The sequence below is a fragment of the Vibrio lentus genome (assembly GCF_002875945.1).
GTDB lineage: Bacteria > Pseudomonadota > Gammaproteobacteria > Enterobacterales > Vibrionaceae > Vibrio > Vibrio apostichopi.
In genome coordinates, this window is record NZ_MCZK01000036.1 from 1 (window position 1) to 115,343 (window position 115,343).

Here is a 115,343-nt window from a genome sequence, read left to right on the forward strand (position 1 = left end):
GTAGGACATCGCCAGGCTTTATTTACGTTTTCAGTTTTAAATAACTGAAAGCAAAACTAAAGCAGCACACAAGTAAGACTGATTTTAGTAACAATTTGTTGGAGGGATGGCTGAGTGGTCGAAAGCACCGGTCTTGAAAACCGGCAACCGTTAATAGCGGTTCTAGGGTTCAAATCCCTATCCCTCCACCACCATTGAAAAGCCCGCTGAGAAATCAGCGGGCTTTTTTTCGTTTTACAGTTTTAAACTATTATATATTCTGCCAAATAGTGGACTTTTCGGTTGATTCACTCACAGATGATTTCAGAGCTTCCTAAATAACCTTATTAGGCTGTTTGCTAACAAGGTTACTAGGATGCCTTGAATCAAAAAATAGAGCTGATACTGGCTCACATAGTGCTAAATAAGAGGTAATTTGATGTGAGGAGAAGGTTATTTACTAAGTGACTTTTTGGTATTCAGGATCTTCTGTACCAGTAGTCGACTTAGTCGATTTTTCTTATCTTAAACTCACTTGTTAACACTGAGTCGTACTCCTTTCCGATGTACTCGGTATTGAAGATACTTTTATGTAGCTCTGTCTGTTCCGAATCGATTCCTGCCCATTGTGCAAATGTGTCTGAAAAGTCTCTCAAATTATATTTGACCGAATGTGTTTTTGTTTCTTGGGTATCGTCACTCATTGTTACAAACGGTACTTCTACTGCCTGCCTTGAAAAGTGTGAGCCAGTACCGTGAATCAAATATGGGGGGGCATTTACAGACGTTAAACCATGGTCAGAAAAGTAGATGATTTTATACGTTTTGTCATACATCGCGAGTAGGTCTCTTACCTTCTCTAGAAAAGTTACTCCATACACCACTGATTTTGAGTAGCATTCTAGATATTTGTTATCTAGGGTTTTTAGTGAAACCTCTTCATCAAATCTCTTACAAAAGTCATAGTGTGACCCCATGGTATGAATGAAAATGACTTTCGGCCTTTGAGTTTCTTCACGAATTGCCTTGCTCACTTCTGGCAGTAGAATGTTATCTGGTTCTGCTTTCTCATAAGACGTATTCTTATAATATTGGTAATGTGCCCTACTCGCGATTGCGGACACCTGCGTCTCGTATTGCCCAATCTTAGCTTGATTTGATATCCAATAAGTTTTCATTCCAGCATCATTAGCAAGATCTATCACATTCAAGTTTTTGTCATGCCTGTTTACATCTAGGCTTTTCGATAATATTCGAGGGATTGAAAAATATGTAACAACAGACGGGGAAATAACACCATTGTATATTTCTGCTTCTTTTATTTTACCTTTTTCTTCGTTATACGACGGGTAGTAACTTTTAATAACAGATTCACCAATATTTACGATATAAATATCCTTTGATGTTTTATTTGTATGAACATTTTCCCATTTTGAAAAAATTACTGATTTTCCCCCGTCAAGAAGAGATAGTTCATAATACAAAGATATAGGCTTAATAACTGTAATTAATCCTAAAAAACTAAACCACACTTCATGATGGATTGTTTTTGAGTACTCTTCATTAATGTATGTCTTCTTTTTATTATCATACAAACTATAAAACTTGGTGACTAATATACTGGAGAATAATATCAACATAATCAATGAAAATGATTTGCCAACTTTTCTTAAGGTTATGTTAAATGATAAGAAAACTAGAGTAGAAAATATAATTATCTTTACATATGTTATGAGGCTTATATTTTTTATATGTTCAAGTGCCTCACCTTGATTAGACTCTAAAATCGAACCTAAGACACCTAAATCTAAGTTGATCGAGTTTAACCTTAAGTAAAATTCAAAGGTCATTATTACCGTGAGAAGAAGAAATACAAACTTATTACCGACAAATGCTATTATAGTTGCTATAACTAACATGTTTAAACTTAATATTGACAGGGTAAACCACACATTATCATCAGCCCCAGTTCTCAACAGGTAAAATGTCATGATACTTAAAGGAATCAGAGTCTTAATATCAATGTTTTGTCTAGTTCTCATATGTTTTTGGGTAGCTTATGTTGTCGGCCCTTCGATGAGTGTAGTCATTGATGTGTGGAGAGGCAACGTAAAGGCATACCCAAACGAACACAATAATATCCCTAGTATTATCGTTAATTCTGGTAATTTGATCGCACATGCCGGTGGAGGGATCAACGGTTTAAAATATACAAACTCGTTAGAAGCTATGGAGAAATCAATTGAACATGGTTTCAAGATGATAGAGTTAGATCTACTTATTTCATCGGATGGAAGGATCGTTGCTGTTCATGATTGGAAATCTTTTCATGTAATGACAGACTCTAAGGCGAAATCTGCCATCACATATAATGAATTCGCTATAAAGAAAATTCACGGGGAATATACTACATTAAGTATTGAAGAAGTAACTCAAATTATCAACGAAAGTAATGTTTTTCTAGTTACGGATAAGATCCAAGACCTCGAACTGCTGTCACAGCATATTATAGATAAAGACAGAATCATTGTTGAAGTTTTTAATATAGATAAATACAACGAAGCAATAAGATTCGGTTTTAATAATGTTGCATTAAATATAAGTGTAGGCTCCCCATTTATTATCGAATGGCTTTCTTTGAATGAAATTAAAGCAGTTACTTATAGAGGTGATAAACTAAATAATTATGGTTCAGAGTATGAAAATGCAATTAAAATAGGTAGTAAGGGAATATCTTCGCTCATATACTCTAAGGAAGACTTAGATTTGGCTAATATTCGAAGTTATGGATTGAAAAACTTTGCTTTATATGTCGATTTTGTTCTGCCATCAGATGAACTATAAAATTGTATCTTATCTAAAAAGCAGAGCGTTTATGCTCTGCTTTGGTGTTTAGCTAAATATTTTCGGAACTTGTGCGGTTTTGGTTTATTTAGCTACATTACCTGCCACGTTTAGAGCATCCCAAGTCCGTGAAAAAGGAGGGGCATAACAGAAGTCCATGTAACCTAGTTGTTGAGTCGTCATCTTCGCGGTGATAGCTACCGCTAGTGCGTTAATGCGGCCAACCGCTCCTTTCTTACCTACGATCTCACCACCTAGCAAAACCTTAGTTTCTGGGTGATAAACTAGTTTTACCTTGATGTCTTCTTGGCCTGGATAGTAATCGGTTTGGTTTTTATCTGAAATGGTCGATACTTTCACATCTAAGCTGTGTTCTTTCGCTAGAAGTTCATTTACGCCGGTACACGCTAGTTCGTAATCGAGTACTTTCAAACAAGACGAACCTAAGAAGCCTGACATATAGGTATCTTTTCCTGCCAGCTTGTCCGCCATCATGCGTGCTTGCTTGTTGGCTGTGGTTGCTAGAGGGACATAAACAGGTTTGCCTAGTGCCATATGATGGACAACGGCACAGTCGCCGACGGCATGGATATAAGCATCTTCAGTAGCGCCATATTCATTCACAAGCAAAGCGCCGTTTGCTGCTTTTGGCAGTGCGAATGCTTCAGTATTTGGTTTGAAACCGAGTGACAGGATCACGACATCAGCTTCTACGTTGCCGTTATCAGTTTCAACGATGTAACCACCGTGCTCAGCGTCGCGAATCGCTGACACACTGCAACCTGTTTTTAGCTCTGCGCCTGATTCACGAATTGCACCTTCAACTACATCAATGATTTCAGGGCTGAACTGACGATTCATAATGTGCTGTTCACGTTCGATAATCGTCACGTGCTTATCTAAGCCATGTGCTGCATCAAAGACTTCAAGACCTATAAAGCCTGCACCGATGACACACACACGTCGTTTACTATCATCTTTAAGCGCTTCTTTGACTGCTAAGCCATCTTCCATGCTTGTTAGTGTGTATACGTGTTCTGGATTGAATTCACCGAATGATGGAACGATCGGACGTGCGCCTGTCGCTATCACCAACATATCGTAATTGATAGTGCTCTCTACGTTTTGGTGACGCACAGTAATGTGTTTTTCAGTGCGGTCGAACGACACCATTTCTGTTTCTACACGAACATCTAAACCAGATTTAATCGCTTGTTCTGGCGTACGAGAAATCATTCGTTCTGTGTCATCAAACATGCCGCCTGCAAAGTAGGGTAGACCACATGCTCCAAAAGAGATGTAACTGCGCTTATCTAAAACGATGACTTCGTCTGATGGCTGATTACGTTTGTATTTTGCTGCGAAACTCATACCAGCGGCGCTACCGCCTATAACAACAACTTTCATATTTACTACCTAAATAACCTGAACTCAGGAAAAACAGAAGAGCACTCAAGTGGAGTGCTCTTAATTAAGTTTGAGAATTATACTGCTGCTTCTTTTGATACAGTCGCTGTAACGTCAGCGTCGTATTGTTCTGTGTTTAGCGAGCCGTTTTTCTTAGCCGTTAGTACACCAGACAACATTGAGCCTGAGATGTTTAGTGCGGTACGTGCCATATCAATCAGTGCTTCAATAGACACTAGAATCGCAACCACTGTGATATCTAGGCCCATGATGGTTAGTACGGCTACTGCTGCGAATGTTGCACCGCCACCAACACCTGCGATACCGAATGAAGCAATCGCAATAACTGCAATCAGCTGTAGGATGAAGCTTAAGTCTACAGGCATACCCATAACTTGCGCCGCCATGATAGCGAGCATTGCTGGGTAAATACCTGCACAGCCGTTTTGACCGATACTGGTACCGAATGTCGCTGACATGTTTGCTGTTTCTTCGTCTACACCTAGACGTTGAGTTTGTGTTTCAACGTTTAGTGGGATAGCTGCCATGCTTGAGCGAGAACCGAAGCCGAACACCAACACTGGCCAGATTTTCTTCATGAACTTAGCAGGAGACAGGCCGAACATAGACACCATCACGAAGTGGATGCCGAACATCACGCCAATTGCTACGTAGCTTGCTAGAAGGAAGCGACCCATTTCAGCTAGTGCGAATAGGTCATTCGTCATCATGAACGTGGTCATCAGAGCGAATACACCGTAAGGCGTTAGCTTCAGGATTTCACGAACCATTGAAAGTACCACTTCTTTTGCAGAGTTGATGAAATCAACGAAGTTTTGCACTTTCTCTGGCTTACGGTTTTTCACTTGAAGGATACAGAAGCCTAGGAACATGCCGAACAGTACAGTCGATAGCGTAGAAGTACGTTGAGAGCCGGTTAGCATGTCGAAGATGTTGGTTGGAATGATAGATAAAGCCATACCAGACAGGCCACTGCTCGCCATTGCATCTTGTGTTGCTACCAGTGAATCACCACGAGCTTCAATCGCACTGTTTGTGCCAATTGTGCTTACTAGTGCGTTCGCATCGATACCAAATAGGTAAATACTTGCGATACCAACGGCTGCTGATATTGCACAAGTGAAAAGTAGAATACCGATGATTTTTGGTGCGATACGAGATAACGCGCCACCGCCTTCAACGTTCATGATCGAAGAGATCATCGCCACGAATACGAGCGGGATAACGATCATTTGTAGAAGTTTGATGTAGCCTTTACCGAACACTGAAATCAGTTCAGCAAAGCCAGACGTCGCAACGTTACCGACACCGAAAACAAGTTGAATTGCGCCACCGAACAGTAAGCCAGCAGCAAGCGCACTGAGTACGCGGAAGTTAAAACTTTTCTTTTGCTTTTTGAAGTTCGACAGCAGTGCGTAGAACCCAAAGAACAGTATGCTTAATCCAATAAATGAAACGCTCATGAGAATCTCCTATGATACCCATTAATAACTAAGTCGGTTATTTCTTGTATGCGATGGCTTCAACTTCAACCAATGCGTCTTTTGGTAATCTAGAGGCTTCAACACAAGAGCGAGCAGGTGCGTTCTCTGTACCAAACACTTCTGTATACACTTCGTTAAATGCTACGAAGTTCTCCATGTCTGATAGGAAGCAGGTTGTCTTAAGCACTGTGTCCAGTCCCGCATTACTCGCTTCTAATACAGCTTTTAAGTTTTCTAGAGACTGACGAGCCTGCTCTTTAATACCGCCCTCAACAAACTGCATGGTTTCTGGAACGAGAGGTAATTGACCTGATGTATAAACCATGTCGCCGTAAGACGTACCTTGTGAGTAGGGACCGATAGCTGCAGGTGCTTGTTCAGTGGCAATGATCTGTTTCACGATGTAACTCCTAAATTATTGGTTTTATTCTGATTTAAATTCACGGATAAACTTGTAAACCGCCTGACGGCTGATCCCAAGTTGCTCTGATACTTGTGTAGTCGTCTCTTTTAGCTCAAATACTCCGTTATCAAATAAGCAACGGATGATGGCTTTATTGCGACCTTTAGAAGAAACCGACTCGTCTTGATCAACCTCTTTAATGGCTGAACTCAATGCTTGTTGAATCACGTCGTTCGCATTGTTACTGAATGTCTCGCTGACAATGGTTTGCGGCACATTGCACTGCGGCATCAGCGTCTTGACGATTTCTGGGAATGGGAATGATAAGTTCATGTTGATGCACAACATGCCGATGGGCTTCTGTTGTGGGCCTGCCAGCACGCAGGTGGTCGATTTCAGTAGGGAACCATCTGCTGCATTGGTGAAATAGCTCTTAGGAGAAACTTCGCCAGTTTTCTCGAATGTACTCCACATACGTAAACCTAAATCGGTGATAGGCGAGCCGATTTCACGACCAGTGTGATGACCATTGACGATCTTCACGACAGAGTTTTCTAAGCTTTCAAAGGAATGGATGACCACTTCACAATAGGGACCAATTAAATCAGCAATCGTCTCTGCTAATCGGAAGTAGTTGCGTAAACATTCTCTGTCTTCATCGGTGAATCGAACTTGTTTTACATTCATGATTTCGGTTTACATTTTTGAACTCAATGACTGAAAACTACTCCTTTGGTGGTATTTCGGCAAGGTGCAGTAAACTTCTGTAAACCGACAAAAAGCGTTCAAAACATCAACAAAAATGAAATTTTAGGTCTAAATCACGAGTGAAATTTGAACAAGATCACCAAAGATAGCCAAAATAGGTTTAATTTCTTAAACCCTATCAAAGTTTACATATTTAAAACCAAAGGTTGCGTTTTTGAATACTTTAATGATCTAGAACAAGTTCCATATCCTTGGGAAACGAGCTTCGCTGACTCTTCATCTTAACGCCTTAAAATTGTCATGTTGTTTAGCTAAGTTGGCGAAGCAAGATTGCTTTTACTATAACTGTATTTAAATTATTCGAATTTTCTAGAAGTGTGGATTTATGAACAAAGCGGTTTGGGGTTTAGCCCTCGGCCAGACATTGCTCTGGTGTTGTCTCTATTACATTTTTCCGGCGATGCTTCTGCATTGGGAGCAAGTGCACGACTGGAGTCGTTCTGAATTCATGTTGGGGCTAACTTTGGCAGTGGGTGTGTCTGCCATTGCGGCTTTGCCTGCTGGGCGCTTGATTGACAAAGGTTATGGCGCATTGATGATGACGGTTTCGGCAGTTATTGGTGGCGTGCTGTTGTTTATGATCAGCTTGGTAGAACAACTGGCTTGGTTTTATGTGCTCTGGGGATTGATGGGAATCGCAATGGCGGGTTGCCTTTATGAACCTTGCTTCGCCTTTTTGATTCGAAACTTGAGGACTAAAGCCAAACGCGCGATCACTATGATCACCTTAGTGGCAGGCTTTGCGAGTACTATCAGCTTTCCAACAGTTCACTACTTAGCTCAGCATTACGGCACGGTGATGGCCTTACAGATTTTTGCTGGGGTTGTTCTGTTTGTCGCCGCGCCACTTCTGTTCATTAACACTAAATTGCTTGCTCGGTTTCATGTGCCCTCTAACAGTGAGGTTGGTTCTGAACCGCCTCCCAAAGTATCTGGATCTTCAACTACTTATTTAAGCTCTGCCTCTTACCTGTCTAATCCAATGTTCTGGTTACTTGCTTTTGGTTTCTCGATGCTCGCATTAAATCATGGTGTGGTGTTAAACCATCTGTTGCCATTGTTGGATGAGCGTAATGTCCCTGATAACTTAGCAATATTGGTGATCTCTTTGATAGGGCCAATGCAGGTGGCTGGGCGCGTGATGTGGTTGTTGGTTGATAAACACTGGTCGATCATGCGAATCACTGTCGCGTGCTTTCTGAGTATCTGTTGTGCGACCTTGTGTTTGATTCTGTCTGAGAATGTTCTGTATCTAGTGGTCGGTTTTGTGCTCTTACAGGGTTCCGCTTATGGAGTGATGAGTATAGTGAAGCCTCTTACGACTCGTGAGGTGATGGGGGAAGCTAACTTTGGCTCTTTAGCGGGAGCAATGGCGGTTCCTTATTTGTTGGCGTTTGCATTGTCACCATACTTTGGCGCGGTTATTTGGCAAATAGGCGGTTATCAATGGGTTCTGTGGAGTATCTTTGGTAGTGCAGTTGTTGGTTTTATCTCGATAGTCACTGTATCAAGGCTTCATCTCGCTCGAACTCAATCGTGTTTATCGTAGACATAGATTGTGCTGAGGCGGTATTCACATCGCTTTGAAATTAAACACTTAATCATTTTGAGCACTCCTTTATGGAGTGCTTTTTTGTATGTGAATTTAGCAGCTATTGGAGGTGTGTATCTATTGAGCAGAGAATACTGAGGAGTTGCCATTTTAATTGAGCTTTTTATTGTCAAATTACTGTGAATTACGTCCGTATATAAGTTGATTTTCCCCATCAAATCTCTCCTGAATTTGGTATTTAAAACAGCAGGTTAAGCTTGTCTAGACAAGTAAGCTGACCGCTTGAAATATTTCATTTCTGCAAATAAACCGACACGTAACTTTAATAATCAGACGTCAAAGTGGCCTTAAATCAAACAGGGACATTGACGATGAATAACATCATTGAAGTTAAGAAGGTCAACAAAACATTCGGTTCGAACAAGGCACTGAATGGTATCAATTTGACGATTACTAGCCGCAAGATGACGGCGCTACTAGGCCCATCCGGTTCAGGTAAATCTACGCTGCTTCGCCATTTAAGTGGCCTGATCATTGGAGATAAAAGTGCGGAATCTCAAATCAACGTGCTTGGTCAAACGGTGCAGGCGAATGGTAAGGCAGACAGCAATGTCCGCAACATCCGTTCGCAAGCGGGTTACATCTTTCAACAATTCAACCTCGTTAACCGCTTATCCGTGATGACCAATGTACTGATTGGCGCACTGAGCTCTACTCCGAAGTGGCGCACTCTGACAGGCATTTTTACGGTTGAGCAACAGCAAGAAGCGCTTGAAGCACTGCGTCGAGTTGGCATGGAAGATTTCGCAGGTCAGCGTGTTGGCAACCTCTCTGGCGGTCAGCAACAACGTGTCGCTATTGCACGCGCACTGATGCAGAAAGCGAAAATCATTTTTGCCGATGAGCCTATCGCTTCGCTTGATCCTGAATCAGCACGCATCGTGATGGAGCTGCTTACGGACATCAATGAGAAGGAAGGCATTCCTGTCATCGTCACACTTCACCAAGTCGACCATGCCCTTAAGTATTGCGAAAACATCATCGCGCTGAAAGACGGCCAAGTGTTCTACGAAGGTAAGAGCGCGGAACTGACTAAACCTCAACTCGAAGACCTATACCGTTCTAAAAAATCGATAAACACGCCACATATTCAACCTAACGACGTGCTCGCTGCGTCTTTTTAAATATCAGGGAAATTAAGATGTTTCATTCAATGAAATCAGGGATTAAGAAGGCAGTGACGCTAGCAACCGTGTTGATGACGACACTCACTGCTGGTCACGCTTTTGCTAAAGATTCGATCAACTTCGGCATTATCGCGACTGATGCACAACAAAACTTGCGTAGCCGTTGGGAGCCTCTTCTGGATGATCTAGGTAAAGCGTTAGGCATGCCAGTGAAGGCTTATTTCGCACCTGATTACGCAGGCATCATTCAAGCTCAGCGTTTTGGCAAGGTCGATTTTGCTTACTACGGAAATAAGGCGGCGATGGAAGCCGTTGATCGTGCTGACGCAGAAGTCTTCGCTCGATACATAGATGAAGAGGGCTTACAGGGTTATTACAGTTTACTCATTGTGAATGCCAAAAATGACAACATCAACACGCTTGAAGATGTGATCGAGCAGCGCGAAACACTGAAATTAGGTAATGGCGATCCTAACTCTACGTCGGGTTTCCTTGTGCCGAATTTCGAAGCGTTCGCCAGCAATGGTATTTCCGCCAATGACTTTCACCGCAACGTAACCGCAAGCCATGGTGCCAACGTGATGGCTGTCGCGAACAACCAAGTGGACGTCGCTACTAATCACACCATGAGTCTTATCCGCATCGAAGAGCAAAATCCTGAGTTGTTTAGCAAACTGAAAGTGGTTTGGAAGTCAGAGCTTATCCCATCAGACGTGGTTACCTACCGTAAAGATTTAGATGAGGACTTGAAGCAAAAGGCGCGTGATTTCTTCGTCAGCTACGGCGAAGAGCCTGAACAGCTTGAAAACCTACATCAACTGGCTTGGTCTGGCTTTGCTGCTACTGATAACAACCAACTACTGCCTATTCGCCAAATGGAAGCGTTCAAAAAGCTGGTTGACGCTGAAAACAACAGCAACCTAAGCGAGAAAGACAGAACCAAACGCATGGCGCAATACCAAGCAGAAATCGACCAGCTGCAAACAGAAATTGATGCGCTGAAAGGCTAATCCCATTCCCTGCGCCGCTTTGGGCGGCGCAAAAAAGAGTAGATAACAATGACTGCAACAACTCAAAGTTACGAGCCTTCATCGAAGCTGTCGATTAAAAACGGCGTGATTGCTGTGATAGCGCTACTGGTCCTTAGCTGGGCGTGGCAAGGCGCAGAGATGGCACCCATGATGTTCTTTGAACACCCAGAGAACATGGTTCAGCTAGGCAAAGATTTCTTCCCCGCGGATTTCAGTGAAAGCAACGTGTACCTCAGCGAAATGCTAGTGACCATTCAAGTGGGCATTTGGGGAACCGTGCTATCAATTCTGTTAGCGATTCCATTTGGCATTCTGAGTGCTGAGAACCTGATGCCGAGCTGGGTGACATTTCCAATCCGTCGATTGATGGACTGTCTACGCGCTATCAATGAAATGGTGTTTGCGATGCTGTTTGTCGTTGTTGTCGGATTAGGACCGTTTGCTGGTGTGATGGCGCTGTTTATTCATACAACAGGTGTGCTTGCCAAGCTATTTGCTGAAGCCATTGAAGCGATTGAACCCGGCCCGATGGAAGGCGTGAAAGCGACAGGCGCAAACCCAATCGAAGTGATTCTTTACGGCGTGATTCCACAGGTGATGCCGCTTTGGATTTCATACTCACTGTACCGCCTAGAGTCGAATATTCGCTCGGCAACGGTTGTGGGTATGGTTGGTGCGGGCGGTATTGGTGTGTTGCTTTGGCAATCCATCTCAGGTTTCCAACTACAACAAACCGCCGCAATCATGTCGATTGTTATCGTGACGGTGAGCGTTATCGACTTCGTTTCTCAAATCATCCGTAAGAAGTTTATCTAGGCATCTTAGATGTCTATTTATCTGAACTTATCTAGATAAGTGATTGAACTTTAAGAAAGGAAACTCTTATGCCCGTTTACTTGGATATTGCCTCAGAGCTTGAAAAGGAAGTGAAAGACCGCTTTGTTCCGGGTGACTACTTACCACCGGAATCCAAATTGGCTGAGCGCTTTGCCGTGAATCGTCACACGCTTCGTCGCGCGGTCGATGAACTGGTATCTACGGGCTTGATTCAACGTCATCAAGGTAAAGGCAACATGGTAATTCGTCAGCCAAGTGACTATCGACTTCACTCCGGAGCGCATTTTACCAAGAACCTGATTGAGCAAGGTGCGATGCCAAGGTGTGAGGTACTTCAATCTCGTCTTATCAACGTATCACCCAAGATTGCGGGCTACTTGAAAATGGAAGAGGGAAACAAGGTCATCCACATCCGTACCCTGCGAAAAACAGGAGATACACCGAGAACTATCATCGACCACTACCTACCGAATCTGGAGTGGTGGCCGATTCTCAAGAACTTCACCAACGGTTCTTTGCACCAATTTATTCAGCGAGGTTTGGATACTGATTTAGAGCGAAAAGAGACTCGGGTGGGCGCGAAAATTCCAACTAATGAAGAGTGTCGTTTATTGCAAATCAGTACCAGTACACCGCTACTCAAAATTAAAACCACCAACGTAATTAAAGGCACTCAAGTAATAGCGGAATTCTCAAGTTCCAATACTCGTGCCGACGCAACCGAAATAGTAATGGAGCACTAAATGATAGCTTTGAAAGAGCGACAAAAGTGGATGTCAGTACTCGCGCAGAGCCAGTTCTCAGAATTGAAAACACGCTGGGAAGCATTAGGGCTGAACGCGGAATACGCCATAGTTCGCCAACCAGAGATTGGTTTAGCGCAAGTGCGTGCGCGTATGGGCTCAACAGGCCGCCAGTTCAACATGGGGGATGTCACGATTACTCGCGCAGTAATCAAGCTAACAAGTGGAGAACTTGGTTACAGCTACCTACAGGGGCGAAGCAAGCCTCATGCAGAGCTAGCTGCTGTTGTTGATGCCTTGATGCAAAACGGACAACAAGCTGAGGTGATCAACACGAAACTTATTGAGCCTTTGGCTGCGATGAAGCACGAACGAGACAGTCAACGTCGCCAAGAAGTGGCTTCAAGTAAAGTGGACTTTTTTACCATGGTTCGCGGAGAAGATTAGGTTCGCGGTGAAGCTTGCTTTATAGAGAAGAACAGCTTCGCTCGTAAGCAAAAGAACCACATGTCATTCAAGAATAAGATTAACGAATTAAACAGGTTAGAACGAATTCAATGAGTATGATTTCTCCTGCATTTCAAGATGCAGTTCATGATAGCCAGCAGTGCTTTCGATTGCTGCTCAAGGCGATGTCAGAACCCGGCACCGTCATAACACTAAACCGTTGCGAAGGCTTTGGTTCAATGATAAGTGCAGCCGCTCAAACGCTGCTTTCCATGGCCGACAATGCAACACCGATCTGGCTATCTTCGACATTAAAGGCCGATCACGCGGTGACTGAAAACATTAAGTTTCACATTGGTGCTCCGATTGTAGAACAGACTCAACAAGCAAGTTTCGCTGCGATTTCAGCGCAAGACTTACTGGATATCGATTGGTCAGAACTGACATTTAACCTTGGCAACGAAGAGTATCCAGATACCTCAACAACGGTTGTGATTGAAGTTGATAGCTTAACGTCGGGTACTGAGCTGTCATTGAGTGGCCCTGGTATTCAAAGTGAACAAGCTGCGTTCTTTAGTGGATTACCGGCGGGCTTTGTTTCTTACCTTAAAGAGCGTCAATCATTGGTGAAGTTCCCATTAGGTGTCGACTTTATCTTTGTGGCGAACCAGCAAGTGCTGTGTCTGCCTCGTACAACCAAAGTGGAGGCGACAACATGTACGTTGCTGTAAAGGGTGGAGAAAAGGCCATTAGTCTGGCGCACCAACTGCAAGCGAAGAAGCGTCGCGGTAATCCTGATTTACCAGAATTAAGCGTTGAGCAGATTCAAGAGCAGCTGTCAGGTTCGGTAGACCGAGTGATGACGGAAGGTGGAATTTATGACAAACAACTTTCGGCATTAGCCATCAAACAAGCCGCGGGTGATTTAGTCGAAGCGATTTTCTTGTTACGTGCTTATCGCACCACGTTACCTCGCCTGATCACTGCGCAACCCGTTGATACTAATTCAATGCGAATTGAGCGTCGTATTTCGGCAACCTATAAAGACCTACCTGGCGGTCAAATCTTAGGTCCAACCTACGATTACACGCATCGCTTGTTGGATTTCAGTCTGCTGGCCGAAGGTGAAACGCCGCAGATCCCCACGCAAGATGTGACTGACTCTGAACCTTGCCCACAGGTATTAGGCATTCTTGAAAACCTCGACATGATGTTGACCGAAGAAGATGACCAGCAGACCCCAGAAGACATCACTATGAATCCGGTGAACTACCCGTGTGATCGTAGTGTACGCCTACAAAACTTGGTGCGCGGCGATGAAGGTTTCTTATTGGCACTGAGTTACTCGACTCAGCGTGGTTATGGTCGCAACCACCCATTCGCGGGCGAGATTCGTACCGGATTTTCGACACTATCTATTGAACCGGAAGAACTGGGTTTTAGCATCGACATCGGTGAGATTGAGTTGACAGAGTGTCAGATGATCAATGGTTTTGTTGGTAACAAACAACAGAAAGCCAAACTGACTCGTGGTTACGGCTTAACGTTTGGAGCGACTGAGCGTAAAGCAATGTCGATGGCGTTAGTTGACCGCTCTTTGCAAGGCGCAGAATACGATGAGCCTGTGGATGGTCCAGCTCAAGATGAAGAGTTTGTGCTTTCTCACTCAGACAATGTCGAAGCCGCTGGCTTTGTGTCCCACCTCAAACTTCCTCACTACGTCGATTTCCAAGCTGAACTGGAGCTGCTTAGAAAAATGCATAAAGAGCACGATGAATTGATGGCTCAGCCAGGTAATGACGAACAAGGAGGTCAGTCATGAACACAGCATCACTTAATGCACCGATAGGTAACGCTTCAACGGTATTTAATTCTGAGGAGGCCGCATCTCACAGCTCAGTAGGTGCAACGGGCTATAACTATGGCTACCTTGACGAGCAAACCAAACGAATGATTCGCCGTGCCTTGCTTAAAGCGGTGTCTATTCCGGGTTACCAAGTACCGTTTGGTGGTCGAGAAATGCCAATGCCTTACGGGTGGGGAACCGGTGGTGTGCAGATCACCGCTGCAATCATCGGCCAGCCAGACACGCTAAAAGTCATCGACCAAGGTGCCGACGACACAACCAATGCGGTGTCGATTCGAGAGTTCTTCAAATCTATCGCCAGTGCAAATACTACTGAGAAAACCACAGAAGCGAGCATTATTCAGACTCGCCACCGTATCCCAGAAGTTGATCTTCAAGAAGATCAGATCTTGGTGTATCAGGTGCCGATCCCAGAGCCACTGCGCTTCATTGAGCCTCGTGAAACTGAGACTCGCAAAATGCATGCACTGCAAGAGTACGGAATCATGCACGTCAAACTGTATGAAGATATCGCTCGTTTTGGACATATCTCGACGGCTTACGCTTACCCAGTGCGAGTCAATGATCGCTACATCATGGACCCATCGCCAATCCCTAAGTTCGACAACCCGAAAATGGACAACATGGCAGCATTGCAGCTGTTTGGCGCGGGTCGTGAAAAGCGCATCTACGCCGTTCCTCCTTACACCAAGGTTCAGAGCCTAGATTTTGAAGATCACCCGTTTGAGGTTCAGAAGTGGGACGAGCCGTGTGCGATTTGTGGTTCAACGGATACCTTCCTTGATGAGGTCGTTATGGATGACCAAGGCTCACATATGTTTGTTTGCTCAGATACGGATTACTGTCGTGAGCAACAAGATCGCAGTCAACAACTTGATGGCAATCAGTTCGTTCATAACGAAATAGGCCGCAAAGAGGAGAACAACGTATGAACGCGGTGACAAATATGAAACACGAATGGAATCAGTCAGAGCAGCCTCTGTTGTCTGTCTCTAGTCTCACTAAGTTGTATGCGCCAGGTAAAGGCTTTCAGAACGTCTCGTTTGACCTTTTCCCTGGAGAAGTGCTGGGTATTGTCGGGGAATCTGGTTCTGGTAAAAGCACCTTATTGAAGTCACTTTCTGGTCGCCAAACACCAGACAGCGGTGAAGTGATTTACTTGCGAGGTGATGCGGATAAGCAAATCTCACAACTGGAAGATTTGTACCAAATGGCGGAAAGTCAGCGTCGCCATTTGCTGCGCACAGAGTGGGGCGTGGTGCATCAACATCCAATGGATGGCTTGCGTGGCCGAGTATCTGCGGGCGGCAACATTGGTGAGCGCCTGATGGCAGTGGGTGAACGTAACTATGGCGAAATTCGTGAGAAATCAGCGAAATGGCTGGGTGATGTCGAGATCCCAACGGATCGAATGGACGATATGCCGACGACCTTTTCTGGAGGTATGCAGCAAAGATTACAGATCGCACGCAATTTGGTGACTCACCCGAAGTTGATCTTCATGGATGAGCCGACTGGCGGCTTGGATGTTTCGGTGCAAGCTAAGTTGCTCGATCTTCTTCGTCGCTTAGTGACAGAGCTTGAGTTAGCAGTAGTGATCGTAACTCACGATCTTGCTGTTGCTCGCTTGCTTGCACATCGACTCATGGTGATGCGCCGCAGTGAAGTCGTAGAAAGCGGCCTTACTGATCAAGTGCTCGATGATCCACAACACCCATACACACAACTGCTGGTTTCTTCTGTATTGCAGAATTAAGGACGATGACATGAATACCAAACTAACCGTAAACAACGTCAGCAAAACTTTTGTGCTACACAACCAAAATGGCGTTGAATTGCCGGTGTTAACCGGCGCGAACTTCTCGGTAGACAGTGGCGAATGTGTGGTTCTGCACGGCCATTCGGGCTCAGGTAAATCAACGTTACTGCGTACGCTATATGCCAACTACTTGATGGATTCTGGCTCAATTAATATTGTGCATCAGGGCAGCACGCTAGATCTTGCGAAGGCTACGCCACGAGAAATCATCAACGTGCGTAAACACACCATAGGTTGGGTAAGTCAGTTTTTGCGTGTGATTCCACGTATTAGCGCGCTGGAAGTGGTGATGCAACCTATGTTGGAAATGGGTGGCTGCGCGCAAGAAGCAGAACAGAGAGCAAAGTTACTGCTGACTCGATTAAACGTGCCAGAGCATTTATGGCACTTGGCACCAGCAACTTTTTCTGGTGGTGAACAGCAACGTGTGAACATCGCGCGTGGTTTCATTGTTGATTATCCAATCCTACTGCTTGATGAACCTACCGCTTCGCTCGATGCGACCAACAGTGCGGTGGTCGTAAGTTTGATTGAAGAAGCCAAAGCGGGCGGTGCTGCAATTATCGGTATCTTCCATGATGAAGCAACGCGAGATTTGGTCGCTGATCGTCTGTATGACGTGCAGCTTCAAAAAGACATTTCACCAAAACAACTCACTACAGCGTGTGCGTAAAGGGAGCTGACGCAAATGATTATTACCAACGTAAATCTGGTGCTTGAAAATGAAGTGGTGCGCGGTTCGGTTGAACTGCGAGATGGCGTGATTGCCAATATGTCTGACTCGACCAGTCAACTTCCAGGTGCCCTTGATGGCGAGAATGGCTTCTTGATGCCGGGCTTGATTGAGCTGCATACCGATAACCTAGAGAAGTATTTCACGCCAAGGCCAAAGGTGAACTGGCCACCGCTTTCTGCAATGAGTGCACACGACACGCAGCTGATTGGATCGGGCATCACCACGGTGCTTGATGCCGTTGCTTTGGGTGACTACCGAGATGGCAATCGCCAAGAGAACCTTGACCAGTTTATTAATACTGTGGCCGAGAGTCAGAAGCGTGGTCTAACTCGAGCCGAGCACCGCATCCATTTACGCTGCGAAGTACCGCACTCAACTACCGTTGGTTTGTTTGAGCGTTACGTGAACATGCCAGAAGTGCAGTTAGTCTCCGTAATGGATCACGCTCCAGGTCAGCGTCAGTTTGTGAACCTAGATAAATACCGAACTTACTATCAAGGTAAGTACAACATGACGGATGCTGAAATGGTGGTGTATGAAAAAGACCAAGTTGCTCAGTCAGAACGTTGGTCGAAACAGAATCGCGATGAGATTACTCGTCAGTGCCGTGACTTGAATATTCCAACCGCAAGTCATGATGACGCAACTAGTGCTCATGTAACGGAATCTAAAGAGTTGGGCATGGTGATTGCTGAATTCCCAACCACGGTTGAAGCAGCGCAGCGCTCTCACGAATTGGGCTTAAAGGTGATGATGGGGGCGCCGAACGTGATTCGCGGTGGTTCACACTCGGGGAACGTTGCAGCACATGAGTTGGTGTCTTTGGGCGTGTTGGATATCTTGTCTTCAGATTACTATCCAGTGAGCTTGTTAGATGCGGTATTTACGCTCGTTAACGATGAGCGCAACAACCTCGATGTAGCGCAAGCGGTGCAATTGGCGACATTGAACCCAGCACAAGCTCTTGGCTTAACTGACCGTGGTGTCATAGCGGAAGGTAAGCGTGCTGATTTGGTGCTCGCGCATCGTTTGGATGATCACCAACTGGTATCTCGTGTGTGGCGTGAAGGCAAGAAGGTATTCTAATCCATGTCTAAAGGTTACTCATTTGATGTGAATGGGGTGGTCAACGCCGCCCCAAAAGCTGACAAACCGGGTCAGCTTTATTATGTAATCGGTCCTTCTGGTGCTGGTAAAGATTCGATTATCTCGGCGCTACGTGAGCAGTTCGTTAAAGACTTGGTGGTTGCTCATCGCTACATCACACGTGCAGCCGATGCTGGTGGCGAAAACCATGTAGAGCTCAGTGATGATGAATTCTTTATTCGCTATTCGCGAAATATGTTTGCGATGAGTTGGCAAGCTCACGGCATGAGCTACGGCATTGGCCAAGAGGTTCACCAATGGATGGATGCGGGCTTGAGTGTTGTGGTTAATGGTTCGCGTGCGTATTTAGATGCAGCAAGAGACTTGTTTGGTGAACGATTAGTCCCCGTTGTGGTTAGTGTTAAGCCAAAGGTGTTAGAAGCACGTTTACGAGCCCGCGGTCGTGAAAGTGAAGCTGAGATTACCCTTCGATTGCAACGCGCGGCGGACTATTGTGTGGACTCAGAATCCACTCTAAATAACACGCTTTGTATTGATAACAGTGGCACGATTGACCAGAGCATTGCGCAGTTTGCGCGATTAAAAGAACAAGCTGAAAGGCTCGCAGAACCAGCAGGTGGTGTCGCATGAAGTTGACCATGTTAGGCACTGCCAACAGTGCGATGGTGCCAGTTTACGGGTGTGATTGTTCGGTGTGTGTTTCTTCCCTTGAAAAACCCAGTTTAAGACGAGAAAAGTCATCAGCGTTCCTTGAACATAATGGCAAGTTTCTCTTGTTGGATGCTAACGCGCCTGACCTGATGCGCCGCTTTCCTGCTGGATCGATTGATCAGATATTATTGACTCATTACCACATGGATCATGTCCAGAGTTTGTTTGATCTCCGATGGGGTGCTGGCGATAAGATCTCGGTGATTTCTCCTGATGATCCGCTGGGTTGTGATGATCTTTATAAACATCCCGGTATTTTGGATTTTTCCATGCGAGCACAAGCGTTTAAGTCGTTTGATTGGCAGGGAATAACCGTAACGCCATTGCCACTCAATCACTCTAAACTTTGTCTTGGTTATTGCTTTGAATTTGACGGGAAGCGGTTGGCTTATTTAACCGATACGGTAGGGCTGCCAAAGCAAACCGAGCGTTGGCTGATAGAGTTCCCTGTTGATTGGTTAATCACGGATTGTAACTCCCCACCAATTGAAGATCCTCAAGTTCGAGCCAACTCAAACCACAACGATTTCCACCATATATTAGATATTGATGAAACCTGTCGTCCGAAGAACCTTGGCCTGATTCATGTGAGCCACCATATGCTTGGCTGGGCAGAAGAACACCCACAAGCCTTTTCACAGCGATTGCGCATTCTCAACGATGGCGAGGAGATAACCCTATGAGCCAACCTCTTTCCCCAACCTTAAACAGCGAACCGAGCGTCGCTGAAAGCAGCAAGCTGCACAACGTTGAGCTCGGACGTTGGACTGAAATCGCTGACCGTTGCGTGCTAAATAACGTGCAAGTCGGAGACTACAGCTACATACAAAACGACTGTAATCTGATGTTTACCGAAATAGGTAAGTTCACATCAATCGCTGCGGCGGTTCGCCTGAATCCGAGCAATCACCCGTGGTGGCGTCCAACGCTGCATCACTTTACTTATCGCCCGGGTAAGTATCAGTTAGGTGAAGATCCTACGTCACTAGATGATGAGGTGTTCTCATGGCGCGAAGAAGACAAAGTACATGTTGGGCATGATGTTTGGATTGGTCACGGTGTCATTGTGCTCCCGGGTATTAAGATTGGTAATGGTTCGATAGTCGGTGCGGGCAGCGTGGTTACGAAAGACGTGCCGCCATATTCTATTGTGGTTGGCAACCCTGCCAAGGTGTTGCGCCCTCGCTTTGATGATCCTAGCTACGCCGAGCGATTAGAAAGCCTTGAGTGGTGGCATTGGGATGATGAAAAACTGGCAGAAGCATTGCCACTATTCCAAAAAGATTGCGGTGAGTTTTTGGCTTACTTTGAGCAAACCTAAATCCAATATCCTTTAAGTCTGAAAACTAAAAAAGCAGCCTCAGCGGCTGCTTTTTCGTTTAATAATTTTCTGGCGGTTTAGTTGGTAAGCCGTTTAGTTCGCTAGTTGGTTAATTAGCTAGCTTAGCCTCGACTTGTCCAAGTGCGCGTTGGTACATAAACCATGCACAGGTTCCGGCAAGCACATTACCTACCATTGCGCCCCAGAACAGACCTTCAATACCAGCAAGCAGCGAGCCAACCCACAAGCAAGGCAAGAAGAAGGCGAATAGACGCAGCGCTGAAATCGTCAAGGCGGTGTAAGACTTGCCCAGAGCGTTCGAGACAGAAACCATCAGCATACAGATTCCCAATGGCCCTAAGCTAATAGGCACGATCAGTAGGTGATAGTTCAAAATCGTTGAGACTTCGCTTTCACTGGTCATTAGGTTTGCCAGTCCGCCAGAGAATAACCAAGTCACCAATGCGATGACCAGTTGGAAACCTAACACGAAGGTAACGGCAATCTTCACAAGACTACGTATGTTCCCAAGGTTCTTTTCACCCAACATGCGACCAATCATAGGTGGCATCGACATGGTCAGTGCTAGAACTGCAACTATTGAGAAGAATTCAAAACGCGAACCCAGCGCCCAAGCTGCAACGGCAGCGGTGCCATAGCCAGCAAGCAGTTTAGTGGCGAACATTGATGAAACCGGTGGCAGCAACTGACTGATCATTGCAGGCCCCATGATGTTACCAATGGAGCGAACACTCTTGCCGATGTCGAGATCGTGCCAGTCGAATGTCATCCAATGCTTCTTAGTCACCTTAGGAGCAACGATAAAGATACCCGCACCGAACGCCAAGATGGTCGCAATGGCGGCTCCATTGATGCCCATGTCGAGCGTAAAGATGAAAATCGGATCCAATATCAAGTTGATGATACTGGTCGCGATCATCATTGAACCGGGCAGCATAGTATTACCATTGGCACGACACACACTGTAGAAAAAGTAGAGCAGTGCGCCTGTCCAAGAGCTGACTAGCCAATAGATCCAATAAGAATCAATGATTGGTAATACCGTTGGTGGCGCATCCAACAACTGTAAAATTGGCCCACGCAGCAGATAGATGATGACGGAGAAAAGCGCGACACTCACGCTGCCCATCGCAATCACTAATCCACCGAGCTGCTTAGCGTAGCGCGTTTCATTCGCGCCAATGGCTCTAGCGATTACCGCAGTTGTCGCGATACCTAGCCCGACCTGAATACCAATGATGATCATCTGTATTGGAAGTGTAAAACCTTGAACAGCGAGCGGTAGTACGCCCAGCTGGCCAATAAAAGCACTGTCTACAAGCTGGAAGCTCATTAGGGAAAGTACCCCAAACAACATTGGCCATGTCATTGTATAGAGTTGTCGGCCAAGAGAAGGCGAGGGAGTTGCGGTAGTAGAATTCATAACACTCTTATCGGTCTTGAAGTTAGGCTTGTTGTGGTGACAAACCTCTCAATGAAGAATTGCGTAAAGGATAACGTAAGGTCAGCTCGATACCAATAATTGTTACCGGATCTAAGCATATTACTTAATGTCGAATTTGGCGGTGTTGGCGCATTGTGTGCTGTCACTTTAGGGAAGCATCTCTCAAACCTTATTTATTTTATAGGGTTATCGTTGTTGGCTAATGTAATTATCAAATCCATAAACTAATATCGTTGGAGAGAAAAGGAATTGCGAGTCAGCAAGCACCGTTTTAACTGCATATTGGAGAAGGAACCTAAATATGCCGACCACAGAAGAAATTCAGATCAGCCAAGAACAAGTTAGAAAGAACAAGGCAAAGGTACTCGCCAAGATAAACCAACAAGGCATCATGTCTCAGGGCTTTCGGTTAGTTAACGTCAAAGATTACCAACAGAAGCTGCAAGCATTGAAACAAAAGGTCGAAAACTTCGACTACATGAATGCCGCTAACAAGCAGCAAGATCAAGTCATTCTCGACATCATGACTCAGAAGGAAAAGATCCATAACTATCTGGATGAATCATCCAGTCAGAAGTTAGCGAATGGCAACCTAGATTTTGGTTCTCGAAATCAAGTCGCGAATGCCACGCTCAAGAAAAAGCAGCTGTTTCTGATGTTTATGGAGACAGTTGAAGCGCAAGAGGCACTCAGAGAGTTTGCTGTGAAAGTCGCATCGGTGTGTAACGGGACACTCAAACAGCCTCCCGGTGCTTATTTAGGTGTCAAAGACTTCCATGGTGCACTGGATAAAATCACCAACCGCAAACGTCATTACGATATTGGTGATCTCAAAGATGCAGCGCGTATGACGATCGTGTTTGAGAGTATGGAAGATATGATCATTGCTAAAGCGATGATCATTTTGACCAAAGAGTTTGTCGAGTTGAAACATCATCAATCTGCGATGAAAGATCGCTACGGCACTAGCCAAGGTGATAATGCTAAGTTCAACTGCGGCGCAACCGATGCTGGCTACAAAGACATTAAGTTCTTCTTGAAGATGGCCAATGGACATATTGGTGAATTGCAGCTCAATACCAAGAACATGATGGTGGCGAAAAAGAACGGTCACATCATCTATGACATCCTCCGAGACGGAGGCAATCTTGATAAGGCATTTACGATCACCAATACAGAAGTGCTTGCTAAGATAAGCCGTAACATGAGTGAAAAGTGGTTCACCTTTATGAACACACGAGTGCCAAAGGCGCGAGATGATTTGATGGCCGTGCAGCAGTTAGTTGATCGTTTGAGAGCGAACCTAGGAAGAGGGCAGAACTCACTTCAAGTCAGTTTAGAAGAGATAACCATACTGTCTCGTGTCAGCCTCTACATCTATGAGCAGGGTGATAACGCCAGAGCTTTATTAGAGTAGGTGGAAATAAAAAAGCCAGTCGCAATGACTGGCTTTGTAGTGTCTACTTTTCGTTGTATTTACTTGTCGAGCAAAGCGTTACTTATTCGCAACGTTACCTAACTTCAACCAAGTGTCGATAACCGTATCTGGGTTTAGTGAAACAGAGCTGATGCCTTGTTCCATTAACCACTCCGCTAGGTCGTCATGGTCAGATGGGCCTTGGCCACAAATACCCACGTATTTACCTGCTTTAGCTGCTGCATCGATTGCCATTTTCAGCATCGCTTTCACCGCTGGGTTACGCTCGTCGAATAAGTGAGCAACGTCACCTGAGTCTCGGTCTAGGCCAAGTGTCAGCTGTGTCATGTCGTTTGAACCGATAGAGAAGCCATCGAAGTACTTCAAGAACTCATCAGCCAAAATAGCATTGGATGGAAGTTCACACATCATGATGACTTTCAGACCTTGGTCGCCACGGCGTAGGTTAAATTTAGCCAGAATGTCGATAACTGATGCCGCTTCGCTCGGAGTGCGAACGAATGGGATCATGATTTCAACGTTCTTCAGTCCCATCTCGTTACGAACACGTTTTAGCGCTTGAGTTTCAAGCTCGAAACAGTCTTCAAATACTGGAGAGATGTAACGAGATGCACCACGGAAGCCCAGCATTGGGTTCTCTTCATGTGGTTCAAACGTTTTACCGCCAACAAGGTTGCTGTACTCGTTCGACTTGAAGTCAGACATACGTACGATCACACGCTTAGGCCAGAATGCAGACGCGATAGTCGCGATGCCTTCCGTTAGCTTGCTTACGTAGAAATCGATAGGATCTTTGTAGCCACGAATACGCTGGTTGATTTCTGCTTTAATTTCGTCAGTTTGCTCATCGAAGTTCAACAGAGCTTTAGGGTGAATACCAATCATCTTGTTGATGATGAATTCAAGACGAGCAAGGCCAACACCTTCGTTCGGGATTTGAGCGAAGTCGAAGGCGCGATCAGGGTTACCCACGTTCATCATTACTTTGGTTGGCAGCATTGGTAGCTCATCAACCTCAGAACGTTTGATCTCAAAGTCGAGTTCGCCGTTGTAAACGTAACCTGTTTCGCCTTCTGAACATGACACTGTTACGGTGTCGCCGTCATTCAGGCTGCTTGTCGCGGTACCACAACCAACAATTGCAGGGATACCGAGCTCACGAGCAATGATGGCTGCGTGACAAGTACGGCCACCACGGTTAGTCACAATCGCAGAGGCTTTTTTCATTACAGGTTCCCAGTCTGGGTCTGTCATGTCGGTTACCAGCACGTCGCCTTCTTGAACCAGTGACATTTGGTCTAGAGAGTCAACCAAACGAACAGGGCCAGAACCGATACGTTGACCGATAGCACGGCCTTCAACCAAGACATCCGCCTTGTTGTTTAGCTCGTAACGCTCGATAACGTTTTGGTCGCTTTGAGAACATACGGTTTCAGGGCGCGCTTGAACGATGTAAAGCTTGCCGTCGATGCCATCTTTTGCCCACTCAATATCCATCGGTCGTTGGTAGTGTTTCTCGATGATCATCGCTTGTTTTGCCAGCTCTTTGATCTCTTCATCGTTCAGTGAGAACTCATTACGTTCTTGAGTATCCGTATCGATGATATCAACTTGCTTGCCGATCTCTTGGTTGGTTGAGTAGATCATCTTGATCAACTTAGAACCAAACGTCTTTTTAACAACGGGGTAGTGACCCGCTTCTAGCATTGGCTTGTGAACGTAGAATTCGTCTGGGTTCACAGCGCCTTGTACGACCATTTCACCTAGGCCCCAAGAAGAGGTGATGAACACCACTTGGTCGAAGCCTGACTCAGTATCAAGCGTGAACATCACACCTGAAGAGGCTTTGTCTGAGCGAACCATACGTTGGATGCCCGCAGACAATGAAATACCTCGGTGATCAAAGCCTTGGTGTACTCGGTAAGAGATAGCGCGATCGTTAAACAGTGAAGCGAACACGTGTTTAGTCGCTTCGATAACTGCATCGATACCTTTCACGTTAAGGAAGGTTTCTTGTTGGCCTGCAAAAGAAGCATCTGGAAGGTCTTCAGCCGTTGCCGATGAACGAACCGCAACAGACAATTCTTCGTTGCCTTCAATCAGTTCGCGGTAGTTATCACGGATGTCTTGCTCTAGTGATTCTGGGAATGGTGCGTCTAGAACCCATTGTCGAATCGTTGCACCTGTCTTACGCAGTGCGTCAACGTCTTCAACATCAAGTTCATCAAGGAGTTGGTGAATGCGCTCATCAAGACCTTTGTAGTCAAGAAAGTTATTAAACGCATAAGAGGTGGTAGCAAAACCATTAGGTACTGATACGCCAGCGTTGGCTAGGTTAGAAACCATCTCGCCAAGTGAAGCATTCTTACCGCCGACTTTGTCGACATCTTCCATGGAAAGGCCATTGAACCATAGGGTGTTATTTTGCATTTATTTCTCCAGAAACATAGCAAGCATTGTAGGGATTTAAAGGCAAACGATTACGTATCAGTTTAAAAAAATGTAAATTATTTTTAAAAGCTGTGGGGGACGTAATAGTCAGCAGGGTTTCGTTATATATATTATGGTTCCCATCCTACTCAAAATAATTTTAAACATTAAATAAAAAATGCAAATTGATATTCAAAGTCGTGATGTATTCTATGTTTCTGATGGAACGGCCATAACATGTGAGACTTTAGGGCATGTTGTTCTAGGTCAATTCCCATTCGAAGCTAATGAAAAAACCTTCCCGTTTGTCGAAAGTGAAGACAAACTTTCTGATTTATTGAAAGAGATCGAGATTTCATATCGAGCAACAGGGCATGAGCCTTTGGTGTTCTTCTCGATTGTGATTCCGGAGATAAAACTGAAGTTGTTAGATGCCCCGGCACACTGTTATGACGTGTTAGAGAGTATTGTGCAGAAAGTGCAAGATGATACGAAAATGGCACCTAAGCCGAAGCTGCAGCGTTCTCGTAGCGTCAATAAAGACTCGGACAAATACTTCGACCGTATTGCTGCTATCGAATACACGTTAGCGCACGACGACGGCATTACTTTAAAAGGCTTGGAAGAGGCAGACATTATCTTGTTGGGTGTCTCTCGCAGCGGTAAAACGCCAACGAGCTTGTACATGGCAATGCAGTTTGGTTTACGCGTCGCAAACTATCCGTTTATCCATGATGATATTGCTCGCTTAAGGTTGTTACCTGAGTTTGAGATATATCGCCATAAGCTGTTTGGTTTGACGATTGATGCGGAAAGGCTGACCGAGATCCGAGAAAATCGATTGGCTGGCAGTGAGTATGCGAGTGACTCTCAATGTTTGTATGAGCTGCAAACGGTAGAAGGGTTGTTCAGACGTGAAGCCATTCCATACATCAACACCTCGTCACTGTCTGTTGAAGAGATTTCGACACGAATCTTGGAGCGTACAGGGTTGAGAAGACGCTTGCTCTGATAAAGGGAATTAAGTGTATAAAGAAACGAGAATCTCATTCGGTGAGATTCTCGTCTTTGTTTGTTACTTGCTATTTTTAACGAATCAACGAATCAACGAATCAACGAAGCAGAGACAGCTTTAGTGTTTCGCTTTGCTTCTCTAACCAACGTTCAAGCGCTGGTGGCCATGTGATACTTGGTTCAACACAGAAGCCGCGCAACATAGAGAAGTACACCGCTTGGTCAATAAGCGGCAGCGACGACTCACCATTTTCTAGGTTCAGTAGAAGCTCTGCATCTTTCAATAACGGATTAATCTGTTCAACGAACTGCGGCGTTTGCTCAATCAGTTTTTCGAAATTGAGTTCTTCTGTCTCTTTGTTTGCGCGCCATGCAGTTTTGCTTGCTTCTGATTGGTATTCAGCAAGGTCTAGTTTCCACCAACGTGGTAAACCGATGCGTTGGCTTAGCGGGAATGCACGAGTTTGGAACAGAGTGACTTGCTCTGATGGTACACGCTGATCATCACTTGATTTCAAGTCCATAAAGTAAGCGATGATATCCAAGCTTTCCGCCATGATAGAGCCATCGTCTTTCTGTAAGACAGGCACCATCTTTTTACCGATCAAATCGATAAGGGTTTGGGCGTCATCATAATCCACAGAAACAAGCTCGATGTTCAAGCCTAGAGATTGAGCGATGTAGGCCACTCTTGCACAGAAAGGGCAGTGGTCGTAAATATAAAGCTTCATAGCTTCCCTTAGTTCAGGTCATTATAAATATAAGTTAATGCTAATGTACCAGAAAGTATTGCGAACATTAAGCGTCAATAACGTTAAGTATCAATAAACTCTAAGCACTAATAAACAGTGAGCATCAACCGACAATAAGTACTTGGTATAAATACTATTTTATTAATTCTATTGTCTGTTGGATTCGGCTTTACTGCAATGAGTAAACTAATGAGAAGGTTGCTGGGAAATGGCAGGCACAAAAAAGGCTCTGGCAATCCCCTCTAATGCAGAAGAGTGAGATCAGCCAGAGCCTGTATTCTGTTACCTTTAGCAGATGGTCTACTAAAAGAGCAAAGTGGTTAAACTATGCTTTTTTAAGATCTTGCATTGGGTAAGTAAGCGTCATTGCGCCTTCTACAGTTGTAACGTGAACGTAGCCGCCACCAGCGCTTAGGCCAGTCACTACCATTTCACCAAGTTCAACACCTTTTGTTGCTACAACGCGATCATCAACTGAAAACACTTTACACACCTTCAATAAATTAAATAAGTACGATAGATATCGAACGCGGATTTAAACAGATGACTCTCTAATCAACTAATCCAGTTGTTTGTCGTAAAGATTAAATTTGGTTATGTATAAATGACTATTTCTTAGTTATCAGACCATTAGCGTATTTGTGGTGTCTATTTGTCTGCAGGGTAAACGACACCAATTTGCTGACGCATCTCTGTAATTAGCTTGCAAACGGTTAAAGCGCGTTGTGTTGTTTGAGCTTTGGTTGCTTGATCGCCATGGATACAATCGGCAAAGGCTTGCGCTTCATAACTCATTGAGTTCTCACTTTGATGTTGAGTGAGGTTTTCTACCGTGCCATCACGATAGCGGATCTTAACGTCGGTACATTCAGCGATGTGATCGATAATGATCGCCCCTTGTTCACCTTGGATCTCACTAGGCGCATAGGAATCACTGACCTTAGAGTGCGCGAGAGTGACATCGAACTCAGGGTATTGGAAGATCGCACAGCCATGAGCATCCACACCAGAATCAAGCAACTTAGCAGAGGCGTGAGCTGCTTGAGGCTTGCCAAACAGTGCCACGGAAGCGGCGACACAATAGAAACCAATGTCGACCATTGAGCCGTTTGAGAAGGCAGGGTTGAACGTATTTGGATTTTCACCGTTGAGGTATTTTTGGTAGCGCGATGAATACTGGCAGTAATTGATGTGCGCTTTATGTACTTTGCCTATTTTTTCTAACCCAAGTTGGATTTGCTTAAAGTTCGGTAAGAACTGAGATTTATACGCTTCAAACAGCACCACGCCGTTTTGTTCTGCGACTTCAAACATTCGAGTCGCTTCATCAATATTTGACGCGACAGGCTTTTCACAAATCACATGCTTGCCGTGCTTCATCATTAAAATCGACTGCTCACAGTGCATTGAGTTTGGAGAGGCGATGTAAACCGCTGTTATTGTTTTGTCACTGGCTAATGCGTCGAGTGAGTCATAAGTCGTTTCAACGTCAAATTCTTGGGCGAACTGTGCCGCGCTGTCTAAGTTTCGGGAATAAACCGCAGCAAGTTGCATCGATTGAGTTTCATGGGCAGCTTGAACAAACTTTTGTGTAATCCAATTGGTTCCAATTACAGCAAACTTAATCATATAGGTATCCAGTCGTTAGTGTATTGATTCTGTGGAGATAGTAGCATTCAAAGGCCGCCAATGTGCCTTAGATTTGCGGAACAATTCCCGTTTAAATACAGCCTAATATCCATTTGGAGCCTCTATAAGATACCTGAGTTAGCTAGGACAACGGTGCACAAGTAAGTCATTTTTGCTAAGGTATTATGGAATTCAAACAAGGTGATGATATGCAAATCCGTACCGTAAAGGTAACTGACATTCGCTCTATTTTAGCGCTTTCTGAGCAGATAAACCGCCAACATCATCTTGGTGCACCTATGGTGTTTGCACCACCGTCACGAAGCTTTGGTGACAGCGAAGAGTATTGGCTAGGGTTGATGATAGACCCGCTCGGTTCCTTCTTTGTTGCGGTTCAAGATGATGAGGTTGTTGGCTTTCTTGCCGGCAAAGTGACGCAGAACAAAGGGGTAAGCTTTATTCAGCCACATAAGGTTGCGCGGGTGAACACGATTGTGGTCAACGATCAGATTCAAAGCCAAGGTGTCGGTAAGGCGTTGATGAAGTCATTCAACCAATGGTCGCAGGCCAGAGGAGCGATAGAGCTTCGTTTGGAAGTGATGGAGTTTAACCAGCAAGCTCAGAGTTTCTATGAGTCGTTAGGAATGGAAACTCAATCTCGAACCATGTCTATGAGCTTAGAGGGGATATAAAGGTGCGGTCGTTTTTACCTTTATCACTGTACTTACTCTTTGCGAGCTCTCTGATTTATTCAGCCACTTCCTCTGCTACTGATACGCCGCAATATGTAAAGCCGCCTGCAACGCAGAAATCACAAGCGCAGAAGCTTGTAGTCGAGAAAATCGTTTCCGATGCAACTGCGATAGAAACCATTGTGTTTGAGTCTGCGCCTTCTCACTCCCAAGATGTCTCAACGTCTCCAGCAAGCTCGAACTCAAACAATGTGATTGTTGTGGATGACGTTCTTGAAAGTGGCTCTGACGACAATTCTGACGACAATAAGAATAAGGTTGCTCAGCTTTCTCAAGGTTCATCGAAACGCCCACCTCAAAGCTCATCTCAACAGTTTTACAACGTACCTAATATTGATTCAGAGATCGACCCGCTACTTCAAGTGGTCACTTTGGTTAAGGTCGATAAATCGAAACGTCGCATGTACTTATTTAAAGACGATGAGGTCGTACAAGAGTTTCGTATCGCCTTGGGTAAGCAGCCAAAAGGGCATAAGCGATTTGAAGGGGATAATCGAACCCCAGAAGGGCAATACAAGCTCGATTATATTATGGAAGAATCTGATTTTTATCGCTCAGTACACATCAACTACCCACAATCCGCCGACAGAGAGTGGGCCGAAAAACACGATGTTAGCCCTGGAGGAAATATCAAAATCCACGGCATCAAAAATGGTGAGCGTCGTTCGCAAAGTTTTATTCAAAGTTTTGATTGGACGGATGGTTGTATTGCTTTAACCAATCAAGATATGGATGCGTTTATTGAACTAGTTAAAATGGGCACTCCTATCCATATCGAATGGTAGCACCCAGATTGTTTTTACTCGTCCAGCTTAGGTCTTCACTAATCTAACTTTAGTTTTCACCTGCCGAGCTTAGGTGTTCACTTACTTAATTTAGATTAACACTCGCCCTGCACTGAATACGGCAATCACCACCAGCAGGGCAATAGTGACAGGCTTGAATTTCTCTCCGCCAAATCTCTCGAACAATTTAGACCCGACATAGCCACCAAACATGCTGCTTGGCAAAAGTACAATCGTAAGCCAAACCACATCACGGTCGACTAATCCCGCTATCGATGCCGATACAAATGCACTGGAATCGGCCAATACAAAGAACGCGATAAGGCCAGCTCTGGCAATATGAGGCTCGACTGGGCTTGCTAGTGCATGCGTGCCAACCGGAGGCCCAGACATTGAAGCCGCACCATTCATTACTCCAGCAAGGCTGCCGAGAATATAGGGTGCAAATCGAGGTTCGCTTCGATATTGAAAGCCTTTGTAGATCATAAGTGCAGACGCAAAGATGAAAGCGCTGATGATCAAGATGATCGTGTCTTGGCTAACCGATTTGAGCAAGAGTAAGCCGACCGGAGTGAAGGCCAAACAAGGGATAAATACCTTTGAAACCCAGCGCCAGTTAACGTGCTTTCGAACCTTTGGCAGCAATTGAATATTGCCGAGTAGGTCAATCAACATGAAAACAGGAACCAGTTCGATAACAGGGACGAATAGCGCGCTTAACGGCAATGCCACTAAGGTGAAACCGAAACCTGAGAAGCCACGAACAATAGCGGCGAAAATGAAGATTGCACCCAAAATTGGGTAAGTTGGACTAAAAATGAGATCCATAAATTAAGTAACCAATGAAGCTGTCTGAATAGAGTGAGCTAATGAAACCAAGTGAGTAGCGGAATGTACTCCTACTCACTTGCGTTTACTACCTAATTTTCAGGTTTATTGGGGTTAATTTTAATGTCTCTTGAGGTGTGCTTTTTCGGTATTCGCTCGGTCAATTTATAGCGCTAAATTGATTCGGGAAATCAGTGAATACAGCGTCTACTTTGGAGAGAAATTTGAACTGAGACGGATCATTGACGGTGTAGCACCATGTTTGAATGTTCGCTTCTTTTAACGTATCGAGATCGTTCTGATCGACATGTTCAAAGTTCATGTGACAGCTGAACGCTTTGACCTCATTGATAAGCATAAGATCGGCTTGGGTCAGTTGCTCTGTGATCACACCAATTCGGTATCTCGGTAAATGGTGAGCCATTTCAGCAACGACTTGGTGACTGAAGCTTGAAAGTAAGATCCTGTCGGTATCCAGCGTTGAGCGGATCAGTTCTGTGTGCAGAAGATCGACCACATGAGGCGCTTGGTGTTTGCTATCGACTTTAATTTCCAGATTAACACTCAGATCATGCGCTTCAACCAAGCTCAACAGCTCAGTGAGAGTCAGTATTTTTTCACCGGTGAACTGTTCTGATTTCCAGCGACCAAAATCTAACAGGCGCAGCTCTGCCAAGGTGTGCTCATCAACACGGCCTTTACCATCACTACAGCGTTCTAGTGTGTGATCGTGACAAACGACAAGTTGGTCGTCGAGAGTCACTTGAATATCGACTTCAACCCACTTCAAGCCAAGATTAGCGGCTTGCTCAATGCTTACTTTGGTGTTTTCTGGGTGAGTACCTGCCACACCACGATGACCTACGATGATAGACGACATAATTAATCCTTCTTTAAGACGCATCGTAAATATTTATTAAATATCAGTTTTCTCCATTACGCCAGAGCAATCGTGAAGCCAAATAGCCGTGTTGTGACTCTGCTAATGAAAGCGGTCGATTAGACTTGTCACTTCTAGTGATTCTCATCTACGAAAAAGCCTCTCGATGGAGAGGCGTTCGATGACATAGGCTCTGGATAATATAGAGATTGGATTAGATTGGCTTAGCTTAGTGTGCGATGTCCAATTGGTTGTCTTTCACGCCATTAATACGGAACCAACCAGCGATACTGAATCGCTCCGTGTTGGTTGGTAGAACCTCGTGTGGGAACTGTTCAGACAAGAATACCAACAGTCGACCACCCTTTGGCGGAATGGTCGCGATGTGATTGTCTTTTAGATCGTAAACCACGAGTTCCCCAGCGTCTTCTTCAGACCATTCGTCATTCATGTAGAACACCGTGGTTAGGCGGCGGTTTTCGTTGCCTTTGAAGCAGTCTAAGTGCTTCTGGTAGAAGTCGCCTTTTTCGTATTTCGCAAAGTGCGCTTCGTATTCGAACAGACCTAAAAAGAATGCTTGGTTTGCCTCTAAACGAATTTGTTCCATTTTGTCGAGGAACAAAGATGCTGGTTCGCCCATATCACGGCGTACCCACTGAATTTTGTCACTACGAATCGTTGCTTCTCGTGCTACGTCATCGTTACGGCCGATCCTAGCCTTTTTCCAGTTTTCTGGAATGCAATCCCTCAATGCCACTACTTCTTCGTGAGTTAAGAAGTCATCCCAAACGAAATAGCCTTGGGTAGAAAGAGCATCGATTAATTGGTTCATGTATAGCACTCAGACAATAAATTAGAGGCGCATATATAGTCCTAATAACTCAGGCCAACAAATCACGTATTTTGTCGTCACGATAAAACCGGAAAGTATGTATAAATTGGGAGATGAGAAAGCTTGCAGAGCGCCTCAGAGCAAGCCTATTTTAGGCCAACGCTAAGGCGTTAATTGTGAGGGGCAATTCGAATGAGGCGATAGTCAGAATGAAGGCCGAGTTAACTTACCGTTGATGCGAGCACTTCACTGATTTGCTTAGCGGCTTCTCGCGCGTGTTTTTGAACGCCGACAATGGTAGCAGAGGCGTACCCTGACCATTCGCCATAGCCAATAAACCAAAGACCTAGGTGTTGATTAGAGCGAGTACCGTCTGAGATCTTGCTAAGATCGCTGTCTAGCTCTAAACCCTGTAAGTGATCGAGTTGGGTTTTAAAGCCCGTGCACCATACGATCGCATCGATCGGGATGGTTTTGTTTTTGGTGACGATGCTGTCTTCGGTAAAGCGAATAATGTCTTCTTCTTTGACTAGCACGCCTCGATCTCGGGCTTCTTTCACGCTATCTGTCATCACAATCTTGGAAAAGTCATCGGTATTCTCAAGAGTCTCGCCTTTCAAAGAGGCGTAGTAGCGTTTGGTTGAAAGGTCGAACAGGTATCGGCCATCCAAATCGTCATCAAGATATTGCAGAGGACGGTTAGTAAACCAGTGTGTATTGGCTACTTCTGAAACCTCAGCAAGGATCTGAGAGCCGGAGTTACCGCTTCCGATCACAGCTACATTCTGTTGCTCAAATGGTTTGTTGTTTTGGTATTCGCTAGAGTGAATCTGTTCGCCTTTGAATTGTTCAATGCCTTCAAAGTAGGGCGTTGAGGCTCCTGAGAAGTTACCCGTTGCAGATACCAAGGCGTGAGATTGATAAACACCAGTGTCGGTTGTGATGTAAAACAGGCCGTCTTTCTTCTCAACATTTTGCACTCGAACGGGGCGCTCGATTCTAAAGTCATAATGCTTTTCATAGCGGCTTAGGTAGTTGACGATCTCGTTGCGGCTCGGGTATTCGAGCTCAGTCTTCGGCATCATCAAACCAGATAACGAGCTGTACTCTTTTGGTGAGAACAACATCAAGCTATCCCAACCTTTTGTCCAAGCGCCGCCAGGTGTTGGATTCGCATCAAGAATGAGTGGGTTGAGCCCATTTCTTTTTAGGTAGTAGGCTGTAGATAGACCCGCTTGGCCTGCGCCGATAATAATGATTTGCTCAACCATGTTGCACCTCTGATTCTTTGATTTCTGGAGTGATTCGTTTATCTATTTGTTTCTCTGTTTTTGTCTCTATTCTTTGATACTGGAAAAGCACACTCAAGAGAGTGTGCTTATAGGGTTAGAAGATGAATTGGTACAAGAAACCAGCGCCAATTGCCATGCTCAAGATTACGAATAAGAACGCTGCAATCATTTTGTTTTTGAAGATAGATTTAAGCAAAATCACTTCAGTCAAACTCGCACCAGCACTACCAATAATCAACGCCATTACTGCTCCAAGTCCCATGCCTTTTGCTGCTAATGCTGCGCTTAAAGGAATCACGGCTTCAGCTCGGATGTAAAGTGGGATACCAATAACCGCTGCAATTGGAATCGCAAATGGGTTGTTTTCACTTGCTACGCTTGCCACAAATTCTGTTGGCATGAAGCCGTAAATCATTGAGCCAAGAGCAATACCACCGACTAGGTAAGGAACCACTTTTTTGAAGTCAGCCCATGTCCTGTTCCAAATTCTTACCCATTTGTTGATAGGTTTTGCTTTTGAACCGCATGAAGAAGCACAACCTTTCGCTTCAGGTGCAATGTACGCTTCTGATTTTACGTATTTTTCAAAGCCAAGTTTCTCTAAGGTGTAGCCAGCAATAACCGATACGCCCATTGCGACAACAAAGTAGAACACGGTGACTTTAAGACCAAAGGTCACAGCAAACAAACCGATGATAATTGGGTTCAATAGTGGGCTAGCAAATAGGAACACCATCATGGTTCCAAAGCCTGCTTTTGCACGTAATAGACCTTTCAAAAATGGAATCGTTGAGCATGAGCAGAATGGCGTGATAGCACCTAATAAACCTGCAACGATGTAACCTTTACCATTTTTACCACTTAAAATACTTTGTATCTTTGCTGGTGGGATGTACTCCTGTAGTACACCTACGATGTAGCTGATTAATAGGAAAAGTAGGGTTAATTCGACAGCTAAGAAGCCGAACATACCTAAGGTATCCATAACCATATCTTGTGTAATATTCATAATTCGTTTCTCTATATTTCTGGAATAATCGAAATATACGCTCGCGAGATTTTCCCGTCAACATATATTTCGATATTTATCGAAATATATGTTGTTGTAAATTTATTCATAATGAGAGTTTGTTTGTTAGTATCTGAATTTTATCGGGTTTTAAGTGATATCTAAGAGGGGGTAAATTTCTAATCCATGTCAACAATGTGGCTATAAGTCATTCAGTTAACAAAATAGTCACAATTGGCCGCGAGTTTGCTATGGTATAGGTCTGACCAGTTGGTTTATCACAAGGAGTGGGTTTGCAGCTGCATACCATTAAAGGTTACATCCAAGACATGTACTTGGTGGAGTATCCAGACAAATTACTGTTGCTTGATGGCGCATGTCGAGCTGACATCCCGCATTTGAAGGCTTTCATCGAAACAGAACTTATGCGTGATTTTGCTGATCTCCATACGGTTGTGGTGACACACATGCATCCTGATCACGCAGGGGCAGCGCATAAGCTTAGAAGGCTAACGAACTGTAACTTGGTGGCAGCAAATCGAGATAAGGATTGGTACCACGGCCTCGATGGCATATTGATGCATTTGACCGATCTGGCATTGGCTCGGTGGATGGCGAACCGATTGGGTAAGCCCAAAGCAAACCTATGGTATTCAAGAAAGTTGAAGCCAGACTACAAGCTGTCGGATGGTGACAGTATTCCTGGATTTGATGACTGGTTGGTTCTCGAAACGCCGGGGCACACTGACAGAGATCTTTCCGTCTATTGCCCATCACACAGTGTCGCCTACGTAGCGGATTTAATGGTCGAGGTCAAAAAGAAGCTGATTCCGCCTTTCCCAATTTTTCATCCCAATAAGTATCGAGAGTCGGTATCTCGTATCTATGACATGCAGCTCGACACCTTGCTGGTGGCGCATGGGGGACAAGTGAATTTGAGTGAGCAAGCGTTTGAACATCTGCTCATGAGTGCGCCAAGAAGGCCAGTGACACATTGGCGAGTAACTAAAATTAAACTCAAAGGTTTGGTTAAATCTGTCTGGCGGTTTGGGTTTAAAGAGAAAAAAAATCGCCATAAATAATTAAGGCCAGTCTCAAAGACTGGCCTTAATTAATACGTGTTGTTGACTCACTATTTGAGCTGTGGAGCAGTTCAATTAGTGAGAAATTAGAAATTCGCCCGCTGGGTCAACAATCACTTTGTCACTCATGCCTTGACGACCAAGCAGCATCATATAAGTCATATCCTGACGGTTGCTTAGTGTGATATCGATAGGCCATTCCTGACCACCAATTTTTAGCATGGTTTCAATCACACAACGGTGTTCAACTTCACCGTTCGATGATTTGATTCTTTTACTCGTTTTCAGCTTCGCCTTGCAGCGCACTGTCTCTTCGAGGTGGTAAACGTCTGGGTGAAGATCGAATTCAACGAAGTTTTCACCGTCTGTTTTTACACATAGTAGATTGTCTACGTGTAGAGAAGAGGTTTGAGCCCCTGTATCAACACGCGTATGTAGTCCAGTTATCCCTAACTCTGGTAAGCAAAGTGCTTCTGTATTCCCTATGATCATTTTATTGTTCATGTTTTTTCCAATCATGAGTAAACGGCGTTTAATCAGCCTTTGCCACGAGTACGGTTAGCGTTTGGTTTTGCATTTTTTTCGATAAATCCGAAAATCATGTCTGCTACATCTTTGCCTGTCGCTTTCTCTATACCTTCTAGGCCTGGAGAAGAGTTCACTTCCATTACAACTGGGCCATTCTTAGATTGTAGAATATCGACACCACATAGGTTTAACCCCATGATTTTCGCCGCGTTGATCGCTGTCGCGCGCTCTTCTTTAGATAGTTTAACCAGTTGAGCTGTGCCGCCACGGTGCAGGTTAGAGCGGAATTCACCCTCACCAGCTTGGCGCTTCATTGCTGCAATAACCTTGTTACCCACAACAAAACAACGGATGTCTGCGCCATTAGCTTCTTCAATGAACTCTTGAACCAAGATGTTCGCTTTTAGTCCCATGAATGCTTCGATAACGCTTTCAGCTGCTTTGTTTGTTTCTGCTAGAACTACGCCAATACCTTGAGTACCTTCAAGAAGCTTGATAACCAGTGGCGCCCCACCTACGTTTTTGATCAAGTCTTGAATCTTGTCTGGGCGGCTAGCGAAACCTGTTTTTGGTAAGCCAATACCTTTACGAGACAGCAGTTGTAGCGAGCGCAGTTTGTCGCGAGAACGACTGATTGCTACTGACTCATTGATACAAAAAGTGCCCATCATTTCGAATTGGCGAACAACCGCAGTGCCGTAAAAGGTAATGGAAGCGCCAATACGTGGAATAACAGCATCGTATTGAGGTAGCTCTTCACCCATGTAGCGAATCTTCGGATTGTTACTCGCGATATCTATATCACAGTGCAGCGTGTCGATAACATCGACCTGGTGACCACGAGCTTCTCCTGCCGCTTTTAAGCGAGAAGTAGAGTATAGATTTTCGTTGCGAGAAAGAATTGCGATACGCATGGCGTTTCCTTAGTTAATACCTGATTGGTAACTGCAAATAAATTAGTTGTTAGCTGAGCTTTCAGTTTTTCTGATGCTCCTTGCTTGCTTCGGGGCGAACCTTAAGGCTTTTCGTTTAACTAAGAAAACGAATTAAATTTGTCGAGTCGACAACAGAAATTTATCGAGTGTGTGAGCGATTGGTACAGCAGGGTTGAGAGGGTGTTTGGAATGGAAAAGCGAGTTGAGACCTAACTCATATTGGGGGTAGGAGCATATTAGGTTGTACTCAACTCGCGTTAACTCGGTGCTAAAAAGTGTACTAATAACGCCAGTTACATAGCTCTATAAGTGTTCGTAGTGCTTCTCTTTCGAGCTTGCTACAGGTGCTTTTTAACTTATTAAGATAGTATTTTCTCATGATGATTACTTCTTTTGTATTAGGTTTTGGTAGGAACTCGTCGTTCCTTGCTGACCCATTAATTATCGTTATTTAATAGGAAGTAATAAACAGATGGTTTTTTGTTAAGTTGTTCCTGTTTTCGTCTTTTAGCGCTACTTTTGGGCTGATGTGTTTTATAATGGGCTTAATCAGGAAGGGTTGTTTCTAAAAAGGTTCATTATTTGTCTGATCTAAACATGATGCGTTACTACACAAGGCTAGATTCGTTCGAGCCTAACCTCTCACATTCGGTTACGTTAACTGAGGTCGCAGACAAGCTGTTCACCAGCTTGCGCCATGCGCGAACCTTGTTAGGCAAGATGCATCAGGCTGAATGGGTGGTGTGGGAGCCAAAAGTCGGCAGGAATCAACGTTCTAATCTGACCTTGCGCTTTAGCAATCAAGAATTGACTCAACATGTCGCCAGTAAACTGATAGAGCAGGGCAAATACGAAAAAGCGCTCTCAATTCTAGACAATGACCGCGCTGTATTTGGCTCTCTCCTCCAAGAAACCTCTGGCGCGACGATGCGTGAAGGGCTGCTGCACGTGCAATTAACCTATAAACGTAAGTTTGAATACCTATTCCCGCACCATATTCACCGCAGTAGCGAACGATTTTTGATCAGGCAAGTGTTCAGTTGCCTCGTCACTTGTAATGGCAAGGGCAAGTTGAAGCCTGAACTGGCGCACCATTGGGAATATGATGCTGAAAAGTTGGTTTGGACTTTCTATTTGCGCCCCGGACTAACCTTCCACGATGGCCAACCCGTCGACGCCAAACAGCTAGTATCGTTGTTTACCGCCTTACAACCGCTACCTTTCTATCAGACAGAGTTAGCCCATGTTGCTTCGGTTTACAGTGAGCAGCCGTTAAGAATCAGTTTCCAACTGACCAAAGCTGACACTGGCTTTGCTGGTTTGTTGGCTGGTGTTAAGTATTCGATTCAACCTGCTGCGCAAGTCACACGAGAGCCATCGCCATTAAATTCGGTGTCTCATGCTGTGATTGGAACCGGCCCTTTCAAAGTGGTTGAGACCAATAATGAACGCATCAAGCTTGCGGCATTTGAGCTCTATTATGGTTGTCGTTCTTTGACCGATGAGGTGACTATTTGGCAGTTTGAAGAATCGATGACGGGCAGTGCTCGTTTCGATGACAGTCAAATGCAGGTGTCACCTTATGAAGACTCGTCTTGTTTTCATCAACTCGGGAAAAGCGATGCGAAGTTGGTGTCGGCTGAAACTGATGGCCTTCGTAGCCGAGTTGAGGATGGGTGTTTGTTTATTCTATTTAATCAGAATTCAGCGGCGAGTCTGTTAACGGATGAGCAGCGTAAGTACATCGCAGGGATAGCCAACCCACAAGCGGTATTGTCTCAATTGGAAAAAAATCAAGGTTTGTTCAGTGTCTCTTTTGCTGAGAACATCCTACCAAGTTGGCAGAAATTGTATCGAACGCCCCCGAAAGAGACGCAACTGCCTAAAAAGATGAGCATCGCCGTTTATAACTATTACGCGCTCTATCGATGTGCTATTTGCGTATCAGACATACTCAAACGATATGGTGTGGAAGTTGAGGTGAATACTTATAGCTTTCGAGAACTGGCACAACTCTCTCAGAGCGGTGACCTTAAAGAAGACTTGGTGTTGTGTAACCTCAACTTAGACGACAATGCGCCATCTTCATTGTTTTCGTGGTTAATGAATGACCCCGTGTTGCACTCGGCGCTAGGTGAGATGAACAGTGATTGGCTCAAACAGCGCTTAGATCATCACAAAGCCTCAGTTGAACTGCCGAATTACTTGGCAGAGTTGGAGCCCGTTGCGTCCACGTTGATTTCTGATTATTGGTTAGTGCCGATGTTCCATCACCTACAAACCGTGCGTTTTCAAGGCATTTTGAAAAACGTAGCCATCACCAACTGGGGATGGCCAGATTTCAAGAATGTATGGTCTGCTGATTAGCTTTAATTTTTACTGACAAAACTCAGGTCACTAGTTTTTCTAGGAAGACTTAAATTGTGAGATCAGCATTTGTACTGAGAAACCAGATTCGTTAAATGCATCGCTTTGGCGCGCAAGTGCTGACACTCCTGAGCTGTTCGCTCAATCATGTTATCGCTCTCTCTGGCGATTTCAGAAATGCCGGAGATGTGCGGTGATATCTCGTTGATCACATTGGATTGCTGCCCTGTCGCAGAGGCGATCTGCATGTTCATAGCATTCATCTCATCAACGCTATGAGAAATACTCGATAGCTGTTGCTCTGAATTGGAAGCCTCTACTCGACAGTTAGTTCCTAATGTGGTGCTTGTTTCTATCGCTGCCACGGCTTGTTGCGTGCGCTGTTGAAGTTTTTCGATGATGCCACGTATCTCTTCAGTTGATGCCTGGCTTCGTGAGGCGAGCGTTCTTACTTCGTCAGCAACCACCGAAAAGCCACGGCCTTGCTCACCAGCCCGAGCGGCTTCGATTGCCGCATTCAATGCTAACAAGTTCGTTTGTTCTGAAACACCGCTGATCACATCCAACACAGTGTCGATAGAGTTAGCATCTTGAGCGAGTTGATTAACGATTGCCGTGGTGTCGTCGAGTTGTTGGTTCATGTGCTCAATACTTTCTGAGGTGACGGTGACCGATTTTTGGCCGATGCTTATCGCACTAGAAGCTCTGCTCGCGCTATCGGCAGCACCGTTAGCATTTTGGGCGATTTCGTCAGAGCTGGCTCCCATCTCGTGAATGGCTGTGGCGACTTGTGCTATTTGGCTAGTTTGTTGTTTGATGTCTTGTTCCATCGATTGAGCCATTCGATCCACACTCTGAATGGATTCTGATATTTGCTGACCCGTATTCGACACGTCTTTAAGCAGCTCGCTAAGGTATTGAACAAATTGGTTATATCCTTTCGCAATCTGGCCTATTTCATCATGACGGGAGTCATCCAAGCGAAGCGTTAGATCGCCACCGCCTTTTCCTATCTGTTGCAATAGTTCTGCAACCTCAACGAAAGGCAGCAACAGTTTGTTGGTCGCCCATGCTGCGATTGGTGTGTAGATTGCAGCGATGAGTAAAGCCATAAAGATGATGGTTTGACTGAAGCCGTTTAATTCACTTAATACTTCTTGCTTAGGGATCTGAGTAATCAGAGTCCAACCAATCCCCGGCATCGCTTTGGAGCCTAGAATTTGAGGCTGCCCGTCAACAACACCCTCATGAACAATGGTTTGCTGACTACCGAGTAGCAGGCTACTTTCAATTCCGACAGAGTCCAGCGACTGACCAATTAGGTTTTTGTCTGGGTGAACCTTGATGATCCCTTGTTTATCGACCAGAAAAACAATACCGCTTTTACCCACGCTGTGGTTGCTGATCAACTGGGTAATACTTTCCAAGGTCAAGCCGATGCCAGTCACACCGATACGTTCGCCGTTTCGAGTCACCACATAGTTGACAAATAGCGCTGGGATTCCAGTACCGGCATCAATATCTAAAGAGAGCTCAAACGCTTTGTCTGACTGGATAAAACGGTAGAACCATTGGTCACTTTGTTCGTTGGCTGAGATAGTTTTCAGAACGCCATTGTGTGTGTAGTAAGTACTTGCTTCGTCTGATACATAATAGGCACTGATGGCATTGAATTCGTTTTTGACCGACTCAAGATAGGCGCGGAGGTTTTTCTCTGAGAGTGAGGCTTGCTTCATCAGAGGAGAGAGCGTCATCATCTTTGATGCGAGAATAGGGGTTTCTAACTTCAGGTTGATTTCATTACTCACCTCGCCAAGCGAAGCAGGCAGCTCTCTTTCAAAGGTTCTATCAATTAAAATGGCTCGGCTCGATTGAAATGAGTAAATCCCCATCACGCTGATAATGGCGAGAGCTGCGATGATCGTCGCCAATATTGCCTTAGTTCGTATAGTAAATTGCAATTTAGAGTCCCTTCTAAAAACGTCCAATGTTTATTTGTAAATATAATGTTAAATAAAACCTGACTCTTTGGTCAATAAATGAATTGTAGAAGTGAGGGTTGAGCGATATTTGTACAAATGTGGAAGATCTTTCCTATTTGTATTTTTGAAGTCGAGTTCTATACGCTCACGTCTCACAAATTAAAAGTTACACTCATCGGTTTACTTTTGTATTTTGATATGTAAACTATCCAGTGTAGTTTTTGTGTTGGGTTTATCCCAATGATTAAAGAGATACCAATGAAAAAATATCTATTACCGATTTTAGGAGTACTTGCCGTGGTCGCTATCGTAAGCACAGGTTCACAATCAAACGACAATCTAGATAAGCTTCCGAAGAAGTTTGTTAACAGTGAACTGGAATACAAATCGGGTATGTCTGATATTTTTTCAATCTTGAAAGCGTATGTGACAGTGGAAAGGAATGAGTCAGTGCCGCGTGCTGCATTGCCTTTAATGCCTATGACAGCCGAGCAGTTGCTAGAAGAGACTGAAGACGTTGCGTACCGCTTAGGTCACTCAAGTGTGCTGATGAAGCTGGATGGCAAGCTTGTGATGACCGATCCTGTGTTCAGTGACCGAGCATCACCCGTGCAATGGATGGGGCCAAAGCGCTTCCACCCAACACCAATCTCACTGCAAGATCTACCTGACATTGATGTGGTAGTTATCAGCCATGATCACTACGACCATTTAGATAAAGGTGCGGTTAAAGTATTAGCCGACAAAGTAGGGACATTCTTGGTCCCACTTAGAGTCGGAGCGCTACTTGAAAAGTGGGGCGTGGATAAAGAAAAGATCATTGAATTGAACTGGTGGGAATCGGCAACAGCCTCAGGTATTGAGTTTACTTTGACGCCGACACAGCACTTCTCTGGCCGTGGCTTACTTGACCGTGACCAAACCCTATGGGGTAGCTGGGTGATTAACGCTTCAGACAAGAAAGTATTCTTTAGTGGTGACTCTGGTTACTTCAATGGCTTTAAAGAGATTGGTGAGCGTTTCGGACCGTTTGATTTAACCATGGTAGAAACAGGCGCGTACAACTCGCTTTGGGCGGATATTCATATGTTCCCAGAGCAAAGCGTTCAAGCGCACATCGACCTTCAAGGTAAGGTGATGATGCCAATCCACAACAGTACCTTTGACCTTTCTATGCACGACTGGCAAGACCCAATGGAACAAGCATTGGCGATAAGCAAAGAGCGAGATGTGCAAATGGTGAGCCCTGTGATGGGTGAACGACTCGTCATTTCAGAACCTGTACCTGTTCAAGCCTGGTGGAAACTGGCATCGAATTAGAGCTTGTACCAGATAGACATAGCTAAACCGATAAGCTACATAAACCCAGCTCATACACAAAACGCCACCAATCGTGGATTCGGTGGCGTTTTTGCTTTTTGAAATGAGTGGCTTGTCCGAAAAGACTTCTTCTTATTTAGAGCAACTTTCGAGATTCTTTGCCATTTTGTTGGCGACTTTTCGGAACTGTTCTAGTTCATCTTCGGCCATGCCTTTGGTCATTCTCTGCAGCATCTCTCGATCAATATTCGAAACCTTACCCATGATCTCTTGACCCTTATCGGTCAGAACCAATAACTGGCTACGCTTGTCTTCTGGGTTCGGAGATTTCTTCACAAGCTCTTGATTGATCAATGCATTAATTAATCTCGTGACCTGCGCTTTATCGCGATTTAAGAAGTGCGCGATATCGATAGCCGTACATGGGGACTTCTTAGTAATGATCTTCATGACGCGAATGTTCATTGGTGCGATCTCAGAGTCCAAGCTCTCAATCTGCTCGCTCATTTGACGTTTCAAAGAGTGTACCAAACGAAAGATAGACTCTAGCGATGTGTTATCAGACATAAACGATCCTCAGAAAAGTGGTTGACAATATCAACTACTGTATTTATGGTTGACATTATCAACTTAATTGTTCGTAAATTCAAGACAGGAAATAGATATGACGATTCAAGCAACACTAACGCCAACTCTTCCTGAGCAAAAAGGCACCCCAGTTTTATACAAAATTTTGGTCATGATGAGCTTAATGCTAACCATTGGCGGCAGCTTAACGGCCGTGATGACCTACATGAATGTCGGATTCGGTGAGGCATTCATCGGCAACTGGCTCTCTTCGTTAGCTCTAGTTGTCGTGATTATGATGCCAATTGGCGTGGTAATGATGACTTTGGTGACTAAGTTGGTCGCCAAGGTATTACCCAATTACGGCGAGAAAGCTCGCAACCTAATCGTGGGATTGATTATGGCTTTGATCATGGAGTCCATCATGGCATTTGTAACAGCGGCAAATAATATTGGATTTTCGGATACATCGGCGTTTACCAGTGGATGGTTTAATGGATTTATTGCTGCGCTCCCGATTGGCCTTACGATCATGGTCGTGATGTCGATGACGGTTAAACCTAAGCTAGAACGATTCATGAAGAGCTAGCCAACACACTTTTTAAGCATTGTAGGAGATCCACATGACAGCATTCACAGGCAAACATAACAACTACCTTATCACTATCGAAGAAGTGAACATCAAAGAAGATCGTGAACTGCAAACCATGCAGTTTGAAATTGAAGACAGAGAAAACATGTTCGCGATTGTTGAGAAGATCAAACAAGACAGCGGCTTAGACGAGCAATCAGCGGCGCGACTCGGGGTGAGCATCCGCTTACTTGGCCCAATGATGATGCAAGATAGAAAGCACCCTCTGTTTGTTGATTTCATGCCTCACTTTAGAAACTTCATGCAGAATCTGAAGAAGACGTTAAAAGGGCAGTAAAGCCTAATCATCAGTAGTACGCTTAGAAAGCCAGTAATCAATTTACTGGCTTTTTTGTATCTAATACCAATCGTAGTAAATAACTGGTCAGCCTAGCTGGTTAAAACGCTCGATAACTGCGTTATAATTTTTGATTGTAGAATAACTACTTATCAAAAAATGATTCCTTGTTCTCAAACCTTTTTCCGGCGCTATTTCTGAACACTTACTTACTGTGATTGGTATAAATCAAAATAGTTTCAGTTGTTTACGTTTAGAATATGCGAAAATTGATGGCTGAATTTTCGGTGTTGCTTCGTTGTTGAATTGTCTATTCAAGCTTCAATAAATCCGATATTATACGGGTCATAAAAATAAAAGTGGTATTATATGACAAATCTATTTAAGCAAGCAGCTGAAGAACTGCTGAGTCGCCGTGTTGCGGGAACCAAAGCACCAAGATTGGACGAGCAGTACCGCCCGAATAACTTGGAAGATGCGCTAAAGATCCAATCCTCAATGATCGATCTCAAGAGCGACAAAGTCGGTGGTTGGAAGTGTTTACTTCCTTTGGCTGAAGACAAGTTCATTGTAGCGCCTATCTTCTCGGGCAGCGTTCAGCAAGGTGAGGTTTGCGAACTGTTTGCTGACAACGACGTAGTACGTGTTGAGCCTGAAATTGCATTTACGCTCGTTAAGAGCCTGCCTGCAAGCCAAGAAGGTTACAGCGAAGAGCAAATCAACGACGCGATCGGTTCTTGCCACATGGCTCTTGAGTTGATGCAGTCACGTTTTGCTGATGACAGCGGTGCTGAGTTCTACGAAAAGCTTGCTGATGGCCTAGTAAACCAAGGCTTGTTCATTGGCCCAGAGATTGACCGTGAAAAAGCGTTCACTTCTGCTGAGATCAATATTGAAGTGACTCAAGGCGAACAAGTTCAAGCGTTTGCAGGTAAGCACCCAAATACATTACCACCAAGCCCTATCTACTGGCTGATCAACTACATGACTCGTCGTGGCATTGATTTCCAAGCGGGTGAAGCAATCATCACGGGTTCATACTGCGGTATCGTGGAGATGGGCTTCGATAAACCGACGACCTTCCATTACGAAGGCATTGGTGAATACCAAGTGACGTTCCAACAAAAAAACTAAGCAAGAAAACAGCTAAATTAGCAACAGCACTAAGCAAGCAAAAGCTAGCTTCTGTGTACACGCTATTTGTTCTCGAAAAGCTATCTGTTCTCAAAAGGCTATTTACTGGTGAGTAAATAGCCTTTTCTATTATGTGATGTTCAATGGTGTGCTTATTACTTTGCATTAAATTGGGCGTTTAGACGTCTAGACGTTGACAAGCCTTAAGTGTGACATTAGTCTGCTCACCTTTCTGTTCTATTGTGTTGTCGTTCCATGTCCAATTCGAAAAATTCTAATGCGGTAATTGCCCCTTCGGCAGTGGCGCTTATCCCTCTGATCGTGTTCCTTGCGCTGTTTATTGGCGTAGGTACGTACTTGTCACTGCAAGGCGTCGATTTTGCTTTCTATCAGCTTCCAGCTCCAATTGCAGCTTTGCCTGCTGTGATGTTGGCGTTGTTGCTAAGCAAAGATAAATTGAACCGTGCTATCGAACAATTCTTGGGTGGAGTCGGTCACAAAGACATTATCGCAATGTGTATGATCTACCTATTGGCGGGTGCTTTTGCGGCAGTGGCTAAAGCGTCTGGCGGCGTTGACGCGACGGTAAATCTTGGTCTGTCGGCGATTCCTACGAGCATGATCCTGCCGGGTATCTTCCTGATTTCAGCTTTCATCGCGACAGCAATGGGTACCTCGATGGGCACCATCGCTGCGGTTGCACCTGTGGCGTTAGGCATTGCTGACTCAGCAGGCATGAGCATTCCACTAACAGCCGGTGTTGTTTTAAGTGGCGCGATGTTTGGTGACAACCTTTCTATCATCTCTGATACCACGATTGCCGCGACCCGTTCGCAAGGCTGTGAGATGAGAGACAAGTTTAAAGAGAATATCCGTATTGCACTTCCTGCTGCTCTTATCGCGATTGTTATCTTTGCTTTCAACAGCACGGCAACTCAGGTTCCTGAAACAGGCCCAATCGAGTGGCTGAAAGTACTGCCGTACATCACTATTTTGATTCTTGCAGTATCGGGCATGAATGTGTTCGTTGTGCTAACAATCGGTATCTTGTTGGCGGGTGGCGTGAGCCTAGGTTCTGTCGAGAACTACGGTATGACGGATTACGCTCAAGATATTTATGCAGGCTTCGGTAACATGCAGGAAATCTTCCTACTGTCGATGCTGATCGGTGGTTTGAGTGAGTTGATGCGTCGCCAAGGCGGACTAGCGTTCCTAACTAACCTTGTAAGCGGTGTGATTCGTGCGTTTGGCTCTTCACACTCTAAGCAAGCGAATGGCCGTGCGAGTGAGCTAGGTATTGCTGGCTTGGTATCTATGGTGAATCTATGTACTGCAAACAACACAGTAGCGATTATTGTGTCTGGTAGCGTGGCTCGCCAACTGGCGGAAGAGAACAACGTGTCTCCGCGTCGTTCGGCAAGTTTGTTGGATATTTTCTCTTGTGTAATTCAAGGCGTATTGCCTTACGGTGCACAGGTATTGCTATTAGGTTCTGTGTTCAACCTTTCGCCGCTAGAGATTGTTTCTAACTCGTACTACTGTTTTGCACTAGCTATCGTGGCTGTAGTCGCTGTGTTTATCAAACACCCAGCACGCCAAGTGGCTAACGCTTAATTGTAATTGTCCAAACCCAGTCGTAACTGGCTTTGATAAGAAGGCTCCTTAATAGGAGCCTTTTTTTGTGTTTGTAATGAACAGACTGAAAATTTGGGTTTACTTGTTAAAGAAGGCTTTCAAGCTCACTGGCCGTTGCGACATTGCAGTAACCAAAGCTCAGTGCAGCCATGAATGCGGCATGGACATGCGCTGCTGGAACCTTAACGCCATTGAACTCCATATCTAAGGTTGTGCAAGCATCATGCGCTACGTGGCATTCATAGCCTAAATCGGTTGCTGCACGAGTCACAGCATCAATACACATGTGGCTCATTGCGCCAACGATGATCAGTTTCTCAATGCCTTGATCCTTTAGCACCCTGTTCAGTTCAGTGTCTCTAAAGCTATTGATTTGATGCTTTACGATAACAGACTCTCCTTCTAGCGGAGTCACGCTGCTGTGGATTTGAGCACCGTCTGATTCTGGCAAGAAGAATGGAGCATCATTCGTCGGAAACTCATGACGTACATGAACCACAGGAAGTTGCTTGTCTCTGAAAGCGGATAATAACTGTGCACCTTTTTCGGCAGCTTTTTCTGTTTCAGACAGCGCCCATTTGGCACCTTCGTATGAAGGGAAATAGTCATTTTGAAAGTCGATAAGTAGTAGGGCTGTGTTCTTCATAGTTTATACCTTTGTATTTAGTGTGTTGCGGTGTAGGGATATTATGAATACTCTGTAGTTTTTATCGCACGTCAAAAATGACAGACTCTATGGCAATAGTGACAAAATCAATAATGGTCGAAATAATCGACTATCCAGGCTCTCTGCAAAGTGCTGTGTTTGGAGTGAAAGAGTTTCTTCAATTGGCTAATAGCCTCGAACCTTCCAATGAGCAGGTTCAGTTTCATGTTGAAATTAAGCCTTGCGACGATTGGTCTAAATCGGTCGATGGATTAATCGAGAACTCAAAAGCAGACATCATTTTGGTGCCGCCAAACTTAGATGGCAGCTACTACTTAGAACCAGATGAAGGGTTGTTGGATTATCTTGTTCAGTCTCATCAACGTGGGGCGATACTGTGTTCAGCTTGCGCGGGCGTGTTTATTTTGGCGGGAACGGGGTTGTTGCAAGGACGAACCGTGACAACGCATTGGCAAGCACAACAACAATTCTCGGAGCAATATGCTGAGGTCGATGTTGATGTCGATAAAATCTTGATCGATGACGCTGACATTATCACCGCTGGTGGTTTGATGTCGTGGATGGATCTCGCTTTGTTTATCCTGACCAAATATACAACGCCGACCAATACTCGTAATCTAGGTAAATACCTCGTGCTTGATACGGGATTGAGAGAGCAACGCTACTATCAGAGCTTTGTGCCGAACTATGCTCACGGCAATGACAAAATTGTGTCGGTGCAGCGTTTTATTCAAAAGAACCATCACCTTTCGTTGTCTCTTGATCAATTGGCTGAAGAAGCGTTTATGACTCGAAGAACCTTTATCCGTCAATTTACCAAAGCGACCAGCTACACGCCTATCAATTATATCCAACATGTACGTATTCAAAGCGCGTGCGAGTTATTAGAAAGCTCTCATAAACCGGTTGAGCAAATCAGCTACCTAGTGGGCTATGAGGACGTGAACAGCTTCCGAAAAGTCTTTATGAAAATCATTGGTTTAACACCATCAAGATTTCGTTCTAGATTTCTCTCTGAGGAATGATTTACCATAGATTGATATTCAATACTTATCACTTGCACTGATTCAATGCGTCACTTACTGAGTATGTGACGTGATATTGAAATGATCTTTTCTCGAACATAAATGGAATTTTGATGCTCGCTATTCCCTTGCCATTTGTTGCTGCTCTGTTGTTATTTATCACGGCCGTTTTGCTTCGATATCGTTACCCACAAACAAGTCAAAAACCATTTTGGTTTATCATGTTGTGCGCGTTGATGATTACTGTTGTTGGGTTACGTTGGACGGTAGATATCGCATTGTTTCGTTTCTTACAGCCAGTTCTAGGGGCAAGCGTACCTGTAACGGCATGGCTCTGTTTTGCGGGGGTTCACCGAAGTAAGCCTAATACACATTTGCACTGGTTAGGTCCAGTCGCTGTTCTGGTTGGCTCATTTTTTTATGAGCATCTTTGGGGCGGGGCGATAGATATATTACTGATCTCGCTATATCTCGGCTATGGCTGCTTGTTGTTGAAATCATCGTTTAACTTTCCAGAGCACGTCAGGCTGAGTGATGTATCGAATGTTTTGCTTGCTGAACGTGTTGCTGGTTTTGCTTTGCTGTTTTCAGCTCTCGTGGACGGTATTATCTCGTATGATATTTTGCTGCTCAACGCACAACATACTGACTTGATCCTATCTATTAGCTACTTAGTTCTTATTCCCGCGATTATTGGGGCTGTGATTGTTGTCAGCACCAGTACGTCTCCGATTCAGAAGCAAAATCAACAACAGAGCGAACTACCAACACTAAATAGCTTACCTGACGAAGCTGATGCACTGATATCAACGGTAAGCTTAGATGGAGACGAAGACAAAGACGTCACGCAGATAGTCGCTAAGTTTGATGCGTTGATGAGAGAGCATCAGGTGTTCAAAGATCCGGATTTGTCTCTCAATCGATTGGCGAGAAAGCTAGGAATCCCAGCTCGGAAAATATCGTCGGCGGTTAACCAAACTCATAATGAGAACATTTCGAAGGTGATCAATACTTATCGAGTTGAGTACGCCAAGACTCTATTGAAGCAAAGTGATGAGACGATAACCGATATTTTCCTTAATTCAGGTTTTCAAACCAAGTCCAATTTCAATCGTGAGTTTTCAAGGATTACTGGGCAAACTCCGAGTGAGTATCGGAGCTCGCCATGAGTGTTAGGTTGAGTTTGTTTACTTTTCAGTTTATCGATTTAGAAAGTCAACAATGTCATTCAATATCAATTGATGTAGTTCACCGCGTGAAGCTCCTAAGCCGTCTTTACAAATAATGCCATCGCCCGGTACTTCCTCTTCAAGCACTGCTTCGGCTCCCGATTTACATGGTTGAATGAAACTGAAATGAGTGGTGTTTTCGTAGACTTTGTATTGTCTCGAACTAAGAGGTATATGCTCCGCCATGTAGCCAGACTCTAATGCCTGAGGTAAGTCGCCAATATTAATCCCCGCAGCCAGTATTAAAGTGGGTACATTGATTTCATTGAGGCTTTGCACCGAAAAGCTACGAGCAAGCCCCAAATCAAGGCTAACCACGCGCTGTATTCGAGGGTCTGAAAGGTCTTTATCGTTTGGTTCAGCCGTTTGTACTTGTGATAGCCCTAATTCATCAGATAGCCCACAAGTACGTGGGTTAGGGTATATAAGACATTCGGCCTCTAAGGTTTCCCTATCGATTTTCGCTCCTGCCAATTGCATCACTGTCCAGCCTCCTAATGAATGCCCGATTGCGGTGATATTGTTGGCGTTAACAGATTGCTTCCATAGAACTTCGCTTAATAGGTAATCGAGAGTTCGTGTGATATCTCGCGGTCTTTCCCACCACTTGGCTGCTTGCTCTGGAGATTGGTCAAAAGATGTGGTTCCCGGATGGTTGACTGAGGCGACTATGTATCCACGATGTGCGAGTGCTGTTGCCAACCAATTCTGGTTTCGCCAGTTACCACGATAACCATGCGATATGAGGACAGCGGGAAACTTACCTGATTGAATCTTGGCATCTTTGATGATTTGCGTACCGATGAAAGCTGGATTATCGCCAATCAATGTTGTGTTTGATTCATCTTGTGTAGGATACCAAATGGCAGTGTTGAGGGGGCGAATAGGGTCGTCTGTTAAGGTGACTTGAGTGAATCCGACATCGGAAGCGATGGCAGAAGTACAAAAGGAAAGTAGGGATGCGAACAGTAAATATGTCCATTTCATGAGGTTGACTCCATTTGAGGTAATTGGAGTCAATATGCGCTAAAGCCAGTGAGGGCGAGACCTAAAACACGATCGAGGACGCCCTAGATCGTGTTTGAGTACCAACTTAGCTATTTTGGAAGAGCCTAATTCAGTTTCTTAGTCACATACTCTTTGTTTCTGACCATCAGCCACATCAAGCCGCCTAGGATTCCCACCGATAATTGGATAAAGCCTAGGTTTTCAATTAGCGAATCTGGGCGGATTGAAACCAAAACCATACCAAGTGAACCACAAATCATGCTAAAGAATTGAATCAATGCAACGGCAGAGCCTGTGTCTTGATCTTGCTGGTTCAACATTAAGTTGGTGCCTGGTACTCGCATGATGATAACCATCAGCGTCGCTGGTGCTGCGATAAACATAAAGAACCAAGGTGACAAACCACCGATTGTCAGCGTAAAGATTCCGGCAATTGCTAATAGAGCAAAACACGCTGAAATCACTTTTTGAACCGACACTCGATAGGATAGCTTCATATAAAGCGTTGGCCCAAATGAGGCACACAATGCATTGAATGCGAAAGCGTAACTGAATTGCTGCTCGGTCAATCCGAAGTCATTGATGTAGATATAAGACCCTGCGGCAAGAAAACCCATTAGCGCCATTGGTGTGATAGAGAAAATAACCAGCAGCTTTATGAACGAGCGATTCTTCATGACCACGGCCAGCCTTCCCCATGAACGGAAAATAGAGCCTTGGTATTTGCTTTCAAGTGTCTCTCGGTAGCAAAGCGCCAATACTGATGCGAACGCACCAAAAACGGCTAGGGTAACGAACATCATTCGCCAAGATGCAATTTTCAGTAGAAAGGCGCCAAATACCGGTGCAACCATTGGTGCGATGATCACCAGAGACATGATGGTCGCCATGATCTTTTCGCGTTCTCGGCCGTCATAAAGATCTTTCACGATGGCGGTTGCGATAACGGTGATGGCACTGCCTGCAAAGGCTTGGAATATACGAGCACCAATCAACTGCTCGATGCTATTGGTCATGGCACATAATACGCTCGCTACCATATAGCTTGCGATGCCAATGAGTAGAATCGGCTTACGTCCAAACTTTTCGCTGAGCGGGCCCCAGAACAATAGGCCAACCGCATAGGTCACGAAGTAGCTGCTCAGTGTTAGGTTGACCATCGATTGGTCGGTATTGAACACCTCAACCATTTGCGGAAGAGCTGGTAAATACAAGTCGATGGTCAATGGAGGAAATGCACTGATGATGACGAGGAAAAATAGCATACCGGTCTTACCCAGTACTGGTTGTGGTTTCTTCAAGGTATTTCCCCGTTATCCAATAAAGGACTTTTAATGGATGTGATGTTGGTTTTCAGAAGGTTTATGACACGTCAGACATGAAGGATGGATCCGCTCAAGAACTTGGCGGAAAATCTCTAATGGTTTGTCTTGGTACTTATTGTATTACAAAATATTATCACTCTTATAGTAAACGAGTTCAACCTGTTAGTGACCGGGTTCGATTGTAATGATGATCGATAGTTTGTAATGCTCATAGAAAGGTTGTAAGAGCTGTGAATTAGCTGGTTATCTTTTCATTGGGCGCTTTTCTACCAAACCATTACGTTCTAAACCACGTCTAACACTGCTGCATAGCTTACCAAAACGGCGCAGTTCTTCGAAGTTAGGGCCTTGGCCGATTGAAATACTGTGTTCCCAGTACATCAATTCGCTGTCGACCATCTCCAATAATTTCTTAGAACAACCAGAGCAGTTTCCTTTCGGTCCACAGATGAACGTCTCTGACTCGTAAAGAGGGAGTTCGTTCTTAACTTCTTCAATTAGGCTCAGCATTGCCGAATTTAGGTCTGGCTTTTTGTCTGTGAGTGGTTTCAAGTTTAGTGCTTGTGAGGCAATCACAGAAGAAGTTGGTGTATTGGTGTGCAAATTCAAAGCAGCTGATGACATATCAAAGGCCTCAAGGAAAGAAGAAGAGGCGCATGCTACTCGTCGCAAGAAAATGAATCTTGATGTAGTGCAATAAGCGTTGAGATATACCCTAAAGAGGTAGATGAAAGAGGGAGTCAGAGTCACAAACGTTTTGTGACTCTGGTTTATCTCCTAGACTTAACGCAGAAAATAGTCTTAACGCTTAGAATTCAGCGTCAAATTGGAACACCATCCACTCTTTGGTTACTGGGTGGTGTAGCGCAAGTCTTTCTGCATGTAGGTGCAGTCGGTCGGCCTTGTTGCCGTACAAGCCATCACCCAAGATAGGCATATCTAGTCCTTCTTGGTGTGAACAGTGAACACGTAACTGGTGAGTACGGCCAGTTTTCGGGTGCAGATAAACCTTGGTGGTGTCTTGGGTTCGCTCAATCACTTCCCATTTGGTTTCTGCAGGCTTGCCGTGTTCGAAGCAGACAATCTGACGTGGACGGTCGTATAAGTCACCACGCAGCGGTAAGCGAACATAACCTTCATCTTGCTCTAGAACGCCTTCGATCATTGCCACGTAGCGCTTCTCGACTTCACGAGTAATGAATTGCTTCTGCAGACTTTTGTTTGCACGTCGTGTAAGAGCAAATATCAGAATGCCAGAGGTCGCCATATCCAAACGGTGGATAACAAAGGGTCCTTCAACATCTTGATGCATTTCTTGAACGCGAGTGTAGGCCGAATCTTTAATCGTTTTACCCGGTACAGATAGAAAGCCTGCTGGTTTATGTACCACTACGATGTGATCGTCTTGGAACAGGATGTCGAGATCTTTACCTTCTGCTGGGTTCTCTAGCAATGGGTTTGGATCGACTTCTAGGCCTTTCATCATATGGCCAAGGATCGGTACACACTTACTCTGACAAGAAGCGTAGTATTTCTTGTGCTTACGGATTTCAGACTTCGGAGAACGACCCCACCAAAATTCAGCCAATGCCAACGGTGTATAACCATTTAGATACGCGTATTGCAGCAGCTTGGGTGCGGCGCATTCGCCAGAACCTGCTGGTGGTATCTTGTTTGGGGTGTCTTCAAAGATCTGGTTCAGATCCTCAATGTTGCCTTCCGCATTTTGGAAAGCGTATTGTGAAAACAGTTTGTGCTGAAGCTGATGAGAAAGGTGTGCTCTTTGCTCTTTGAGTTCAGCTAATTGAGTGGTGAACACAGCAACTTTACTTTGAAGTTCATTTAGGGTCTGTTCCCAGTTGAGCTTAAGATATTTCTGCTGATTTTTGTCGGCAACACTGGCTTTGTTTAACTCGTTATTCAGTTGTTCGAAGGCTTGCTCATCAAGGTTTTCTTTACCTTGTTCACGTTGTTCTTTACGTGTCTTTCGGCCTTCTATAATTAACAAACGCTGGGCTTCAATCTCTTGCTCTGCCTGTGCTTTCTGCTGCGCCAATTGTTCACACAATTCAAGGTATTCAGCGTTCGCTTGCAGGGCTTTAAATTTCGCGTTAACAGCCATAATGTCGGCCGTGTCTTGATGAAAAAAACTGTCGCTGCTGAGCATGTCGAAGACTGGCGGCACAAAGTGAGGTAATAAGTTTTGGTCAGCGATTTTGCCAGAGAAAGCAGAGAAGTAACCAAGCTCACCTTCAGGGCTTTTCACCAGTAACACGCCAAACATCTTGCCGCGGCCTACGTCAGAACCTAGCCCGAAGTCATGTTGCCAATCGGTTTGTGTTTCTAGGTATTGTTGAAGCTGATGAGAAGCGATTTCACACAATTCGTGCGGCTCATAATAGAACGGGAAGGTGAAACGCTCAGGCAACGAATATGACTCGATCGGCTGTTGAAAGCGAGTGAAGCAATGCTCAGGTGTGTGGCTGTTTTCTGAGTCGTGCGTTGGTTTGGATGAGTGCATATTGTCGTCTTACTACTTATATCGTGGTGATAAATGGTTGTGAGTCTACTGTGTATGATTATAGAGCCTAGAAACAGAGCGACCAAAATAGAGGCCTTTAAAAACAAGGCTTCTAGAAACCGACGTTCTAATAATAAAAAGTGAAGAAACACAGTACAAGGCGGGGATTCTACTCTTTATCGAAAAGCGCCTCAAATAAGAAATGGCTCAATGATCGGATACAAGAGTTGTCATTTTGAATGAAAAACTCAGGAGCATCGCTTGATCGTCATGAATTGATGAGTGACTTCTCGTTTTTAATCATAGAAGACAACTTCGTAAACGAAGGGTGGTAGCCTTGCCGCCCTCTTGTTCAACCTAAGGTAACGTTATGATTCCACTCAATACTTCGATTGTATCCGGTGTCGCAATTTCTAAGATCGACGGACAAACGAAAATGCTATTAATGAAGCGTGTGAAAGGCGAGTTTTGGTGCCATGTTGCAGGCTCGATTGAAGCGGGTGAAACAGGCTGGCAGGCTATTGTTCGTGAGTTTGAAGAAGAGACACAGATTCAAGTAAAAGACTTGTATAACGCTCAGTTTCTAGAGCAGTTTTACGAGGCGCACGTGAATGTAATTCAGCTAATCCCAGTGTTTGCCGTTGTGTGTCCTCCCAACCAAGCGATTGAATTGAATGACGAACACACCGAGTACCGTTGGTGCAATTTAGAAGAGGCGAAAGCGTTAGCGCCGTTCCCTAACCAACATGCGGTTTACGATCATATTTGGTCATACTTTGTCGATAAGCCAGTCAATCCGCTTTACCGAGTCAAATTGAACTAGCAGTGGCTGTTTAAGAGCTAGGACTTACCAAGGTACGGGGTTAAAAAGGCGCTCACTTGTGCTTGGCATAGCCCTATATCCACTTTCACGCCGTGCGATTCGAGTATCGCTACACCACGACCATTATTGCGCGGATCTGGGTCTAGCATGGCAATGACGACGTGTTTTACACCTGCTTTAACCAATGTATTGGCACAAGCGGGTGTTCTGCCAACAAAAGAGCAGGGCTCCAATGTCACGTAAGCCGTAACACCTTCCATTTCGCGGTTATAGCTATTTAGCGCCTCGACCTCTGCGTGATTTCCACCGACCTTTTGTGTGTACCCAACCGACACGACCTCTCCGTTTTTGACCAAAACACAGCCCACAGGCGGGTTTGGTTGGCAATCAGGTAGGGCTTGGCGCGAAGCTTCGAGCGCTTTCAGCATGTATTGTTGGTTCATGATCGTTACTCTGTATGACGAGAAGGCGCAGCAGTTAGTCGCCAGGCGCGGTTGATGAGATTAGTGACTAACTTACTAAGCTAATAAGCGGGGCATGTTCGATCTGATTGGCTTTTTAGTCAATGGTTTTCATTTTGAACCCGGCCGATCGTTGGCTGTTTCCAATCGTTAACTTGGACCAATGGGTTAGCCAGTTCTTGGATTGGACTCGTTGATCAAACACGTCGCGGCTGCGATTGGGGTTCGGTGTGATTTTTAAATCAAACAAGCTCTCTAAACCAAAAGCAGAAATACACTCGATTTCCCCTGTTGGGCTTTGATTTACGGCGACTGCCGTCTCTTTCTCTGGCCAGTAACTCATCGCATCTAATGCGCTTTGATAAGGTTTGTCGCCATTTCGGGTGTGCATATTGGCTTGATTGCGAACTTGCCAATTCAATTCAGGTAACCACTGTTGAAGCTGAGCTTCATATTGAATAGCTGACTCGTAAGCGATATCACTACGATCAAAGTAGATCACATCAATGTCATTGAGTGGTGTAGGGGAGTCAAAGCCATGCAAGTTATCCCAAACAAGGTTTCGCACAAAGCCTGCGGCGACATAGCATTGTGGTAAACCCAGTTGGGAGACACAACCTAAAATCTGCATTCTCAAGGGATCTTGCTTGATCAACCTGATGATGCGGTTGGTTAATAGCTCGGACATTTATGAAGTAGTAACGTCGGTTATTTGATAATGACGCGTTACGTTCTTTGAGATGCTACCCCATTCAGAAGCTTTGACTCGTTGTTGGTGGGCTTCGAATGCTTTTCTACTAGTGAACTCTTCATAAACTTCAAATCGATTAGGCTGAAGTGAACTTTGACTGACTCGAAATACGATACAGCCAGGTTCTGAGAGGGTAAGCTCCTTATGAACAACCAGCGCTTGTGTGACTGCTTCTAGGTCGTTGTCTGGCACAAGAATATGCCCTTGTAGAATGACTTTACTCATAATCACGTCCATTTAATCTTATCCATTACTGTCTTTGTCTATTAAAAGCTCTTCCGTTACAAACATAATCCCATTTTGAGTTTGTGTCGTATAGGCCTATGTGAATAAAAATAGCCAATTAAAAAGGAATGCTAGTTACGGTGTAACATTGGCACGGAGAAGGTATAGAAAAGACAGTTAGTGGTAGGGGCAGGAAAGGCAAGTTATTGGGAACTAAATCCGTGTTAGTCCGGTCTATTAAATACGTATCACTGAACTGTATTGATACTGAAATGAATTTGTCATCTGAGATAACTAATCTAAATTTCGAACAACGGCTTAAGAGATTGAATTGAGCCATAGTTGATAACTAGGTCATACTTTGATGTAAATGGTACTCAAAACTCTATATATTTTGTGATTTGTATCATTGATCTGGCCGTCAAACACCGTTAGATTCGAATAGTTGGCAATAAAAATAGCTCATGAAGAGCAGTTAAAGAAAAGGAAATATCCCTTATGAAAAAAATGAGAAGAGCACAGCTTCATCGCGTTCGCATCCAATACTGGAAAGACACAGCGAAAGAAGCTTCAAAGAAATAAGCTTGATATCGATAACTGAAAAGCGAAAGAGCTTGAAGTTAAAATGATGAATTAAAAGCTTAGCAACAGAACAGGTTACAAGATCTGTAAACGCAACAAACCGATTTCAATAGCACTCTCAAGGACCTTCATCTGGTCGGCGACTAAAGAAATCATCCCCCAAAGAGCTGGCAGGCATTAACAACAATGCAATTCAATGTCAGCTCATTAATACCTCCTAGTTTATCTTTGCCTCACTCAGTACTCAGCATCCAAAACCAAAATCAAAACTGATCACCAATCCGTATTTTTGCCTCTATCACTAAAACCGTTGTTAGGATTCAAAGCACCTAAAAATAAACAGCAGCCAATAAAAAAGCTCCCGATTTCTCAGAAGCTTTGATTTAGATTTTGATATCTGATGAGGTTAGCCGCTCAGGGCTCAGGGCTCAGGGCTCAGGGCTCAGGGCTCAGAATCAGAACAAGTGACTCTAGCGTTGGAACAGCGTCTTCAAGCTCACATCATCAGTTCGGTTCAGCTTAAGGCTCAGTAGATAGCCACCAATACCGAGCAGTACGTAAATACTTAGCGACAGAATAGAGACTTCTGAAAGCGCACTGAATGGATTGCTTGTCGTGAGCACTTTCATTGGCAGCGATGCGATGACAGAAAAGAAGTCATTGATGCCATAGAACCCGAATAGCGCGATAGCGAGCCACTTAATCGCAAAGCTTGAGATGAAAATTACAAGCAGCGGAGAGTTAACCAGTTGCGAAATCGCCAGAGTAACCGTTGCTAATGGCAATAGAACTAGGGCAACCAGCAGCATTCGACCAAAGAAAACCACCCAATTGGTTAGCACATAGAATAGCGATTGTTGTTCTACTATCAGTGCTAATTGTTGTTCGCTTGAAATGTTCAGAATCCAAAACAGAGAATCAGCGAATAGAACCAACAGTGCGCAGATAGCGGGGATAACCACTAAACCGAAACCTAGCTTCACACCGTGAGTCATGGCATTCGATACTGGCATACTTCTCCAAAACATTGAGCTGCCTTCTTGGCGCTCTTTACGCAGCGTTTTAGGGATATAAAGCGTCGAAAGCAGCAGTGAAATCAAGCCTGCGCCAAAGTAGATCACTGAGTTTAGATCTTGTGCGAACTCTCTGTGGATGTCACTCACGTCGCCGTTGACTTCCATTTGGAAGAAAAAATCGTGTTGCGCCTGACCGCTAAAGAACAAGCTAACGAAGAGCAAGAAACCACACAACCCGACAAACAGAGGCAATCGAGTATTAATTTTGTGCTCGATAAGCTCTTTTTCTAGCATGTAAAAACTTGGATGCATTATGCCTTCTCCGTCTGTGTTGCAAGGAATAGGTCTGCGAGACCCACGTTGTAGATGTTACCCAATGATTCAACTTGTTCTTTGTATTGGCCTTCCAGTAACCATTTAGTGGTTCCTAGCCCAGGTTGTGAGGTCAGTGGGTTGAGCTTCTGAATCTCGCTCGAGTGGTTGTTTGCAACATCGATAATGAAATAGTCGTTCTCGATGTCTTCCATGCTCTTTTGCAACACACAGTGGCCTTGCTTCAGAATCAACACGTCCGTTAATAGATGTTCAATCTCTGAAACCTCATGGCTAGCGATGATCATCGCGCGTTCGCCGTCATGGAACCACTCTAGAAGATGGCGATAAAAAGTATCGCGGTAGAGTAGATCTAGGCCTAGCGTTGGCTCATCTAAGATCAATACCTGAGTGTCGGTAGCAATGATGATCGCAAGATGAAGTTGTACTTTCATCCCTTTAGAAAGCTGCTTGATCGTTGAAGAGAGCTTGATGTTGGTGCTGCTTAACGTTTGTTCCGCTTTTTGTTTATTGAAGCTTGGGTGTACACCTTGGGTGTAGCGAAGCAGTTGTTTAACCGTCATCCACTCAGGCAACACGTTTACATCTGAAATGTACGATAAGTGCTGCATGAGTTCTGCGTGCTGGTGGATAGGGTGGTAACCATTCACCTCAATCTCACCTTGATAGTTGTGTCCACCAAGCAGTGATTTGATCAGTGTCGATTTACCCGCGCCATTGTGGCCAAGCAGCCCAAGCACTTGGCCCGGCTTTAACTCAAAGCTGATGTTCTCAACACCCACTTGGTTTGAATAGGTTTTGGTTACGTTTTTCACTGAAAGTAAAGTACTCATGACTTGTCCTTTATATGTTGTTCTAGCTGTTTCACGAGTTCTTCGACACTCATATCAATGATGCCTAGCGTCTCAGCGATGGCTGGGATCTGTGTGTTAATGAAAGTTTGGTGTGCCGATTCTTTCAACTTTTGAAGTGCACCTTCCGCCACATACATGCCTTGGCCGCGTTTTTTCTCGACTAGGCCTTCATCAACCAGTAACTGATAGCTTTTCATGACCGTCAGGTGGTTGATCTTGAGATCGGCGGCAACCGCACGCACAGAGGGCAATGCTTGTTGCTCTAACCAAACACCTTGAAGAATTTGGTCACTGATCTTCGCAGCAAGCTGCCTGAAGATCGGTTGGTCGTCTTTCCATTCGGTCATAATTAAAACTGTATGGTGATATACATGTGTATAACACTAACCTTTTTATTCGAATTGGCAAGGGTTTTATAGAAATAGATAGGATATTTTTATAGTTGGATGTTCAGTAAAAACAATGTCATTATATAGTACTCCGTATTGTGGTGTTGAATTCGTATGTTGCACATTAATGACAAAAAACTGGTTTGGTTTACCAAGTATTTGCCAATAACCATCATCATCTTTTCTGCGATCATATTGAATGTGGCGATGTTCACGAGCGTAGACCACAAGGTTAAGGCATTGGTTAATCTCATCAGAACGGATTACATTGCAGCGCAAAAAGAATCGATTGAGACACAAGTGTTGCAGGTGTCTCAGCAAATCACTCATACTCAGCGCCTTATCGAATCTGAGACAAAAAAGACAATCACCCGTCGCTTAGATAGAGCCTATACCGCTGCTCGAAATATTTACTCCTCCAATCAACACCTGCCGCAAGAAGAACTCAAGTTACTCATTCTTAATGAGATTAGAAAGCTGAGCTATGCCAAGGAGAAGGGGTATATCTATGCTTATGACATGCAAGGTAATGTGTTAGTCCATCCGCTTTTTCCTGATCTTGAAAACACAAACCAGTTGGAAGAGACCGACATTCGAGGCGTGCCTGTCATTAAAGAGCAAATCGACCTTCTGAAAGCGAGCAATGGAGCTTACTCTCGCTATTTTGCGCCTCGTCCGGGGTTTGATGGGCAGGATTTCGAAAAGCCTCATCTCGGTAGCGACCACTTTGAAAAACTCAGCTATATCCGCCGGTTTGAGCCGTTTGATTGGTATTTCGGTACAGGTGTTTCGATTGAAGATGTTAAGCGCACGAGTTACCTACGAATCCTTGAGATCTTGTCGACGGTGACGATTGGTGATAATGGATATTTATTTGTTTTTGAGAAGAACGGCAACAGCTTGCTTCATGCGAACCAGATTTATGCAGGGCAAGAACTTAATGTGTATGACCTGATTGGAGATGACTTCAAACAAGATGTTCTGGCTCAAGCTGAGACGGGCGGGTTTGTCGACTACATGGCGGAAGATAAACAGGGCGCGATGGGCCCAAAGAGCAGCTACGTACAAAATGTCGGTGATTGGGACTGGATTGTTGGCACGGGGATTTACCTGAATAACGTCAATGCCTCGATAGAGAAGCGAAAGGATCAGTTATTAGCCGAGTCTCGCAATGAATTCGGGCTCGTCTTAGTCATGAGTGTGCTGGTTACCCTAGTATGCATTTTTATCAGCGCTTTGGTTGGTCGAAGGATATCGATGCGCTTTGCTCAAATGGAACAGAGAATTTCCGATGACTTCAATCGAATCCAAAATAGCCGTCGCCGTCTTCAACATATGGCAAGACACGACTCTTTAACCGCTCTCCCAAATCGCTCAGAACTCGAACTGCAAGTCAGCCGAGCTATCGCGCATTCAAAGCTCGAAGGCAAGTTGGTGGCATTAGTGTTTGTGGATTTAGATAACTTCAAACGCATCAATGACCAATATGGTCACGCGAGCGGAGATGAACTGCTGAAACAGATAGGTCAGCGCTTCGAGCGTATCTTGGAGCCTAACGATATCGTGTCACGCTTCGGAGGTGATGAATTTGTCTTCTGTCTGCCGGGTATTCACGACCTTGTGGAAGCGGAAAAGAAAGTTCAACAAATCCAAGATGTCTTTGAACCTTTGTTTGATCTGCATGGTTCTCCTGTTTCTACGCAATGCTCAGCGGGTGTGTCTATGTATCCTTATGATGGAACAGAGGTGGAAGAGCTGCTGACTAAGGCCGATATTGTGCTGTACAAGGCGAAGGAGCAGAATAAAGGCGATGCGGTTTTCTATGACGATGTGATCAATCAGAAAGTGAAGTATGACTTTTCGATTGAAGAACAGTTAGAAACAGCTTTAGATAAGGGCGAGTTCAGTGTGCTTTATCAACCTCAAGTGGACTCGCATACCGAGCAGCTAAAAGGTGTTGAGGCACTGTGTCGTTGGCACAATAGTGTACTAGGTTTTGTGTCTCCGCTGGATTTCATTCCGGCAGCAGAACGAGTCGGTAAGATTCACGAGATTGGTGAGTTTGTGTTAAAAAAAGCATGTGAAGACACTTTGAGCTTAATGCCAAACGGACCTGAAGCGGTATGTGTTTCCGTGAACGTGTCACCTAAACAAGTCTTTGAACTTGGCTTCGATGACAAGGTGATTGGTCTCGTAGAGGCAGTGGGCATCGACCCTTGCCGAGTGACTCTAGAACTGACAGAAAACATCCTCATCAAAGACCTACATATTGTTGAGCCAATACTGAGAAAGCTTCGTGAGTATGGGTTTGGCATCTCGCTCGATGATTTTGGTACGGGCTTTTCATCACTGAATTACCTCAATACGTTGCCGATCACCGAGATCAAGATCGATCGCTCTTTCATTGGCAAACTCAACTCCAGTCAACACAGCGAAACCTTAGTTAAAGCGATTATTGATATTGGCGCATCATGCCAAATGAAAGTCGTCGCTGAAGGGGTTGAAACCCCAGAGCAGATGGCGAAGTTGCAGCAATACCATTGTGATTTATTACAAGGGTACTACTTTGATAAGCCGCTCTCCGCTCAAGGGTTAGTTGATTCTTATTTTTCTGTGCACTCTAAAAATCTTGCGTGTAACAACTCTTAATCCGATTGATGTCTAGAGTTCACAGGTGCTTTGATATTAAGTAATTAACTAAGTATTTAAGCAATTAAAGTGATCAGCTCGTCGTACTTTGAGGTCGGCTGTACAAGTAACCTTGATGCAGGTTGTAGCCTAGCTGGCACAAGATATATTGTTGCCTGCGAGTTTCTACACCCTCGTAAATCATTGTAATATTGGACAAGCGACCAATTTCAGAGATGTTGAGCAGCACGGCTTGGTGATGCTCCCCTGACTCGATGTCTTTGACAAAACAACGATCCAATTTGAGATACGTCGGGGAAATGATACTGATGATCTCGATGTTATTGTTTCCTGTTCCAAAGTCATCCAGCGCGATAGTAATCCCCAGCTTTTTAATGTCTCTGATGTTATCGATCACTTCACATCCATAACCGATATTTGAGTATTCGGTTATCTCTACTACAAACTCATTGGCTTCCATTGCGGCTAAGTGATGCCTAATTTTCTCGAAATTCGTTCCCACCAATGCGCTTGGGCAAACATTCACGCCATAGATCTCGTGGCTGTTATTGGCCTTAGCATTCTTGACGGTTTCAATCAGTAAAATAGTATGGAAAGTCAGTAGGTTGATGCGTCTCATGGTGTTGATAAAGTCCAACACACCGACATTTCGAACTCTAGATAACAGCTCGTAATAAAGGACGCTATTATCTTCTGTATTGATGATGGGCTCTTCTTCAAAAGATATGTTTTTCCAGCGAAGTATATAGACCACAAAACCTAAAATATAAGAGTGATAGAGCAGAGTGGCTAATAGCATTGCCAACGTAACCCACAACGCGACAATGTCGTTGCTGTAGAAGGTGATGGATGCAGCGCTTGGGAGTGGGGCTTGATAGATAGATGTACTATTTTCCCCAAGGTTTAGAATGTAATAACCGTTCTTTTGGATAGAGACAGAGTCAACTAACAAAGGCAGTAACGAATTTCGGTACCGAGCTTCAATTGAACCTTTGGAGATCCGCACAGTAAGGTCAATGTCATGATCAGGGTCGGTGAATCGTGAGTAAGCAAAATCAGCACTATCGTAAAAGCCATCAATCTGATCGAGTTCTACCATCTTCGACCGGGTTTTGGATACATAACATGAACCTAAAGGCGTCGTCATCACTACAGAATCCAGATTGAGTGAGTGCCTTAACGCATGCACTGTGCCTTCGTTGTTGCAGCCGTAACTCATGACTTCTTCAGCAATTTCTTTGGTGTTTTGGCTGTATTCATCGGCGATTTTCGTCGTATAAAGGATTTGGAAAAAGTAGACAACGAATAAGATAATTGACGAAACAGTGAACACAAGTATCAAGGCTCTTATCAACTCTTTTTGGTAAGCTTTGAACATCAGCTTTAACACGTCTTTGTGGCTAGGTTTGAATTGGTTGATGTTGTACTTCGGTGCAATTCGATTGATAGAGCTTTTATCAAGGTCGATGAAGTAACCGACTTTATAGAGATTCGATATCAGTTCATTTTTATTATTTACGTTGGCCTTTTTACATAGGTTACGATATTTCTTTCTTATCGACGCGATAATGTTTTTTAATGCATACAAACTGAACTCCTCATCAAAATGTAATTTAAATGACTCCTCAACATCTCTAGCCGATTGAGGGTTTGATATTGATGAATGTTCTAATAAAAATTTTAGAACAAAACTCTCTTTACTATTAAGGGTTTCTTCTGATATTTTATTACTGTCCCTTTTGATATATATCTTTTCTTCATTATAAATTAGTTGCAAGCTCTCATTATTGTTATTTATGTTGAAAGAACAGTGCATGGCTCAACTCCTAAGCGATAGTTATTATATTTGTGTGATTGATATGTGATGGCTGGGATTGTCATTCAACCCAAGAGTCCGTTCTAAATAACATAACTAAAATGTCACCAATTCCTCTTAAGATGTTGATACTAATCGCAGAATTCGGGCTGTAATGAAAGGTTATAGAGATGTTCACCCAAAACTTGAATTTATAAATGAAAGCCGATGTTTTACAAGAGACAAGGAGGATTTATCCATTTGTTTTGGTATTTATCCATTTGTAAGCCTCTATATCAGCAGTTTTAACCATAACTTTAGTGACTGCTAATGTAGTTGCGCATGGTATTTGTGGTGGTTATTGATGGGTCTGATTTATCAGATTTTTTCAGGATAAAACTTAATTACAAAGAAATAGGTAATATTAATATCATTTAATTAAGGGGTTATATTTCTTTATTTAACGCAATCCTTAATTGATGGTAATATCAATAGTGGTTTTGTCGGGGTTTATGAATAGGGTTTATCAATTAATGTAATGATATTAAAATCTTGTTTGTTTATTTTAACTAAGAAGGGTGAAACGCAAAGCGTTAGGTCGGTTAAACTGTGATGTTGATTCCATGATTAAGCTGTTTTTGGTTAGTGTTTGTGCTCTATTTTGTTGAAGGATATTTCAATTTGATATGAGTGGAGTTCGCATAATGCCCATGTCACTGGTGAAATCTTACTATATTAACAATTTGATTCAATAAACATTCTTTTTGAATGAGTTATAACCAGAAAGCAAAAGTGGCTTTTGATTAATTTACATGCACAATCAAACATAGTTCTAAGTGAATCGATCTCGCTTTATGTACAGGGTTAAAAAAAGCCCCTAATTAGGTTGACTAATAGGAGCTCTCGATACTTTCTCTTTCTACAGCTTTCTTTTGGTAAGAAATAGAAAGCTAAGGTTTTAGCAATTGAAAGCTAAAGCTAAAAATTGAAGCTTGCGGTAACACGCACTACATCTTCTTCAAATGGTTTTGTGCCATTTGAACCATCCGGCACCATAGCTGAATCATTGATCTTACCGTAATCCACCGTTAGGCCTATCATGCGCCAGTTTACCGTTGTGCCTATTGAGCCATAGACGTTATCGATATTGAGGTCGTTATATGAAGCATTGTCAAACTCCACATCCGCATTCAGGTAGTTGATACCGATCTTAGGGATGATATCGAACTCGGCGATTTCAAACTTATAACCGATGTTGGAGTATAGGCCCCATGCGTCTTGTGAGTTTGGCTCATTTAAATCTACCGCTTCCGTACCTAACGAGAAACCGCCACCGACAACGATGTTGTTCGATAACTCTTTACTGTAGCCGAAGCTTGCCAGTTCTTGATTTCCGATGAAAGTCACACCAGCTTCGATAGAGTTGTCACGGCTATTTGCAAATACAGACAGTGACATACATACCGTTGAAATGACGATAGCTGGTAAAACGAAGGTGTTCTTGTTCATGATTCTCTTTCTCATTTTGTAAGGATGGAAAAAGTGTACGAAATAACGAGGCTCAAATATGAGTCACGACACAATCAAGAATGAGCTAAACAAGAACTGACATAAAGTGAATAAAACTAACTCGAACCTGAAGACGAAAGTACGGTTTTATGTGTAGGTGGCAAGCGGTGAATGTCGATTAACATGCGCCATCAAGGACGACGATTTGTGGTTCTTTTTCTGGCTGATACAGCACCTGACAAAAATCACCTTCAGGTAAATAGGTGTAGTTATCAGTGTCAAAAGAGATAGCGGCGACTCGCTCTGCATTGCTGTCAGGTATGACTTCCTTGTTGATGACGTGAAGTTCAGTTTCATCAATGTTAAGTAAGCGCCTTAAGGAATCGACATAAGCGATTGGGTAACCATGACAAACGTAATAGGTTTCAACCTCGGTTTTCTCAACGTAGTTACATTGCCCTTCGACACCACCGATTGCAGATTTAGCGTAGATCATATCGATGCCTGTGCGTAGGTTGCCGGCCACGTCGTGTATTTTACTCGCTCGAGCACTTCCTTGGATGTCTAAAAACTTGACCATGGCCGCGGCAGAAACCACCGCTAAGATTAATAAAGCGACGATAAGTTCTAAGAGAGTGAAGCCGTTTTGTCTGCTCATATTTACCAATTATTGAATCTGAGTACGGTACTTTTGGAGAGTAATCGAAATACCAAAGTCATTACAATGAGTAGGTATAAGCGCATACCTCTATATGAACTGTTATTTATATTTAAGTTGTTAATAAACAATGGGTTAAGATTGGCTTTCTCTTGATTGGTGCAATGTAAGCCTACGTAAGCGTTAACAAAGAAAACGCCACCTTGCTTACTAAATAATCGACATCCTAACTTATTGATAAATAAATTTTTAGTTACCGATTTATCAAGCGGACAAAAATTGAATTTCGACTTCATTAGAGGGAATCGGCTTACTGAAAAAAAATCCTTGAAGATACTGGTATCCACAGTCGATTAAGAAGTCTTTTTGGGTTTCGGTTTCGACGCCTTCAGCCACTACCTTTAACCCCAATTTGTCACAGATAGCATGGGTCGCTTGGACAATCGCTTTACTTCCTTTGTGCGAACCGTGGACAAAGCTTTTATCGAGTTTAACCGTGCTAATTGGTAGGTCGTGCAACATGGATAGAGAGGAATAACCAGTGCCGAAATCGTCAAGATGAAGCTCAACACCCAGTTTGGATATATCGTTCAGCGCCTGCCTAACTTCACCGTGCTTGAAAATCATTGAAGATTCGGTGATTTCAAGGGCGATGCTTTGAGGGTGGATATTGTAGAAGTTAAGCATGGCCGACAGTTGTTCAGCAAAGGTCGCGTGCATTTGAATACTCGAGATATTAATGCTCATCATCAGTTCACTATCAAACTCTCGATGCCATATCGATAGCTGTTTAAGGGCTGAATTGAGCACCCACTTTCCTAGTGGGACGATTTGACCTGTTTCTTCCGCCAGAGTGATGAATTCATCCGGGCCAATGTTACCGAGCTCTTTGTCTGACCATCGAAGTAGCGCTTCGAACCCTTTCACCTTGCTCTGGTTGATGTTCATGATCGGCTGATAATGCAGATTAAGGTCGTCGTTTTCCAAGGCTTGAGTCAATCGATGGCGGATTTCTACTTTCCTATGAAGGATCTGCGCTAAATTTGGCGTGAAAGTCTGGAAGCGGTTTCGACCATTGGCTTTAGCAATGTGCATTGCCATACCCGCTTGCTTAAGTAATGACTCTTGGTCCACGGCGTTATCAGGAAAATGCGCCGTACCAATACTACATCCAACAGAAAGCGTGCCAATGCCACGGATATGGAAGCTTCTATTCAGTGCATCAATAATACGCGAACATAGCAGCGGGATGTTGTGGTTGCGGCAGGTGTGGGCAATCACAATGAATTCGTCGCCACCAAATCGGCCGATCATGCAGGTTTCATCAACGAGCTGTTTCAGGCGTTCACCCACTTGTTTGAGCAGTTGGTCACCGACACTGTGGCCATAAGTGTCATTCACCAGTTTGAAACCATCAAGGTCAACGAACATCAATTCAAAAGGTGAGCGATAGGCGATGCTGGTTTCTAGAAGGTTGGTGATGCCACGGCGATTGTAAAGCTCAGTTAGGCAGTCGTGTTCCGCGTTGTATCTGGCCTTTATCAGCTTCTCTTTCTGTTTGGTTGTGCAAGTCAGGTTTAACAACAGCTCACTTTTATCAAATAGCCATTTTCCCTGCACATCAAAGTGATGAGCTTTATCACCAATATGGCAGCTGACTTCTTCCAAAATCTCTTGGCCTTTGCGTGCTGAAAACAACCATTGGGCGGCTATTTCTTCACTTGAAACGAAATCGGATAGGGTGGTAAACGGCGAACCATAGTTTTGGGAAAATGCAGAGTTAGCACTCACTACCGCTCCCGATCTATCAAACAGAAGGGATAGGTTAGAGCCATCAGAACAAGCGAGGTCGTGCTTTAGGCTACCTTCTTCTGCGATGACTTGCACCAACATACCGGTTCGACCGTCTGGCAATGGGATCCCAGAGAACAAACACAGTGCCCGCTTAGCAATGTACTTGGGCGTGAAGTTCCACCATGTTTTGATGCTTTGGTTTCGCTGAAACTGTCTTTGGTACTCTTCAAGTGTAGCTTCTATCGCCTTTGACATTTCGACACTAAGGTCACGTGATGTCAGCTCAAACAGAGATTCAGATTCCCAGAGAGGGAGAGCGCTGCTGTTTGCCCAAGTTATTCTCTTGTTATCAATGTCATATATCCAAATAGGACACTGGAGATACTCGAAAGGTTGATAACTTGTCATCATATTAAACTCGGCAAACGGATATTTTGGGCGAACGATGCCAACCGAACTCACGCATTCAGTAGGCCGCTTATCAAATTGGATTCTGGTTTTTAACCGTCAGTAGAAGACGATTTTGAAATCAAAGCTGTGGTGGTTAGCAGCAGTGAAAGCGATTTATTCATCTTAAAGAGAACCCAGTGAAGACGTGATTAATGCTTATATGGATTCAATTTATTAGCTGGGTGAATGGTACGTGAAGAGCCGATCGCTTAACAGGCGTTGTCGTGTGCTTAACAATGGAAAACACTGGTGAACTAATAAGGTAATCGATTTCTTTTGATTGTAAGTTCATTTGAGCGGTTTTTTAGGCCACTAATCTATTCATTTTTAGTGCTATTAACTGATATGTACTGGGTATGTGGGTAGTTGATTTGATTGGAATTTGTAAACGCCTTAAATGTAAGTGCGCGTAAGAAAATAAAGCAAATGTAAGCATTGAATGAGCATGTAGAACCGCCAACGTGATTATCCTTGTTTACTAGAATCTTCATAAACTCAGGCGCACTGGTTGCTGAGCGACGTATTTTGTAAACGTGTATGTACAAAAGTGATTACAATGATTTGCGTACGGTAAAGTTAAGGCTCTAATAACAACATTGATGATATATGACCAGTATATATACTGCCCTCGCTTTTAATAAATACTGGTGATAGGAATGTCGAAAACCAAAGTGCTCATTGTCGAAGATGACCAAGAGATCGCTCGTTTAACGACGCTTTATCTTGAGGCGGAAGGTTACAATGTCAGCGTTGTTCATGATGGGAATTTAGCGCTTGAAGCGATTCGTAATACTGAACCTGATCTTGTTCTGTTAGATCTGATGCTACCCGGCTTGAGTGGTGCTCAAATTTGCCGCCAGGCTCGTGAGTTCTACAACGGAATCATCTTGGTGCTTACCGCTTCAGCAGATGAGATGAGCGAAGTTAGCTTATTTAAATTTGGTGCAGACGACTACGTCACAAAGCCTATTCGCGGCCACGCGCTGTTAGCTCGCATTGAGGCTTTGCTGCGCAGAGCGTCACCTGTGGTTGGTATAACGGATACTGGTACTGAAAAACAGTGTGATATTGTCATTAATAATACGGCGCAAAGTGCCACGTTATATGGGCAAAACCTCAAGCTGACCTCTGCTGAATTTGAAATCCTAAACCTTCTGGTCAATAACATCTGTCAGGTTGTGACTCGAGATCAGTGCTGTCAGTTGTTTAGAGGGATTGACTACGCGTTTAATGACCGCTCGATTGATATGCGAGTTTCAGGATTGCGTCGTAAGCTGCGTATGCACGCAAAAGACAAACAGTTGATCCGCACGGTTCGTAACAAGGGGTACATGCTGGTTGCGTAAGTTTATTGTTACTAAGTTACGTTCGGTTTCTATGTTCGCCCGTTTATACCTTGGTATTGTGACTGGGATGTCGGCGACGATCTTCTTGTTCTTGAACCTTGGTGAAGGGCACATGCGAAGAACCGAGATAGAAACGTTTCTTAACGATGGTTCTTACTTTGTTGAACAATATATCCGTCAGCACAATCAAGTGAACTCGCTATATCAAGAACTCGATAAAACAGGCTACCAACAATTTTATATCTTCAATTTACGCCTGTTAGAAAACTGGTCGGGGGAGGCTCCTTGTCAAAAATGCGAGTTATACACCACCTTGAATGGGGTGCCGATTTACCTCAGCGAGAACAATCTCTATTCGGCTGTATTTCAATTACCCAACTCTAAATTTAGCTTCGCATTCAGCGAGGTAGGTGACTTTTTCTCTCCTGATATTGAATGGTATGAGGATTCTGAAAGGCATTTTCTATTAGGGCTATTGCTGGCGGTTATTGTGGCAATTGGAGCAAGTGTTTACTTACCTGTGAGACGTTTTCAAGAACGAATCGAGTTACTGGTTGAGAAGCAGAAGCAGTTTGGTCGAGGTAAATTGAGTACCCGTTCGAGTATGGATGAGATACATCCAGTGTCTGATCTTGCGAGTAGCTTTAACGTCATGGCTGAAGAGATCGAAAGCAAAGTTAAGCAAAGTCATATCTTTGCCCAAGCGATCCCACATGAAGTTCGTACGCCGTTGAGTCGCATTCAGTTAGCGACGGATCTCTTAAGGAGAGGCGCACCAAGTCATCATCAAGCGTTGTTTGATGACATTGATGGTTATATTGAAGACATCAACGAGCTGACCTCGGAGATTATCATGCTGTCGAAGTTGAACGTGATGGATAACTCTTTCTTTGAGCTGGTGAAGGTGAGAGCGGATCTTGCGGAGTATTGCTTGGATAGGATTCGTTATTCGGAATTAGACAACATCAGCTTTGAATCTAAGATAACGCGAGATTTCGATATTAAGTGCGATTGTATGATGGCTCGTTTGGTGTTCGATAATATTCTCAAGAACGCGGGTAACTACACGCAAGATAAAATTTGGATGACTCTGGACGAAAACTCCGAGAGTTGGTTGGTGGTTATTGAAGACAATGGCTCTGGGATTCCAGAAGATAGACGGGATGAAGTCTTTCTGCCGTTTTCTCGCCTAGACTCAAGCAGAACGTCGGCCACGGGAGGCTCGGGGTTAGGGCTTGCGATTGCCATTTCGGCCGCTAAGAAGCTAGCTTGGGATATCAAGATAGATGACAGCAATCACGGTGGCGCTAAATTTAGTATCGTGATTCCTAAGGTCGCATAACTGGGTGCTTTAAGATCTACTTAAGTTCTAAGTTCTAAGTTCTAAGTTCTAAGTTCTAGGTTCGTAGAACAACAAAGCCACGGTCGAATGCCGTAGCTTTGTTGTTTTTAATCTACGTGTGTTTATCGTGAACTTGCTAACTAATCTCCTGAACTTTCACATAGCTACTGCTTATCGCTTTGAACGATGCAGGCCATAAATAGCGTGGTCGATGATGCGACCATTCAAGTTCTCGTTACAAGTGATGATGCCTTCCAATGTGAAATGTAAGCGCTCACAAACTTTACGGCTGTTCATGTTCTCAGTGGCGGCTGATATTTCAATCTTTTCCATATCTAACTCATTGAAAGCAATATCAATCAGTTTCTGAACCACACGAGTGACAATGCCTTTACCCTGTTGAGTCTGTGACACCCAATAGCCAATCGTTACCTTCTTGGTATTGTGGTCGATGGTATTGAAACTGCAGTTACCGACGATCTTCCCTTGATACACGATGGCGCATGTCATGCTCTTCCCTTCAGCATAATCGTGTAATGAACGCTGGATAAAAATCCTAAAGTCTTGCTCTGTTTTACAGTGCGGTGGCCATGCTAGCCACTGGCTAAGGTACTCATTTTGGCTTTGTGAATAATCAGCGTAATGGGTAGCGAAGCTTTCTTCGACCAATGCGATGGAGAGCTCTTCGTCTATAACAGTTTCGAACATACGTGTTTAAGTCCTCGGTTGGTTTGAAAATGTACGATTAACAGCAGGATATAATGTCGCATAATAAACAATATGCAACAACTTGTAGCACGAATATTACGTGATACGTTAGTTCTATCACGAAACTCGTTAAACCTTACAATAGTTGTGTATATAATCATTAGCTATGCATTAGTATTGGCAGCCTAAATATATAAAAACTATAAAAATGCTAGGCTTAAATAATGATTCAACATTGCCAGAATGTAACCGTAGACCTTAGAAAGGCTCTATTTGGTATTGCGAAGGCGCTTGATAACGTCGGTTTTGAAAGCAAAAATCATGGACAAAGGGTAGGTTACATCGCGTATCGATGTGCTCTGAGTGTCGGGTGGGAAGAAGAGCAGGCGCAACTAGCGTTCTCATTGGGGTTGATTCACGACTGTGGCGTATCGCAAATTGATGAGCAGCTCAGCCTGACTTCTGGGTTTGTTCCTGATGCGAGCTATCACCATTGTCAAAAGGGCTATCAAATCCTAAAAGAATGCCCAGTTCTCTCTATATTCGCTAAGCCGGTGCTTTACCATCATACCCCTTGGGTAGAACTTAAGGCGATGCCGATCAGTGAGTTAGAGAAGGAGTTGGCTGCGATTGTCATGCTCGCGGATCGGGTGGACTACCTTTACGGCATCACTTCTTCAGATCGGTATGGAAACCTGACTCCGGATGGCAAAGCGAGCATTATTGAACGTTTGACTGAACAAGCGGACGAGATGTTCGAAACCAACCTTGTGCAACATATGTGTGAGCTTGTCGATCTGGATGATTTTTGGTTCTCGATGGAGATTCCTTACATTGAGAACATGCGGGACAACTTCGAACCTGTGCCGTTCTTCTCTCAACAAATGTCGCTCGATGAGACCGTGGCTTTTGCGGAATTCATTGCCAACGTGGTTGATACCAAGAGTTCATTTACCTTTAAGCACTCTTTGAAGGTTGGGCAACTCTCTGAATATCTCGCTAAGCAGTTGGGGTACTCATACACAACTCAGCGCAAACTCTATTTAGCTGGGCTAGTTCATGACATCGGCAAGCTGCAAACACCTAATGACATTCTTCATAAGCCGGATTTGCTTACCGAAGAGGAGTATTGTTGTATTAAGCGTCATGCAACGGATACTCGATTTGCACTGCAAGAGTTGTTTAGTTCTCCTCAGGTTTGCCAGTGGGCATCCAACCATCATGAAAGGTTAGATGGCTCAGGCTACCCTATGGGCAAAACGGCGGAAGAGTTAGACCAACCGAGTCGGATCGTCGCAGTAGTTGATGTGTTCCAAGCACTATCTCAGTCACGTCCTTATCGTGGTGGTATGACGTTAAAACAGACGATGGCTATTTTGAGAGACCATGTTGAAAACTATAAGTTAGACCGAGAAGTGTTTGAATGTCTTGAAAAACACGCACAGTACTGCTTTGAATTATCGACCGATAAAAGAATGTTCGCGTTTTAGTACGAACGAGTCTTTTGGGGGAGAGGTGTCTTAACTTACTCCCGATGAGAAATGACTAAGCACCAGAAACAGAAAAGCGATAGCCTCGGCTATCGCTTTTTTAATGGGGGCTTTCAGGAGATAAACATCAGTAGGAACTAAAGGTTAATACCTAAAAATTGAAGCTAGTATAGCTTTAAGATCTCGATGATCTCTTGCTCTGTTTCCGCTGCGATAATGGCATCAATGTCATCATCATTTTGGAACAGTTCAGACAGCGCCATAATAGTATGGATATGGCTATCTGAATCCATGGCCGCCAGAGTAATTGAAAGATAAACGTCACCGTTGTCTTCCGACTCTAAATCAACACCTTTCTTGAATACCGTCACCTGCAGTGATGCTTCGTTAACGCCATCTTCAGGACGAGCATGAGGCATGGCTATCTTTGGTGCTAGAACATAGTACGCGCCGATGTCCTTGTGCTTTTGCTTGATAGCTTCAACATAGCTAGCTTCGATTTTGTTGCTCGCTAGCAGTGTTGAACATGTCACATCAATCGCCGCATCAACCGTTAGGTTCTCTTCAGAGTTGATGATAACGCCTTGGTTACCAACTAAATCAAACAGGCTCATGAAACAATCCACCCTAGAATCAGACCAACCACACCGAAGTCGAAGTCAGCAAACGTTGTTGCTTCAAGACCAAGGCCACCCAGTACTGGAAGTAACAGCATTGGTAGGAAAGAGATACACAGACCTTGCGTAAATGAACCTAGGATTGCACCGCGTAAACCGCCTGTTGCGTTACCGTAAACACCAGCCGCGCCACCAACGAAGAAGTGAGGAACAACGCCCGCTACAATGATTGTCCAACCAAGTGCGCCTTGTACAGCCATTGCGAGTAGACCAGCACCGAAAGAACATAGGAAGCCGATAAGTACTGCGTTTGGCGCTACTGGGAATACCATAGGGCAATCAAGAGCAGGTTTCGCACCCGGTACCAGTTTGTCCGAAATACCTTTGAATGCAGGTACGATTTCAGCAATCAGCATCTTCACACCTTGCAGTACGATGTAAACACCACCCGCAAAGATTAGAGATTGCATGAAGGTGAAGACAACCCAGTTTTGACCGCTTGATACTGTTTCTACAAACTCACCGCCAGCGATAATAGACGCAAGCATGAAGAAGATAGCCATTGTTGTCGCTACTGCAACCGGCGTATCACGCAAGAACATCAGGCTTTTTGGTACTTGGATGTCTTCTGTTGTTTTTGAAGTGTCACCGAACTTACTGCCAATGAAGCCAGACACGATGTAAGAAAGCGTAGAGAAGTGACCGATAGCCAGTTGGTCTGTACCCATTACTTTTTCAGTGTACTTCTGGCCCAATGCTGGCATCACAACCATCAGGGTGCCGACAAGAATGGCACCAATAGCCACTAAAACAGTTCCTTCGATGCCTGCTGAAGACAGAATTACTGCCACTAGCATCGACATAAACATGGTGTGGTGACCCGTTAAGAAAATATATTTTAAAGGCGTTAAACGAGCCAATAAAATATTCACAACGAATGCAAAGAACATGATTAGAGCCATTTCATAACCGAATGCTTCTTGTGATAATGCCACAATAGCTTCGTTATTTGGAATAACACCATGTACACCGAATGCTTCTGTAAATACAACTGAGAAGTTATTTAGAGCGCCAACAAGAGCACCAGCACCAAAACCTAAAATTAGGAAACCCATTACGGTTTTAATTGTGCCTTTTAGAATGGTGGAAATATCTGCTTTCTGTGCAACAAGACCAATGAAAGCTATTAAACCTACCATGATCGCCGGCTCTTTTAATAAGCCGAGCATGAACTCGAAAAAGTTTTGCATAATTTTAACCTTACATGAAAGTTTTTAGTTGTTCTTCGATTGATGCTTTGTCAAAAATATTTTTAAGGCTGATGATGTTCTCTTTTCCGCCTTCTTTTAGTTGGTTTGCAACGTCTGTTGCTGCTACCCAAATATCAGCATTGCTTGAGGCTGCAGATGATAGATCTTCGTGATCAACTTCTGCTTCGAAACCGATTTTTTTAGCCACTTCTTTTACTGCCATTTCCATCATAAGTGAAGTACCAAGGCCGTTACCGCAAACTACAAGAATCTTTTTCATAATATTTGTCTCAATTGGATTTTAAGGGTTGAGAAACTTCGTTCTCTTATTGTGTGAGAGCATAGTAATGGAAATATTGAGATTTCAATAAGATCTGCATCACAAAGTCAAAATGAGATTGTGATGCAGATCTCGTTAATTTATGGGAAAGATCCAGAGTGAGACTTTGATCAAATTTAACTTTTCACTCGAATATGCAACGTATTTTATTGAGAAAGGCAGGGCTTATTTTATTTGTCTATCGGAATGTGAATATTGTGGAGTTTATAGCGGAATTAATGCACTAATCGTATCGACCATAGTCAGTAAGCATTTTCTTAAGCATATTATTAACGTCTTTGGTCTTTTTATTTCTTTTGGTTAATTGACTCAGAGAGGTTGGTTTTGGCGTCTCGGTTTTTTCACTGACGATTTCTTCTACCTTGTCTTTCATTCTTTGCACCGCGGGTAATAACATTCTAATTTCTTCGTTATTAGCATTAGTGAGAACGACAATGTTTTCAGATTCAACTTGAGTGATAGTAAGAATACCATGTTTAACGGATTCAACTTTTTCACCAATCATAATTGATTCAGGCGCAACAGAACGATCGGTAAGTTGACCTGTACGTAATTTCGCCGCACTGATAGCGCGGATATTTCCGGTGTTTTCAAACGCGACAATAACAGTATAGGTATTATAATATTCAACTACTGTCACATAGCCATGTCTATTTGTTTTGAATTTAGCTCCGTTCGTCATGTCGTGTGGAGCGTCCATTTTCTTCACGTGTTTCCTCTCTTAGTCTCGAAGGCCGTTATATCTAATCAGCTCTATTGGAATTTTATAGATAATTATTTTGTGAGATCAAACAAAGTATATACGTATCTAAACTCAAGATGAATATTGAAGTGTGCGGAAATGAGGTAGAGCACAGAAAAGCTTAAAGAATGACACAGAATTAACCGAGTGATTACTCGATTACTCTTAAAGATTTAACATTCCAAAATCAATCTCATACAGATTGTTTACAGCTTTTAAAGCACGTAAATGATGATAAACACTGCGTTTTGTTTAATCCTTGACCGCGCGATCGTTTGCGTCAAGAAATGTGATGAAAGTCTCACTTAACTGTTTATACTTCTTTTCCGGTTTTAAGCCGGTGCTTAGCCAATACAAGCCGTCACATGGATATGTGAATGACCCCACGGACCGGACCAGCTACGTTCCACTGCTTGTATAAGGTGAATTTTTACATGAACAACTCGTTGTCACACTCGCTAACCTTGTTAGCTCCTTCATCGCGTAGCGTTTTGCTTGCGGTTCTTTGTCCTATTCCTTTGATGTCATTTATTTGGCTCATGTTTACTCTTTAAGGATTACTAGGACACATTATGAATATTCTATTTGGTCTTGTCGGTGTTATTGCACTGATTGCTTGCGCATGTCTGCTATCTGAGAGTCGCTCTTCTATTAACTGGAAAACCGTGTCTCGTGCATTGTTACTTCAAATTGGTTTTGCAGCCTTAGTGTTGTATTTCCCATGGGGACAATTAGCACTAACGAGCATGAGCAATGGTGTTTCAAGCCTGCTTGGTTTTGCGGACGCTGGTATCGCTTTCCTTTTTGGTGACCTTGCTACTGATGGCTTCATTTTCGCGATTCGCGTTCTTCCTATTATCATCTTCTTTAGCGCTTTGATCTCGGCACTTTATTACTTAGGCATCATGCAAAAAGTGATTCAAGTTCTTGGTGGAGCGGTGCAAAAACTGCTGGGTACCAGTAAAGCCGAATCCTTGGTCGCTACGGGCAACATTTTCCTTTCTCAGGGTGAGTCTCCTCTTCTTATTCGTCCGTTTTTAAAATCTATGACTCGTTCTGAACTGTTTGCTGTCATGGCTGGTGGTATGGCGTCTGTTGCGGGTAGTGTGCTGGGTGGCTATGCAGGATTAGGTGTTGAGCTTAAATACCTTATCGCAGCAAGCTTCATGGCGGCTCCTGGTAGTTTATTGATGGCGAAGATCATTGTTCCTGAGCGCAGCACGCCAAGTGACTACGAGCACATTGAGCTAGATAAAGCTGACCAAAGCAACGTGATTGATGCATTGGCAAGCGGCGCGATGAACGGTATGAAGGTGGCAGTAGCCGTTGGTACTATGTTGATTGCATTCGTGAGTGTGATTGCAATGGTCAACACGGGCCTTGAAAGCTTAGGTGAAACGTTCGGTTTTGCGGGCATTACGCTACAAGCTATCTTCGGTTACCTGTTCTCACCATTAGCATGGCTGATTGGCATCCCGAGTGATGAAGTATTAATGGCGGGTTCTTACATTGGTCAGAAGATCGTAATGAACGAGTTCGTTGCTTTCATCGACTTCGTTGAGAACAAAGCGCTGCTATCTGAACACAGCCAAGTAATCGTGACTTTTGCTCTATGTGGCTTTGCTAACATTGGCTCTATTGCGATTCAATTAGGTTCGATTGGTGTTATGGCACCAGAGCGTCGTGCTGAAGTAGCAAACTTAGGCTTGAAAGCCGTTGCTGCGGGTACACTCGCCAACCTAATGAGTGCATGTTTAGCGGGTATATTCATCCTGCTTTAAGCTAGATTAAGTTAAAGCGGCTAGATTCAATAAAAGCGCTTAAATTTAGTAAAAGCGGGTATCTTGCTTACGGAGTTTACGTAAGAAGGGTGTCCGCTTTTTTGTGCCTGCTCGTTAAGGTAATTAGGACTTAACCACTTATCTCATTATTTCTATTGCGTTTCAGGCTCACTCGGAAGAGTAATAGAGCAAGCCTGTTTTATCCGATATACTTGAATATCATTAGGTTGCGATTAATAACGTTCGGCTTCGATTAAGAACAATCGGTTTTCACCAGAACAAAAGCAACCAAGTCCAATTAATCAAAGGTCTTCCCATGAACATGCGCGTTCTCATTGGTCTTATCACCGCCTTTATCGGCTTGTTTGCGATGGTTTATCTTATTGCTGGTGGTACTCAGTTTCCTATCTCTCAGTGGCCGCAAGAGGCTTATCTCGGTTTGGTGTTTAGCGTGGTGTGGGGCACTGGCGTAGCGGCATCGGTGGCGTACTTCTTCTCGGCATTGGTGTTTGTGACTATCGCAGTGGTTTGTTATGCGATTGGCTATAAAATCGGTGGGCTCTTCTCAAGCAAGTCAGAAGCGTAAATCAGAAGTTTAAACGTACGCTCTATGCATTTTCTTTAGGGTTAACGTTCGCCTTAACCCTCTCTTAACCCCCAGCTCGTTATCTTGTCTCCATTCTTACAGGAGACAAGAAGATGAAATTGAATCTTCCTTTAAAACATTCCGTTATCGCGCTCGCTCTAATTGGTTTGATCGGTTGTACTTCAACCAGTCAGGTTGATTACGTATCGCTAGCCGAACAAAATACTAATCAGACGCAGCAAAGTTTGCTCTCGGAGCTGATCCAGAAAGCTTCTGATGAACAAGCTTTGGATCAAAAGGCTTCTAATGGCCAAGATCTGGAAACTGAGAACCTACAGCTCACCGATCTCGTGAATGCACCAGAACTCGATCTCTATATCGAGCGTGCGCTGCAGAACAGTCCAAGCCTCCAGCAAAGCATCACAGCACTCAAAATAGCCTATGCACAACAAGGTGTGACGTCTGGCGACCGCTTGCCAACCGTAGATGCGAGCTTTTCTGGTAAAGCTGACGAAGGCACTAACGGCTCAAGCACCACCGAAACCTATACCACAGATGTGACGGTTGGTTGGGAGCTTGACCTATGGCAGAAGCTTGCAGACACAAATAACGCCGCATTAAAAGACATTGCGACGTCTCAGGCTAACCTTCAGGGCGCTCAAGACCTTTTGGTCGCGAGTGTGATGAGAGGTTGGCTTGATATCAGTTTGAAGCAGCAGCTTGTTGATATTGAAACGCAGCGCTTAGTGATTCTAGAGAACAACGAAGAGCTGGTTTTAGAACGTTACCGCGCAGGGTTAGGTAGCCTTGAAGACCTGGATAACGCCAAAACCAGCAGCGCATCGACTCAGGCAACTTTAGCTGACTACCGCGAGCAACTTGCACAAAGTCGCCGTGAGCTGGTTCTGTTAACAGGGCAATGGAGTGGCGACTCTGATCTAGCTTCAATACCTGAACTCGGTTCATTCCCAACCATCATTAACCCGCTAGACAACATGCCGACGCAAGATCTGGCAGGGCGTCCGGATCTGCAAGCCGCTTTCTTCAATATCGAAGCAGAAGCATTGCGTGCCGATGCTGCATATAAAGCGATGCTGCCTTCGATCAGTTTATCAGCCAGCCTAACCGATATGGCGGAATCTCCGAGTGAAGCCTTGTTGACTGGGCCTTTGTGGAGTGCACTTGGTCAAGTATCAGCACCACTGTTTCAAGGTGGCAAGCTTAAAGCACAAGCTGAGATTGCAGACCTAACCACAGAAACCAGCTACTGGGCTTACCAAGAAACACTGCTTAGTGCGGTGAATGAAGTGGAAAACGCGATGGGACAAGAGTCGTCACTAACACTTCAACAGCAACATCTCGCCAATGCCTTAGTGAGCGCACAACGCAGCTTCACCAGTTATGAAGAAAAATACCGTCAGGGTTTGGTCGACATTTTTGATCTACTTTCTGTTCAGCAACAAACCTATGACCTTGAAGCGCAGCTAACACAAACCATTTATAACCGTCTTGTAAACCGAATTGATTTAGGCCTAGCTCTGGGCTTGGGAGTATCTTCATGAAACTGAATACCATCACAATTGCCATCACTTTAGTGGCTGGTTCAAGCATCTTTGCAGCCCTTGCTTACAACGGTTCTCAAGTGGCTCCTGCTCCTGAAAAGGCCAATGAACTAGTGGTTTCAGAGCCTCAAGCTGTGTCTGTTGATACTGACACGACGACTTTAGCTGTATCACAACAGCAGCAAGTGTCTGTGGTGCTCGCAACATTGGGTAACTACCAAGCAGAAGTTGTGGGTTACGGAGAAGCGAAGTCGCGTTACGAATTGATGTTTTCAACGGAAGTCGGCGGCCGAGTAGAAACGATCAGTTCGCAGTTTGAAACAGGGCAAGTGATTGGCCAAGGTGAGGTGATCGCCAATATCGATTCGACCAGTTACCAACAAGCGGTAACCCAAGCAAAGGCGAATGTGGCTCAAGCTCAATTAGATTTGTTGGAAGAACAAAGACAAGGCGAACAAGCTAAGTCTGAATGGCAACGTTCTGGTTTGTCTGGCGAGCCGGATTCACCTTTGGTATTGCGTGAACCGCAATTAGCGCAAGTGACAGCTGCTTTAGAGAACGCCAAACTTGAATTGGTAAAGGCTGAGCAAGACCTCGAAAAAACAACCTTGGTTGCCCCTTTTGATTCGTTGGTCGTGAGCCGTGATGTTCAACCGGGAAGCTACGCACAGACGGGCGTACAGATCGCTACGTTATACAGCATCGATGAGATTGAAGTTTCCGTGCCTCTTTCTGAAAGCCAATGGTTGAGCCTACCAAACAGCGATAACACGCAATTGAAAGAGCAGCCGTGGCCAGTGACTCTGTCGAGTTCTGATGGTCAATTCCAATGGCAAGGTTATGTCGAGCGAGTAGAGCAGCACTTACAACAAGACACACGTCAACGTTCACTGATCGTGAAAGTCGATAATCCTTTGGAACAAGTGAAAGATCTTTATCCAGGCACATTCGTACAAGCGACGATTTCGGGCAAGCAACTAACTCAACTGTGGGAGCTTCCAGCTTCAGCACTTTCGCAGCAGGGTGACCTGTGGTTTGTGGATGGCAACGGTCTGCTTTCTAAATCAAACGCGGATGTTGAGTTTGAAAAGGGCGGTTTGATTTACATCGACCCTACTAAGCTGAACAACTCTGCCGATTGGAATAGTCTTACAGAATCAAATAGCGACAGCGTACAAGTGGTTAAGCGTCCATTAAGCAGCTTTAAATCCGGCATGGTTGTGCTGGCTAAGGCGGAGGGTTAGTCATGCCTAACGAGCTGAAACCTAATAACCAAGTGCACAGTAACCGGACGTCGGATAAACCGCATACTGGCGTAATCGCGTGGTTTGTTAACAACTCTGTGGCAGCGAACTTATTGCTCGTTGGCGTGATCATTATTGGCGTGTTATCGCTCAACACGTTACGTAAAGAGGCTTTCCCAAGCCTTGAACCTGATGTTGTCACTGTTTCAGTCACTTATGACAGCGGTGACCCTGTTCAAGCGGAAGAAGGGTTGGCGATCAAGATCGAAGATGCGTTAGAAACCGTACCTGGTATTAAGCGTATTACGTCTACTTCTGATGCGAACGGCAGCCATGTTTCGATTGAGAAAACGAGCACTTACGATCTTGATACCCTATTAGCCGACGTGAAAACCAAGGTTGATGCAATCAATAACCTGCCTGCAGGCGCTGACAATCCTGTGATTGATAAGGCTCGAATGCAAGATCATGCATTATGGGTACAGCTTTATGGGGATGCAGATCGAGCAACGTTGCAGAGCTTAGTCGAGCAACTTAAGTCGGACTTGTTGAGCCAATCAGCGATTCGTGACTTAGAGATTAAGGCCAAAGCAGATCCTATGATCTCGGTCGAGGTTGATGAGAACAAGCTGCAAGCTTACGGCTTAACTCTGACTGATGTTTCAGAAGCGATCAACGCGGAGTCTTCAGCTGCTATTTCTACCAGCCTTCGTAATGGTGAAAAAACGGTTCGTTTGAAGGTGTCGGAACAGGCGTATGAGATCCAAGATTTCAATGCAATTCCGGTGATGACGACCACCGATGGCACTCAAATTACATTGGGTGACATTGCTAACGTGGAAGACATGTTTGCCGATGACACCTTCATGCTTTCTCGTTACAACCAACAGAATGCGATGGCGATTCAGATCGTGATGGATGAATACGGAGACGTCGTCAGCATCGTTGAACAGGCTCAACAAGTGGTAGATCGCTGGGAAAACAGCAACATGCTGCCGAGCGATGTCGAAATCGAAACTTGGTACGACAAAAGTACCATGATCAAAGACCGTTTGAGCCTGTTGGTGAAGAACGCGTTAACGGGTATTGCTCTGGTATTTATCGTGTTAGCGGTATTCCTTAATGTGCGTGTCGCTTTCTGGGTGGCAGCGGGCTTACCGTTCGTATTCTTTGGCACCATGTTCTTCATGACCGACACTTTTATGGGGTTAACCATCAATGAAATGACCACCTTTGGTTTCATTATGGCGCTCGGGATAGTAGTCGATGATGCGGTGGTGGTCGGGGAAAGTATCTACTCCACGCGCAAGGAAGAAGGCGACTCGATAGGCAGTACCATTCGAGGCACCATGAAGGTGGCATCACCGACCATATTTGGTGTGTTAACGACGGTTGTTGCCTTCTTAGCACTGGCTAACGTTGAAGGTAAAATGGGTCAGATTTACGCTCAGTTCGGTACGGTTGTGACTATCTGTTTGTTGCTGTCTTTGGTTGAGTCTAAGTTCATCCTGCCATCGCACCTTGCACACATTAACACCAAACGCAGTGACAAAAAGGGGCTGTGGGCTCGTGTTCAACATGCTGCCGATACTGGGCTAGGTTGGTTTAATAAGCGCATCTATTGCCCTGTGATTGAATGGGCGCTGAAACTTCGTTATGCCGTGGTGATGGTTTTCTTGTCACTGCTTATCTTGGTAGCAGGGCTGCCAATGACGGGTGCAGTTCGTGTGGCTTTCTTCCCTGATATGCCGGGCGACACTGTGACTGCTGATATGTCGATGCAAAACGATGCGAGTTTTGGTCAAACTCAACAAAACTTATTAGTACTTGAAGCGGCCGCGACACAAACTGATGAAACTTTGAGAGCGCAATACGGTGCTCAAGATGAAGCATCGGAACTGCTTAGCCTTCAGGTTATCGCCGATGCCGATGATTCTGGCCAAGTGAAAATTGAATTGGACAGCGACAGTGTTTACACATCGAACGAGTTTGCAGATGCATGGCAAGAGACTGTTGGCCAAATGGAAGGGGTTAAGAAGCTTAAAATCTTGTCTAAAATGGAGATGGTCGACAACTTCAAAGTTGAACTGAAAGCGTGGAATGAAGAATCAGTTTCGGCGGCGGGCAATGAGTTCTTAACTAAGCTGCAAGCAATTGACGGTGTGAGTGGCATTGATCATAACTTGGATCTGGGTGAGCCTCAGTATCGTTTCGAATTGACACAGCAAGGCCGTGCGCTTGGGTTTGATACGGCAAGCCTTTCACAGCAAGTATTACAGGCGTTTGGTGGTGACATTGTTCAGCAGTTCCAACGTGGTAAAGATGAGGTGAAAGTTCGAGTTCGTTACCCAGAATCGGATCGCCAAACCATTGCGGATATCAAACAATCGAGCGTGAGAACCAGTGACGGTACCGTGGTGCCTTTGAGTACGGTTGCGAAAGTACATTCAGATTACCAAGTATCAGAAATCACACGCATTGATAGCCAACGCGCTGTATACATCAGTGCAGTATTAGATAAAGACGTGGTGGCACCGGCAGAGCTTGTTCGTCAGCTGCAAGAGACATTAGTACCAGATCTAGAAGCGCAGTACCCGGGATTAACGGTCGATTTTGCAGGCGAAACGGAAGAGCAAGAAGAGACGGCTAGCTCGATGATGAGCATGTTTGTGCTCGCTATGATTGCGATTTACACGCTGCTTGCTATCCCGCTGAAGTCTTACATTCAACCGGTGATCATCATGACGGCGATTCCATTTGGTATTGTTGGCGCAATCCTAGGACACTGGTGGAATGACTTAACAATCAGTATCCTATCGTTAAACGGTATTCTCGCGTTGAGCGGTGTGGTGGTGAATGACAGCTTGTTGTTGGTTTCTCGTTTTAACGAGTTAATCAAAGAAAAGGGTAAATCGGTTCACGATGCAATTGTTGAAGCGTGTTTTGGTCGACTGAGAGCGGTATTACTTACATCGGTTACGACGTTCGCAGGTTTGACGCCACTATTGAGTGAAACGTCTTTGCAGGCTCAATTCCTGATTCCTGCGGCAGCGGCGCTAGGCTACGGTATTTTGTTTGCGACGTTTATTACGCTGATTCTGACGCCTGCATTATTAATGATTCAGTGTGAGATTAAGTCGCTGATTCTTAAAGTCACAAATCGAGTCAAAGGCGTTGAACAAACGGCTTAATAATGGCTAAGCTAATGATATTTAGGCTGATGAATGCCGAGTGAGTCTCGGCTGCATTGGTCTAGTTTCGTTACTAAACAAGATATTAAAGATCACTGTATAACAAGCCACACAACAACTAATAATAGAGGTCGTCATGATGGCAGAATCCGTCACTAATAAACTCACAGATAAGCTTCAATTACTTTTGGTTGAAGACGACCTCGATTTGGCGACGGCTGTCATCGATTACCTCGATTTAGAAGACATTCAGTGTGATCACGCAGCGAATGGTTTAGCTGGACTCAACCTTATCGAAACCAATCGCTATGATGCGGTGATTCTCGATCTTAACTTGCCCAAAATGAACGGCTTGCAGGTTTGTGAGAACTTGCGAGCACAGGGTATCGACACACCAGTCTTGATGCTCACTGCGCGTGATACGCTAGACGACAAGCTGACGGGTTTTTCAAAAGGTGCTGATGATTACTTGATCAAACCATTTGCGATGGAAGAGCTAATTGTTCGAGCGCAAGTATTGGCCAAACGACGCAGTGGTCAGGTGAGCCGCTTATCGGTGAGTGATCTGGAGATCGACCTTAAACAACATCAAGCTTATCGAGCTAACTCTCCTCTCAAGCTTTCCCCAACCGCACTCAAAATCTTAGAAGTGTTGATGCGTTCTAGCCCTAATCCTGTTTCACGAGAGACGATCATGCAGGGCGTGTGGGGCAACGATCAACCCGACAGTAATAGCTTAAAAGTGCATATCTTCAACCTGCGTAAACAAGTCGATGCTGAACAAGACAATAAGTTGCTGCATACCATTGCGGGCAAAGGCTTTGCGATTAAGGAGTTACGACAAGAATGAAGATCAGACCAAGTTTAAGGATCTACGTTTTACTGGCGATTCTGGTTACAGGTGTGACGACGATTCTAGTTCTGTCTGCATTGAGCGTAAACTATTTTGTCTCGGGTATGGATATCGCGATGCGCGGCTCTATGATTGTCCAAGCTCAACAAGATGCTGTGAAACCCGGCAAGCCGATGACCAACCAAGAGTTTACTGTGGCGACGCAATGGAGTGACTTGCCACAAAGCATCCAGAGCAACCTCAAGCAGAATGAACTCCAGTTCAACCTCATTACTAAAATGATCATTGGTAAATCCATATTTTCACCGCCAGAAGAAGGCTACTTCGCCATGAAGGCGATGAAAGGTGACGAGATTCGTTATGTTTCTGCGGTGTTTACTCAAAGGCAAGATCACTTCATAGATAACGATGCGCTTCCGCACTTTGTGACGATTTTTTTGACTGCATTAGGCGCGATTACTCTGTTCGTGGTCATTCTGGTTTTGGTATTACGTAAGGTCGCATCGCCTGTTGAACGACTCAAGAATTGGGCTAAGTCGTTAGACAAAGATAACCTCAATGAACCCACTCCCGATTTTCATTTCAGTGAGCTGAACACTTTGGCTAACATCATTCGTGACAGCTTAAGTTCGGTTCAAAGCAGCTTAGAACGAGAGCAGAAGTTCTTAGGGTACGCGAGCCATGAGTTACGCACACCTATCGCTGTGACAAGAACCAATAGTGAACTGTTAGAGAAGTTGATTCAAAAAGGTAAGAGCCCAGAAAAGCAGCTTGAAGTGATAGACCGAATTAAGCGTGCGGGTTTCACCATGACAGATCTGACAGAGACCTTGTTGTGGCTAACTCGACAACAAGACAAAGACCTGCCTCTGCAAAACATACATCTTGGCGATATGTTGCAACAGATAAGCCACGACTTAACCTATCTATTGAATGGAAAGGCTGTGGTCGTGAACCTTGAAAGCGACAACACACAGTGTCAGTTGCCTGTAGGGCTAACTCGAATTGTATTGACCAACTTGATTCGTAATGCCTTCCAACACACAGGAAGCGGCACTGTAGACATAGTTCAAGTCGGTTCAAAAGTGACTATTGTTAACCACAACACCGACGGCACGGTAGAAGATAATAATCTCGGCTTTGGTTTAGGGCTAGAGCTCACCGAGAAGCTGCTCGCACAATATCAATGGCAATACCATAACCAAGAGTTGGCTGGTGGACGTGAAGTGTGGGTGGATTTCTCATAATGCACTGGCGTGATCGTTTTAAGGTGTATTGGTATCACCGAAAGCAAACAAACCGCTCTAATGGCGATAAGGCTAAAGCATTAGGCTGGACTAACGAAGAGAGTCAATTATGTCGTTTCGAAGTCATTGCACGCTCGGCAGACTTTGAAAAGAAGAGTGTTTTGGATTTAGGGTGTGGCTACGGGGAGTTGTTTGCACTGCTCGACAGCATCTATCGAATTCAATCTTATACGGGTGTTGACCAACACGCAGACTTCCTAAAAAAGGCCAAGCAAAATTACACCGAAGCTCGTTGCCAGTTTTTATCGGGTGATATGAGTAAGATGAGCCTCGAAGCGCACGACGTGGTTATCGCAAGTGGTTCACTGAACTACATCTCTCGCGATTCTGATTACCTAACAAATATGATCACTCGTATGTTTGAATTGGCGAATCAGACCGTGATTTTTAACCTTCTCAATTCAAGCCAATATCCTTCGCGTAATACCTTAATGAGTTATCACCCTCAGGGCGTTTATCGCTTCTGTAAAACGCTGTGTGACGATGTCTCTCTGATAGAAGGCTATGCAGAAGGGGATTTCACGATAGTGATGAACAAAGCAGTGACAGGGGATTGATGTCGTCTTTGTCTTTATCTTTACGCAGGTTTTGATATTAACAACTCTTGATACGAGTACTAACGTAACAAACAGTAAAAAGCCGCAGACCTTGAGAGGTTTGCGGCTTTTTAGGTTTTATAGATGAACTCCGGAGTTTCTATTTACTCAATGGCTGGTTTTCAATTAGCCCATACGGAATCGTAGTAAACACCTTAGGATTACCTTTTAACGTCGGTGCTTCGTTCACTTGTTGCCAATCGAGCAGCATGATCGCCAACACGTTGCGGTGTTCACCGTACTCAAGGTCAAAATCGCCAGTAATGGAAGGAATCATCCCATATTTCTCATCGATAGAGGCTTGGATCGCGAGTCGAGTTTTCTCTACTACCGGGTCATCTTCTAAGCCCGCAAGCAAGAAGGTCAATCCAACCTCTGCAATCACATCTTCTTTAGCGCGCAGTAGAATGGTATCGATGTTCTCTCTGAAGTAATCGTAGATCCATTGATGTTCTTGCTCGCTGACTTGGTGTTGGTAATATTCCGAATCACCAAAGATCACATGTGTCATACCATAGATTTTATTGCCGTATTGCTGGCTTGAAAGCTTCTTGTCTTTGTCGTCAGGGTACGCTTTTTTGAAGGTGTCGACGAACTCCTCAACGACATCTTGCTCGCCCAGTTGGCGCAGCCAGTAAACCTGATTAGCTAATTGTGCTGCCCAGGCTTTTATCATGTCTTCATTGGTTACGTAGCGTGAAAAGTCATAGCGACGAATGATTTCACGTAGCTTGGCATCGTTCTTGTGTTCTAAACCGTACTCATTGGCACGCGCCATAGAGCCAAGAAGGTCAACGCCAAGGTAGAGATATTCCGGCATGTGTTTGGTGATGTTGTAACGTCGAACACTGCGTTCATCGTCATCGCCCACATACGAAGCCACGCGCTTTTCTGAGTAAAGTACGATCTGTTCCATGGTTTGAACATCATTAGACAGGCGGCTAAGCTTGCTCGATACCCGCGCCATGTCACTCCACACCGCGGCAGAATATTTATCGTCTAATGTTTGTCGATACATACGCAAACCATAGTGACCTTCTTTGAAAGCGGGCAGGGTATAAAGTTGGCTTTCGTAGGTTGTGCGAATCAGATTGGCAGATTGCTTGAAAGATTGTTCTTGAGAGTCCAGAGAATCAGCGGGGGACGGAACATTTGGTACGCTTGTTGCTTGTTTGTTCTCTTGTATGTTAACAGGCTGTTGTGTGTCAAAGGCCGTTTGCGCATCAGATGTTGCTTGTGCATGAACCGCAACTGCAACGGAGGCTGATAACAATGTGCACAGAGTTAGCGTTTTTAGCTTCATGTTCGTAAGGTACCAAGCTGATTAATGGTAAGTATAAAATAACACTGATGAATCCTTTAATGTAAGGTTTGGGTCAATACAATGTAAGCTTTATAAGGTTCATTAAGGTTTTTTGATTTAATAATCAGGGTAGTTAACTCACGGTGAAGTGATGAATGGCTCAATAATGAAATGAGACCCGACGCAAAGTGTGGATTTTTAGTTACTTGTCGGCATACTGAACGAATTAGCCAGGAATGAGCCGATTTAAGGCAGTAAACAGAACAAAAGTGTTAGAGGTTCGTAAATGCCCAGTCGTTCTAGCAAGCAGTGGCCTGCCAAATTATTATCTTTGTTGTTGCTCTTGGTGGTGGTAACCGCCATAGAGGTTTTTCACGCCAAGCAATTAACCTTCCTCAAAAATGAATCATACTCTGAGGCAAAAAAGCAGCTTTCCATCATTCGCTCTCGCATAGAAGCCGCGATCGTATCGGATATGTATATCCTCAATAATTTCTCTACACTTGTGACGATAAACCCAGACAGCGATATGAAAAGCTGGGACAAAATAGCCCAAAATATCATTCGAGATGGGTACCACATTCGCCTGATTGGCCTCGCTGAAGATGACATCCTTAATTTCGTTTACCCAATGGAAGGCAATGAGCAGATCCTGGGTATTGATTATCGAGATCATCCAACCCAATGGGAATCAGTTGAAATAGCGCGAAATATTGGTAACACCTTTATCGCTGGACCTTTTGATCTGTTTCAAGGTGGGCAAGCCTTGATTACGCGCACACCTATTTTCAGAGACCCTCCTTTTAATCAAGACTATTGGGGAGTATCTAGTGCAGTGATTGATCTCGATGAGCTGTATGAAGACGTCGGTATTGGCAAGATTGAAAACAAATATGAACTCGCGATTCGTGGTGCGAACAGTTCAGGTAAAGAGGGTCCTATCTTCCACGGTGAACAAGATGTATTTACGAATGCGTTTGCCACTGAGCAAGTGAACTTCCCTTATGGCGGCTGGTTTTTGGCGTTATCCGGAAACGAGCATGTCTTGATGGATGTGCCTTGGTATCGAATTCAAATTGTCAGGCTGGTGGGTTACACCATTATGCTTGTGTTGGCGATTGCCTTTATGACCATTTATCGCCTGTACCGCATTGCCGATAGCCGCTCTATGCATGATGAACTCACCATGTTGCCGAATCGCCGATACTTCATGTATAGCTTAAAGCAGGCATTCAAGGTCACCCAAAAACAGAGAGCGAGAACCTTTGCCGTTGTGAATATCGATCTCGATGGTTTTAAAGCGATCAATGACACTTTTGGCCATGCTGCTGGCGATCAGGTGTTAATTGAGTGTGCTAAGCGTATCAAGAGCGAATTGCGTGTTTCGGATCTCGTCGCAAGGATCGGGGGCGATGAGTTCTTAGTTTTGCTACCTCGTATCATTGATGAGCAACATGCTTCTTCGATTGTGGCTAAGCTTAGAAGAGCGATATGTACCACCCCCGTTGTCTATGAAGCGCACTCTATTTATCTTCGAATTAGTGTTGGTTGGATTATCCATAATAATAACTACGATGACGTCGATGCGCTCTTGAAAGCAGCTGATGAAAAAATGTACGAACAGAAGCGACAAGTTATCTAGGTTGAATTTGAGCTACGATTAGAATTTAGTTGCTGAATGTGGGGAAAAGCCTCAGAATACCGCGCTTTGCTTCGTATCAATCTAATTGATAAGCAAAAGCTGTAGCAATACGTCTTCATGGGGTGTTGCTCATACTAAATGTTATTCAACTGAGAAAATAATCTATGAGTTTTACCTCCCTGGGCCTTTCTGAACCGATCCTTAAAGCTATTGAAGCACAAGGTTACGATAAGCCATCACCAATCCAAGAGAAAGCCGTACCAGCTGTCCTAACGGGCAAAGATGTAATGGCCGCTGCTCAAACAGGTACAGGTAAAACTGCTGGCTTCACGCTACCTATTCTTGAAATGTTATCAAAAGGCCCTCGCGTACGTCAGAACCAAGTTCGTGCGTTAGTGCTAACACCGACTCGTGAGCTTGCTGCGCAGGTAAATGGCAGTGTGGTTAAGTACGGTATCAATCTACCTCTGACTTCTACGGTTGTGTTTGGTGGCGTGAAAATTAATCCTCAGATGCAAAAACTGCGTAAAGGCAGTGATGTGCTGGTGGCAACGCCGGGTCGTCTGCTTGATCTATACAACCAAAACGCAGTGCGTTTTGATCAGCTAGAGATCCTAGTGTTAGATGAAGCCGACCGTATGCTAGACATGGGTTTCATTCGCGATATCCGTAAGATCTTGGCTTTCTTGCCTAAGAAACGTCAGAACCTACTGTTCTCAGCAACGTTCTCTGATGATATTCGTGGCTTGGCTAAAGGCTTAGTAAACAACCCAGTTGAAATCTCGGTAAGCCCTGCAAACTCAACGGCACCAACTGTTGAACAAAGCATTTATCCAGTAGATAAAAAGAAAAAAAGCGCAATGTTAGCGAAGCTGATCAAAGATAATGATTGGCGACAAGTGCTCGTGTTCAGCAAAACGAAACATGGTGCGAACAAGCTTTCTCACTTCCTTGACGAGCAAGGCATCTCTGCGGCACCTATTCATGGTAACAAGAGCCAAGGCGCGCGTACTAAAGCCCTAGAGAACTTCAAAACGGGTAAAGTACGAGTATTAGTAGCAACAGATATTGCAGCTCGTGGTATCGATATTCCGCAACTGCCTCAAGTAGTGAATTTCGACCTTCCAAACGTATCAGAAGATTACGTTCACCGTATTGGTCGTACTGGCCGTGCTGGTGAAGTGGGTAAAGCAATTTCATTGGTTTGTGCTGACGAAGTGGGTGAACTGTTTGGTATCGAGCGCCTTATTCAGCAAGTGCTTGAGCGCCGTGAACTTGAAGGTTTTGCACCTGTAAACAAACTGCCTGAATCTCGTTTGGATTCGCGTCCGATTAAGCCTAAGAAGCCGAAAAAGACACGTGAACACTCTGATGGTCAACGTTCTGGTGAGAATGCTCGCGGGCACAAACCAGCTGGCAAGAACAAGCGTCATGTTTCTGGTTCAGGTTCTGCTCCTAAGCGTAAGCCAAATGCGAGCAAGCCTAACTCAGGTAACAAAGGCTCTGACAGTAACTCTGCAGTTGCTGGTGATGATAAGTCTGTAAGAAACAATGGTAGCAACTACAAGCGCGGTAATGCTGCTGGAGGTGCTGAGAAGAACACCAATTCAGGCGGTCAAAACGGTGCTGGTAAGCCTAAGAAATCAGGTTACGGTGGTAGCTACGGCCCTGGCCGTTCATCAAACCAATCAGCGTCTAACAAGCCTTCTAGCAATAAACCTTCGACGAACAAACCGTCTGGTAGCAAGCCATCTAGAAATCGTTCTAAGCCTGCAGCTCAAAAGTAAAGACAAGTTCGGTTGAAGTTGATTACTGCGAAGGTCGCTTTTTGAGAAAGCCACCTTCTGCAATGAGCAGTTAGAGACTAAGAGATATACGTTAGAAACTAGCAGCTATACGTTAGAAGCTTTGAATCGAATCCAATGAAACGCGAATGTTGATACTCAATGTTCGCGTTTTTTTATACGTGCTATATAGCAATGTTATGGGTTGTTAGGTTGAAAATAGGCTGAGTAAATGGGAGATGATAGGCTCTTAGAGGATTAATCGAACGTTAATCTTTATTTAATAACAACATAATCACTAGCGTTTTTGTTTTATTTTGCAATTTGCAATTTCACTTTGCAAAATAAACAGCAATTCGTGTCTAATACGTGTCCAGATGCGTAGTAAATACGTAGGTGAAAAGTTGGCACGCATGCTGCATTAGTAATGGTGACCCTTCTTAAGCCGAGGGTCACCTAGCCAACTGACGTTGTTAGTGAACCCATATTGTTCACACAAAATATATGACCAATCACCTTTATTGTGATTGGTTTTTTTTTGCCTGAATTTTGAGTTCTATTGGTTATTTTTACTAAGCTCGTGAATCGAACATAGCAAACGAATTTACTATGTTTTTATTCGAGAGCGTGTTCTTATTTGAGAGCGTGTTGTTGCTTTGTTGCATTAGAGTCGCTAAAAGGTCGCTAATCCTCACCACACTTTGAATAGCAGCTTGGTTGGCGTGGACATTCTCCCCCTCTGGAGCAGATAAGCCTCGCCTCTGTTTCGATCCCGCGTTCAATCCAATTTATATTTAGAATCTTGGCTACTGTCGTGAGATCTTTCTTGATGTTACGTGGTATTGCTACCGAGCCGCCATTGCTGACGCAAGAAGCCTTAAGCTGCTCTGCGATGTCTCTTGAATTACCACCTTGAGCATCAATCGCCGGGTTTAAGTCTATACCAGCACACAACACACGATTGTTACCCGCAGGATCCGTCATATTGATGGATTCACAGCAGTAGATTCTTGGCTCATCTCCCACATTTAAAATGGAGATTTGAGCTGAGCTACCCGCTCGAGGCTCTGATAATCGACGGAACACAGCCCAATGTTGACATGGGTCGGCGACCGTTCTCATATTCCCCCAAGGCAGTGGAATCCCGTTCCCGCGGTATACCGCCTTGAGCTTCCCCGGCCCATAAGCATCAAAGTAGTGCCAGTGAGGGTAGGGCGATACTACCGTCATTCGGCGCATCGCAACAGAGGGGGAAACCCCCGCTCTTTTGTGAACGTCGATTTCATAACCAGTACGATCAAGCAGCTGTCTAAACGGAACTTTTGGACACAGTAATGCGCCAGCAAAGAAGCTGGATTCGAAGTCTCGCCATGCTTGAAGAATGTCTTGAGAATTCAGCTGAGAAGATCCCGATATTTGGTTATCGTCCCAAGTGTTGTTGTTCCCAACCGACAACACACTCTTAAGCCCTTCCTTACTGTGCAAAATGCAATGGCCGATATAAACCGACAAATCGTATTTCAATCGAGTCGGGTACTCTTTGAGGATTTCGTTCAAGAAAATCGTACCGGGTGGTTCAAAGAACGAAGTCACCAATTGCTTGGCATTGATTCCGAGCTCATCCACCACGTCTTGAGGCGTGCGTGTTACCCAGCGGATTTGAATGCCTAAGTTTCTCGCGATGTCGATAAGGTCTTCGACGCCAAGGTTAAGGCGTTTCAAACCAACTTCTTCTGCTGCTCGTTCTAGATCAGGGAAGTGGTTTTGATTGCTTTCTTGGTGAGCTCGAATCAAGAGGTGGGCGAACTGACGACCAGAGATACCGGTTTGCGACAACATCTCTGGTATCGCAATTTGCAGGATGTCGTTAGAGAAAAGAAAGCTCGGCTCGAGTGCCATGCCACTTATCCCACCACGATTCCCTTTGGCAGGTGCAATGGCTTGTTGTTCTGATTCATCGTCGAGAAACCACGTGGGGTTCTTCTGAAAGACCTGCGCAATGACTTCCAGCATATCGATGCTTGGAACCCGCTTTCCACGTTCAATCATTGAAAGGTAAGAAACGGAAGGTGCGTACTCTGGGTTGATTCGAATACAACGCGCAGACAGATCTTCCATGGTTAAATGGTTACGCTTCCTCAGGTTACGGATCTTAGTACCTAGGAAATGTGACTGACGAACTAAACTTTTTGACAAGGCCATATTTGTAAAATTCACATTGTAAAATTTTTGTTGTGAAATTGTATGTAAAAAAGCGCTAATCTACAAACTAAGCAATTCACAAAATGACAAATAAATTAAACGTTAGTTTGGAATAATTGATCTAGGACACATTTTTGCTTTAAAAATCGGTGAATGTTCACCGGGTTAGTCAAGAGGGAAAGACTATGAATATGCTTACATTCGATAAAACAGAAATCCAAAAACAAACAAAACCATTTATCGCTGAAGCTGTCTTTGCCGTGGAGACTATCAGTGCCAAAGAGCAAACTGAGAAGCAACTCAAAGCGAAGCAACTGCTAGACCGATTGTTCCCACTAGAGAATGGCTCACATCAAGATGTAACGAGCTACGTAGTTGACTACCGCCATATCATGGCTTACTTCAAAGATGGCCAACACAGCGGCCTAAAGCATCCTAAGCAGTTTGTAGCTTACATGGGTGAGAAATGTGACCCAGACTCAATCTTGTTCCGAGACAGCAGTGGAAGCCATTTAGAAGTGATGTTTGGCTGTCACAAAGGGACAGGTTGCATTGAATTGGTCGATATCGATGATATTCAGTTAGAGTCGTGTACTACTTTTGGCCAGTCACCAATGGAAGCGGTACAAACGAATACTGAGCGTGAAGGAATCACGACAGCAATACGTCACTGGATCAGCCTAGTTCAAGGTGATGAGAAGGGTAAACCAAAAGCATGCAGTGAAGACAAAGAGTTCAGAGCGAAGAGCGGTGAGGATTACTGTCTTAATTACTGCTACGCACTTTAGCCTTTCGTACTCATGAAAGATGCTGAGTCATGAGTTAGCCATTTTGGTTGTTTTTAACATCAAACACTGACCATAAACGACAAAGCCCCAATGATTAACCTACTGGTTATTGATTGGGGCTTTTTGCTTTTCGATGTTAACTGCGAGTCTATTTTAATGCCTAGTGCCTAGTGCCTAGAGATCGGTGTTTAGCAAGCTGGCCGTTTCACAGTAATCTGTTTAGATAATTGCAAACTACAGTGGCATGACTCTATTTCGGCCTAGCGATTTCGCTTCGTAAAGTAGCTTATCAGCACGCTCGATCAGGGATTCCGCTGATTCACCAGGTTCAAGCTCTGCAACGCCAAATGATGCGGTGATGCTACCGACCTGTTGTCCGCTTCGGCGATCTTTGATCGACAGTTTTTCCAGAGATCGTCTATTGGTATCAGCAAGTTGACGTGCAATGCGTAATGACTTGTTTGGAACGATGAGAGCGAACTCTTCGCCACCAAATCGGTAAGCAGAAATACCTTCGCGGCACATTTGTTTTAACTTACGCGCAATGCCTTTAAGAACCATATCTCCAAATAAGTGGCCATAGGTGTCGTTGAAGTTTTTAAAATGATCGATATCGAGAAGAATCAGACATAACGACTGCTTGGCTTCGCACAATGTTTCCAAATCGCGGTCCAGAGAGCGTCGATTGTAAAGTGTGGTCGTGCTATCGAATAGTGCGTCTTTCTGTACTTCGACAAGCTGTGTCTTGAGCTTGCTGATTTCTGACGTAGCAGAGTTCAGTTGAGAGCTTAAGAACTGAGTCGAGTGTCGAATGTTGCGAGATTCAGAAACCAGCTGACGAACCAACGACATCACTTCATCGATAGACAAACTTTCATTGTCGACACGAGATAAGTCTTCGAAGCTCTTGTCGATCATCTCAGAGAAAGCTGAAGTGTCGGTGAGAGTATCGTTCATCGAGTTAGAAACCTCAGAAACTAACAGTTCTAGGTTTGCTCGTAAGTCATTGATATTGGTTTCGGATTTGCTTGCAACGTAGTTGTTGTAGAGCTGTTCACCTACCGCAGGAGGGCAGATACCATAGTGTTCTAACACACCATCCATATCTTTAGTGAGCTGCGGGATAGCGTTGTCGACATAGGTGTACCAAAGTGCGTAATTTGCAGGTGTTGTCGACACTCTATTCTTCATCATAAGAGGCACCGCTTTTTTCAAATTAGCGGTGGATTTCTGAAATTCATCTTTGTTCATTATTTTTACTACAGATACCAAACCAACTAAAGCCACTTGCGAACAAGGTTAGCGGATTTTACATGTATTTGCTTTAAAAATTATATAATTAATGGATAAGGGTTGGATAAATCAATCATTTTTATTATGGACATCGATTGCATATTTATATCGAACATTAAATAGAGTGTTCTTTGACCAAAGAGGAGAAGGCCAGTTTTTGAGTTTCACCAAGTCGATTGGTGATGGGTCAGCATAAAATTGGCAACGGCCACGAAGAATCGCTATGTTTTTGATAGATTGATTAGCTGTCTTCTCGGTGCTTTAAGAATCAATAGAAGATGAGCTTTGATAGTTGAGTTGAGAGAGTCGGGGAAAAGGTTAGTTGAAAAGTAGGTAATATGACGCAGTTCGGGGGCGATGATAACGGGGTAGAAGCTTTATTTCAGGTATAAAAAGTTTCAGGCATAAAAAAGCGCCGATAAAAATCAGCGCTTTAAAATTCTTTTTAGCTAAAAGCTAATTATTGAGCAACAACGTTTGCTGCTTGTAGGCCTTTTTGACCGTTTTCAACTTCGAAAGAAACCTTTTGGCCTTCTTTCAGAGTTTTGAAACCTTCTGAAGCGATTGCACGGAAGTGAACGAATACGTCAGCACCGCCGTTGTCTTGAGAAATGAAACCGAAACCTTTCTCTTCGTTAAACCATTTTACAGTGCCAGTATTTGTGTTAGACATAATTTGTCCCTTATTCATAAATTTTCTAAATTGTTGATTGCATTACTGCAATGCGCTGATAATTGAATTATTTAATATTGCTAAGAAATAAGGAAAAACTACTTACAAAAACGGGTAACGATTTTACATGTCATTTTTTACTATTTATCTAACTTAAATAACTCCGGCTAACAGAGCGAGTGCATGTTAACACAGTCTTTCGGGTTGTACACTCATTGATTGAGAAATCAGCGAGTTTTTTTGTCATGTTGTGCTCGTTAACAAAACCAGCCTTAATAGCTGATAGTTTTATAAAATCACACGCCATGTCAAAGTAAAAAGGAAGCCTGTAGCTTCCTTTTCTTCATCAGTATAGACGATATTAACGCTTGAAGTTGATATCTTCTGTCTGATCTAAGTTAATTTTTGTTTTCGCAGGTTGCGTTTCAGCGATCACCTTACCGTGTCGTACCGAGTATTGAACGGGTACTTGGCGACGAACAGCATCAAAACCATTGTCTGCAGGCAATATCAGTAGGCTACCAGGCTTACCTTCTTCAATACCGTAGTTGTCTTGAATGTTCAGAGTTCGAGCTGAGTTCTTGCTGATCAAATCAAGTGAGGTGTTGATTTGGTCGTAGCCCATAACTTGTGTAACGTGCAGTCCCATGTGCAGAACTTGCAGCATATTCGCTGTACCCAGTGGGTACCATGGGTCAAACACATCATCATGGCCGAAACAAACATTGATATTAGCCGCTAGCATCTCTTTAACACGAGTCACGCCACGACGTTTCGGGTAGTCATCGAAACGGCCTTGTAAGTGAATGTTTACTAACGGGTTTGCGACAAAGTTAATGCCCGACATTTTTAGCAAGCGGAATAGGCGAGATGCGTAAGCACCATTGTAAGAACCCATCGCCGTTGTGTGGCTTGCTGTTACTTTTTCACCCATGTCGAATTTATGAGCAAGGGCCGCCAGTGTTTCAACAAAGCGAGATTGCTCGTCATCGATTTCATCACAGTGAACGTCGATCAGGCAGTCGTACTTGCGAGCAAGCTCGAACGCATAGTGCAGAGATTCAATACCGTATTCACGAGTGAATTCGAAGTGAGGGATAGCACCAATAACGTCAGCACCGATCTTCACAGCTTCTTCAAGCAATTCTTTGCCGTTAGGGTATGAAAGAATGCCTTCCTGAGGGAATGCAACGATCTGGATGTCGACCCACTCTTTCATCTCTTCACGAACTTCAACCATCGCTCGTAATGCAACTAACGTTGGATCAGATACATCAACGTGAGTACGCACGTGTTGAACACCGTTAGCAATCTGCCATTTCAGTGTTTGTTTCGCACGAGACTTTACGTCTTCGATTGATAACAATTCTTTACGCTCAGCCCAACGCTCAATGCCTTCAAACAAAGTACCAGAGATGTTCCAGTTAGGTTCTCCAGCCGTTTGCGTAGTATCTAGGTGAATATGCGGTTCACAGAAAGGAGAAACTGCAATGCCACCTTCAGCATCAAGGATCTCACCTTGGTGATTGATTGGCGCGTCATTATCGAGAATGCGAGAAAATTGACCATTTTCAATCAGGATTTGTTTCAAGCCATCTTGGTCTTGAAGCTTCGCGTTCTTGATTAATAAGGTTGTCATAGTGTGTCCTTAAGCGGCCTGAGATTTCAGAGCGTTTTTATTCAATAGAGGGTTAAGCACGAGGTAACTGATCGCACCACCAAACACGGCGTTCAAAGGAACGATGCCAGGAAGGAAGTGACCAGCGGCTACGCCTGTTGCTACCGCGATAATGCCAGCCCAGTTAACGGTTTGGAACTCTGCTTTTGCAAAATCTTTGTAACGTTTACGGTTCGCAAAGAAGTCGGCGATGATTACGCCACCAATTGGTGGAATTGCCAGCGAAAGGAAGGTTAACCAACCGACGAAGTTGTTGTACAACCAAAGCGCGAAAATCGTACCTACGATACCGTTAATGATAGACATTGTAGTACTTGAGCGACCAGTGATGTTGGATAAACCAAGACCTGACGCATAAAGTGCGTTTTCATTGGTTGTCCAGATGTTCAAGCCTAGAACGATGATGGCAGGAAGTAGAAGGCCTTGTGCGATCATCACGTCTGAAATGTCAGAGAGACCCGTCGCTGCTGCACCTGCCGCGCCAAAGATAAACATCAGTGAGTTACCGATGAAGAATGCGACCATTGTAATTAACACGGCGCTCGCTGGCTTTTTACCAAAGCGAACGAAATCAGCAGTCAACGTACCCGCACTCACGAACGAACCAACAACCATTGCAAGCGCCATTGAGAAGTCCATTGGTGTTTCCGGCTCGATGAGTTGGAGCTGTTCTAGCCCGCCAACACTGTCTACCGCAGTCAATACTGAGTAACCACCCAGAATTGCAATCGCAGGAACGGCAACCGCTGAAAGCACCATCAGCGCTTTAATACCGAAGTACACCGTACCTGTCATCAACAAGCCTGATACAACAATCAAGGTGTTGGTATCAATGCCCGTGGCTTTCTGTACTGGAATTGCGAACATCGCTACACCTACGCCAAACCAACCGACTTGTGTACCACCAAGTAGAGCAGAAGGAAGCCATGAGCCTTTAGTACCGAAAGAGAAACGAGCAAGGAGGTGAGTAGAGAGGCCAGTAGATGAGCCGATGTAGCCAAGAAAAGAAGTGTAAATACCAAGAATTAGGTTACCGATGAGAACGGCGAGGAAGAAATCGTTGAAAGAAAGACCTGTCCCGAGTGAACCACCTGTCCACATACTTGCAGAGAAGAAAGTGAGTCCAAGCATTACCATGGTGAGTGAAGCAACTCCTTTCCTAGCCGATGTTGGAACCGGCCCAAGACTGTAGTTATTATCCGCAGCCATTTTTTACCTCCGCAATTGATCAAAATTAAAAATAACGGTCGCCGTATTGCAGGCAAACGAGCGCATTATGGTGATATAAATCACATAGTCAATGCTAGTTTTGTCAGTAAGTCCGCCATTAAGACAGCTTTGTTGAAAATAGATATTTAAAACATGAGGTTACTTTTCATATTTATTTTTTAAAAATAATTAGAAAACGTTTTCTATGGCGCAGATGATGAGTCAGGATTGAGCTTCACTATGAATGCTAACGATTATGGGTTTGAATGGGTGTCTGTATATTGGATGGACGATGTTTCTTAAATTGCAGGCAAAAAAATGGCCAATCGCAATATCCGCAATTGGCCTATATATATCGTGAACAAGAAAGGTTCACTAACAACGTCAGTTGGCTAGGTGACCCTCGGCTTAAGAAGGGTCAATATATACAATGCAGATAGCGTGCCAACTTTTAAATCTACGAATTGGGCTGTTTTACAGCAATTTGGTGCGTATTTGAAGTATGTTTTTGCATTATGGAAATGCAATTTGCGAATTGTTGATGCTCTGCAACCAATTTTACATTTTATCAGTAAGGGAATTTAAGCATTTCCAAGTGTTGTCAGTAAGCGATAAAGACAAGAAGCCAGCGTGATACTAAAACCAAGACAGGTACTAAAACTAAGGTAAGCACTAAATCAAAAAGCCCACATGACATCAGTCTATGTGGGCTTACGATTAGTTTTAATTTATTGAAGTCGTGTTATATCGAATAGAAGAAGTACAGTTGCGACTTCATTCTGATAATGATTCCACGGATAACATCTAAGAATGCCATAAAGCTGATTGGCTTCTCGCCGCTCACCCATGCCAGTCCAACTGAGCCTACTGGGATATCATAGCCTTCTGTTTCTTCGATCTTCAGTCTCACGAAGTGGTGTTTGTTTTGAAGGTTCCGTCCGGTTGTGACGCGAACCTGTTCATCAATACCAAGCAAACTGGCTTGTGCTTCACCTGTCGCTTCGACAATACCTTCAACGGTCGCAGAGAAAACCTTCCCTGGATAAACCGGTGTTGCAAACTCAGCAGGCTGACCCACTTTTACGTTACGGATCGCTTGGTGATTGACTCGCATCAGTACGTATTTCTCTTCGGTATACATTTGGATACGAGGCATCATTGAGACTCGTTGTCCCTCACGAAGAATAAAGTTAGTCACAAAGCCATCTGTTGGGGCGGTGACTTTGGTGCTGTTAAGGTCCCATTGCGCTTGGGCTAAGGTTGCCTTTGCAGAGTCGACTTCAGTTTGCTTTTTACTGACGTTCGTTTCTGCTTTGTGAATGTTTAACTTCGCATTCTCGGCATCGACTTCTTTCTTACTCAGTTGAGATTCTAACGTCGTGACATTATGCGTCGCTAAATCTACCTTTGCCGTTTGTTGGTCTATGTCAGTCTCTGTAATCGTATGTTCAACAACATTGTTTTGTCGTTGGTAGCGAGAGAGTGTCTTCGATTGAAGGACTAAGTCTGTTTTTGCTGATTCAATTTGTGCGATAGACGCTTTAATGTCTTCAAGCGCAGACTGATGGCTGACCCTTGCGATGCTGACTTCTTGGCGAGCGGTATCTAAGGCAACATGAGCCGATTCAAGTTGAACGCTCGCTTTGTCTCTCGCGATGACATATTTGGTGTCATCAATCTCGTAGATCAGCTCACCTTTCGTCACATCTTGGTTTGGACTGATGTAAACCTTGGTGGTTTTGCCAGTGACCGATGTTGAGTCTGGGCGCAGCTGAATATGCGGAGACTGAACAACCGACCCGCCAGACAGATCCATTGGGGTAAAGTTGACCAATCCAACCCAGACGAATAGTAGCCAAGAAGTACCACCTAAGTAAGCAAACGCCTTAGTACCTTTGTTCCACGGCATGCCCACTAAGCGCAGCAAATAAATAAAGAGTGCCCATACAGCCAAACCTTCTAACATGCTGGGTTCTCCTTATTATCAACCGATTGGGTGCTGTTTACGTTGTCGACAGCATTCGCATTGTCATTACTCGTACTATCTGTGCTGGTGTTGCTTGGCGCACGCCATGTATCCCTAAGGTTGATAATGGCTTTTTCCATATCAACAAACGACACGATTACTGCGAGTACCCATACCCAGTGCCATATGAAGCCAATCCACGTTAATGCGGTAATTAAACCGAGCTGGTGATGCTCTTTACTGTGAGCTTTATTGATTGGTAATTCATGCACACGCCAAAAGCCGTAACATGCTGCTGCGATTGTCGCGACCAACACAACGCCAGCCACTACATGCAGTGCAGTATCTGCGCCTGTTCCGACAAATGGGACACTAAGTAAACTCATTGATAAACCCTAGGTTAAATTTGAGCACCGAGTGTGATGGATATCAGATTTATAGGTTGAAAATTTACTAATTACTTTAATAATGAGCTTTATATGATTTGATCTGTAATTTGGAATTCGGGGCTTAGTAGCAAATGAACAATTGTAACTTCCTAAGAGCATTAGGAATTTTAGGTGTATATCAGTATGCAGCGGCCAATCGTGACTTAGATATGGACTCTTTGGGTATTCCCAAGTCAGTATTTGCTAACGCGATGAACCTGATTCCAGTGAATGAAGTGGATCAATGGTATGGCTTACTCGAACAGAAAACCCGCGATCCCGACATTATTTTGAAGCTGGCAGATAGGGTGGATATTGAAAAGTTAGGGCCACTTGCTAACTGGTTTTTCTCGGGTCACGATCTCGCGTCGGCGATTCGTCGAGTCAATATTGGGTTGCACTGTTTACAGTCGGGGGCTTTCTTATATGGCGCGCAAGTTGGGACACTCATTAAATGGTGTTATGACAACCCTGAGTATTCTGAGGCGGGTAAGGTACACGACTCGGTGCGTATCGCGATTTTTATGATGAAGATCCTAAGGCGTTATTTAGGGCCTGACTTCAAACCAGCAGCTGTATCCATTGCTGGGTATCGTGAGAATACAGAGCTTTACCAAGAGTACTTTGGGTGCAATATCCAATGGGGACAACCACGCACAGAGGTTTGGATTCCAAGCAAATTGAGGCTATCTATTAATCAGTCTCCGGCGGCAGGTAAAATGAGCTTGGCGATGAATTTCCACGATTTAGACAATTATCTCAACATGCCAGATGCTGGTGATGAACATAAGGTCACCTATGAGATGATCAATTACAGTCGCCACTTTGGTTTACCAACCCTTCACAAGGTTTCTAGTTTATTAGGGCTTTCTGAGCAACAGTTTCAACGCCGTTTGCATAAGTTGGGCGTCAACTTTTCCACCATCATGGGTTATGCATTGAGCAATGTCGCAGTGGAATTGTTGAGCTATAAACTCCCGGTCGAAGAGGTCGCGAAACGTTTAGGCTACACCAATGTGGCAAGCTTTAATCGAATGTTTAAAAAGCACCGTGGCTTAACGCCTAAGCAATATGTTGAGCGATTTTGGACGGATCTATAAGTTTGCTTTCTTTTAAGCCAAGCTTCGTTTCTGCAATAAGCCTGATAAGTAAACCGCAGTCCAAGTACTCAGTATGAAAGGTGCTGTTAGTGGAAGTAGTGCCAAGGTGTGAAAGCCCAAAGTGACCAAGCAGCTTAGTAACATAGATAGGACAATGAGCGGCCAAGGGATACGTTGATAAAGCACAAGCGCTAAGGTCGCAAGCACTGCATTGTAGCCATAAAGGCCTTGTTGGATCAGTTCGTCGGACACTCCGATTAAATAGCTGAAAGCTGTGCTGATGGCCACCGCAAGCACGACCCATAGCGCGTGCTTGATATTGTTGAACGCAATCGCGGCCAAGATAACCAACCCTGATACCTCATTGTTGATGAAGCTGACTTGGCTAATGCCTTTTAATAACGTTATCGCCATACTTGGTAGGTTCAACCAATCGTTGAATGCCAAAAGCGCCGTCGACTGTGACGTAGTGTTTGAGGGTGTGAAAAAAGGGAGGTTCAGGCCTGATTGAATCATGTAGATAGACCAAGAGGTGACAATAAAGGCACTTGTGTAACCGCGATACTTTTTAAAGCTAAACACGACCTTGGCGATAGGTACGGTAATCAGCGAACCGAGAGCGACCACTAAAATAAGCCACGCATTCACATCAAAGAAATTCCCGATAAACAAAGCAATCAGCGCGCCATTTAACCCATACATGCCATTATCAATATCTTGAGACGGCTTATTGGTATACAGGGCAAAACCGTAACTGCAACTCGCACCGAATAAGGTAAGAAAAGCCAGTGGCAGTGACTCAATTGAAATGGCGAGCAATAGCAGAAGGGAAGTCACGACAGATGACGTGAAATAGACTTGCCCAATACCATTGAGCAAGCCTTGAAGTGGGAGATTGTCCTTATTCTTCTGCATGTTTTGACTATGTTAAATTTTTGATAAGTCAGATTGTATACAATTTTATCGCGTTGACCATTATAGAATACTAATTCTGATACCAACGTTCACCATAGGCTGCTTGGTAATCCGGCTTATCGACAAGGCCTTCTTGTTCAGGAACCGTCTCTAATGGTCCAACAACGATGCGATAAGGTAATACGCCTGCCCAAACGGGGGTATCCATATCGGCTTTATCATCATTCACACCATGTTTCCCTATTTTCACAGACGCTTCGGTTAACGGTATCGCTAATAGCTCAGTCGCGGTCAGCTCCTTCTCGTTACTGAGCCTGACTTCATCGGTTCTCCCCGGTGCTATTTGCTCAATGAAGATGTTCAATAAGCGATCTTTTTCTTGGTTATCATCAATCACAGAGAAAGACCCGAACACCACCGCTGAACGGTAATGAGCACTGTGATGAAAAGCAGAACGTGCTAACACCCAGCCATCAAACAAAGTAAATGTTAGGCAGGTAGGGTTGCCCTTTTTCAAGCCTTTCAGAAGACGACTGTTTTTAGCGCCATGGATATAGACCATGTCATCCACTCGCCATGCGAGCATTGGGATAACCATCGGCCCTTGCTCACCTTCTAGTGCAATGTGCGCGATTAAGCTTTCATCAATGATTTGATGCAGTTTTTCTGGTTCAAATTCGGCCTTGTGAGCCCCTTTCTTAATCGTGGTTCTTTTCGTGTTAGATAACATAATCGCTCCTTAATCATTGCCTTTTGAACAATGTAGCGATTAACTGGTCTATTAAATAGAGCCACTTTTAAACACTATTTGGATCCAGTTATGCAGCCTATTGATGTCGGTGACCTACAGCTAGACGATCAACACGACACACGTCAAACCGCCTTGTTTCATGCGATCAGAGAAAAGATTGTCCAAGATTTATGGAGCAAAGGCAGTAAGTTACCTTCAACGCGCAAGTTGGCTGTGGAATTGTCAGTAAGCCGAAATACGGTGATTTACGCGTATGAACAACTAGTCACCGAAGGCTATATCGAGAGCAAGCAAGGTTCAGGCTTTTATGTGTCGGTTGAACAGCCTGAACACTTCTTGAGTTTATCTCAATCGAGCAGTATTCAGAGTTCACATGATGTGAGTGCAGAGGTTGATACATCAATTAGTGCGCGAGTGACACCCAATGATATCAACCGAAGTTTTGCTCCGGGCGTCCCTGATCTGGATGCATTCCCTTTTGCTAAGTGGCAGAGACTGCTGCAGCGACACGGAACGCGTCAGAACATCGCAGGTAATCAAGACGTTCAAGGCAGCTTTGCCTTAAGAGAAGCACTAAGCGGTTACCTCGCGAGCAGCCGTTCAGTTCGGTGTCATGCAGACAGAATCATCATCACGGCAGGCGCACAGCAAGCAATCTCAATTGGCTTAATGGCAACGTTGGCGATGGGCGACCAAATTCTGATGGAGGAGCCTGGTTATCGACAGGTCCATAAAATTGTCGATATGCTAAAGCTCGATCTTGATGGTGTCAGTGTGCGTGAAAAAGTGGGTCTCGACATTGATAAGATTTTAGCCAGTGATGCTAAGGCTTTGTATGTGACCCCAAGCAATCAATACCCAATGGGGACAACACTTAATACCGAGCAGCGCCTGAGACTGATTGATTGGGCCAACAAAAATCAGTCTTGGATCATTGAGGATGACTACGACAGTGAATTTCAATTTGCTCATCGTCCTTATACAAGCATGCAAGGATTGGCGGGTAAGCTAGGTTTTGACGACCGAATTATCTATGTCGGCTCATTGAGTAAAGTCATGTTCAACGGATTGCGCTTGGGATACTTGGTCGTGCCTGAACATTTGGTAGCGAGGTGTCTCGAGATTAAAGACGCGCTTACCGGAGACACGGCTGTACATACACAAGAAGCGCTCGCTGATTTCGTCCATGAAGGTGACTTGCTACGACATATCAGAAAGATGCGTCGTTCATATAAGCTCAAATATGAAGCGATGATTGACGCTATTGAAAGCGAGTTTAACGGAGATCTTGAAGTGATCAGCCAAGCCGCAGGATTACATGTAACGGTGAAGTGGTATCAAGGGATATCTGAACATGAGTGGAGCCGACGGGCTGAGCTGGAAAATATCGTAATCAGACCTTTTGATTTCTACGAATATGGATCAACCAATGTTCGTGATTGGAATGGCGTGATACTCGGATTTGGTAATATCCGATTGGCCGAGATAAAGCCGAAGATCAAACAGATCGCTCGGCTTTTTTATCAATAGCTGCAGTGATGCTATTTATAATTTATCGACAAGCTACAACTTGTCGATAGAAACGGTGGGTTTACCTAACCATTTACGCCAAGGGAGTGACAATGTCACAAAAACAGTCACAGCATAAAGCATCGACCAACTTAGGCAGATAAACACTAGCGTACAGATGACCAATGAGATCATGGCTGTGTATCTGGATGCGCCAGTCAGTAATCGGCAGGCTGCTAACATTGCAAGCAGATAAACCAAAACAAAAATACCATTGGCGAGTTTAAGGAAGAACTCGAGATCCAAATCCGACAGTTCACCAATCACACACGAGATAAGCGCGATAAAGCCAATAGCTAAGGTTGGATAAAGTGGTACGCCACGGTTATTAAGCTGCGCCATTTTACTGGTAGGAGTGTGCTGGCGAGCTTGAGCCCAGATCATACGAGACAGGCTTTGGGTATAAAGGTTTAGGCTAGCAAAACAAGCAAAGAAGCCAAGTACACTGATGACGGTTTTGAAGCCATTACCAAACAGTTGTTCTGTCACCCACGGAATAGAGGCAGCATCAAATTCTGGTGAGCCATAAGCGCCTAGCTTGATAATAACCACCGAACAAGCCCAGTACACTAAGCCCGCGACGAAACACCCTGCAATGATGGCGATTGGGAAGTCACGCTGTGGATTCTTAAATTCTTCTCCCATGTGAGCAAAGGCTTCTATCCCGACAAAGCACCAAAACATGACCGCGAGTGCCGCGCCAATAGACCACATTGAATCGGATGAAATAGCTGGAATCGCGACATCTGCTACCGTGATGTCTGCCTTCCAAACAAAAGCGCTGACTAAGGCAAAGATCGACAAGGCAATCACGGTTTGTAAGCGACCAGAAGACTTACTGCCCATCAAATTAACGGCAATAAGCAGAGCGACGGTAAAGGATTGAGCACCCAGTGGTGTGTCGAGTGGTGCGGGTAACAGTTGTTGAGCAAAGCCGCCTGCCAATGCAATCGCAGCGGGAATGCCGACAGGAATAACACTAACAAACAACCAAGCAACGCTCGTTTCTAATCGCTCGCTGAACGCTTGGCGCACAAAATAGGCAGTGCCGCCTGCATTGGGATAGCGTTTCCCTAATGCTGCAAAGGTTAGGGCGATCGGGCAAATAGCGATAAACAGGATTAACCACGCGAGTAATGACAACTGCCCTGCGATGCCAGCAGCGATAGCGGGAATCATAAAGAGCCCAGTACCAAGCAAGGTCGTAGAGAGTTGTCCAATTCCGGACATTAGCGTGATTTCTTGTTTGAGTTGTGACATTCGCTCTCCTAGCTATTGGCTGTGCTGTCGGTTTTATCGTGCCGTCTTGTGAGACTGAGACTGAGACTGAGACTGAAAGCATACATTGTCGACATCAATAATACAGCTAGCGAAACGTCTTAAGCGGCCGTCAATTTAACGGTATTAATCTGATAAAACGTGAAAGTGTCGGCTGTTATAAACGTCGACTGTTATAAGCAGGGAAGTTGTGTCAAATTAGGCACTATAAATAGAACAATAAGTGGAAAGAATCAGAAGCATGGATAAATTTGATCGCCAGATTTTGGATATTCTCAAAACCAATGCACGTTGCTCAGTGAGCGATATCGCCCGAGATGTCAGCCTTTCGCGCTCGGCGGTGAATGCCAGGATCAAGAAACTGGAAAGCGACAAAGTGATTACGGGTTATTGCGCTCAAGTGACAGAGCCCAATCAAACGAAGAATGTGTGCGCTTACATCTTGTTGAAGTTCGATATGTCGAGCAGCGACCATAGCTGTGAGTCTTATGCGCAACGAATCCAGAGCATTGATGGTGTGCAATGGTGCCACTCTATCAGCGGTGAGACAGATATGATGCTGTACGTTGAAGTGGAAAGCATGGAGCATTTAAACCAAGTTCGCGATCAACTGCAAAGCTATCCAGATCTGCGCCACCTAGTGACTCATACTGTGTTGACTGAGTTTTTTAATAAACTGAATCCGACGGTATATTCATGTTAGGCAATATCAACTTAAATCTGCTGCGCTCGCTGCATGTGCTGCTTGAAGAGTGTCATGTGAGCCGTGCCGCTCAGCGCCTGCACATTACGCAGTCGGCGGTCAGTCGTCAGCTTAGCCAGCTACGAGACTTGTGTGGCGACCCTCTGTTAGTTCGCGATGGCAATAAGCTGGTCCCGACCAATCGTGCGCTTCAGCTTAAAGACAAGCTCGATGACTTGTTGGGCGAGTTTGATCACTTATTAGATGATAAGCCGTTCGAACCGAAAGATTGGCAAGGTGAGTTGGTGTTGTCTTCGAGTGACTATGTGGCTCAGTATATCTTGCCTGTGATTGTTGCCGAGGTGTCTGCCGAAGCACCGAATATCAATTTGGCATACCGCTTGTGGCAGCCAAACTACCTTGAAGCACTGAATGAGTCAGGTATTCACTTGGCTTCGAGTATTTTTCCTAAGAAACCAGAACATGTTTCTAGCATCAAACTTGGCGAAGATAAGTCGGTGTGTTTGATGCGTAAGTCCCATCCATTAGCTCAGCAATCGACTTTGAGTACAGAAGATATCGTCAGCTACTCTCACATTAAAGTGACCGGTGGGGGAGACAAGGACAGTTATTCAGATATTGCGTTAAAGAAGTTGGGGCATAAGCGTAGAGTTGCTTTGCAGGTTCCGTTCTTCTCATCGGCTGGCACTGTGTTAATGCAAGACGATTATCTGATGATCGTTCCGGAACATATCGCCTATAACTTAGGTCGACACCTTGAAACGACCTACTTTTCGCTGCCATTTGAAACGGAGATGCACACCTATTGGTTAATGTGGCACCCGAAGTATGACAATGACTCTGCTCATAAATGGGCGCGAGAAAAGGCATTCCAAGCGATGCAGAAGTCGAGTTACAACATTAGTATGACTTAAAATCATAAGTATGATGATAATCTTTGATTTCAATTAATACCTTTTGCGAATTATCGTAAGCACTAAGTATTGAGTATTAATTGTAGAGTGTTCAGCTGGAACGCTTGGTTTTACTAGGAATGGAATGATGACAGTAACAATTTGGTTTTCTTTATTAGCTATCTGCTTGTTGGGTGCAATGTCTCCGGGCCCAAGTTTGGCGATGATCGCTAAGCATAGTTTGGCTGGTGGCCGTATGAACGGGCTTATCGCGGCTTGGTCACATGCTGCTGGCATCGGTATTTACGCGTTCGCAACCATTGTCGGTTTAGCGGTGTTACTTGAGCAATCGCCTATGATATTTAAAGGTATCAGTTTGGCGGGTGCGGCGTATCTACTTTACCTTGGTGTGAATGCGTTGCGCTCAAAAGGTGGGGTTGCTGCGAAATTGGAAGCAGGTGAACAGATGAGCTACATGCAGTCTGCTCGCGAGGCTTTCTTGATCTCAATCTTGAGCCCAAAGATCGCGCTGTTCTTTATCGCTCTATTTAGCCAATTTGTGGCGTTAGGTAATGAACTTAGCAATCAAGTGATTATTGTCTCAACGCCACTGATTGTTGATGGCCTTTGGTATACCTTTATTACTTTGGTGCTCTCTAGCCCGTTGATCGTAGAGCGCATTCGAGCAAAAGCGCAGTTGATCGATCGATTGTCAGGTGTGGTTTTAATCTTGCTTGCTGTTCGCGTGGTGTGGACGATATAGCGGTAGGGCATATACTGGCAAGAAACGATATCCATTAAAAAGGCTCACTAGACGTTATCTAGTGAGCCTTTTTGACTTTTAGGGATTGGCTTCGACAGACTTGAGCTTGTTAGCCTTCCGAATTCAGTACAGCATCGAGCTTTTCCATCGAGTCAGAAAAGTACGGGTTGTAGGTTAGACGCGCATGGTTTTTGCCTTCTTCACGATATCCCCACGCCGAGTACCAAACCTCACTTGTCACGTTACATTCGGCTTCAAAACCTTCAGCCTGACCATTAGAGCAGATCTTTTCGCTACCATTGATTCCGTAGTACGGATTGCTTGGTGAGAACAGTAACCCCATGTGAGAGCCGTTCGAGATACGTTGCTCTGGGATCTTCATGCTGTATTGAACAGCGCGTGGATCGTCAAGTGTGGTTTCTCCTTGCCAAACCAACACATTGTTTGGGTTGGGCATAGACTCAGTAAACGCCTGCTGAACGAAGCTAGTATCAATCACACTGTCGCCTTCACTCATCATAATAAACACGGGCTTATCGAAGTGTTTATCTTGTAAGTCTTCGCGAACCACTTCTGAGGTTTCGTAGTAAACCGAAGCACCATTCATTGGCAGTGAGTTGTAGCGAAGTACATTGTCTTCAGGATCTTGATCCGCCCACGTAACAAAGTAGCTTGCTAGCCCTGCATATTGAACTGCAGACGAACTCGGTTGAAATGCAGGAGAGAACAACAGTAACCCAGAGATCTTAGGGTCGTTCATCGCCTGTGAAGTCACGAGATTCGCGCCGGTTGAATAACCGCCAAGCCACACAGAATCATACTCTTGCTCTAGCAACTTAGTGTGGTGAGCCACCACGCCCTGCCAATCTTCTAAGTTTGGCTGCATTAAGTCGCCAACACGGCTGCCGTGACCGGGTAGTAATACCGTTCTCACTAGGTAACCTTGTTCGGCTAAATGGGTCGCGATGTCTTTGAATGAGTAGGGAGAATCGCCCAATCCATGAACCAATAAAACTGCCTTGCCATTAGGTTTGGCAGGTTGATATTCGGTGGGTGAATTGAGTTGAATCTCTAACTGCTTATTTTTAGTCATGAACACACGGTTTTTCAGTAACCAATCTTGAGTGTCGTTCACGTAGGCGTCAAAGCTGTCTTGCTGATATTCAGGCAAGTTAGGAGATGTTTCGTAAGCGGGGGCTATGGTCTCGTTGGAGCAACCAACGAGACTTAAAGTCGTTAAAGCGAGTAGCGTTAGAATAGTCTTGCTATGCATTTTTTAATCTTGTCTCTGTCATGTTTTAAGTTGTCTTCAGTAAACAGCTTAGATTACTTATCACTTGTTACTCACTACTTATTTTTTGTTATTACTTTTTGCTTGAAAGGTCTTCGTATTCACCTTCAATAACACCGGCATCATTGGTTGATGACTGACGAGTGTTCATATGAGCTGCGAAACCTTGTTTCTTCATTTGATTCTGAATGCGCTTGCCAGTAATTAAAGCTGCAATAGCCAAAGGAATAGCAAGAATCAAGCTTGTGAATAGCGCCAAAAGGCCAGTAAACAATGCAACAATCGTAACTAATATATTTTTCATATTCATTCCTCTCTTTCTATGTTGTTACTTTATCGCTTCTATTCTGAACGAAACATGAACGTCGTTAAATATTCTTCAAGAGTCACTATGACACAGGTGTGTGTGGTTTGAGGGTTTATATGTAGTCATAAACACGCACTAAAAATATGGAATTTAATCAAATCTTTTAAAATCAACAACTTAAGAGTTGGCACGTTTGATGCTCTATAGGGTTTGGAATAAGTCACTGTAAGCAAAGTACTTACAGCTAATAAAAAATTACTGGAGCCCCTATATGTTCTGTATTCAATGTGAACAAACAATTCAAACACCCACTGTAAAAGGCTGTTCTTTCGCACAAGGTATGTGTGGCAAAACTTCGGAAGTATCCGACCTTCAAGATGTGTTGGTGCATTCTCTCCAAGGTGTCTCTTTTTGGGCAAATTTAGGTCGCACTTGCGATGTTATTGATACTGAAATTGATGAGTGGGCGCCAAAAGCGTTTTTCGCCACTCTCACCAACGTTAACTTCGACCCTGCTCGTATCATCGAATTTGCACAGCAATCTCACGAATTCAAACAGCGTTTAGAGCAACAAGTTCGCGCAGCAGCGACTTTGATTGGCTTTGAAATCCCAACGCTTTCTGCAGCAGCGCAGTTCGATCTTCCAACTGATTCTTCAGAGCTATTGGCACTTGCACCACAAGCCGCGGTTAACCGTGGTCACGACTCTCAACATGAAGATGTGATTGGACTTCGTCTTCTTTGCCTATACGGTCTAAAAGGCGCTGCAGCTTACATGGAACACGCTCGTGTTCTTGGTCAAACTGATAACGCTATTTTCGCTGAATACCATGAAATCATGGCATTCCTAGGTACTGATCCATCAGATCTAAAACAGTTACTTGATACATCAATGCAGATTGGCTTGATGAACTACAAAGTAATGGAAATGCTAGACAAAGGCGAGACTGATACCTTCGGTCACCCGCAACCAACAACGGTCAATGTAAAGACTAAGCAAGGTCACTGTATCCTTGTTTCTGGCCACGACTTGCATGATCTAGAAAAGATCCTTCAACAAACCGAAGGCAAGGGCATCAATGTTTACACTAACGGTGAGATGTTACCTGCACACGGTTACCCTGAGCTAAACAAGTACCCACACCTTGCGGGTAACTACGGTAGCGCTTGGCAGAACCAGCAAAAAGAATTCGCTAACTTCCCTGGCGCAATTGTAATGACATCTAACTGCCTGCTTAACCCTGATGTAGGTTCTTACGCAGACCGTCTGTTTACTCGTAGCATCGTAGGCTGGCCGGGTGTTGATCACCTTGAAGGTGATGATTTCAGCGCAGTAATTGATTGTGCACTGGCGCAAGAAGGCTTCAAACACGACGAGATCGAGCAAATGATCACTGTCGGTTTCGGTCGTAATGCACTGATGGAAGCCGCTCCAGCGGTTGTTGAGCAAGTGAAAGAAGGTAACATCAAGCACTTCTTCTTAGTCGGTGGTTGTGACGGTGACAAATCTGAGCGTAGTTACTACACAGACTTCACAGCTCAAGCGCCAGAAGATTCAGTAATCCTGACATTGGCATGTGGTAAATTCCGTTTCAACAAGAACCAATTTGGTGACATTAACGGTATCCCACGTCTACTCGATGTTGGCCAATGTAACGATGCTTACTCGGCTATTCAGCTTGCTTTAGCACTGTCTAAAGAGTTTGATTGTGGCATCAACGAACTGCCTCTAACGCTGGTTCTATCTTGGTTCGAGCAAAAAGCGATCGTTATCCTGCTTACACTGTTCGCTCTAGGTGTGAAGGGTATTTACACGGGCCCTACAGCGCCTGCGTTCCTAACTGAAAACCTACTTAAGATTATGCAAGACGAGTTCGATATGCGTTCTATCTCAACACCAGAGCAAGATCTTAAAACAATCTTAGCGGCTTAATTTAAG

General features: G+C 44.4%; 103 protein-coding genes and 1 tRNA gene. 52 read left to right on the plus strand and 52 right to left on the minus strand.

The genetic code is table 11. The features are described from left to right. Positions 1 to 100 precede the first annotated feature (100 nt). A tRNA-Ser gene (locus BCT49_RS02940) sits at positions 101 to 191 on the plus strand. A gap of 294 nt (positions 192 to 485) precedes the next feature. Here the strand turns inward: BCT49_RS02940 and BCT49_RS02945 are convergent. Continuing rightward, entirely contained in the window at positions 486 to 1,898 is a 1,413-nt protein-coding gene (locus BCT49_RS02945; protein WP_241908022.1) for a sulfatase-like hydrolase/transferase, read from the minus strand. Between the two features lie 157 nt (positions 1,899 to 2,055). On the opposite strand from BCT49_RS02945, the gene BCT49_RS02950 reads away from it, so the two are divergent. Next, a complete protein-coding gene (locus BCT49_RS02950; RefSeq protein WP_241908023.1) occupies positions 2,056 to 2,823 on the plus strand; it encodes a glycerophosphodiester phosphodiesterase family protein in 768 nt (255 codons plus the stop codon). A gap of 84 nt (positions 2,824 to 2,907) precedes the next feature. On the opposite strand, the gene BCT49_RS02955 is transcribed toward BCT49_RS02950, so the two are convergent. From BCT49_RS02955 to BCT49_RS02970, 4 genes are all read right to left on the minus strand, one after another. Continuing rightward, entirely contained in the window at positions 2,908 to 4,230 is a 1,323-nt protein-coding gene (locus tag BCT49_RS02955; RefSeq protein WP_102434077.1) for a CoA-disulfide reductase, read from the minus strand. 77 nt (positions 4,231 to 4,307) lie between these two features. Continuing rightward, complete coding sequence (locus BCT49_RS02960) at positions 4,308 to 5,714, minus strand: cation:dicarboxylate symporter family transporter (RefSeq protein WP_102434078.1); 1,407 nt, start codon at positions 5,712 to 5,714, stop codon at positions 4,308 to 4,310. A gap of 37 nt (positions 5,715 to 5,751) precedes the next feature. Then, positions 5,752 to 6,135, minus strand: a complete 384-nt coding sequence (locus BCT49_RS02965; protein ID WP_102434079.1) for a RidA family protein — start codon at positions 6,133 to 6,135, stop codon at positions 5,752 to 5,754. 24 nt (positions 6,136 to 6,159) lie between these two features. After that, the gene (locus BCT49_RS02970) at positions 6,160 to 6,825 is read right to left on the minus strand and encodes a helix-turn-helix transcriptional regulator (protein WP_198595810.1); all 666 of its coding nucleotides are present in this window, start codon (positions 6,823 to 6,825) and stop codon (positions 6,160 to 6,162) included. 406 nt (positions 6,826 to 7,231) lie between these two features. Here BCT49_RS02970 and BCT49_RS02975 point away from each other — a divergent pair, with 406 nt between their 5' ends. The 15 genes from BCT49_RS02975 (at position 7,232) to BCT49_RS03050 (ending at position 20,264) form a co-directional block, all read left to right on the plus strand. Beyond that, positions 7,232 to 8,455, plus strand: a complete 1,224-nt coding sequence (locus BCT49_RS02975; RefSeq protein ID WP_102434081.1) for an MFS transporter — start codon at positions 7,232 to 7,234, stop codon at positions 8,453 to 8,455. A 374-nt stretch (positions 8,456 to 8,829) separates the two neighbouring features. Further along, positions 8,830 to 9,642 (plus strand): phosphonate ABC transporter ATP-binding protein, encoded by an 813-nt coding sequence (gene phnC, locus BCT49_RS02985; RefSeq protein ID WP_102434083.1) that lies wholly within the window; start codon positions 8,830 to 8,832, stop codon positions 9,640 to 9,642. Positions 9,643 to 9,659: 17 nt separating this feature from the next. Next, positions 9,660 to 10,655 carry a phosphonate ABC transporter substrate-binding protein gene (phnD, locus tag BCT49_RS02990; protein WP_102434084.1) on the plus strand — a complete coding sequence of 332 codons (996 nt, stop codon included), beginning with the start codon at positions 9,660 to 9,662 and terminating at the stop codon, positions 10,653 to 10,655. Between the two features lie 48 nt (positions 10,656 to 10,703). After that, complete coding sequence (phnE, locus tag BCT49_RS02995; protein ID WP_017111557.1) at positions 10,704 to 11,492, plus strand: phosphonate ABC transporter, permease protein PhnE; 789 nt, start codon at positions 10,704 to 10,706, stop codon at positions 11,490 to 11,492. Positions 11,493 to 11,560: 68 nt separating this feature from the next. Further along, on the plus strand, positions 11,561 to 12,256 hold the full coding sequence (gene phnF, locus BCT49_RS03000) for a phosphonate metabolism transcriptional regulator PhnF (RefSeq protein ID WP_102434085.1): 696 nt from the start codon (positions 11,561 to 11,563) through the stop codon (positions 12,254 to 12,256). After that, positions 12,257 to 12,703 carry a phosphonate C-P lyase system protein PhnG gene (gene phnG / locus BCT49_RS03005; protein ID WP_102434086.1) on the plus strand — a complete coding sequence of 149 codons (447 nt, stop codon included), beginning with the start codon at positions 12,257 to 12,259 and terminating at the stop codon, positions 12,701 to 12,703. It abuts the gene before it with no gap. 110 nt (positions 12,704 to 12,813) lie between these two features. Beyond that, complete coding sequence (gene phnH, locus BCT49_RS03010; protein ID WP_102434087.1) at positions 12,814 to 13,434, plus strand: phosphonate C-P lyase system protein PhnH; 621 nt, start codon at positions 12,814 to 12,816, stop codon at positions 13,432 to 13,434. Further along, positions 13,419 to 14,525: a carbon-phosphorus lyase complex subunit PhnI gene (locus BCT49_RS03015; protein WP_102434088.1), complete on the plus strand. Its 1,107-nt coding sequence runs from the start codon at positions 13,419 to 13,421 to the stop codon at positions 14,523 to 14,525. The genes phnH and BCT49_RS03015 overlap by 16 nt, the downstream gene beginning before the upstream one ends. Beyond that, a complete protein-coding gene (locus tag BCT49_RS03020; protein ID WP_102434089.1) occupies positions 14,522 to 15,502 on the plus strand; it encodes an alpha-D-ribose 1-methylphosphonate 5-phosphate C-P-lyase PhnJ in 981 nt (326 codons plus the stop codon). Before BCT49_RS03015 ends, BCT49_RS03020 begins: the two co-directional genes overlap by 4 nt. Next, positions 15,499 to 16,326: a phosphonate C-P lyase system protein PhnK gene (gene phnK / locus BCT49_RS03025; protein ID WP_102434090.1), complete on the plus strand. Its 828-nt coding sequence runs from the start codon at positions 15,499 to 15,501 to the stop codon at positions 16,324 to 16,326. The genes BCT49_RS03020 and phnK overlap by 4 nt, the downstream gene beginning before the upstream one ends. A gap of 10 nt (positions 16,327 to 16,336) precedes the next feature. Beyond that, positions 16,337 to 17,062, plus strand: coding sequence for a phosphonate C-P lyase system protein PhnL (gene phnL / locus BCT49_RS03030; protein ID WP_102434091.1), 726 nt, complete (start codon positions 16,337 to 16,339; stop codon positions 17,060 to 17,062). Between the two features lie 15 nt (positions 17,063 to 17,077). Continuing rightward, positions 17,078 to 18,211, plus strand: coding sequence for an alpha-D-ribose 1-methylphosphonate 5-triphosphate diphosphatase (gene phnM, locus BCT49_RS03035; RefSeq protein WP_102434092.1), 1,134 nt, complete (start codon positions 17,078 to 17,080; stop codon positions 18,209 to 18,211). A 3-nt stretch (positions 18,212 to 18,214) separates the two neighbouring features. After that, the gene (gene phnN / locus BCT49_RS03040) at positions 18,215 to 18,862 is read left to right on the plus strand and encodes a ribose 1,5-bisphosphokinase (RefSeq protein WP_102434093.1); all 648 of its coding nucleotides are present in this window, start codon (positions 18,215 to 18,217) and stop codon (positions 18,860 to 18,862) included. Beyond that, positions 18,859 to 19,626, plus strand: coding sequence for a phosphonate metabolism protein PhnP (phnP, locus tag BCT49_RS03045; protein WP_102434094.1), 768 nt, complete (start codon positions 18,859 to 18,861; stop codon positions 19,624 to 19,626). Before phnN ends, phnP begins: the two co-directional genes overlap by 4 nt. Continuing rightward, complete coding sequence (locus tag BCT49_RS03050; RefSeq protein ID WP_102434095.1) at positions 19,623 to 20,264, plus strand: DapH/DapD/GlmU-related protein; 642 nt, start codon at positions 19,623 to 19,625, stop codon at positions 20,262 to 20,264. The genes phnP and BCT49_RS03050 overlap by 4 nt, the downstream gene beginning before the upstream one ends. A 109-nt stretch (positions 20,265 to 20,373) precedes the next feature. On the opposite strand, the gene BCT49_RS03055 is transcribed toward BCT49_RS03050, so the two are convergent. Continuing rightward, complete coding sequence (locus BCT49_RS03055; protein ID WP_102434096.1) at positions 20,374 to 21,708, minus strand: MATE family efflux transporter; 1,335 nt, start codon at positions 21,706 to 21,708, stop codon at positions 20,374 to 20,376. Positions 21,709 to 22,030: 322 nt separating this feature from the next. Between BCT49_RS03055 and BCT49_RS03060 the strand changes: the two genes are divergently transcribed. Next, positions 22,031 to 23,146 carry a hypothetical protein gene (locus BCT49_RS03060; protein WP_102434097.1) on the plus strand — a complete coding sequence of 372 codons (1,116 nt, stop codon included), beginning with the start codon at positions 22,031 to 22,033 and terminating at the stop codon, positions 23,144 to 23,146. Positions 23,147 to 23,224: 78 nt separating this feature from the next. On the opposite strand, the gene ppsA is transcribed toward BCT49_RS03060, so the two are convergent. Then, positions 23,225 to 25,597, minus strand: coding sequence for a phosphoenolpyruvate synthase (gene ppsA, locus BCT49_RS03065; protein WP_017108297.1), 2,373 nt, complete (start codon positions 25,595 to 25,597; stop codon positions 23,225 to 23,227). Between the two features lie 178 nt (positions 25,598 to 25,775). On the opposite strand from ppsA, the gene ppsR reads away from it, so the two are divergent. Continuing rightward, entirely contained in the window at positions 25,776 to 26,609 is an 834-nt protein-coding gene (gene ppsR, locus BCT49_RS03070; RefSeq protein WP_009846294.1) for a posphoenolpyruvate synthetase regulatory kinase/phosphorylase PpsR, read from the plus strand. Positions 26,610 to 26,709: 100 nt separating this feature from the next. Here ppsR and grxB read toward each other — a convergent pair whose 3' ends face one another. The 3 genes from grxB to BCT49_RS03080 form a co-directional block, all read right to left on the minus strand. Next, positions 26,710 to 27,342 carry a glutaredoxin 2 gene (gene grxB / locus BCT49_RS03075; RefSeq protein WP_102434098.1) on the minus strand — a complete coding sequence of 211 codons (633 nt, stop codon included), beginning with the start codon at positions 27,340 to 27,342 and terminating at the stop codon, positions 26,710 to 26,712. A gap of 346 nt (positions 27,343 to 27,688) precedes the next feature. Further along, the gene (locus BCT49_RS25765) at positions 27,689 to 27,847 is read right to left on the minus strand and encodes a hypothetical protein (protein ID WP_165689583.1); all 159 of its coding nucleotides are present in this window, start codon (positions 27,845 to 27,847) and stop codon (positions 27,689 to 27,691) included. Between the two features lie 164 nt (positions 27,848 to 28,011). Further along, positions 28,012 to 28,992 (minus strand): Gfo/Idh/MocA family protein, encoded by a 981-nt coding sequence (locus BCT49_RS03080; RefSeq protein ID WP_102434099.1) that lies wholly within the window; start codon positions 28,990 to 28,992, stop codon positions 28,012 to 28,014. Positions 28,993 to 29,201: 209 nt separating this feature from the next. Between BCT49_RS03080 and BCT49_RS03085 the strand changes: the two genes are divergently transcribed. Both BCT49_RS03085 and BCT49_RS03090 read left to right on the plus strand, forming a co-directional pair. Further along, positions 29,202 to 29,684, plus strand: coding sequence for a GNAT family N-acetyltransferase (locus tag BCT49_RS03085; protein ID WP_102434162.1), 483 nt, complete (start codon positions 29,202 to 29,204; stop codon positions 29,682 to 29,684). A gap of 2 nt (positions 29,685 to 29,686) precedes the next feature. Next, a complete protein-coding gene (locus BCT49_RS03090; protein WP_102434100.1) occupies positions 29,687 to 30,529 on the plus strand; it encodes a L,D-transpeptidase family protein in 843 nt (280 codons plus the stop codon). 90 nt (positions 30,530 to 30,619) lie between these two features. On the opposite strand, the gene BCT49_RS03095 is transcribed toward BCT49_RS03090, so the two are convergent. From BCT49_RS03095 to BCT49_RS03115, 5 genes are all read right to left on the minus strand, one after another. Beyond that, complete coding sequence (locus tag BCT49_RS03095) at positions 30,620 to 31,357, minus strand: sulfite exporter TauE/SafE family protein (RefSeq protein WP_102434101.1); 738 nt, start codon at positions 31,355 to 31,357, stop codon at positions 30,620 to 30,622. Between the two features lie 160 nt (positions 31,358 to 31,517). Further along, positions 31,518 to 32,237 (minus strand): glycerophosphodiester phosphodiesterase family protein, encoded by a 720-nt coding sequence (locus tag BCT49_RS03100; RefSeq protein ID WP_102434102.1) that lies wholly within the window; start codon positions 32,235 to 32,237, stop codon positions 31,518 to 31,520. Between the two features lie 229 nt (positions 32,238 to 32,466). After that, the gene (locus BCT49_RS03105; RefSeq protein ID WP_009846307.1) at positions 32,467 to 33,069 is read right to left on the minus strand and encodes a 2OG-Fe(II) oxygenase; all 603 of its coding nucleotides are present in this window, start codon (positions 33,067 to 33,069) and stop codon (positions 32,467 to 32,469) included. 221 nt (positions 33,070 to 33,290) lie between these two features. Then, positions 33,291 to 34,340: an ArsO family NAD(P)H-dependent flavin-containing monooxygenase gene (locus BCT49_RS03110; protein WP_102434103.1), complete on the minus strand. Its 1,050-nt coding sequence runs from the start codon at positions 34,338 to 34,340 to the stop codon at positions 33,291 to 33,293. A gap of 115 nt (positions 34,341 to 34,455) precedes the next feature. Next, entirely contained in the window at positions 34,456 to 35,373 is a 918-nt protein-coding gene (locus tag BCT49_RS03115; RefSeq protein WP_102434104.1) for a permease, read from the minus strand. A gap of 290 nt (positions 35,374 to 35,663) precedes the next feature. On the opposite strand from BCT49_RS03115, the gene BCT49_RS03120 reads away from it, so the two are divergent. Continuing rightward, positions 35,664 to 36,452 (plus strand): MBL fold metallo-hydrolase, encoded by a 789-nt coding sequence (locus BCT49_RS03120; protein WP_102434105.1) that lies wholly within the window; start codon positions 35,664 to 35,666, stop codon positions 36,450 to 36,452. Between the two features lie 75 nt (positions 36,453 to 36,527). On the opposite strand, the gene BCT49_RS03125 is transcribed toward BCT49_RS03120, so the two are convergent. Both BCT49_RS03125 and rimK read right to left on the minus strand, forming a co-directional pair. After that, entirely contained in the window at positions 36,528 to 36,956 is a 429-nt protein-coding gene (locus tag BCT49_RS03125; protein ID WP_004733090.1) for an ATP-dependent zinc protease family protein, read from the minus strand. A 32-nt stretch (positions 36,957 to 36,988) separates the two neighbouring features. After that, positions 36,989 to 37,894: a 30S ribosomal protein S6--L-glutamate ligase gene (gene rimK, locus BCT49_RS03130; RefSeq protein WP_102434106.1), complete on the minus strand. Its 906-nt coding sequence runs from the start codon at positions 37,892 to 37,894 to the stop codon at positions 36,989 to 36,991. A gap of 603 nt (positions 37,895 to 38,497) precedes the next feature. Here rimK and BCT49_RS03135 point away from each other — a divergent pair. After that, positions 38,498 to 40,282, plus strand: coding sequence for an SgrR family transcriptional regulator (locus tag BCT49_RS03135; RefSeq protein ID WP_102434107.1), 1,785 nt, complete (start codon positions 38,498 to 38,500; stop codon positions 40,280 to 40,282). A 62-nt stretch (positions 40,283 to 40,344) separates the two neighbouring features. On the opposite strand, the gene BCT49_RS03140 is transcribed toward BCT49_RS03135, so the two are convergent. After that, entirely contained in the window at positions 40,345 to 42,243 is a 1,899-nt protein-coding gene (locus tag BCT49_RS03140; RefSeq protein ID WP_241908024.1) for a methyl-accepting chemotaxis protein, read from the minus strand. Between the two features lie 279 nt (positions 42,244 to 42,522). On the opposite strand from BCT49_RS03140, the gene BCT49_RS03145 reads away from it, so the two are divergent. Next, positions 42,523 to 43,584, plus strand: a complete 1,062-nt coding sequence (locus BCT49_RS03145) for an MBL fold metallo-hydrolase (protein WP_102434109.1) — start codon at positions 42,523 to 42,525, stop codon at positions 43,582 to 43,584. A 132-nt stretch (positions 43,585 to 43,716) separates the two neighbouring features. Here BCT49_RS03145 and BCT49_RS03150 read toward each other — a convergent pair whose 3' ends face one another. After that, a complete protein-coding gene (locus BCT49_RS03150) occupies positions 43,717 to 44,151 on the minus strand; it encodes a MarR family winged helix-turn-helix transcriptional regulator (protein ID WP_102434110.1) in 435 nt (144 codons plus the stop codon). 97 nt (positions 44,152 to 44,248) lie between these two features. Here BCT49_RS03150 and BCT49_RS03155 point away from each other — a divergent pair, with 97 nt between their 5' ends. From BCT49_RS03155 to BCT49_RS03170, 4 genes are all read left to right on the plus strand, one after another. Then, positions 44,249 to 44,740, plus strand: a complete 492-nt coding sequence (locus BCT49_RS03155; protein ID WP_102434111.1) for a DUF2798 domain-containing protein — start codon at positions 44,249 to 44,251, stop codon at positions 44,738 to 44,740. A 34-nt stretch (positions 44,741 to 44,774) separates the two neighbouring features. After that, positions 44,775 to 45,080 carry a DUF3861 domain-containing protein gene (locus tag BCT49_RS03160; RefSeq protein WP_102434112.1) on the plus strand — a complete coding sequence of 102 codons (306 nt, stop codon included), beginning with the start codon at positions 44,775 to 44,777 and terminating at the stop codon, positions 45,078 to 45,080. Between the two features lie 369 nt (positions 45,081 to 45,449). Then, positions 45,450 to 46,214: a hydratase gene (locus BCT49_RS03165; protein WP_102434113.1), complete on the plus strand. Its 765-nt coding sequence runs from the start codon at positions 45,450 to 45,452 to the stop codon at positions 46,212 to 46,214. Between the two features lie 255 nt (positions 46,215 to 46,469). After that, positions 46,470 to 47,828: a Na+/H+ antiporter NhaC family protein gene (locus BCT49_RS03170; protein WP_017111608.1), complete on the plus strand. Its 1,359-nt coding sequence runs from the start codon at positions 46,470 to 46,472 to the stop codon at positions 47,826 to 47,828. A gap of 106 nt (positions 47,829 to 47,934) precedes the next feature. Here BCT49_RS03170 and BCT49_RS03175 read toward each other — a convergent pair whose 3' ends face one another. Then, a complete protein-coding gene (locus BCT49_RS03175) occupies positions 47,935 to 48,495 on the minus strand; it encodes a cysteine hydrolase family protein (protein WP_102434114.1) in 561 nt (186 codons plus the stop codon). 89 nt (positions 48,496 to 48,584) lie between these two features. On the opposite strand from BCT49_RS03175, the gene BCT49_RS03180 reads away from it, so the two are divergent. Next, positions 48,585 to 49,541, plus strand: coding sequence for a GlxA family transcriptional regulator (locus BCT49_RS03180; protein WP_102434115.1), 957 nt, complete (start codon positions 48,585 to 48,587; stop codon positions 49,539 to 49,541). Positions 49,542 to 49,651: 110 nt separating this feature from the next. After that, positions 49,652 to 50,710: a helix-turn-helix domain-containing protein gene (locus tag BCT49_RS03185; RefSeq protein WP_102434116.1), complete on the plus strand. Its 1,059-nt coding sequence runs from the start codon at positions 49,652 to 49,654 to the stop codon at positions 50,708 to 50,710. A 30-nt stretch (positions 50,711 to 50,740) separates the two neighbouring features. On the opposite strand, the gene BCT49_RS03190 is transcribed toward BCT49_RS03185, so the two are convergent. The 4 genes from BCT49_RS03190 to BCT49_RS03205 all read right to left on the minus strand — a co-directional run bounded on the left by BCT49_RS03190 (position 50,741) and on the right by BCT49_RS03205 (position 55,624). Further along, positions 50,741 to 51,757 carry an alpha/beta hydrolase family protein gene (locus BCT49_RS03190; RefSeq protein WP_102434117.1) on the minus strand — a complete coding sequence of 339 codons (1,017 nt, stop codon included), beginning with the start codon at positions 51,755 to 51,757 and terminating at the stop codon, positions 50,741 to 50,743. 125 nt (positions 51,758 to 51,882) lie between these two features. Continuing rightward, positions 51,883 to 53,043 (minus strand): multidrug effflux MFS transporter, encoded by a 1,161-nt coding sequence (locus BCT49_RS03195; RefSeq protein WP_102434163.1) that lies wholly within the window; start codon positions 53,041 to 53,043, stop codon positions 51,883 to 51,885. A 303-nt stretch (positions 53,044 to 53,346) separates the two neighbouring features. Then, positions 53,347 to 53,727 (minus strand): hypothetical protein, encoded by a 381-nt coding sequence (locus tag BCT49_RS03200; RefSeq protein WP_102434118.1) that lies wholly within the window; start codon positions 53,725 to 53,727, stop codon positions 53,347 to 53,349. 184 nt (positions 53,728 to 53,911) lie between these two features. Continuing rightward, the gene (locus BCT49_RS03205) at positions 53,912 to 55,624 is read right to left on the minus strand and encodes an RluA family pseudouridine synthase (protein WP_102434119.1); all 1,713 of its coding nucleotides are present in this window, start codon (positions 55,622 to 55,624) and stop codon (positions 53,912 to 53,914) included. A gap of 370 nt (positions 55,625 to 55,994) precedes the next feature. Here BCT49_RS03205 and BCT49_RS03210 point away from each other — a divergent pair, with 370 nt between their 5' ends. Continuing rightward, a complete protein-coding gene (locus BCT49_RS03210; protein WP_102434120.1) occupies positions 55,995 to 56,447 on the plus strand; it encodes an NUDIX hydrolase in 453 nt (150 codons plus the stop codon). A gap of 17 nt (positions 56,448 to 56,464) precedes the next feature. On the opposite strand, the gene BCT49_RS03215 is transcribed toward BCT49_RS03210, so the two are convergent. The 6 genes from BCT49_RS03215 to BCT49_RS03240 all read right to left on the minus strand — a co-directional run bounded on the left by BCT49_RS03215 (position 56,465) and on the right by BCT49_RS03240 (position 61,016). Beyond that, the gene (locus BCT49_RS03215; RefSeq protein WP_102434121.1) at positions 56,465 to 56,890 is read right to left on the minus strand and encodes a bifunctional diaminohydroxyphosphoribosylaminopyrimidine deaminase/5-amino-6-(5-phosphoribosylamino)uracil reductase RibD; all 426 of its coding nucleotides are present in this window, start codon (positions 56,888 to 56,890) and stop codon (positions 56,465 to 56,467) included. Between the two features lie 115 nt (positions 56,891 to 57,005). Beyond that, positions 57,006 to 57,596 carry a nucleotidyltransferase family protein gene (locus BCT49_RS03220; RefSeq protein WP_102434122.1) on the minus strand — a complete coding sequence of 197 codons (591 nt, stop codon included), beginning with the start codon at positions 57,594 to 57,596 and terminating at the stop codon, positions 57,006 to 57,008. Next, positions 57,597 to 57,884 carry a putative quinol monooxygenase gene (locus BCT49_RS03225; protein ID WP_102434164.1) on the minus strand — a complete coding sequence of 96 codons (288 nt, stop codon included), beginning with the start codon at positions 57,882 to 57,884 and terminating at the stop codon, positions 57,597 to 57,599. Between the two features lie 1,052 nt (positions 57,885 to 58,936). After that, positions 58,937 to 59,794, minus strand: a complete 858-nt coding sequence (locus BCT49_RS03230; protein ID WP_102434123.1) for a hypothetical protein — start codon at positions 59,792 to 59,794, stop codon at positions 58,937 to 58,939. After that, positions 59,794 to 60,648, minus strand: a complete 855-nt coding sequence (locus BCT49_RS03235; protein WP_102434124.1) for an ABC transporter ATP-binding protein — start codon at positions 60,646 to 60,648, stop codon at positions 59,794 to 59,796. Before BCT49_RS03235 ends, BCT49_RS03230 begins: the two co-directional genes overlap by 1 nt. Further along, positions 60,645 to 61,016 carry a GntR family transcriptional regulator gene (locus BCT49_RS03240; RefSeq protein WP_102434125.1) on the minus strand — a complete coding sequence of 124 codons (372 nt, stop codon included), beginning with the start codon at positions 61,014 to 61,016 and terminating at the stop codon, positions 60,645 to 60,647. The genes BCT49_RS03235 and BCT49_RS03240 overlap by 4 nt, the downstream gene beginning before the upstream one ends. Positions 61,017 to 61,172: 156 nt before the next feature. Between BCT49_RS03240 and BCT49_RS03245 the strand changes: the two genes are divergently transcribed. Further along, positions 61,173 to 63,707, plus strand: a complete 2,535-nt coding sequence (locus BCT49_RS03245) for a bifunctional diguanylate cyclase/phosphodiesterase (RefSeq protein WP_102434126.1) — start codon at positions 61,173 to 61,175, stop codon at positions 63,705 to 63,707. 73 nt (positions 63,708 to 63,780) lie between these two features. Here the strand turns inward: BCT49_RS03245 and BCT49_RS03250 are convergent, their stop codons facing one another. The 4 genes from BCT49_RS03250 to BCT49_RS03265 form a co-directional block, all read right to left on the minus strand. Then, complete coding sequence (locus tag BCT49_RS03250) at positions 63,781 to 65,523, minus strand: EAL domain-containing protein (protein ID WP_102434127.1); 1,743 nt, start codon at positions 65,521 to 65,523, stop codon at positions 63,781 to 63,783. Between the two features lie 957 nt (positions 65,524 to 66,480). Further along, on the minus strand, positions 66,481 to 67,011 hold the full coding sequence (locus BCT49_RS03255; RefSeq protein ID WP_102434128.1) for a hypothetical protein: 531 nt from the start codon (positions 67,009 to 67,011) through the stop codon (positions 66,481 to 66,483). A gap of 178 nt (positions 67,012 to 67,189) precedes the next feature. Continuing rightward, a complete protein-coding gene (locus BCT49_RS03260) occupies positions 67,190 to 67,669 on the minus strand; it encodes a type II secretion system protein (RefSeq protein WP_102434129.1) in 480 nt (159 codons plus the stop codon). Positions 67,670 to 67,933: 264 nt separating this feature from the next. Then, complete coding sequence (locus BCT49_RS03265) at positions 67,934 to 69,925, minus strand: putative bifunctional diguanylate cyclase/phosphodiesterase (protein WP_102434130.1); 1,992 nt, start codon at positions 69,923 to 69,925, stop codon at positions 67,934 to 67,936. 644 nt (positions 69,926 to 70,569) lie between these two features. Here BCT49_RS03265 and BCT49_RS03270 point away from each other — a divergent pair. Both BCT49_RS03270 and BCT49_RS03275 read left to right on the plus strand, forming a co-directional pair. After that, entirely contained in the window at positions 70,570 to 71,259 is a 690-nt protein-coding gene (locus BCT49_RS03270; RefSeq protein ID WP_102434131.1) for a response regulator transcription factor, read from the plus strand. Further along, positions 71,252 to 72,601, plus strand: coding sequence for a sensor histidine kinase (locus BCT49_RS03275; RefSeq protein WP_102434132.1), 1,350 nt, complete (start codon positions 71,252 to 71,254; stop codon positions 72,599 to 72,601). Before BCT49_RS03270 ends, BCT49_RS03275 begins: the two co-directional genes overlap by 8 nt. A 171-nt stretch (positions 72,602 to 72,772) precedes the next feature. On the opposite strand, the gene BCT49_RS03280 is transcribed toward BCT49_RS03275, so the two are convergent. Next, positions 72,773 to 73,309, minus strand: coding sequence for a GNAT family N-acetyltransferase (locus tag BCT49_RS03280; RefSeq protein WP_102434133.1), 537 nt, complete (start codon positions 73,307 to 73,309; stop codon positions 72,773 to 72,775). Positions 73,310 to 73,533: 224 nt separating this feature from the next. Here BCT49_RS03280 and BCT49_RS03285 point away from each other — a divergent pair, with 224 nt between their 5' ends. Then, complete coding sequence (locus BCT49_RS03285) at positions 73,534 to 74,799, plus strand: HD-GYP domain-containing protein (protein ID WP_102434134.1); 1,266 nt, start codon at positions 73,534 to 73,536, stop codon at positions 74,797 to 74,799. A gap of 164 nt (positions 74,800 to 74,963) precedes the next feature. Here the strand turns inward: BCT49_RS03285 and BCT49_RS03290 are convergent, their stop codons facing one another. The 4 genes from BCT49_RS03290 to BCT49_RS03310 all read right to left on the minus strand — a co-directional run bounded on the left by BCT49_RS03290 (position 74,964) and on the right by BCT49_RS03310 (position 77,706). Continuing rightward, positions 74,964 to 75,413 carry a PTS sugar transporter subunit IIA gene (locus BCT49_RS03290; RefSeq protein WP_198595811.1) on the minus strand — a complete coding sequence of 150 codons (450 nt, stop codon included), beginning with the start codon at positions 75,411 to 75,413 and terminating at the stop codon, positions 74,964 to 74,966. Next, the gene (locus BCT49_RS03295) at positions 75,410 to 76,666 is read right to left on the minus strand and encodes a PTS ascorbate transporter subunit IIC (RefSeq protein ID WP_102434136.1); all 1,257 of its coding nucleotides are present in this window, start codon (positions 76,664 to 76,666) and stop codon (positions 75,410 to 75,412) included. Before BCT49_RS03295 ends, BCT49_RS03290 begins: the two co-directional genes overlap by 4 nt. A gap of 10 nt (positions 76,667 to 76,676) precedes the next feature. Beyond that, complete coding sequence (locus BCT49_RS03300; RefSeq protein WP_009845707.1) at positions 76,677 to 76,946, minus strand: PTS sugar transporter subunit IIB; 270 nt, start codon at positions 76,944 to 76,946, stop codon at positions 76,677 to 76,679. Positions 76,947 to 77,229: 283 nt separating this feature from the next. Then, the gene (locus tag BCT49_RS03310; protein ID WP_102434138.1) at positions 77,230 to 77,706 is read right to left on the minus strand and encodes a hypothetical protein; all 477 of its coding nucleotides are present in this window, start codon (positions 77,704 to 77,706) and stop codon (positions 77,230 to 77,232) included. Positions 77,707 to 78,320: 614 nt separating this feature from the next. On the opposite strand from BCT49_RS03310, the gene BCT49_RS03315 reads away from it, so the two are divergent. The 8 genes from BCT49_RS03315 (at position 78,321) to BCT49_RS03350 (ending at position 88,829) form a co-directional block, all read left to right on the plus strand. Continuing rightward, positions 78,321 to 79,529 carry a NupC/NupG family nucleoside CNT transporter gene (locus BCT49_RS03315; RefSeq protein WP_102434139.1) on the plus strand — a complete coding sequence of 403 codons (1,209 nt, stop codon included), beginning with the start codon at positions 78,321 to 78,323 and terminating at the stop codon, positions 79,527 to 79,529. 316 nt (positions 79,530 to 79,845) lie between these two features. Further along, a complete protein-coding gene (locus BCT49_RS03320) occupies positions 79,846 to 80,115 on the plus strand; it encodes a hypothetical protein (RefSeq protein WP_055319859.1) in 270 nt (89 codons plus the stop codon). A gap of 113 nt (positions 80,116 to 80,228) precedes the next feature. After that, positions 80,229 to 81,677, plus strand: coding sequence for a TolC family protein (locus BCT49_RS03325; RefSeq protein ID WP_102434140.1), 1,449 nt, complete (start codon positions 80,229 to 80,231; stop codon positions 81,675 to 81,677). Further along, on the plus strand, positions 81,674 to 82,921 hold the full coding sequence (locus tag BCT49_RS03330) for an efflux RND transporter periplasmic adaptor subunit (protein ID WP_102434141.1): 1,248 nt from the start codon (positions 81,674 to 81,676) through the stop codon (positions 82,919 to 82,921). Before BCT49_RS03325 ends, BCT49_RS03330 begins: the two co-directional genes overlap by 4 nt. Before the next feature lie 2 nt (positions 82,922 to 82,923). Beyond that, positions 82,924 to 86,112, plus strand: coding sequence for an efflux RND transporter permease subunit (locus tag BCT49_RS03335; protein ID WP_102434142.1), 3,189 nt, complete (start codon positions 82,924 to 82,926; stop codon positions 86,110 to 86,112). A 139-nt stretch (positions 86,113 to 86,251) separates the two neighbouring features. Continuing rightward, complete coding sequence (locus BCT49_RS03340; protein ID WP_102434165.1) at positions 86,252 to 86,962, plus strand: response regulator transcription factor; 711 nt, start codon at positions 86,252 to 86,254, stop codon at positions 86,960 to 86,962. Then, a complete protein-coding gene (locus BCT49_RS03345) occupies positions 86,959 to 88,212 on the plus strand; it encodes a sensor histidine kinase (protein ID WP_102434143.1) in 1,254 nt (417 codons plus the stop codon). Before BCT49_RS03340 ends, BCT49_RS03345 begins: the two co-directional genes overlap by 4 nt. Further along, positions 88,212 to 88,829 (plus strand): class I SAM-dependent methyltransferase, encoded by a 618-nt coding sequence (locus BCT49_RS03350; protein WP_102434144.1) that lies wholly within the window; start codon positions 88,212 to 88,214, stop codon positions 88,827 to 88,829. The genes BCT49_RS03345 and BCT49_RS03350 overlap by 1 nt, the downstream gene beginning before the upstream one ends. 139 nt (positions 88,830 to 88,968) lie before the next feature. Here BCT49_RS03350 and BCT49_RS03355 read toward each other — a convergent pair whose 3' ends face one another. Beyond that, positions 88,969 to 90,171 carry a DUF3541 domain-containing protein gene (locus BCT49_RS03355; RefSeq protein WP_102434145.1) on the minus strand — a complete coding sequence of 401 codons (1,203 nt, stop codon included), beginning with the start codon at positions 90,169 to 90,171 and terminating at the stop codon, positions 88,969 to 88,971. A gap of 286 nt (positions 90,172 to 90,457) precedes the next feature. Between BCT49_RS03355 and BCT49_RS03360 the strand changes: the two genes are divergently transcribed. Together BCT49_RS03360 and BCT49_RS03365 are read left to right on the plus strand one after the other, a co-directional pair. Next, the gene (locus tag BCT49_RS03360) at positions 90,458 to 91,813 is read left to right on the plus strand and encodes a diguanylate cyclase (RefSeq protein WP_102434146.1); all 1,356 of its coding nucleotides are present in this window, start codon (positions 90,458 to 90,460) and stop codon (positions 91,811 to 91,813) included. Between the two features lie 164 nt (positions 91,814 to 91,977). Next, positions 91,978 to 93,600 (plus strand): DEAD/DEAH box helicase, encoded by a 1,623-nt coding sequence (locus BCT49_RS03365; protein ID WP_102434147.1) that lies wholly within the window; start codon positions 91,978 to 91,980, stop codon positions 93,598 to 93,600. Between the two features lie 681 nt (positions 93,601 to 94,281). On the opposite strand, the gene BCT49_RS03370 is transcribed toward BCT49_RS03365, so the two are convergent. Further along, a complete protein-coding gene (locus BCT49_RS03370; RefSeq protein WP_102434148.1) occupies positions 94,282 to 95,814 on the minus strand; it encodes a DUF3612 domain-containing protein in 1,533 nt (510 codons plus the stop codon). 170 nt (positions 95,815 to 95,984) lie between these two features. On the opposite strand from BCT49_RS03370, the gene BCT49_RS03375 reads away from it, so the two are divergent. Beyond that, complete coding sequence (locus BCT49_RS03375) at positions 95,985 to 96,587, plus strand: malate synthase (protein WP_102434149.1); 603 nt, start codon at positions 95,985 to 95,987, stop codon at positions 96,585 to 96,587. A gap of 234 nt (positions 96,588 to 96,821) precedes the next feature. Here BCT49_RS03375 and BCT49_RS03380 read toward each other — a convergent pair whose 3' ends face one another. The 6 genes from BCT49_RS03380 to BCT49_RS03405 all read right to left on the minus strand — a co-directional run bounded on the left by BCT49_RS03380 (position 96,822) and on the right by BCT49_RS03405 (position 103,792). Continuing rightward, positions 96,822 to 97,838, minus strand: a complete 1,017-nt coding sequence (locus BCT49_RS03380) for a GGDEF domain-containing protein (protein ID WP_102353660.1) — start codon at positions 97,836 to 97,838, stop codon at positions 96,822 to 96,824. Positions 97,839 to 98,340: 502 nt separating this feature from the next. Further along, complete coding sequence (cspE, locus tag BCT49_RS03385; RefSeq protein ID WP_004730009.1) at positions 98,341 to 98,553, minus strand: transcription antiterminator/RNA stability regulator CspE; 213 nt, start codon at positions 98,551 to 98,553, stop codon at positions 98,341 to 98,343. Between the two features lie 361 nt (positions 98,554 to 98,914). Next, a complete protein-coding gene (locus BCT49_RS03390; protein WP_065112724.1) occupies positions 98,915 to 100,192 on the minus strand; it encodes a cytosine deaminase in 1,278 nt (425 codons plus the stop codon). 9 nt (positions 100,193 to 100,201) lie between these two features. Continuing rightward, on the minus strand, positions 100,202 to 101,440 hold the full coding sequence (codB, locus tag BCT49_RS03395) for a cytosine permease (protein ID WP_076667865.1): 1,239 nt from the start codon (positions 101,438 to 101,440) through the stop codon (positions 100,202 to 100,204). A 742-nt stretch (positions 101,441 to 102,182) separates the two neighbouring features. Then, a complete protein-coding gene (locus BCT49_RS03400) occupies positions 102,183 to 103,406 on the minus strand; it encodes an HlyD family secretion protein (RefSeq protein ID WP_102434150.1) in 1,224 nt (407 codons plus the stop codon). Next, positions 103,400 to 103,792: an MFS transporter gene (locus tag BCT49_RS03405; RefSeq protein ID WP_102434151.1), complete on the minus strand. Its 393-nt coding sequence runs from the start codon at positions 103,790 to 103,792 to the stop codon at positions 103,400 to 103,402. Before BCT49_RS03405 ends, BCT49_RS03400 begins: the two co-directional genes overlap by 7 nt. A gap of 134 nt (positions 103,793 to 103,926) precedes the next feature. Between BCT49_RS03405 and BCT49_RS03410 the strand changes: the two genes are divergently transcribed. Continuing rightward, positions 103,927 to 104,934 (plus strand): AraC family transcriptional regulator, encoded by a 1,008-nt coding sequence (locus BCT49_RS03410; protein WP_102434152.1) that lies wholly within the window; start codon positions 103,927 to 103,929, stop codon positions 104,932 to 104,934. A 12-nt stretch (positions 104,935 to 104,946) separates the two neighbouring features. On the opposite strand, the gene BCT49_RS03415 is transcribed toward BCT49_RS03410, so the two are convergent. Both BCT49_RS03415 and BCT49_RS03420 read right to left on the minus strand, forming a co-directional pair. Beyond that, entirely contained in the window at positions 104,947 to 105,849 is a 903-nt protein-coding gene (locus BCT49_RS03415; RefSeq protein ID WP_102434153.1) for an urea transporter, read from the minus strand. Positions 105,850 to 105,919: 70 nt separating this feature from the next. Continuing rightward, on the minus strand, positions 105,920 to 106,579 hold the full coding sequence (locus tag BCT49_RS03420; protein WP_102434154.1) for a pyridoxamine 5'-phosphate oxidase family protein: 660 nt from the start codon (positions 106,577 to 106,579) through the stop codon (positions 105,920 to 105,922). A gap of 90 nt (positions 106,580 to 106,669) precedes the next feature. Here BCT49_RS03420 and BCT49_RS03425 point away from each other — a divergent pair, with 90 nt between their 5' ends. Next, on the plus strand, positions 106,670 to 108,130 hold the full coding sequence (locus BCT49_RS03425) for a PLP-dependent aminotransferase family protein (RefSeq protein ID WP_102434155.1): 1,461 nt from the start codon (positions 106,670 to 106,672) through the stop codon (positions 108,128 to 108,130). Between the two features lie 33 nt (positions 108,131 to 108,163). Here BCT49_RS03425 and yjeH read toward each other — a convergent pair whose 3' ends face one another. Further along, entirely contained in the window at positions 108,164 to 109,429 is a 1,266-nt protein-coding gene (yjeH, locus tag BCT49_RS03430) for an L-methionine/branched-chain amino acid transporter (protein ID WP_102434156.1), read from the minus strand. A 259-nt stretch (positions 109,430 to 109,688) separates the two neighbouring features. Here yjeH and BCT49_RS03435 point away from each other — a divergent pair, with 259 nt between their 5' ends. From BCT49_RS03435 to BCT49_RS03445, 3 genes are all read left to right on the plus strand, one after another. Next, the gene (locus BCT49_RS03435) at positions 109,689 to 110,150 is read left to right on the plus strand and encodes an Lrp/AsnC family transcriptional regulator (protein WP_102434157.1); all 462 of its coding nucleotides are present in this window, start codon (positions 109,689 to 109,691) and stop codon (positions 110,148 to 110,150) included. Then, positions 110,144 to 111,064, plus strand: a complete 921-nt coding sequence (locus tag BCT49_RS03440; protein ID WP_102434158.1) for a LysR family transcriptional regulator — start codon at positions 110,144 to 110,146, stop codon at positions 111,062 to 111,064. The genes BCT49_RS03435 and BCT49_RS03440 overlap by 7 nt, the downstream gene beginning before the upstream one ends. Before the next feature lie 127 nt (positions 111,065 to 111,191). After that, positions 111,192 to 111,806, plus strand: a complete 615-nt coding sequence (locus BCT49_RS03445; protein ID WP_029223519.1) for a LysE family translocator — start codon at positions 111,192 to 111,194, stop codon at positions 111,804 to 111,806. 109 nt (positions 111,807 to 111,915) lie between these two features. On the opposite strand, the gene BCT49_RS03450 is transcribed toward BCT49_RS03445, so the two are convergent. Then, positions 111,916 to 113,079: an alpha/beta hydrolase gene (locus BCT49_RS03450; protein ID WP_102434159.1), complete on the minus strand. Its 1,164-nt coding sequence runs from the start codon at positions 113,077 to 113,079 to the stop codon at positions 111,916 to 111,918. A 91-nt stretch (positions 113,080 to 113,170) separates the two neighbouring features. Continuing rightward, complete coding sequence (locus BCT49_RS03455; protein WP_017061777.1) at positions 113,171 to 113,401, minus strand: hypothetical protein; 231 nt, start codon at positions 113,399 to 113,401, stop codon at positions 113,171 to 113,173. Between the two features lie 274 nt (positions 113,402 to 113,675). Here BCT49_RS03455 and hcp point away from each other — a divergent pair, with 274 nt between their 5' ends. Beyond that, positions 113,676 to 115,337, plus strand: a complete 1,662-nt coding sequence (gene hcp / locus BCT49_RS03460; protein WP_102434160.1) for a hydroxylamine reductase — start codon at positions 113,676 to 113,678, stop codon at positions 115,335 to 115,337. The last annotated feature ends 6 nt before the right edge of the window (positions 115,338 to 115,343 follow it).

Coding starts and splice junctions, on each gene's coding strand:
- BCT49_RS02945 (WP_241908022.1), bottom strand. CDS start 1,898: ATGTTAGTTATAGCAACTATAATAGCATTTGTCGGTAATAAGTTTGTA.
- BCT49_RS02950 (WP_241908023.1), top strand. CDS start 2,056: ATGAGTGTAGTCATTGATGTGTGGAGAGGCAACGTAAAGGCATACCCA.
- BCT49_RS02955 (WP_102434077.1), bottom strand. CDS start 4,230: ATGAAAGTTGTTGTTATAGGCGGTAGCGCCGCTGGTATGAGTTTCGCA.
- BCT49_RS02960 (WP_102434078.1), bottom strand. CDS start 5,714: ATGAGCGTTTCATTTATTGGATTAAGCATACTGTTCTTTGGGTTCTAC.
- BCT49_RS02970 (WP_198595810.1), bottom strand. CDS start 6,825: ATGAATGTAAAACAAGTTCGATTCACCGATGAAGACAGAGAATGTTTA.
- BCT49_RS02975 (WP_102434081.1), top strand. CDS start 7,232: ATGAACAAAGCGGTTTGGGGTTTAGCCCTCGGCCAGACATTGCTCTGG.
- phnC (WP_102434083.1), top strand. CDS start 8,830: ATGAATAACATCATTGAAGTTAAGAAGGTCAACAAAACATTCGGTTCG.
- phnD (WP_102434084.1), top strand. CDS start 9,660: ATGTTTCATTCAATGAAATCAGGGATTAAGAAGGCAGTGACGCTAGCA.
- phnE (WP_017111557.1), top strand. CDS start 10,704: ATGACTGCAACAACTCAAAGTTACGAGCCTTCATCGAAGCTGTCGATT.
- phnF (WP_102434085.1), top strand. CDS start 11,561: ATGCCCGTTTACTTGGATATTGCCTCAGAGCTTGAAAAGGAAGTGAAA.
- phnG (WP_102434086.1), top strand. CDS start 12,257: ATGATAGCTTTGAAAGAGCGACAAAAGTGGATGTCAGTACTCGCGCAG.
- phnH (WP_102434087.1), top strand. CDS start 12,814: ATGAGTATGATTTCTCCTGCATTTCAAGATGCAGTTCATGATAGCCAG.
- BCT49_RS03015 (WP_102434088.1), top strand. CDS start 13,419: ATGTACGTTGCTGTAAAGGGTGGAGAAAAGGCCATTAGTCTGGCGCAC.
- BCT49_RS03020 (WP_102434089.1), top strand. CDS start 14,522: ATGAACACAGCATCACTTAATGCACCGATAGGTAACGCTTCAACGGTA.
- phnK (WP_102434090.1), top strand. CDS start 15,499: ATGAACGCGGTGACAAATATGAAACACGAATGGAATCAGTCAGAGCAG.
- phnL (WP_102434091.1), top strand. CDS start 16,337: ATGAATACCAAACTAACCGTAAACAACGTCAGCAAAACTTTTGTGCTA.
- phnM (WP_102434092.1), top strand. CDS start 17,078: ATGATTATTACCAACGTAAATCTGGTGCTTGAAAATGAAGTGGTGCGC.
- phnN (WP_102434093.1), top strand. CDS start 18,215: ATGTCTAAAGGTTACTCATTTGATGTGAATGGGGTGGTCAACGCCGCC.
- phnP (WP_102434094.1), top strand. CDS start 18,859: ATGAAGTTGACCATGTTAGGCACTGCCAACAGTGCGATGGTGCCAGTT.
- BCT49_RS03050 (WP_102434095.1), top strand. CDS start 19,623: ATGAGCCAACCTCTTTCCCCAACCTTAAACAGCGAACCGAGCGTCGCT.
- BCT49_RS03055 (WP_102434096.1), bottom strand. CDS start 21,708: ATGAATTCTACTACCGCAACTCCCTCGCCTTCTCTTGGCCGACAACTC.
- BCT49_RS03060 (WP_102434097.1), top strand. CDS start 22,031: ATGCCGACCACAGAAGAAATTCAGATCAGCCAAGAACAAGTTAGAAAG.
- ppsA (WP_017108297.1), bottom strand. CDS start 25,597: ATGCAAAATAACACCCTATGGTTCAATGGCCTTTCCATGGAAGATGTC.
- ppsR (WP_009846294.1), top strand. CDS start 25,776: ATGCAAATTGATATTCAAAGTCGTGATGTATTCTATGTTTCTGATGGA.
- grxB (WP_102434098.1), bottom strand. CDS start 27,342: ATGAAGCTTTATATTTACGACCACTGCCCTTTCTGTGCAAGAGTGGCC.
- BCT49_RS03080 (WP_102434099.1), bottom strand. CDS start 28,992: ATGATTAAGTTTGCTGTAATTGGAACCAATTGGATTACACAAAAGTTT.
- BCT49_RS03085 (WP_102434162.1), top strand. CDS start 29,202: ATGCAAATCCGTACCGTAAAGGTAACTGACATTCGCTCTATTTTAGCG.
- BCT49_RS03095 (WP_102434101.1), bottom strand. CDS start 31,357: ATGGATCTCATTTTTAGTCCAACTTACCCAATTTTGGGTGCAATCTTC.
- BCT49_RS03100 (WP_102434102.1), bottom strand. CDS start 32,237: ATGTCGTCTATCATCGTAGGTCATCGTGGTGTGGCAGGTACTCACCCA.
- BCT49_RS03105 (WP_009846307.1), bottom strand. CDS start 33,069: ATGAACCAATTAATCGATGCTCTTTCTACCCAAGGCTATTTCGTTTGG.
- BCT49_RS03110 (WP_102434103.1), bottom strand. CDS start 34,340: ATGGTTGAGCAAATCATTATTATCGGCGCAGGCCAAGCGGGTCTATCT.
- BCT49_RS03125 (WP_004733090.1), bottom strand. CDS start 36,956: ATGAACAATAAAATGATCATAGGGAATACAGAAGCACTTTGCTTACCA.
- rimK (WP_102434106.1), bottom strand. CDS start 37,894: ATGCGTATCGCAATTCTTTCTCGCAACGAAAATCTATACTCTACTTCT.
- BCT49_RS03145 (WP_102434109.1), top strand. CDS start 42,523: ATGAAAAAATATCTATTACCGATTTTAGGAGTACTTGCCGTGGTCGCT.
- BCT49_RS03150 (WP_102434110.1), bottom strand. CDS start 44,151: ATGTCTGATAACACATCGCTAGAGTCTATCTTTCGTTTGGTACACTCT.
- BCT49_RS03155 (WP_102434111.1), top strand. CDS start 44,249: ATGACGATTCAAGCAACACTAACGCCAACTCTTCCTGAGCAAAAAGGC.
- BCT49_RS03160 (WP_102434112.1), top strand. CDS start 44,775: ATGACAGCATTCACAGGCAAACATAACAACTACCTTATCACTATCGAA.
- BCT49_RS03165 (WP_102434113.1), top strand. CDS start 45,450: ATGACAAATCTATTTAAGCAAGCAGCTGAAGAACTGCTGAGTCGCCGT.
- BCT49_RS03170 (WP_017111608.1), top strand. CDS start 46,470: ATGTCCAATTCGAAAAATTCTAATGCGGTAATTGCCCCTTCGGCAGTG.
- BCT49_RS03175 (WP_102434114.1), bottom strand. CDS start 48,495: ATGAAGAACACAGCCCTACTACTTATCGACTTTCAAAATGACTATTTC.
- BCT49_RS03180 (WP_102434115.1), top strand. CDS start 48,585: ATGGCAATAGTGACAAAATCAATAATGGTCGAAATAATCGACTATCCA.
- BCT49_RS03190 (WP_102434117.1), bottom strand. CDS start 51,757: ATGAAATGGACATATTTACTGTTCGCATCCCTACTTTCCTTTTGTACT.
- BCT49_RS03195 (WP_102434163.1), bottom strand. CDS start 53,043: ATGCTATTTTTCCTCGTCATCATCAGTGCATTTCCTCCATTGACCATC.
- BCT49_RS03200 (WP_102434118.1), bottom strand. CDS start 53,727: ATGTCATCAGCTGCTTTGAATTTGCACACCAATACACCAACTTCTTCT.
- BCT49_RS03205 (WP_102434119.1), bottom strand. CDS start 55,624: ATGCACTCATCCAAACCAACGCACGACTCAGAAAACAGCCACACACCT.
- BCT49_RS03210 (WP_102434120.1), top strand. CDS start 55,995: ATGATTCCACTCAATACTTCGATTGTATCCGGTGTCGCAATTTCTAAG.
- BCT49_RS03215 (WP_102434121.1), bottom strand. CDS start 56,890: ATGAACCAACAATACATGCTGAAAGCGCTCGAAGCTTCGCGCCAAGCC.
- BCT49_RS03220 (WP_102434122.1), bottom strand. CDS start 57,596: ATGTCCGAGCTATTAACCAACCGCATCATCAGGTTGATCAAGCAAGAT.
- BCT49_RS03225 (WP_102434164.1), bottom strand. CDS start 57,884: ATGAGTAAAGTCATTCTACAAGGGCATATTCTTGTGCCAGACAACGAC.
- BCT49_RS03230 (WP_102434123.1), bottom strand. CDS start 59,794: ATGCATCCAAGTTTTTACATGCTAGAAAAAGAGCTTATCGAGCACAAA.
- BCT49_RS03235 (WP_102434124.1), bottom strand. CDS start 60,648: ATGAGTACTTTACTTTCAGTGAAAAACGTAACCAAAACCTATTCAAAC.
- BCT49_RS03240 (WP_102434125.1), bottom strand. CDS start 61,016: ATGACCGAATGGAAAGACGACCAACCGATCTTCAGGCAGCTTGCTGCG.
- BCT49_RS03245 (WP_102434126.1), top strand. CDS start 61,173: ATGTTGCACATTAATGACAAAAAACTGGTTTGGTTTACCAAGTATTTG.
- BCT49_RS03250 (WP_102434127.1), bottom strand. CDS start 65,523: ATGCACTGTTCTTTCAACATAAATAACAATAATGAGAGCTTGCAACTA.
- BCT49_RS03255 (WP_102434128.1), bottom strand. CDS start 67,011: ATGAACAAGAACACCTTCGTTTTACCAGCTATCGTCATTTCAACGGTA.
- BCT49_RS03260 (WP_102434129.1), bottom strand. CDS start 67,669: ATGAGCAGACAAAACGGCTTCACTCTCTTAGAACTTATCGTCGCTTTA.
- BCT49_RS03270 (WP_102434131.1), top strand. CDS start 70,570: ATGTCGAAAACCAAAGTGCTCATTGTCGAAGATGACCAAGAGATCGCT.
- BCT49_RS03280 (WP_102434133.1), bottom strand. CDS start 73,309: ATGTTCGAAACTGTTATAGACGAAGAGCTCTCCATCGCATTGGTCGAA.
- BCT49_RS03285 (WP_102434134.1), top strand. CDS start 73,534: ATGATTCAACATTGCCAGAATGTAACCGTAGACCTTAGAAAGGCTCTA.
- BCT49_RS03290 (WP_198595811.1), bottom strand. CDS start 75,413: ATGAGCCTGTTTGATTTAGTTGGTAACCAAGGCGTTATCATCAACTCT.
- BCT49_RS03295 (WP_102434136.1), bottom strand. CDS start 76,666: ATGCAAAACTTTTTCGAGTTCATGCTCGGCTTATTAAAAGAGCCGGCG.
- BCT49_RS03300 (WP_009845707.1), bottom strand. CDS start 76,946: ATGAAAAAGATTCTTGTAGTTTGCGGTAACGGCCTTGGTACTTCACTT.
- BCT49_RS03310 (WP_102434138.1), bottom strand. CDS start 77,706: ATGGACGCTCCACACGACATGACGAACGGAGCTAAATTCAAAACAAAT.
- BCT49_RS03315 (WP_102434139.1), top strand. CDS start 78,321: ATGAATATTCTATTTGGTCTTGTCGGTGTTATTGCACTGATTGCTTGC.
- BCT49_RS03320 (WP_055319859.1), top strand. CDS start 79,846: ATGAACATGCGCGTTCTCATTGGTCTTATCACCGCCTTTATCGGCTTG.
- BCT49_RS03325 (WP_102434140.1), top strand. CDS start 80,229: ATGAAATTGAATCTTCCTTTAAAACATTCCGTTATCGCGCTCGCTCTA.
- BCT49_RS03330 (WP_102434141.1), top strand. CDS start 81,674: ATGAAACTGAATACCATCACAATTGCCATCACTTTAGTGGCTGGTTCA.
- BCT49_RS03335 (WP_102434142.1), top strand. CDS start 82,924: ATGCCTAACGAGCTGAAACCTAATAACCAAGTGCACAGTAACCGGACG.
- BCT49_RS03340 (WP_102434165.1), top strand. CDS start 86,252: ATGGCAGAATCCGTCACTAATAAACTCACAGATAAGCTTCAATTACTT.
- BCT49_RS03345 (WP_102434143.1), top strand. CDS start 86,959: ATGAAGATCAGACCAAGTTTAAGGATCTACGTTTTACTGGCGATTCTG.
- BCT49_RS03350 (WP_102434144.1), top strand. CDS start 88,212: ATGCACTGGCGTGATCGTTTTAAGGTGTATTGGTATCACCGAAAGCAA.
- BCT49_RS03355 (WP_102434145.1), bottom strand. CDS start 90,171: ATGAAGCTAAAAACGCTAACTCTGTGCACATTGTTATCAGCCTCCGTT.
- BCT49_RS03360 (WP_102434146.1), top strand. CDS start 90,458: ATGCCCAGTCGTTCTAGCAAGCAGTGGCCTGCCAAATTATTATCTTTG.
- BCT49_RS03365 (WP_102434147.1), top strand. CDS start 91,978: ATGAGTTTTACCTCCCTGGGCCTTTCTGAACCGATCCTTAAAGCTATT.
- BCT49_RS03375 (WP_102434149.1), top strand. CDS start 95,985: ATGAATATGCTTACATTCGATAAAACAGAAATCCAAAAACAAACAAAA.
- BCT49_RS03380 (WP_102353660.1), bottom strand. CDS start 97,838: ATGAACAAAGATGAATTTCAGAAATCCACCGCTAATTTGAAAAAAGCG.
- cspE (WP_004730009.1), bottom strand. CDS start 98,553: ATGTCTAACACAAATACTGGCACTGTAAAATGGTTTAACGAAGAGAAA.
- BCT49_RS03390 (WP_065112724.1), bottom strand. CDS start 100,192: ATGACAACCTTATTAATCAAGAACGCGAAGCTTCAAGACCAAGATGGC.
- codB (WP_076667865.1), bottom strand. CDS start 101,440: ATGGCTGCGGATAATAACTACAGTCTTGGGCCGGTTCCAACATCGGCT.
- BCT49_RS03400 (WP_102434150.1), bottom strand. CDS start 103,406: ATGTTAGAAGGTTTGGCTGTATGGGCACTCTTTATTTATTTGCTGCGC.
- BCT49_RS03405 (WP_102434151.1), bottom strand. CDS start 103,792: ATGAGTTTACTTAGTGTCCCATTTGTCGGAACAGGCGCAGATACTGCA.
- BCT49_RS03410 (WP_102434152.1), top strand. CDS start 103,927: ATGAACAATTGTAACTTCCTAAGAGCATTAGGAATTTTAGGTGTATAT.
- BCT49_RS03415 (WP_102434153.1), bottom strand. CDS start 105,849: ATGCAGAAGAATAAGGACAATCTCCCACTTCAAGGCTTGCTCAATGGT.
- BCT49_RS03420 (WP_102434154.1), bottom strand. CDS start 106,579: ATGTTATCTAACACGAAAAGAACCACGATTAAGAAAGGGGCTCACAAG.
- BCT49_RS03425 (WP_102434155.1), top strand. CDS start 106,670: ATGCAGCCTATTGATGTCGGTGACCTACAGCTAGACGATCAACACGAC.
- yjeH (WP_102434156.1), bottom strand. CDS start 109,429: ATGTCACAACTCAAACAAGAAATCACGCTAATGTCCGGAATTGGACAA.
- BCT49_RS03435 (WP_102434157.1), top strand. CDS start 109,689: ATGGATAAATTTGATCGCCAGATTTTGGATATTCTCAAAACCAATGCA.
- BCT49_RS03440 (WP_102434158.1), top strand. CDS start 110,144: ATGTTAGGCAATATCAACTTAAATCTGCTGCGCTCGCTGCATGTGCTG.
- BCT49_RS03445 (WP_029223519.1), top strand. CDS start 111,192: ATGACAGTAACAATTTGGTTTTCTTTATTAGCTATCTGCTTGTTGGGT.
- BCT49_RS03450 (WP_102434159.1), bottom strand. CDS start 113,079: ATGCATAGCAAGACTATTCTAACGCTACTCGCTTTAACGACTTTAAGT.
- BCT49_RS03455 (WP_017061777.1), bottom strand. CDS start 113,401: ATGAAAAATATATTAGTTACGATTGTTGCATTGTTTACTGGCCTTTTG.
- hcp (WP_102434160.1), top strand. CDS start 113,676: ATGTTCTGTATTCAATGTGAACAAACAATTCAAACACCCACTGTAAAA.